Raw genomic sequence first — 115,343 nt, forward strand, 5'->3', positions numbered from 1 at the left:
ACGGTCGGTTCGTCGCCGCGTGCCTGCTGCCGGCGCTGGCACTGTTCGCGCTGTTCATGATCTGGCCGACCGTCAGCGTGTTCCGAATGTCGCTCTACAGCTGGAGCGGCTTCTCGGCGCAGATGCGGTTCGTCGGCCTGGACAACTTCGCCAAGCTCGCAGACGACGAGCAGTTCCTGCGCGCGTTCCAGAACACTGTCGCGCTGCTCGTGGTCGTGACCGTGGTGACGATGGGGATGGGCCTGTTCCTCGCGGCAGTCATGACCCGGCAGAAGCTGCGCGGCCACACCTTCTACCGGTTCGTGCTCTACATCCCGAACGTGCTCTCGGTCGTGGTCATCGCGGCCATCTTCTCGGCCGTCTACGACCAGGAGAACGGCCTGCTCAACGGCACACTCCGGCTGCTCTCGCTGGACGGACTGCAACAGGTCTGGCTGGGCGACCAGAAGGTGGTGCTCTATTCGGTCGCGACCGCGATGCTGTGGCAGTCGCTGGGCTACTACATGGTCATCTACATGTCGAGCATGGCGAGCATCCCGGAGGAGTTGTACGAGGCCTCCGCGCTCGACGGCGCCTCGGCCAGCCGGCAGTTCTTCGCCGTCACGCTGCCGCTGATCTGGCAGAACCTGCGCACGACGTTGACCTTCTTCATCCTCAGCGCGGTCAACCTCAGCTTCGTGCTGGTTCGCGCGATGACCGGCGGTGGCCCGGACGGCGCCTCCGAGGTGCTGCTCAGCTACATGTACAAGCAGGCGTACACGAACTCGGCCTACGGCTACGGCATGGCCATCGGCGTGGTGATCTTCGCTTTCTCGTTCCTCGTGTCGCTCCTGGTGAGCCGCGCGACCCGGCGTGAGCCCCTCCAGTTCTAGAGGACACTCCCATGACCACGATCAACAAATCCGGTCCACGGCCCGGCCGTGGCCTCACCCACCTGCTCGTCGGCGGGATCACGCTGCTCATCGTGATCCCGGTCGCCTGGGTGCTGGTGGCCTCACTCAAACGCAAGAGCGAGTTCTTCGGCAGCCCCTGGACCCTGCCCGAGGGCCTGCACCTGCAGAACTACGTCGACGCGTTCGGCGGCGCGCAGATGGGCCGCTACTTCGCGACGTCGGTCCTGGTCACGCTCCTCGGCCTGGTCTTCGTGCTGGCGGTCTCGGTGCCGGCGGCGTACGTCGTCGCCCGGTACGAGTTCCGCGGCAAGGGCATCGTCGAGGTGGCACTGCTGGCTGGGCTGTTCGTCAACGTCAACTACATCGTCGTGCCGATCTTCCTGATGCTGGTCGACTGGGACCGCGCGCTGGTCGACGTGTTCCCGGACGGGTTCTTCCTCGACAACCCGGCGATGCTCTCGCTGGTCTACGCGGCGACCTCCATCCCGTTCACGATCTATCTGCTGACCGCGTACTTTCGCTCGATTCCAGCGGAGTTCGAGGAGGCGGCGCTGCTGGACGGCGCGTCCCGGTTCCGGATCATGACGCGGGTGATGCTGCCGATGGCCCGGCCGGCGGTCACCACGGTGATCCTGTTCAACTTCCTGGCGTACTGGAACGACTTCGTCATCGCGCTGACCCTGCTGCCCGGCGAGGGCAAGACGTTGCAGGTCGGCCTGCTCAACCTGATGGCCGCGCAGAAGGCGGCCGCAGACCCCGGGCGGCTCTACGCCGGCATGGTCATCGTCATCGTCCCGGTGCTGCTCCTGTACGCGCTGATCCAGCGTCGCCTGATCCAGGGCATGGCTGCCGGCGGCGTCAAGGGCTGAGGCCCGAGAAAGGGATGTCATGAAGGAATCCACGCGAGCCACTCTGCTCATCGTCGCCCGGCTGCTGATCGCGCTCGTCTGCGTCGTCACCGTGGTGGTCGTCCGGCCCACGGTCGGATGGGGCAACCTCGCGATCATGCTCGTGGCGCTCGCCGTCCTGATCGGTCTTCTCGCGGACTACAACCGAAAGTTCCGGTGACCCGGACCGGCGCCGGCCGACGAGCCCGCGGTCCCCCGGGCCCGTCGCTGGCCTTACCCCCGGTCGTACGCGCAGCACAGCTCCAAGGAAGTGAACTTCTCCCCCACCACCCCCATGGTTAGGACTTCCGATGCGTTTGTTCAGGTCCTCGTTGGTGGCTTTGACCACGCTAGCCACCGCGATACTGGTCGCCGCACCCCCCGCCGCGGCAGCCGCAACGAACTACTACGTCGACTGCTCCGCGAGCACTTCGGGCAGCGGCACCCAGGCCAGCCCCTGGAACAGCTTCACGCCGGTGAACGCCAGGACGTTCGCCGCCGGAGATCAGATCCTGATCCGGCGAGGCACGACCTGCGCCAACCAGCAACTCTTCCCCAAGGGTTCCGGCGCGGCCGGCGCACCGATCATCATCGACGCGTACGGCAGCGGCGCCAAGCCGGTGCTCGCAGGCAACGGCGCCGTGGTCGACGTGGTCAAGCTCTACAACCAGCAGTACTGGGAGATCCGCAACCTGGACATCTCCAACAAGGGGTCGGCGATCGCCACCCGCCGTGGCGTGCACATCATCCGCGAGAACTCCGGCACCGGCACCTACTACCGGGTGACCGGGCTCAGCGTCCACGACGTCAACGGCAACCAGACCAAGAAGGACGACGACGCCAGCGCCGGCATCTTCTTCGAGGTCCTCGGCTACACCACGCAGACGAAGTTCGATGACGTGTTGATCAACAACAACACGATCGCCACCGTCGACCGCTACGGCATCCACTTCTGGACCCGCTGGATGGTCCGGCCCGAACTGGCCAACCCGAACTGCGGCTCCACCTGCGGAAACTGGCTTCCGCAGACCCGGGTCGTCGTACGCGGCAACACGGTCACCGACATCGGCGGCGACGCCATCGACGTGCACCACACCCAGAGCGCCCTGGTCGAGAACAACCGGGTGGACGGCTTCCGGGTCCGCGAGCCAGCGCAGTGCGCAGCCGGCATCTGGGGCTGGAACATCAACGACGCCCTGTTCCAGTTCAACGAGGTCAGCGGTGGCCGGAGCACCTGTGACGGCCAGGGCTTCGACCTGGACGAGGGCAACATCCGCACCATCTACCAGTACAACTACAGCCACGACAACGAGGGCGGCTTCATCCTGCTGTGCAACGGCGGGGGTTCCACCACCAAGGACAACATCGTGCGCTACAACATCAGCCAGAACGACCGCGGCCAGATCTTCGACCTGGTCTGCGGGAAGCTCACCAACACGAAGATCTACAACAACGTCTTCTACGTGGGCGAGGCAGCCCAGATCATCAACAACGGCAACGGCTCAGCCGGTGCCAACGTCGAGTTCTACAACAACATCTTCTACGTGACCACGACCCAGGCCAGCTACAACGCCGGCGCTCTGCTGTTCGACTCGAACGTGTTCTACGGCCAGCACCCGGCCGGCGAACCCACCGACTCGAACAAGATCACCGCCGATCCGCTGCTGGTCTCGCCGGGCACCGCCACCTCGATCAGTGACGCTGGTGGCTACCGGCTGCGCGCCGGCTCACCGGCACTGGCGAGTGGCCAGGTCATGACCGCGCCGGGCAGCCGCGACTACTTCGGTGGCGCCGTCACCCAGGGATGCCGTCCCGACCGGGGCGCGCACCAGCTGAGCACGGTCTGCGTGCCCAGCGCCGGCGTCATCCCCCGCGCCGGCTGGTCGCTGAAGTACACGGACAGCCAGGAGACCGCCGCCGAGAACGGGGCGGCCACCAACGCCTTCGACGGCAACCTCAGCACGATCTGGCACACCAGGTACACCGGCGGCAACGCCCCGATGCCCCACGAGATCCAGATCAATCTCGGTGCGAGCTACTCCGTCTCCGGAATCCGCTACCTGCCCCGGCAGGACAGCGGCTCCGGTGCCGCCAACGGACGCATCGGCCAGTACGAGGTCTACGTCAGCACTGACGGCGTCAACTGGGGAACGGCCGTGGCCACCGGCACCTTCGCCAACAACGCCAGCCAGAAGGAGGTCCGGTTCACCGCCAAGACCGGGCAGTACCTGCGGCTGCGCGCCCTGAGCGAGGTCAACGGCAACCCGTGGACCACCGCCGCGGAGATCTACGCCCTCAACTGACCGGGCACAAACACCAGGGAGCCTCCGGCCTCGCGCCGGAGGCTCCCTCACGAGTACATCAGGTGCAGCGTCATGCCGGCTTCGGCGTGCGCCAGGTTGTGGCAGTGGTTGGCCCACATTCCTGGGTTGTCGGCCCGGAACGCCACCTCCCACACGTCGCCGGGGCGTACGTCGAACGAGTCCAACCACAACGGGCTGCCCGTCGCCCGCCGGTCGTTGCGGGACAGCACCAGGACGTGATGGCCGTGCAGATGCCACGGGTGCACGATCTGGGACCGGTTGACGATCGTGAACTTCACGGCGTCACCGAGGCGTACGACCTGCGGTGGGATGTCCGGGTCGGCCGCGCCGTTGACGGTGTGGGCGTATCGCGGGAGCAGTCCACGCAGGTCCAGGCCGCGGTCGAGGACGAGGGTGAACTTCCTGTCGAACCGGGACCACGGCAGCGCGGAAGCGCCGCCGTAGGTGAGCGGATCCAACACCGGCCAGGCGGTGGTGGCCGCCGAGACGGGTCCGGTCGAGTAGACGGCCCGGCCATCGACGAACAGGGCGACCGGCGTGGCGGGCGCGGTGAACACCAGGTCGTAGCGTCCCCCGGCCGGGATCGACACGGCAGTGTCCACGAGCGGGGTCGGGCCGTGCAGGTCGGATCCGTCGATCGCGGCGACCCGGAACGGGGTGCCGGCCAACGCGTACCGGTGCGTCGTGCTGTCGGTGTTGATCAGCCTCAACCGCACGGGCACCCCCGCCTCCACCGGCTCCGTTCTCGGCTCGGGCAGCGCGACACCGGCCAGAGTGTGCACCGGCACTGTGACGTCGACGCCGGTCACCGCCGTCGGGCGCACCACCAGGACACCGTAGAGGCCCATCCGCACGCCGACGTCGGAGACCGAATGCGTGTGGTACCAGTACGTGCCGACCTGGTCGGCACGGAACCGGTAGACGAACTCCTGCCCGGGCCGGACCGCCGCCTGGGTCACTCCGGGCACCCCGTCCTGGCTGTTCGGCACGTCGTACCCGTGCCAGTGCAGGGTGACGCCCTTGGCGATGTCCCGGTTGCGCAAGGTCACCTCGATGACGTCGCCGACGGTGGCCGTCAGCTCCGGCCCGGGGACCTGCGCGTTGAACGCCCACGCCGGGACGTCCCGGCCGCCCGCCCGCACCGTGGCGGTCGCGGCCGTCAGGGTGAACCGCCTGGTCGGTTCGCCGACGGTCCGCGCATCCCCGTATTCATGATCATGAGGTATGCCGGGCGCGGCGGTCGGGGCGACGACAAGCCCGGTTCCGGTGACCAGCGCCGCGACCGCCATCCCGAGGGCCGCCCGGGAGACCGTCCGGGACGGGCGCGCGCCGAGGGCGAGCCACGAGACCGCCGTTGCCGCCAGCACCCCGGCGACCGCCAGCAGTCCCACACCCGCCGACGCCGGATAGCCGTGCAGGAGCGTCACGAGCAGGGCGCTGCTCTGCGCGTACCCGGCAAAGAGGAGCGGGACCGCGACGGACCGGATGTCACCCGCGGCCCGCAGCAACCGCGGCCCGGCGACGGCCACCGCCGCGAGCGACAGTGGGGCGGCGATGAGGACCTTCTCCGCCGCGAACCACCAGCCGGTGCGGGCCAGCGCGGTGATCGTGACCGCGCGAGCGAGCGTGGCGAGCAGCGCGAAGGCCGCCAGCCCCAGCGCGAGCGGGCGACGCCGAGCGGCGGACGCCGCACCACCGCCCAGCCATCCGCCGGCCGCCAGAACCGCGATCACGAGGTCGGCCGCGAGCAGCGAGCCGGTGGTCATGCCGGCTCCCCCTCGAGAACCGTAACGGGTGCGGCGTCGACAGGTTCCGGTCGGTCCAGCTGTCGCGCTGCCCTCAACACGCCGACCACGACGTGCACAGCGATGATTCCGTTGACCGCGTGCAGCCCGGCGATGGTCAGGCCGAGCGGCGTGCTGGCGCCCGCGGCGTCGGTGGACGCGTTCGCGAGCATGGCGATGAACGCCTGCACGACGACGAGCCCGAGAGGCAGGACCGCCAGTCCGATGACCCGGCCCGGCGCCTTCGCCAGCGCGGCGAACAGGGCGGTGAGCACTGTGAGAACGGGGATGACCGCCATCCCGTTGACGCTGTGCAGGGCGTACGCGCCGTCGCCGGCGGGCTTCGTGAACCCGCCCACGGCGGCGAAGACGAACTGCAGGGCGAACGAGACGAGCAACAGGATGCTGACGATGACGAATGCCTTGCGCATGGTGAGCTCCTAGAGGTGTGCCGAGGTCAGGGCCCGGGCGACGTGATCGGTGGCCGTGATCGCCCCGTACGCGACGAGCCGCACGAGATCGGCGTCGGCGGGATGGGAGAGCCGCCAGAGGGCCACGTCGCCCACGCTGATCGCGCTGGGTGCGAACGCCGCCAGCAACGCGATCCGGGTCCCGACGCGGTCCGTTCCGGGTACGTCCCGGACCAGGTCGACGGCCCAGTCCGAGGGCCGGGCCGGGTAGCGGCCGTCCTCCCAGCGCACGGTTGCCGTGACGGTCTGGCGCGCCACGTCGCCCAGCAGGTCCCCGGCCTGCATGGCGGCGTTCCTCAGGGCCGCGTACGCGACGCCGACCGGGCTCTCCCCCGCCCAGGCCGGTGGTTCCGTCGTACCGGCGTCGAGCAGCGGGAGGCTGCGGCCGGGTTGCCTCGGTTCCCGGGCCGTCCTCGCGTAGAGCCGGCCCCCGACCGACCGCACCACTGAGGAGCGTTGCAGGCCGCCGGGCAGCAGATCGGGGTCGAGCAGCGCCGAGACGACCCGGTTGATGAAGTGGAAGACGAGCAGGGTGCCGGTGACCTCGGGGCCGTACCGACTGGTCCAGCCGGCGGCCATCGGGCTGCGGCTCGCCTGCGCCCAGGCGGCCAGCTCGGCGTGCCTCGGCTCGGACGGCGTCCCGCCACGGGCAATGACCTCGGCCACCTCGTGCTCACCCAGCGCGTGCAGCAGTATGACGTGGGCGTCGACGCAGAACCGGCAGCGGTTGGCCCGGGACACCGCCGACGCGACGATCTCGCGGTCGACCCGGGACCCGTCCCCGGCGAGCAGGGCCTCACGCATCAGCGACCAGGTCGCGGCCAGCACCTCCGGCACGGCCGCGAGCGCCTGGAAGGTGGGCGCCGGCCCGAGGAACTCGTCTCTCAGCTGCCGGTAGACCTCGCCGGTCAGACCGGTCGCCGTACTCGCTGGAGCGGGGGTGAAGAAGCGGTATGTCATGGGTTCGATGCTTGACCTGAGGGGTCGGAAAAGCGTCGTGCCACCGCAGGCACTTGGCTGGCCGCCGATACCGCGTCCGCAGTACGCCCACCTACCGCAGGCGGTGGATGCTCGCGGGTGGCGGCCCGTTCTACAGTGCGAGCATGCGTCGCGACCTGCCGTACGCCCTCAGCGGCCTCGCCCTCGGTGGCCTCCTGCTCGGCAATGCCGCGCTCGCGCCGGACGCCGCTCCGGTGCGGGTGGTCGACGTCTTGCTGGTCCTGGCCATGGCAGCGGGCCTGGCGGTATGCCGGCGTCACCCGGTGGTGGCGTTGGGCGTGGTGACCGCCGCCATGCTGGCCCTGCACGTCCGGGTGCACCCTGGGGTGTCCGCGGCGTTCCCCGTCCTCGGCGTGGCGTACGTCGCCGCCTGGCGGGGGCACCGATCGGCCACCGCTTCGGCCAGTCTGGTCTTCCTCGGCGGCTTTCTGGCCCGCGACATCTCGGTCGCGCCCGCCGACCGGCCCGGGCAGCTGATCGTCGAGCGGACCGCCCTCCTGCTGGGCTGGTTTGTGGCGGCCAACGTCGCCGGGCTCGTCGCCCGGCAGCGTCGGGCGTACCTGGAACAGGTCGAACAACGGGCGATCGAGGCCGAACGCACCCGCGAGGAGATGGCGTTGCGTCGTGCCGGGGAGGAGCGCCTGCGCATCGCCCGGGATCTGCACGACTCGCTGACCCACAGCATCTCCGTGATCAAGGTCCAGGCCGGGATCGCCGTGCACCTGGCCCGCAAGCACGGCGAGGAACCGTCGGCCACGTTGCTGGCGATCCAGGAGGCCAGCGGCGCCGCGATGCGGGAGCTGCGCACGACGCTCGACGTTCTCCGCTCCCCCACCGACGGCGACCCCGTCGGACTGGCCCGGGTGGACGAGCTTGCCGAGCGGACCCGGGCGGCCGGCGTACCGGTGCAGGTGACCGTCACCGGTCGGCCCCGGGACCTACCCGCCGAGGTCGACCAGGCCGGGTACCGCGTCGTCCAGGAGGCCCTGACCAACGTGGCCCGCCACGCCGGTCCCGCCACCGCGCAGATCCACGTCGAGTACGCCCCGGCGCAGCTGACCGTCTCGGTCGCCGACGACGGCCAGGCGTCGCCGGACCGGACGACGACGCCCGGCGTGGGCCTGCGCGGCATGCGGGAACGGGTGACCGGGCTGGGCGGCACCCTGCGGGCCGCCGCCCGCGACGACCACGGATTCACGGTACGGGCGACGTTCCCCTTGGACGGCCCACCATGATTCGAGTCCTGCTCGTCGACGACCAGGCTCTGATGCGGGCCGGATTTCGGGCACTACTCGACGCCGAGGACGACCTGGAGGTCGTCGGCGAGGCCACCGACGGCACATCGGCCGTCCAACTGTCGCGACGCCTACGGCCGGACGTCGTGCTCATGGACGTGCAGATGCCGGGGCTCGACGGTATCGAGGCCACCCGGCGCATCGCCGCTGATCCCGACCTCGCCGCGGTCCGCGTCCTCATCCTCACCAACTACGGGCTCGACTCCTACGTGTTCGCCGCACTCCGCGCAGGCGCCAGCGGTTTCCTCCTCAAGGACGCCGACCCCGCCGACCTGCTGCAGGCCGTTGCCGTCGTGGCTCGCGGCGACGCGCTACTCGCCCCGGCCGTCACACGTACGCTCATCAGCGAGTTCGTGGCCGGCCCACCGCCGGCCGAGCCGGCGGCCGGACGCGAGGTGCTGACCGCGCGCGAACAGGAGATCGTCGAACTCGTCGCCCGCGGGCTGGGTAACGACGAGATCGCCCTGCGAATGGTGATCAGTCCGTTGACCGCGAAGACGCACGTCAACCGGGCGATGGCGAAGCTGCACTGCCGCGACCGCGCCCAGCTGGTCGTGTGGGCGTACGAGTCGGGGCTGATCACGCCGCGTCGCCGGTGATCACCGGTCCGGTGGCGCAGAGCATGGTCGGAAGTCCCTGCCGCCCGGCCTGCCACCAGCGGGGCCAGCGCCTCAGCCCGCGGCGGGTCGGGCGCGAACGTGCAACCGCTCCCCCTGCGGCCCGAAGAGACTGAGGGCCTCCGCCGTGCCGGGGCCGGGGTTGAGGACGAGGTGCGGGACCCGGGTGTCGAACTCGGCCACCTCGCCCGGGGTCAGCATCAGGTCACGGTCGCCGAGCAGCAGGCGCAGTCGGCCGGACAGCACGTACAACCACTCGTACCCCTCGTGGGTCTGCGGGGTTCGCTCCCCGGCGGACGGATCCGGCGGGAAGATCTGTTTGAACGCCTGCAGGCCGCCCGGTCGGCGGGTCAACGGCAGGAACGTGATGCCGTGGATGACGATCGGTTTGGGGCGTACGCGAGGGTCGCCGGTGGCCGGGGCGTCGACCAGCTCGTCCAGCGCCACCTGGTAGGCGCGGGCCAGCGGGAGCAGCAGCTCCAGGGTGGGTCGGCGGCTGCCGGATTCCAGCCGGGACAGGGTGCTCACCGAGATGCCGGTGAGGTCGGCGAGCTGGGTCAGCGTGATCGCGCGTTGGTTGCGCAGGGCACGCAGCCGGGGGCCGACGGCGGCCAGCGCGGCGGAGTCCTCGTTTGCCATAACGGCAAGGATAGTTGCCACTTGGCCGGGGGCGACGCATGGTGGGCTCAGCCGACAGAGTCAGAGGGAGATACCGGTGGAAGAGACATACGACGTGGTGGTGGTGGGCGGCGGCGCCGCTGGGCTCAGCGGAGCCCTGGCGCTGAGCCGGGCCCGCCGGTCGGTGCTGGTGATCGACTCCGGTGAGCCGCGCAACGCGCCGGCCGACCGGGTGCACAACTACCTGGGCCGGGAGGGGACGCCGCCGGGCGAGTTGCTCGAGGTCGGGCGGGCCGAGGTCGCCGGGTACGGCGGGCAGTTCCACACGGGGCGGGTGGAGGAGGTGACCCGCGACGACGACGGGTTCCGGCTCGGCCTCGACGGCGGGGGTTCGGTGCGCGCCCGTCGGCTGTTGGTGACCACCGGGCTGACCGACGAACTGCCCGACGTGCCCGGTCTGGCCCAGCGGTGGGGACGCGACGTGCTGCACTGCCCGTACTGCCACGGCTGGGAGGTCCGCGACCGGCGGATCGGCATCCTGGCGACCGGACCGTTCGCCGTGCACCAGGCCGAGATGTGGCGACAGTGGAGTGCCGACGTGCTGCTCCTGCTGCACGACGTTCCCGCACCGGACGAGGAGGCCGCCGAGCGGCTCGCCGCCCGGGGCATCGCGGTGGTCCCGGGCCCGATCGCCGAGATCGAGGTGACCGGGGACGCGCTGACCGGCGTACGGCTGGCCGACGGTCGGGTGGTGGCGCTCGACGCGGTGGTGGTCGCGACGCGGCTGACCCCCCGCTCCGGCCTGCTGGTGGGCCTGGGCCTGGCCCCGGAGGAGGTGACGATGGGCGAGCACGTCATCGGCGCCCAGATCCCCGCCGACCCCACCGGCGCGACGAGCGTCCCGGGCGTCTGGGTGGCGGGCAACGTGGCCGACATCCGTGGCCAGGTGATCACGTCCGCCGCGGCCGGCCTCACCGCCGGCGCGGCGATCAACGCCGACCTGATCGCCGAGGAGACCCAGGCTGCGGTCGCCGCGTACCGCCAGGTGGTGGCCACCGCGTTCGAGGAACCGGCGTGGGAGGAGCGCTACCAGTCCCGGCCGTCGGTCTGGAGTGGTCGGCCGAACCCGCAGTTGGTCGCCGAAGTCGCGGACCTGCGCCCGGGACGCGCGCTGGACGTGGGCAGCGGGGAGGGCGCCGACGCGGTGTGGCTGGCCGAGCGCGGCTGGCAGGTCACGGCGGTGGACATCTCCACCACCGCACTGGACCGGGCCGCCGCGCACGCCGACACTGCCGGCGTCGGTGCTCGGATCGAGTTCACGCACGCAGACCTGCGCGACAAGCCCCCCGCCGAGGAGGCGTACGACCTGGTGTCGGCGCAGTTCATGCACCTGCCGCCGGTGCAGCGACAGGAGTTGTTCGCCCGGTTGGCCGCGGCGGTGGCGCCGGGCGGAGTTCTGCTGATCGTCGGGCACCACCCGTCGGATCTGTGGACGACGGCACGCCGGATGCACATGCCGGACATGATGTTCACCGCGGAGGACGTGGCCGCCACCCTGGACCCGTCTGACTGGGAGGTGCTGACGGCCGAGGCCCGCCCCCGCGCAGCCACCGACGAGAACGGCCAGCAGATAACAATCCACGACGCGGTGCTCGTGGCGCGCCGCCGCTAGACCGCCGTCGACGCGCGCGAAGCCCACCCCGTCGATCATGGAGTTGTGGTGCCGGAATGGTGATGGTCCACGACCTTTGTGACCCACCACAACTCCATGATCGACGCGGGCGGGAGGTGGGCCGAGGGCCGGCGGGCTTTGAGACGTGAGAGGGGGTGGGGCGGGACTTCGCATGAGGTCGGCTCGGCGGTAGCGTTGCGCCACACTGACGGCCCGCGGGGCAGGCGACCGCCGACCCTCACGCCCCCCGATCGTACGGAGGATGGTGCATGTCCATTGGCGCTGAGCCGCGCGCAGGACGCGACGATGCGGCCTCGCGGCCACACTTCGAGCTCACCCTGCGCGGCTACGACAAACGCCAGGTGGACCGACACCTGGAGCAGCTCGACGGTCAGATCGCGATGCTCAGTGGGGAGCATGGGCGCTCCGCCGTTCGGGTCCGTGAACTGACCGCCGAGGTGCAGCGACTGCGTACCGAACTGGCCGACCTTCAGGAGCAACCGGTGCAGGTGGACCGCGCGACGATCCACGATCTGGGGCCGATGGTCGCCGAGATCATGACGCTCGCCGACAAGCAGGCTGCCATGATCATCGAGTCGGCGACCGACCGGGCGAACGAGCTGCGCAGCGAGTCGGAGCGCATCCTCGCCGACACCCGTGAGCGGGCCGCGCAGGCACGCCAGGACCTGGCCGAGGAGTTGGCGACCCGGCGTACCGAGCAGGAGCAGGCGCACGAGGAGCGGCGCACCCTGGCCGAGGCCGAGCTGACCGCGATCCGCGAGCACGCGGAGCAGTTGCGCGCCGACGGTGAGGCCGCCCACGAGCGCGCCCAGCACGAGGCGAAGCGGATCACCGAACAGAGCGCGCAGCAGCTCAACCAGACGCGGGTCGCCGCCGACGCGTTGATGAAGTCGGCGCGCACCCAGATCCAGCAGGAACTCCAGTCGGCCCGCGCGAAGAATCAGCAGGAGATGGCCCAGTGGCAGGCCAACGTGGAGCGCGAGGTCAACGAGCGACGGACCGCCGCGGAGCGGGACATCGCCGAGCAGCAGGCCGCCGCTGAGCAGGAGCTCGCCGAGCAGAGCAACGCGACCGAGCAGCAGATCGCCGCGCTGCTGGCCGAAGCGCAGCAGCACGTGACCGAGCTGCGCAACCGCGCCGACGAGCAGGCCGCCAGCCACCAGCAGCAGCTCACCGCCCTCCAGCAGGAGATCGAGGAGCGTCAGCAGGAGGCCACCGAGCTGCGCGCCGAGCTGGACACCGGCCGCCAGCAGCTCGCCGAGATCCGCGAGGAGGGCGAGACGCTGGAGAACGAGCTGTCGAGGATGCAGCAGCGACTCAGTGAGGTCCGCCGGGACCTCACCGCAGAGAGCGCCCGGCTGGAGGAGGCCCGACGGGCCGGCGACTCCGCCGAGCGGCACGCCAAGGAGGTCCGCGCCCGGGTGCAGCGGGAGGCGAAGCGGGTGGCCGACCTCGCCGCCGCCGCGGTGATGGCCGCGGCCGCCGGGGGTACGGAGACCGCCGAGTACCCGATGGTGGGTTCTCGTTCCGGTTTCGATCGCCCCAGCGCCGACCGCTCCCCCGCCGATCGGGTCGCTGAGGTGCGCAATGAGAGCGACCGGCCTGGTGACGACGAGTCCGTCGCCGATCAGTCCGGGAGTGAGCAGTCCGACGCCGAGCGCTCACACCGGCCGACCAACCTCGACGAGTCGGTGAACACGCCCACCGACCGGCCGGCGGACGCACCCACGGACGAGGCCGAGCGGATCTTCACTCGGCCCGACGCCCCGACGCCCGTCCCGTTCCTGGCCTTCGGGCAGCCGGTCAGCGAGAACGGCGCCGCCCGGCACTGATGACGGTGACGGTCGTCCCGGGCACGCGCGATCCCGCACGGCCCGGGACGACCTCGACGGCGCTCGACCCCGAGGGGATTCTGGGCCGAACCGGGCCGGCGTCCTCGGCGGAGCTGGCAGGCTGGGCTGGCCGCCGCGCACCAGCGGTGGCCGCCGGCCCGCCCGGCGACCGAGAGGAGCACCCGGTGACCGACCGACCGGAGGAGTTCGACCTGCTCGTCGTGGGCGGCGGCAAGGCCGGGAAGACGTTGAGCATGGACGTCGCCCGATCCGGACAGCGGGTCGCCATGGTCGAACGCGGCATGATCGGCGGCAGCTGCATCAACGTCGCGTGCATCCCGACGAAGGCGCTGGTGACCAGCGCGCGGGCGGCGCGCCTGCTGCGGGACGCGTCCGCGCTCGGCCTGGTGATGGACGGCGGCCGGGTCGACGTGGACCTGTTGCGCGCGCACAAGCAGGACGTCGTCGAGGGGATGGTCGCCGCCAACCGGCAGCAGTTCCTCGACTCCGGTCTGCACCTGGTGATCGGTGAGGCCCGGTTCGTCGGCCCCCGGACCGTACGGGTGTCGCTCGCCGACGGCGGTGAGCGGCTGTTGCGCGGCGACGACGTGGTGATCAACACGGGTACGCGTCCGCATCTGCCCTCGGTGCCCGGGATGGCCGAGGCCGGGGTGCTGACCAGCGACAGCCTGCTGCACCTGGACCGGCTGCCGGACCGGCTGGTGGTGCTCGGCGGCGGCACGGTCGGGGTGGAGTTCGCGCAGATGTTCGCCTCGTTCGGCAGCGCGGTGACGCTGATCGAGGGCGGTCCGCGACTGCTCACCCGCGAGGACCCCGATGTCAGTGACGCGGTGATGCGCGTCTTCGTCGACGACGGCATCGACGTACGGGTGGGCGTCGCGGTCGCCCGGGTCGACCGCGACGTCGACGGCACGGTCCGGGTGACGCTGGACGACGGCAGCCTCGTGACCGGGGACGACGTGCTGGTGGCGGCCGGCCGGGCACCGGTCACCGACGGGCTCGGCCTGGACGCCGCCGGCGTACGCCTCAGCGAACGGGGCTTCGTGGAGGTCGACGAGCACCTGCGCACCAGCGCCGAGCGGACCTGGGCGGCCGGAGACGTCGCCGGCAGCCCGCAGTTCACCCACGTCTCGCTGGACGACTACCGGATCATCCGGGCGAACCTCGCGGGTGGACAGCGCAGCACCGCCGACCGGTTGATCCCGTACACCGTCTTCACCACCCCGGAGCTGGCCCGGGTCGGGCTCACCGAGACCGAGGCGCGCCGCGCCGGGTACGACGTCCAGGTCGCCCACCTGCCGGTCGCCGCCATCCCCCGGGCGCGCACCCTGCGCCAGACCAAGGGCATGTGGAAGGCGGTCATCGACGCCAGCACCGACCGGATCCTCGGCGCGGCGCTGCTCGGCGCCGAAGCCGGTGAGGTGATCACCTCGGTGCAGTTGGCCATGCTCGCCGGGATGCCGTGGACCGCCCTGCGCGACGCGGTCATCACCCACCCGACCATGACCGAGGGTCTCAACCTGCTCTTCGCCTCGTTGCAGCCCAGCCCGGTCCGCTGACCGTCTTCACGTTGGCGGCCGGTCCGGCTACGCGGCGATCTCGTCGCGTACCCGTTGTTGGAAGGCTCGGGCCCGCGCCCCGGTGGGCGGCGGCCCGCCGTGCCGCGCGGCGATCGCCTGGCCGATCACCTCGGCCCGGTCACCGGCGTCGACCAGTCGCTGGCCGGCCGCCACCTTCGCGAGCCAGACGCCGTCGCGGTGTCGCACCAGCGCCCGGCACGCACCGAGCACCGCGTCCTCCGTGCCGGGCGCGGGTTGGTCCCCCGGTGGTGTCGGCAGGGCCAGCCACCAGGACAGCGCCTCGATGAGGAGTCGACGCAGGTCGGCCGGGGTGAGGTCGGCGAAGACCTCTCCCGCTGGCGGCCCGAGCAGCGGCAGCCCGCTCTGGTGCAGGATGCTGCGGTCCAGCCCGTACCAGAAGCGGCCGTCGGCGGCGGGCCGGTCGGCCGGGTCGAGGGTGCACCGGAACGGCATGCCGGCCCCGGTGTTGATCTCGACGTCGAAACCGGGTTCCGGGGTGCCCGAGGCGGCCACTGCCCGGTCGTAGGCGACCAGCTCAAGCCCTCGCGCCGGGCAGGGCAGCGCCTCGTGCCGCAGCCGCGCCACCAGCGCCCGCTTGGCGGTGTCGGTGAGCGGACCGGCGCTGACCAGCGCCACGTCCACGTCGCTGCGGCCGGCCTGGTACGCGCCGAGCCCCACCGAGCCGGCCGCGTACGCGCCGACCAGGTCGGCTCCGAGGACGTCGCGGGCGGCGGCGACCAGGTCATCGAGGTAGCGCTGAAGATCGGAGTCCACGGGCCATCATGACGCACGGGTCGCAACCAGGCGGGGCTACCCCGCGTAGAGCAGCAGCAGACCGGCGACGGTGTACGCGACCATGAGCGCCAGCAGCGGCAGCTGGCCGGCCACCGCCCGGGCCCGGGGGAACAGATACAGGGCGCGGTCGTGGGCGAGCAGCGTGCCGAGCAGGTGCCCGAGGATGATCACGGTGATCTGGAGGGTGGCCACCCCGGACGGCGTGACCAGCCCGGTGCGCGGCTCCCAGCCGGCGGTGCCGAGCCAGTTGGCGCCGGTGCCCCACGGGTCGGAGAGCAGCGCGACGGTGCGCTGGCCTTCCAGGATCAGCAGCGAGTAGTAGTGCGCCACCACGTAGCCCACCGCGATCGGCACGATCGAGTGGGCGATCTCGCCCGGCACGCCCCGGGCGGCGGCCGGGTCGGCGCGGCCGATGCGCGCGGCGGCTCCGGTGGCGGCGAGGTACGCCACCGCCACTGCGGCGACGACCAGGGTCAGCCCGGCGCTGCCGGTGACCGCCGGGTGCAGGCCGTTCTCCTGGCTGAACCGCAGCCAGCCGGGCGCGTTGGAGAGACTGTCGTACATGGTGGAGCCGAGCAGCACGATCACCACGGCGACGAGGCCGGGGCGGGGCCGCAGCCCGGCGATCCCGTCGAGCGGGTTGCGCCACACCAGCACGCCGTCGGCTGCCCGGCCGACCGGGGCGAGCTGACCGATCAGGGCGCTGTACGTCTCGAACGGGTCGGCGTGGTCGAACCAGCCGGCGCCGAACACCGCTGCGCCGGCCAGCATGATCACCGCGTACGCGGCGAGCCAGGCGGTGATGACCGGCAGGGTGGCGCGGTCGGGTGCGACCAGTTCCAGCCAGACGAAGCCGAAAAGGGTCGCGGCGGCCGGCCACCATCCCACGCCGGCCGGCAGCTGACGGAGCCCTCGGCGCGGGTCGCGCCGCACGGCCAGCGCCGCCAGCAGGTGAACGGTGCGCAGCGGGTTGACCGCTCGCCAGACCGGGCCGAGCAGCAGCGACAGCGGCGCCAGCCCGACCCAGAGCAGCACGTAGAGCGCGCCGGCCGTCGGGTTGTCCGCCGTGTCCGGCCCGCCCAGCAGACCCAGGCAGAACCAGGCGGCTGCGAGCAGGCCGAGCACCCGTAGCACCCACCGGAAGGTGGGCGCGTCGACGAGTCGGGCGAGCCATCCCGGCACCGGTCGGCCCCCGGTCGAGTCCCGGTCGAGTCGCGGCTCACGCCAGAGCAGGCCCAGGGCGAGGAACGTGACGACGAGGGTCAGCGCGGCGGCGACGACGAGCTGCGACAACGTGATCGGCAGGTCCTGGCGACCACCGACGCCGTGTGCCAGCAGCGTGGGAGCGGCGGTCATGTCGCTCAGCGGACGACGAGCTGGAACAGCACCAGCTCGGTCTCGTGCGTCTCCACCTCGAACAGCCCGGTCTTGTCGGCCCGGAACTCCACCAACCCGGGGGTGCCGGCCGGCAGTCGAGCGCCCAGGTCGTAGCCGTGCACGTGCAGTTCGTCGGACACGTCGGAGGTGACAGTGATCCGAACCAGCTCGCCCTTACCCACGGTGATCCGTCCGGTGGGCGGATCGACCCGCCGCTTCGCGATCGTCACGGTGATCTGCCGGTCCACGGCCGGGGTGCTGGCGGCGGCGCTCGGGGTGGCGCCGGCCGTCGGGGTCGGCGCGGTGGTGGCGCTCGGCGGCGCGGCGGACGTCGGTGCCGCCGAGGGGGTGGCGACGGAGGGATCGTCGTCCTGGCCGCACCCGACGAGGAGCAGGGCGGTGAGGACGGCGGCGGCAAGGGCGGCGGTAGTGCGGCCGGCGGGGGTACGGACGGACACGGGCGGACTCCGAACGCGAGGGGACGGGTGTCGGGTTGATCGTCGGGGATGAGAACTGTACGTCTTGTTCGGCGGCGGGGATATGACCATGATGAACCAATGCGATCGAGGCTCATCACTATGCGTCACATCCTGAGCCGCACCCTGGCGGCCGTGGCCGCGACGGTGGTGGTGTCGCTGGTGCTGCCGGTCGCACCGGCGTCCGCGCACGGCCAGTTGGCGACCAGCACCCCGCTGACCGGCACCGTCGTGCGCGAGCCGCTGACACAGTTGGGGTTGTACTTCACCGAGAAACCAGCCTCCAACGCCCACTTCACCGTCACCGGGCCGGACGGGTCGCGAGTGGACAATGGTTGGTCGTTCGGCGAGCCGAAGCGCCTGGACAAGCCGGTCCAGGAGTACTTCATGGTCAACGGTGTGTTCGAGCCGCGGCTCTACCACACCGGCTTCCCGGCCATGGTGACCGTCGCCCACTGGCCGGCGAAGGGTCGCTACACCGCCAGCTATCTCTCCGTCGCCTCGGACGGTGAGGCGGTACGGGGCAACGTCACCTTCGACTACCAGGGGCCGAGTACGCCGGCGCCGGCCGGTTGGGTGGTGCCCACGGCGGGGCCGGACGCGACACTGCTCGCCCAGGCCGAGGGCGAGGGGTCGGCGAGCCCGGGGGCGACCGGCGGCCCGGCGGACGCCACCGGCGGCCCGGCGAGAGATCCGGCTGGCGCCACGGAAGAGCGGCGGGACGGCGGGCTCCCGCCCTGGCTGGTCCCGGCACTGATCGTCGTCGTGGTCTCCGCGATCGTGCTGGTGGCGGCCCGCCGTCGACCCACCGCACGGGGAGGCGCCACCGCGACCCGCCGACCGGTTGGCAGGGCGGGCAAGACGGCGAACGCGGGGAAGGCGGCGAACACGCCTCGCAAGCCCGGCAACCGGGCTGGTGGCCGGGTCCGAGGCGGACAGCGATAGGCCGCCAAAACCCGCATACCGGCGCGTACCACCGCGAACTTTCGCACGGACACGAGGAACTTTTGATGTATCGAGGCGAAGCCATGGACACTCCAATCGAAACGCCTTAATGTCTCGATCCATCCACCCGGTGTTTCCGCAATGTCACTCGTCGGCGTCGAGGACGTTACGGACCCGGGCCGACGGCCATCCTCACCGCTGCTCCGCGCCGGCCGTCGGACACTCCACCGCCTCCTGGAGGAACGATGGGCACACGCCTGCTACGCCGACTCCACAAACCCGCACTGGGTGCGCTGGCACTCGTCCTCACCGCCGGCCTCTGGGCCGCTCCGGCCACCGCCGCCCCCGCGCAGGAACCGGGTGTCACGCTGCGCGTCTTCGACGTGCAGGTGCCGCTCTCCACGCTCTGCACACTCAAGCCCGCGCAGACCCCGAACGTGGACAAGCTGATGTCCACCATCAACTGGACCTCGGCGGCCGACTTCGGCTTCGAGGACAACTTCGTCTCGCAGGTGCTCGGCAACATCACCACCACCCAGGCCGGCAGCTACACGTTCCGGCTCAGCAGCGACGACGGGTCCAAGCTGGCGATCGACAACAGCGTGGTGATCGACCACGACGGGTTGCACGGAGCGACCCCACCCAAGGAGGGCACCGTCACCCTCACCGCCGGGCTGCACCCGCTGCGCATCGACCACTTCGAGCGTGGCGGCGGGCAGCAGATCACCCTGGAGTGGAAGACGCCCGGCTCGTCGTCCTTCGTGGTCGTACCGAACTCGGCGCTGAGCACCGACGCCGGCGTCGTCCGGGTGACCGCACCGGGCCGCAAGGAGTGCGAGGGCATCGCCGACACTCCCGGCGACGGCCTGCCGCTGACCGGGGTGCACCCGGGCTACACGCTGACCAACCTGCGGCCCAGCGGCTTCCAGCCGAAGGTCACCGGGATGGACTGGCTGGCCGACGGGCGGCTGGTCGTCTCCACCTGGGGCGGCAGCGACCAGTCCGGCACGTCCCAGGACGGTGAGGTCTGGATCCTCGGCAACACCGGCGGCGCGACCACTCCGGGCGCCGTGACCACCAAGAAGATCGCCGGCGGGCTGAAAGAGCCGATGGGGCTGAAGATCGTCGACGGGGTGGTCTACGTCTCGGAGAAGCAGCGGCTGACCCGGCTGGTCAACACCGGCGGCGACGAGGTGGCCGAGCGCCTGGAGACCGTCGCCACCTGGCCGTACGGGGGCAACTTCCACGAATTCGCGTTCGGCCTGCTCTACCAGGACGGGTTCTTCTACCTGAACCTGTCGGTGTCGATCAACTCCGGCGGCGCCACCACCAACCCGCAGCCCGCAGCCAACCGGGGCAGCACCCTCAGAATCAACAAGGACACCGGCGCGGTCAGCTACGTCGCCGGCGGCCTGCGTACCCCGCACGGCATCGGCTGGGGCCCGGAGGGCGGCATCTTCGTCACCGACAACCAGGGCGGCTGGCTGCCCTCGTCGAAGCTGGTGCACGTCAAGCAGGGCCGGTTCTTCAACCACTACACGAACCCGGCCGGCCCGTTCGACACCAACCCGGTCACCCCGCCGGTGCTCTGGATGCCACAGAACGAGATCGCCAACTCGCCCAGCACTCCGCTGTACCTGACCACCGGCCGCTACGCCGGCCAGTTCGTCATCGGCGACGTGACGTACGGCGGCCTGCAACGGGCGAATGTGGAGAAGGTCAACGGCGAATACCAGGGTGCCCTCTTCCGGCTCACCCAGGGCCTGGAGGCGGGCGTCTCCGAGGTGAACGTCGGCCCGGACGGCGCGATCTACGTCGGCGGGCTCGGCGCGGGCGGCAACTGGGGCCAGACCGGGAAGCTGTCGTACGGCCTGCAGAAGCTCACCCCGAACACCGCCACCACGTTCGAGATGCTCGCCATGCGCGCCACCACGACCGGCTTCGAGGTCGAGTACACCCAGCCCGTGTCGACGGCGACCGCCACCGACCTGGCCGCGCGGTACAAGCTCAAGCAGTGGAGGTACGTGGCGACCTCGAACTACGGCGGTCCGAAGATCGACGAGGAGACGCTGACCGTCACCTCGGCCACCCTCTCGGCGGACGGCAAGAAGGTCAGCCTCACGGTGCCCGGACGCAAGGCCGGCAGGGTGGTGCACCTGCGGTCACCGCGCCCGTTCACCTCCACCAGCGGGCAGTCACTGTGGAGCACCGAGGCGTGGTACACGCTCAACTCGATCCCCGGCAGTCCCCCGCCGCCGACCGGTGGGACCATCACCGGCGTCGGTGGCAAGTGCCTGGACGTCGACAACGCGGGCACCGCCGACGGCACGAAGATCCAGCTCTGGACCTGCAACGGCACCAGCGCGCAGTCGTGGACGAAGGTCGGCGACACGTACCGGGTGCTGGGCAAGTGCCTGGACGTGGACAACGGCGGCACCGCCAACGGCACGAAGGTGCAGCTCTGGACCTGCAACGGCACCGCCGCGCAGGTCTGGCAGCCGCAGTCCGACGGGTCGATCCGCAACCCGCAGTCCGGCAAGGTCCTGGAGGCCGCCGGCGGTAGCAGCGCCGACCGCACCCAGATCCAGCTCGGCACGTACGCGGGCGGCGCCCACCAGAAGTGGGTGGTCAGTGCCGGGGTAACCGGCTGACGTCGGGCGAGGGGCGTGGTCCGACCTCCCGGTCGGGCCGCGCCCCGAGCCGTGTGGCGCAGGGTCACCGGCGCGCCGGCCGTACGGCGCCAGCGTGTCGGTGAGGCCTGCCGTCGGTCAGGGACCGTGCGGCAGCGGCTGCGCGAGCGCGCGGAGATCCGAGGGGAGTTGGGCCAGGGCGTCCTCGAACTCCCGGTGCCCGACCACCCGGTGCATCGTCTGGAGAACCGCCCGAGTGCCCCGCTCTGCGGCTGGACGGTCGATTCCGGCGCGGTCGGCGACCCGGCGGAGGAACTCGTCGTAGCCGAACGCCTCCGGCGGCTCGGCGGCCTTGACCAGCAACGGGCTCAACTCGGCGGCCAGGTGGGGGGCCAACGCGCCCGCCTCACCGCCGCTGAGCCGCTCGGTGAGGGTCCGCAGAACGGCCTCGGTCAGTGGGCGCGCCTGCTCCGGCGGGACGCCCGCCCGTGCCGCGACCTTGTCGACGAACCCCAGCTCGGCCATTCCCCCGCCCTTCGTTTCGGAGATGCGTGGCTACCCGGGCCCGTCGACGGCAAACCCGGCGGACGGAGCCGGACGGGTCTGATGGTTGCTCCGCGCGGCGCCGTCGGAGTCTCGTACGGTGAGGTCGGACCGGGAACCCGACGGCTGCCCGACGGCGGCCCGTGCCGCAGGAGGAGCAGATGGCCGTCGACCTACCCGACGTGATCGACCGGTACTTCCGGGCCGTCAACGACCGGGACCTGGACGCCTTCGTCGCCTGCTTCGCGGACACCGCGAGCGTCGCCGACGAGGACCGGCTGTACGACGGACGGGCCTCCATTCGGGCGTGGCGGCAGAAGACAATGGATGCCTACTCCTACACGGCCGAGCCGGTACGTGTCACATCCCAGGCCGGCGACTCGTACCTGGCTCTCACCCGGGTCTCCGGCGACTTCCCCGGCAGCCCGGTCGAGCTGCGGTACCGGTTCACGCTGCGCGACGGGCTCATCGGCGCCCTGGACATCCGCCCGTAGCAGCGGTCGCTGCTCGGCGCCGACGCGGCCCCCCGACCGCCCGGCGCCGGATGCCTGGCCGGTCCGGCGCGCGACGTGATCAACCGCCGAACGGACGAGACGGCCCAGGGGTCGGCGGATGACATGATGTGGCGACAACGGCTGCGGCTACGGAAAAGGGTTGCTGGTGTCCGATGGCGCACGTCGAGGCGAACACGTCCACGGCACCCGGGCGGATCGTGGTGACGCTGACCGGCGACCCGCGGCCGGAGGGCTGATGCCGGCCGAGCGGCGCGACACCGCGGTCGAGCAGACCGTCCCCGCCAATGTCACGGACACCATGGCGTACCAGGTGGCAACCGACGTGCGAGCGCTGCGCGCCTTCGTCAGCGCCGGGGCGCTGGCCCGGGGCCTGCCGCCGCATCGGGTGGAGCTGCTGACACTGGCGGTCAGCGAGCTGGCCACCAACACCCTGCAGCACACCACCGGCGGCGGCCGGGTCCTGCTCTGGGCCGAGTCCGGCCAGCTGTTCTGCGACGTCGTCGACCGGGGGCCGGCGCGGGAGTTCGGCCGGGGAATGCCGTCCGCCGACTCGATCCGCGGCCGGGGGCTGGCGATCGTGGAGCAGGTCTGCGACGAGGTCGCCGTGCTCACCAGACCCGGCGAGACCGTCGTACGGATTCGCCTGAGCCTGTGAGCCGGGCGCCGATCCACGCCCGCTCGGGTCGCGTTGCCTGCCACAATGCGGACAGCCCGGGCCGACGGTGACCCCGGGTCGGACCCGACCGGGAGGACGGCACGATGCCGGACAGCGCACGCGAGGCAGAGCTGCTCGATGCCGAGCGCACCCTGCAGGCCGCCCAGAGGGCCGGCGACGTCGATGCTCTCGATCAGCTGCTGGTCGACCAGCTGATCGCCATCGGCCCGGACGGCCGTCCGCACACCAAGCAGGACGACCTGGCCGCGCACCGGGACCGCCGTTCGGTGGTGCGGGAGCTGGTCGAGGAGGAACTGGACCTGCTCGTCGTGGGGAAGACCGGGGTGACGTTCTTCCTGGGCCGGGTGTCCGGTGTGTTCGAGGGGGCACCGTTCGCCGCTCGCCTGCGTTACACCCGGACCTGGGTCCACGACGACCCGCACGGCTGGCGGGTCCTCGCCGCGCACATCAGCCCGGTCTGACTCAGCTCAGGTCCTCGTCTTCGTCGTCGAGCAGGCCCTGCTCGTCGAGGAACGCGAACCACCTGTCGTCCGCCGGGGTCAGGTCGGCGTAGCCCGGGCCGAGCAGGTAGTAGTCCACGAAGGATCCGAGGTCGGGGGCCAGCTCCTCGAACGCGTCGGACATGAACCACTCGGTGCCGTTGGGCGGGAAGTACCAGATCGCTCCCGTGCCACGGTCCATGAAGATCGGCTCGTCGCTGCGGGTGCCCACCACCAGCCAGCCCGCCCGGTCCTCGGGGATGGTGGAGAAGTCCGGCACGTAGTCGAGGTGGTACTGGATTCCGGCGAGGGTCGACGTGGACGCCAGCTCAAGCCGACCCGCCCGCAGGCCGTCGGCCACCAGCAGGAGATCGCGCAGGTCGGCCGGGAGGCTCGCCGGCACGACGTCGATGGCGGCGCCCTCGCCGAACTCGGCGTACGCCAGGCTCGCCGGCTGGTCGGCCAGATCGGCTCGCAGCTCCTCGATGAGCTGCCGCAGCTCGGGGTTCACTGCACCACCTCTGTTCGGATGAGGTCCTGTCCGGCAAAGCTCCGGCAGCCCGGAGACCTGCGAGCCGATGTGCGGATTGGTTCTACCACGCGGCAGCTCGCCGGGGCGTCACCTCGCCGAATCCGTCAACCTGGCCGACACCACCTGTCCAAGATCTGGTGGTGAGGGCGTCCGGGCCGCTGGCGTCGAGCCCTTTCCTCAGCTCACGACGGCGTCGATCGTGCCGACGCGCAGGGTGCCGTCGTTGAGGGGCGTGCAGCGGATGCCGCCGGTGGTGCGCAGCGCCTTCCACGTCCCAGGGCCGACGGTGACGTCCATCCAGGCGCACGGTCGGGCCGCCCGGTTGACCCGCAGGCTGACCGGGCCGTCGCCTGAATCCAGCACCAGCACTCTGCCGATCAGCTCGTCCACGGCGATCCCGGTGGTGAGGATGTTGCGCCGCACCTCGGCCAGGCCGATGCCGACCGGCAGCGACTCCTGGGCGATGACGGTGACGCTGGCGTCGCGGTGTGCCTGCTGGCCGAAGTACCGGTCGCCGACGATGCCGAGGCCGGCCCGGATCCGGACCACGTCGACCAGCTCACCGGGCGGAGCCGGGGCCGGGCCGTCGGCGGGCCGGCCCAGGAAGCGGTGCACGGGCGAGGCCAGCAACTCGACGATCTCCGGCATGGCTGAAAGTCTACGAAGCGGACCGGGTCGTCCGGGGCAGGTCGACGGAGGACCTGGTGGGGACGGCGGCACGTTCGCCGCCGTCCCCACCGCGACACGGCTCAGGCCGGTGTGCCGGTGACGGTCAGGTTCCGTACCCGGCCGACGTTGTCGAACGAGCCGAAGCCCACCCGCCCCGAGCCGAACGTGGTGTCCTTCGCGGTCATCAGCGGGTCCCGGTTTCCGTCGACGTAGACGGCGATCTCACCCGTGGACGGCAGGTGCACCACCCGGACGCGGTGCCAGTCGGCATCGGTGATCGCCGGGTTGGCGCCCCGGGAGCGGCCGTTCCACTGGTGGTCGATGCGCTCCCGGTCGGCGTTGTCGACCTTGAAGATGCCGTTGTGCGGGTAGATGGTGTTGTCGGTGGAGAGGTGGGCGTAGTAGAACTCGGTGTCCGAGCGCCAGCCGAAGACGATGATCACGTCGCGGTTGCTGACGTCCACCGGCGTGTCGAGGCGTACCCGGGCGTCGACCTGCGCCGACGACCACGCCGGGCCGGCGGTCAGCACGGCGTACTCGAAGGGCCGGCGCGGGCCCGGCCGGCTCTCCCCGGCCTCCGCGAGGATGACCTGGTCGCGGGTGAACTGCCACTTCGCCGGGGTCACCGGTGCCCAGTTCGACGCCCCGGCGGTGCGGCGCACTGTGGTGTCGCCGACGTCGCCGCTGGCGAACTCCCTCGTGCCGGTCACCTTCCAGATCTTCCCGTTGGCCTTCGCGACGAGGTAGAGCTCACCGACGGCGTCGGTGCCGAAGCGCAGGTCCACCCGGTTGGGGTCGCCGGGCGCTCCGGGTCCGGAGAGGCCCCGCATCCGGACCGGACCGCCCGCCGCGTCGAAGAGCGCGAGTTGGTGGATCGGGGCCAGGCCGTGGCCGCGGCGCATCTCGTTCGCCTCGGTGTAGAGCACCCGGCCGTCGACCAGGTCACCGAAGACGTACTTGCCGCGCAGCGCGGGCAGCGTGCGCCCCCGGTAGACGAACCCGCCGGCCACCGCGACACCGACGTCGTCGGTGCAGTTCCAGCCCGGTGCGGGGTCATGGTCGTACGCGGCGACGGGGTACGTGTAGCCGTACCGGTCGTCGTCGGCGGGCAGTGGGAGCAGCCGATCGCAAGGGCTGGTGGCGGCCTTGTCGAAGACGAAGGAGCCCTCGCGCTCACTCCAGCCGAAGTTGTCGCCGGCGCGGACCTCGTAGATCGCCTCGACGGCGTGCTCACCGATGTGTCCGAGGTACATCCGGCCGGTCGCCCGGTCCCAGCTGAACCGGTGCGGGTCACGGAAACCCACGGCGTAGATCTCGCCGAGCGCGCCGGGCCGGCCGACGAACGGGTTCCCCTGTGGGATGCCGTAGCGCCCGTTGGCGGAGTTGGTGCCCCGGGGGTCGATCCGCAACAGCTTGCCGTGCGGCAGCGCCAGGTTCTGCGGGTCGGTGTTGCGGGCGCCTTGGCCGCCGTCGCCGACGGCGAGGTACAGCAGGCCGTAGTCGCGGTCGTGGCGCTTGGCCGTAGGGTTGAAGTTGATCTCCTGGATGCCGTGTACCTGGCCGCCGAAGCCGATGCGCAGCACCTCGCGGTGCGTACCAGCGAAGGTGGCGGCGGCCGGATCGGTCGCCGTCCACTCGGTGATGACACCGTGGAAGAGCGTGTTGGGCTGGGCGTAGTCCGGGACGGCGGTCGTCGTCGACGCCAACTCGGTGTGAATGGTGTAGAACCGGCCGTTCACCCCGAACTCCGGGTGGAACGCGACGTAGCCGAAGCCCTGGCCCAGCCCACGACCGGAGAAGAACTGCGGCGCGAACGTCGCCGCCACGTCCAGGTAGACGTGCGGCACGCCGCCCTCGACCAGGTAGAGGTTGCCGTTGAGGTCGGGCACCGCCCGCCGGCCGGAGCCGTCGGGCAACTCCATCACCGTGTTGATCCGCGCGGTCCGCATGAGCCGCGCGTCGGTCGGCGCCGGCGTGGGGTACGACTGCGGGAAGCTGGCGTACTCGCCGAGGACCAGCCCGATCCGGGACTGGACCGGCATCTCGGGGATCGGGTCGTCGACGGCGTCGGCGGCCCGGGCGGGCGACGCGAGCAGTGTGGACAAGACCAGCACGAGGGCGGTGAGGCCGGCCGTCAGCGCGGGTCGGCGGGCACCTCGGGCGCGGCGGTGGAGGACGAGCACGCGTGTCTCCTTCTCGGTGGGACGGTGCCGAGGGTGGTCAGCGGGCCAGGTGGTGGTACTGCCTCCGCACATCGCTCGCGGAGACCACGCTGTCGAGGAACATCAGGCCGTCCATGCGGCAGTCGCACGGGTTGCGCTCCAGGGTGTCCTGGGGGAAGCTCCCGCCGATCTTGATGCCGCGCGGGTCGGAGGCGGTGGTCAGGTGTGGGCCCGGCCCGGACACCAGCCACGGGTCGTCGGTGCGGGTGTAGAAGCCGTCCACCGGCTCGCCGTTGCGGTAGAGGGCGAGGGCGCCGGTGTCGAAGTCGAAGGTGGCGGCGAGGTGCACCCACTCCCCCACGGGCAACAGCTCGCGCCAGTCCTGGTTGGCGGCGAAGGTCTGCGAGTTGCCGCCGTCGAGTCGCCGCCCGAGCGCGACCAGGCGCAGCTCCCCGTCGACGTCGATCAGCTCCAGCAGGGCCCGCACGCCGTGGCCGTCGGAGTCGCCGGTCAGCACCCCGGCCAGCCCGATCGCGTTGTAGCGGTCGGCGGGGTCGGCGGTGGTGGAGTTGGGCAGCGGGCTGTCCATGTTGAGCTTGAACCAGCCCATCACGGTGGTGCCCGCGGTGGCGCTGAAGGCGCGCAACGTCCGCACCCCGCTGGCCGACCAGGTGCCGGCCTTCCAGTCGTCGTTGCCGGCGACCGCCGGATCGACCTGCCGGGTCTGCACCGCGTTGCGGCTGCCCCGGTAGGCGCGGTCCGGCACCCGCATGGCGGCACCGCCGTTGATCAGCTCGATCTCGGTGCCGGAGCGGCCCTGGTCGCGTTCCAGCGCCGGATCGCCGGGCACCGGGTGGTCGAAGTCGTACGCGGCGACCAGGTGTGCGCGCAGGGCCGGGTGGACGTCGTGCGAGATGCTCCGATCCGCCTGCGCGGGCGGTGCGGCGGCGCCGGTCAGTGCGCCGATCGCCAGGAGGGAAACGGCTGCTTGGCGGGCCCTGGACATGGCTGTCACCTCGTTTCGCGGCATGACTGATGCCGGTCACGTAAGCGCTTACGTAAGCGCTTACGTACCCTAGGCTCCGATGAATGGCGCTCGCAATAGATCGGGTGACATGGATGTTTCCGGAGGGTTGCGGATGCCCAGGGCCAACCAGCGGCCGCGCCTCGTGGACGTCGCCGAACACGCCGCCGTCTCGCTGGCGACCGCCTCCCGCGCCCTCGCCGGCCGTGAGGGGGTCAGCGCCGAGGTGGCCGACCGGATCCGGCAGATTGCCCGTGAGCTGGGCTACGTCGCCAACCCGTACGCCCGCACCCTCGCCGGCGGGGCCAGCTCAACCGTGGGGCTGATCGTCCACCAGGTCGACGACCCGTACTTCGCCGAGATCGCCGCCGGCGTCATCCAGCTCGCCGCCGAGCAGGGGCTGCTGGTGCAGATCTGCCAGTCCGGCCGCGACCCCGGCTACGAGCTGCAGCAGCTGCGGCACCTGATCGCCCAGCGGGTCGGCATCGTCCTGATCAGCGGTTCCGGCTACGACGACCCCCGCATGGAGGCCGCCGCCCGCGCCGAGCTGGCCGCCTTCCAGGACCACGGCGGACGGGCCGCCGCCATCGGACGGCACGCGCTCGGCATCGACGCCGTCCTGCCGGACAACGAGGCCGGCGGTCACGCGCTCGCCCAACACCTGATGGACCTCGGCCATCAACGGATCGCGGTCGCCGCGGGCAGCGCCGGGCTCACCACTGTCGCGGACCGGCTGGCCGGCGTGTCGTCGGCCCTGCGGCAGCGCGGGCGGTCCCCGGCCGACCTCGTCGTCGTGCACAGCGACTTCACCCGCGGTGGCGGGCGGGCCGCCGCCGAGCAGATCCTCAACGAGCACCCGGCAACGACGGCGATCATCGCGCTCAACGACGCGATGGCCATGGGTGTGCTGTCGACGTTGCGCTCCCGCCGGGTGCCGGTGCCCGCGCGGATGTCCGTCGTCGGCTTCGACGACGTCTCGGTGGCGGCCGACCTCGCGCCCAGCCTCACCACCATCCGCCTGCCGATGACCGAGATGGGCCGCACGGCGCTCACCCTCGCCCTCAAGCCCCGCTCGACCCGCCCCCGCCGCCGTCCCACCGGGCACCTGCTGGTCGTCCGCGACTCGACCGGGCCCTCGCCGACGACCTGACCGGCGACCACGCTGCCCGAGGGTCAGACGGCTCGGCGGGTCAGACGGCAAGGGCCGCCCGGACGTCCCGTTCCGCAGTGACACCACCGTCCCCCTGCGAGGTGACCCGGCCGGATTCCAGCACCTGGTAACGGCTCGCCACCCGCAGCGCGAAGCCCAGATGCTGCTCCACCAGCAGCACGCAGAACCCAGACTGCCGGGTCAGCTCGACGATCCGTTCCTGGATCTCCGCGACCACCGACGGCTGGATGCCTTCGGTCGGCTCGTCGAGCATCAGCAACCTCGGCCGGGTGATCAGCGCACGGGCGATGGCCAGTTGCTGGCGCTGACCGCCGGAGAGCAGCCCGGCCCGGCGTCGCAGCAGCGGGCGCAGCGCCGGAAAGAGGTCCAGCACCTCAGCGGTGGCCACCGCGCCGTCGCGCCGACCGTCGGCGACCAGCCGCAGGTTCTCCGCGGCGGTCAGGTGCGGGAAGCACTGTTGACCCTGCGGGACGTACGCCATCCCCCGCGCCACCCGCTCGTGCGGCCCGAGGCGGGTGATGTTCTCGCCGTCCAGCTCGACGGTGCCGGCGCTCGGGCGCAGCAGACCGGCCGCGACCCGCAGCACTGTGCTCTTGCCAGCGCCGTTGTGCCCGAGGACCGCGGCGACCCCGTCGGGCGGGACCGTGAGGTCGACCCCGTGCAGCACGCGGCTGCGCCCGTACCCGGCGTGCACCCCGCGCAGCGTCAGCATCATGCCTCCAGACCGGTGCGGGCCGACCCGGCTTCGACCGGGTGGCCAAGGTAGACCTCCTGCACGCGCGGGTCCGCCTGGACCTGCGCCACGGTGCCCTCGCTGAGCACCCGGCCGGCGTGCAGCACTGTGACGCTGCGCGCGAACCGGCGCAGGAAGTCCATGTCGTGCTCGATCACGACGACTGTGCGGTCCCGGCTCACCGTCTCCAGCAGGACCCCGGTGGCGTCGCGTTCCTCGTGGCTCATGCCGGCGACCGGCTCGTCGAGCAGCAGCAGCCGCGCGTCCTGCACCAGCAGCATCCCGATCTCCAGCCACTGCTTCTGCCCGTGCGCGAGCGTCCCGGCGAGGTGCTCGGCCCGTTCGGCCAGACCGATGGTCTCCAGCGCCGCGGCCACCTCGTCGGGGACGCCGCGACGGCGGCGGGCCAGGGTCGCCCAGCCACGCCGGGCGCCGGCCGCGATGTCGAGGTTCTGCAGCACCGACAGCTCCTCGAAGACCGAGGACGTCTGGAACGTACGCCCGACGCCCAGCCGGCTGATCCGGTGCACCGGGCGGCCCAGCAGCTCGTCGGCGCCGAAGCGGACCGAGCCGGTGGCCCGGACCAGGCCGGTGATCGCGTCGACCAGGGTGGTCTTGCCGGCGCCGTTCGGCCCGATCAGGAACCGGATGTCGCCGGCGGGTACCTCCAGCGAGACGCCGTCGACGGCGGTGAAACCGTCGAAGCTGACCCGCACGTCACGGACGGACAATCCGTCCAGTCGGTCGCCGCTCATGCCGCAGGCACCTCCGTCCCCCGCGTGGCGCGTCGTCGGGCCAGTGGCAACCACCCGCGCCGGGCCGGTGCCGTGCTGCCGTCGCGACGGCGGGCCAGCGCCCACAGCGACGCCAGGCCGCCGGGAAGGAACGCCACCACGACCACGAAGAGCAACCCCTGGAGGTACGTCCAGGTGCCCGGGAACCGTTCCGAGAGGGCGGTACGCGCCCAGGCCACCGCCACCGCGCCGAGCACCGGCCCGAGCACTGTGGCCCGACCACCCACCGCGACGCCGATGACGAACTCGATCGACGGGACGATGCCGATCAGCGCGGGCGAGATGATGCCCACCGCGGGCACGAACAGCGCCCCGGCCAGGCCGGCCATCCCGGCCGCGACCACGTACGCGACCAGCTTGACCGAGGCCGGATCGTAGCCGAGGAACCGGACCCGTTCCTCGCCGTCGCGGACCGCCACCAGCAGCTCGCCGTAGCGGCTGTGGATGAGTTGACGGGTCAGCGCGAGCAACGCCAACAGCGTGCCGGCGATGATGAAGTAGACCATCCGCTGGTTGACCGGGTCGTCCAGGTCGTAGCCGAAGAAGCCCTTGATGTCGGTGAGCCCGTTGGTGCCACCCGTGGTGCCCTGCTGGCCGATCAGCAGGATCACCATCGCGGCGGCGAGGGCCTGGCTGAGGATGGCGAAGTACGCGCCGCGCACACGGCGGCGGAACACCAGCGAGCCGAGCCCGAAGGCGACCGCCATCGGCAGCAGGACCGTCGCGGGCAGCGCGAACCACGGGCTGGCGAAGGGCCTCCACCACAGCGGCAGTTCGTCGAGCTGCCCATACAGCTGCATGAAGTCCGGCATCCCGGCCGGGCCCGCGTCGGCGAGCTTGAGGTGCATGGCCATCGCGTAGCCGCCGAGTCCGAAGAAGACGCCCTGGCCGAGGGTGAGCATGCCGCCCCGGCCCCAGGCGATCCCGATGCCGACCGCAACCATGGCGACGCAGAGGTACTTGGCGAGCAGGGACAGCCGGAAGTCCGACAAGACCAGCGGCGCGACGGCGAACAGCAGCGCCGCGCCGAGTGCGAAGCCGGCTGCCGTCCGCAGTCGCGAGCGGCCCGCGGGCCGGCTCGGCGGTACGGCGCTGACGGGTGCCGGGTCGAGGGCGGTGTCGGGCGGCGCGGGGGTGACGGCTGTCATGCGAGGCTCCTGGTCCGCAGCGTGAACAGACCCTGTGGCCGCCACTGGAGGAACGCGACGATCGCCACGAACACGATCACCTTGGCGACGCTGAGGGTGGTGAGGTATTCCCCGGTGGCCTGGAGCACGCCGAGGGCGAAGGCGACGATCACGCTGCCCTTGAGCTGGCCGATCCCGCCGACCACGACGACCAGGAAGGCGTCGATGATCAGGTTGGTGCCCATGGTCGGGCCGATCGGGCCGAGCAGGGTGAGCGCCACCCCGGCGAGCCCGGCCAGACCGGAGCCGACGAAGAAGGTGGTCCGGTCGACCCGGGAGGTGGCGATGCCGGACACCGCCGCGAGGTCGCGGTTCTGCACGACCGCGCGGATGCGACGCCCGAGTGGGGTGAGGCGCAGCGCCAGGGTGAGCGCCGCGACGGCGGCCAGCGCCAGGGCCAGGATGAACAGCCGGTTGTTGGCGATGGTCAACCCGCCGGGGAGCGCCACGTTGCCGGTCAGCAGCTCCGGGGCGCGGGTCTGCACGTTCGGGCTACCGAAGACGTCGCGGGCCAGTTGTTGCAGCATCAGCGACACACCCCAGGTGACCAGCAGGGTGTCCAGTGGTCGGGCGTACAGCCGGCGGATGAGCAGCATCTCCAGCAGCGCGCCCATCGTGCCGGCGACCACGAACGCCACCGGTAGCGCGACGACCAGCGACCAGCCGGCCCCGGTGATGCTCTGCTGCAGGACGTAGGTGGTGTACGCCCCGGCCATGATGAACTCACCGTGCGCCATGTTGATCACGTTCATCTGGCCGAAGGTCAGCGCCAGCCCGAGCGCGATGAGCAGCAGCACCGCGCCGATGCTGATGCCGGTGAAGAGTTGACCGAAGAGGACTGTCACGGTGGGTACTCCGAACTGCTGGTCGGGTGGCCCGGGCGGGGCGCGTCGTCGCGCAGCCCGCCCGGGCCGGCGTCGTCAGCTCAGGCCGCTCGCCCACGGATAGGTCTTGAGGTACGGGTCAGGCTGCACCGGCTTGCCGGAGTTCCACACCTCGGTGATCAGACCGTCCGCGCCGATCTTGCCGATCCGGGCGGTCTTGGCGATGTGCTGGGTCTTCCCGTCCACCGTGACCAGGCCCTCCGGCGCGTCGAAGGTGATCCCGTCCGAGGCGGCGCGGACCTTCTCCACGTCGAAGGCGCCGGCCTTCTCGACCATGGCCTTCCAGAGGTACACGCCGACGTACGCGGCCTCCATCGGGTCGCTGGTGGGCTTGTCCGCGCCGAACTTCGCCTTGTACGCGGCCACGAACTTCGAGTTCGCCGCCCCAGGGGTGGTCTGGTAGTAGTTCCAGGCGGTCAGCTGACCCTCCAGGTACTGAGTGCCGATGCCCTTGACCTCCTCCTCGGCGATCGAGACGGACACCACCGGCATCGCCGCAGCGGTCAGACCGGCCGACTTGTATTCCTTGAAGAAGGCCACGTTGCTGTCGCCGTTGAGTGTGTTGAAGACGGCATCGGCGCCGGACGACTTGACCTTGTTGACGATGGTGCCGAACTCGGTGGATCCGAGTGGGGCGTAATCCTCACCGAGCACGGTCATCCCGTTCGCGGTCGCGTACGCCTTGATGATTTTGTTGGCCGTGCGGGGAAAGACGTAGTCGCTGCCGACCAGATAGACCGACTTCGCCCCCTGCGCCTTGAGGTAGTCGAGCCCGGGAACGATCTGCTGGTTGGTGGTCGCACCCGTGTAGAAGATGTAGGGCGACTGTTCGAGGCCTTCGTACTGCACCGGGTAGAACAGCAACGCCTTGTTCTTCTCGAACACCGGCTTGACCGCTTTGCGACTGGCCGACGTCCAGCAGCCGAAGACGGCGGCGACCCGGTCCTCGGAGATAAGCTTCTCGGCCTTCTCCGCGAAGGTCGGCCAGTCCGAGGCGCCGTCCTCGCCGACTGGCTGGATCTTCTTACCGAGGACGCCACCGGCCGCGTTGATCTCCTCGACGGCGAGCATGATGGAGTCGCGGACGGTGACCTCGCTGATCGCCATGGTGCCGGAGAGCGAGTTGAGCAGCCCCACCTTGACGGTGTCGCCGGAGATGTCGGCGGTGACGCCTGTCGCGCCACCCTCGTCGGTGGTCTTGCTGCCGCACGCGGTCATCGCGGCCGCGGCGACCAGGGTCATGGCGCCCGCCAGGATGCGGCGGCCCCGGAATAGTGACATCTACTCTCCCTGCGGTGCACTCAAGTGGCGAAAGGACGGTCGGTGCGGTCCGGTGGAGCTGACGTGGGCGATGCCGAGGTCGACGGGTGGACGCCGCTTCGGGCACCGGTTCGGATATGGGCACCGAAAGCGTCGACCGACATGATTGCGCTCATGTTTCCCGGCCCTTAATTGGCTGTTTCCGCGCTGTCGATCCGGCGCGCACGAAAAAACGGCCGGCACCGTTGGGGAGGAAACGGTGCCGGCCGTTCGGAAAGACGCAGATTTGGTGTCACCACAATGGTCGACGGGCAATTCCGTCGATGGTGGGGACACAGTGGTGACATCTGACCCGAGGCCAGATACTTCACGCAGGAAGCATCTTAGGACGGGATCGGGTGGCGCTGTCAAGGGTCCGGGCGGGCCGGCTGGCGGCCCCTGGTCTCAGAGCTGGGCGAGCACTGTGAAGTCGAGCCCGTCGGCCTCGGCCAGGTAGATGCGCTGACGGACGTGCCGTTGGCGTAGCCGCAACCGTCCGCGTGGCCCCTGGTAGGCCACCGTGTCAGCGGCCGTCTCGATGGCCCGCACGTCGAGGGTGCGGGCCTGGCCGATCAGCGCGGCGAGCAGCATCACGCCCTCGTAGCAGGACTCCCCGAGGCTGCCCAACGGCGGCGCCTCCACCCCGAAGCGACGGACGAACTCGCCGTGGAAGTCGAGGTTCTCCTGGGTGACCAACCCGGCGAAGAAGCCCGCCGTGCTGTACAACCGCCGGGTCGCACCGGCACCGCTGGCGAGCAGCATGTTCTCGTCCATCAGCGTGCTCAGCCGCAGGCACCGCTGATCGAGGCCGGATCGGGCGAACGCCCGGTTGAACCGCACCGCGTCCGCACCGACAAGCAGCATCAGCACCCCGTCGGCGTCACTGTGCTCGATGCGGCGCAGCACCTCGGTGAAGTCGTGCGCGTCCAACGGCAGGAAGTGCAGGCCCACCACCTGCCCACCACCGCGCAACGCGTACCGCTGGGCCGCCCGCGCGGTTCGGCGTGGCCACACGTAGTCGTTGCCGACCACGAACCAGCGACGCACCCCCTGCTCTTCCGCGAGCAGCCGCATCGCGGGCCACAGTTGGGCATCCGGCGTCTCGCTGGTCAGGAAGACCCCCTCGGTGCGTTCACCGCCCTCGTAGAGTGCGGTGTAGACGTACGGCACCCGGTGCGCGACGCGTGGCGCCAGCGCCTGGCGCACCGACGAGATGTGCCACCCCGTCACCCCCTGCACCGCCCCCACCGACACCAACGCCTCGACCTCGGCGGCCACCTCGGCCGGCGGTGCGCCGCCGTCGACCGGCACCAGCCGCACCTCCCGGCCCAGCACACCACCACATCGGTTGATCTCCTCGACCGCGAGCTGCGCGCACAGCTCGCAGGTGGGGCCGAACATGCCGGCCGGCCCGCGCATCGGGTAGACCAACGCGATGCTGACCACGGCACGGTCGACGGTCAGCCACGGCGGTGCCGGCGCGGACATGAGCACATGATTGCCCGGCCCGCGACCGAAGGCCAGGACTCACCACGGACCGGGACACTCGCTACCATGACAGGGCCACCGGACCAGGGAGTTCCATGTCAGACGTGCCCGGGGCGCCAGCCGACCTGCTGCGCTCGCTCACCCGCGCCGAACGGCTGCTCTCTCGCCGGCTGGGCGCTGTCCTTGCCGAGGACGCGCTGAGCATCGAGGCATGGCGGGTGCTCTGCCTGCTCGCCGACGGCCAGGGCCACCCGATGAGCGAGGTTTCCGCCGAGGCGTCGCTGCCTCCCGGCACCCTCACCAAACTGGTCGACCAGCTCGTCGACCGTAACCTCGTCTTCCGCCGGATAGACCCGATGGACCGTCGGCGGATCCGCGCCTACCTCACGGCCCGCGGCCGTCGCGAGCACGACCGTCTCGATGAGCGGGTCCGGGCCAACCTCGCCGAGCTGGGCATGCCACAGGTCGACGATCTGACCGTTCAGCTCGCCGACCTGATCGGTCGTCTCGACCCGGCCCGCCGCCGCGTCGACGCGATCGGCCCACACCGCTGACGAGGCTCAGTCGACTCTGGTGAGAAGTGGCTTGCCCTTCTCCACGACGTACGTGGCCAGTTCGACGGCGACGCCGTCGCCGACGTTGCGGGCCTGGTGGTGGACGCCGTACGGCACGGTCAGCGCGTCTCCGACGTTGCACACCATCGGCGACTGACCATCGAGCGTGTACTCCAGAGACCCCTGGAGCACGCAGATGATCTCTTCGCCCGGGTGGAAGTGCTTGAACGGCGGCGAGTCCGGTGTGAACTCCACCCGACTCTGGACGACCTCACGTCCCGGGATGCTGAGGTCGTGCTTCTGGAGATCGACACGCCACAGCCCCGGCGCCGCCTCCACCGCCGTCGGACTGATGCCCTCGGGCCGATCTTTCGCACTCATCACGGCCTCCTGTGAGCCGTCGCGGAACGGCAGTCGCCCCGGTTGGCATGGCCTTCCGAGGATATGGTCCGCAGACCCGTCCCGGGCCGGGATGGGCGAACACGAGAGCCGACGACGTGCCGGGGTCGAGTGGGCGCTCGCGTCACACGGTGAGGTGGGCGCGCAGGGTGTGCGCGTCGGGAGCGGTGGCGGTCCACAGTGTCGCGGGCCCCCCGGCCAGCGGCAGTCGGGCGACGGTCCCGTCGACCGCGGCCGGTTCGGCGGGCCGCGACGGGTCGACCACCAGCAGCGAGCCGGTGGCCGGTGCGCCGCCGAGCACGGCGGGGCCGGCCCAGCCGGGTGCGCGCGGCCCCACCGCCAGGGACTGGCGCAGCAGCGGCCGGCCCGCGTAGTCGACCTGCGTGTGCACGACGGCACCGCCCGGCGCCTCGCCGTACCGGCCACAGATCAGCTCGTCGCGCCAGCGCAGGCTCGCCCCGGCGGCCACCGCGACGCGGGACTCGGCGAGGTGCGCGCAGCCGGCCGCCGCGACCAGTTGTTCGGGGAGCCAGTGCAGCGTGGCACCGGCGTGCACCACCGCCGACACCGCCATCCGGGACACCGCGCCCGGCCGTCCCGGCAGGGCGATCGACGCCGCCACCGTGTGCACCCGCACCGCGGCGCTCGGTCCCACTTCGATCTCCAACCGCAGGTCGTCGCCGGCCAGCGGGCCGGCCGCCCCGCCGACGAGGTGCACCGTGGCGACACCACCGTCGGCCGGGGTCTGGCGCAGCAGGAGCGGCGTCTCGCCGTGCAGCTCGACCAGGACCGTGCCACCCCGGCCGTCGGCCCGGGCGACCAGCCGGGCGAGCGCCCGCATCAGACCGGTCCGGCCGGTACGGCGAGCGGGTGCAGGGCCGCGTGGTGGGCCAGCTCGTGCCGGATCCAGTCGGCGACCCGGCTCGCCGTCGGGTCTCCCACAATGGACAGGAAGAGGGTCGGAAGGTCGCCGCGCCGAGCCCGCGCGTCACGGTCCATCACGGCGAGGTCCGCGCCCACCATCGACGCCAGGTCGGTCTTGTTGATCACGAGGAGGTCGGCGGCGGTGACCCCCGGGCCGCCCTTGCGGGGCACCTTGTCCCCGCCCGCCACGTCGACCACGAAGATCTGCCGGTCGACCAGGCCCCGGCTGAAGGTCGCGGTCAGGTTGTCTCCTCCGCTCTCCACGAGGACCAGGTCCAACGGGCCGACCGCCTCGGCCAGTTCATCGACGGCGTCCAGATTGGCGCCGATGTCGTCGCGGATCGCGGTGTGCGGGCAGCAGCCGGTCTCCACCGCCCGGATCCGGGCCGGGTCCAGCACTCCGGCCCGCCGCAGGAAGTCGGCGTCCTCGGTGGTGTAGATGTCGTTGGTCACCACGCCGAGCCGCAACTCGTCGGCGAAGGCTCGGCAGAGCGCGGCCACCAGGGCCGTCTTGCCGGACCCGACCGGGCCGCCGATGCCGACCCGCAGGGCACGACCGGCGCGGGCCAGTGGAGGGTGCGGGTCGACCCCCGGCTCGGGATGGGTGTGCGGGACGGTCTCGTCGTGCGGCGGGGCGGTCGGTGGTGGCGTGGTCGGGTCGACGGGCGCAGCGCTCGGCACAACAGTCTCAGGACGCAAAGAGACGCACCTCCCAGGTGGCATGGATTTCGGCATGGATGTCGGCGAGTGGAGCGGCGGCGGCGGGCAGCCGCTCCGGTGGGCCGTCGGCGGTGCGGGCCGCGTCGGCAGCAGTGCCGTCGCAGGCGTCGGCCAGGCCGACCAGCAGGGCCTGGACCTGGTAAGGGTCGAGGCCGAGCAGGCGTACGCCAGCGCTGGCCGCCCCGGTCACCGTCCCGTAGGCGGCGACAGTGGCGGTGTCGAGACGGGACAACCCCGCCGCGGCGCAGAGCAGCCCGAGCACCAGCGGCTGGTGTGCGCCGCCGGGCGTCGTGGGCAGATCGCCGAACGGAGCGTCCGGCCAGATGGCCCGCCCGGCCCGCAGCAGCGCTCGGCCCTGCCTGCGGGAGATCGTCCGCAACGTCGGCGCCGCGGTACGCGCGTCCAGCTCCACGTCGAGCTGGGCCAGCGTGGTTGCCAGCGTGGCGGTCCCGGCAGATTCGCCCGCGCCGACGGTCCCGGGCATCGCGGCCCGGTGTGCGGCCGCCGCGAACGCCGCACCGACCAGCCCAGCGGTCGCCAACCGTCCGGCCAGGAACGCCTCCAACGAGGCCAGGTCGGTGACCCGGCCGGCGGCGACGGCCGCCTCCAGACCGCCGGAGTGCGCGTGCGCCCCGGCCGGGAAGCGTCCGTCGGCCAACAGCAACAGCAGGCTCGGCATGGCCATCAGAACAGGAAGTACCGCTGGGCCATGGGCAGCCGGGTCACCGGGTCCGGTTCGACCACCACACCGTCGATCCGCACCGTGAAGGTGTCCGGGTCCACCTCGATGCGCGGCATCGCGTTGTTCTCCGGCAGGTCGGCCTTGCCCCGCGACCGCACGTCGCTCACCGGCACCACCCGGCGGCGCACGTCCAGCCGAAGCCCGGCGTCCAGGGCCGCCGGGGCCACGAACGCCAGACTGGTGGCGGCCGCCGCGGCACCGTACGCCCCGAACATCGGCCGCGGCAGCATCGGCTGCGGCGTCGGGATCGAGGCGTTCGCGTCACCCATCTGGGCGTACGCGATCATGCCGCCCTTGAGCACCAGGTGCGGTCGTACGCCGAAGAACGCCGGGTCCCAGAGCACCAGGTCGGCGAGCTTGCCGGGTTCGACCGAGCCGACCTCGTGCTCCAGCCCGTTGGCCATCGCCGCGCAGATGGTGTACTTCGCCACGTACCGTCGGGCCCGGTGGTTGTCGGCGGCCCCGTCGCCCGGCAGCGCGCCCACCCGCTCCTTCATCACGTGCGCGCTCTGCCAGGTCCGCAGGATCACCTCGCCGACCCGGCCCATCGCCTGCGCGTCGGAGCCGATGATGGAGATCGCTCCAAGGTCGTGCAGCAGGTCCTCGGCGGCCATCGTGGACGGTCGGATCCGGCTCTCGGCGAAGGCCAGGTCCTCCGGCACGGACGGGTTGAGATGGTGGCAGACCATCAACATGTCCAGGTGCTCGGCGAGGGTGTTGGCGGTGTACGGGCGGGTCGGGTTGGTCGACGACGGCAGCACGTTCGGTTCACTGGCCACAGTGATGATGTCCGGTGCGTGCCCGCCGCCGGCACCCTCGGTGTGGTACGAGTGGATGGCCCGCCCGCCGATCGCGCGCAGGGTGTCGGCGACGAAACCAGCCTCGTTGAGCGTGTCGGTGTGGATCGACACCTGGACCCCGGACTGGTCGGCCACCCGCAGGCAGGCGTCGATCGCCGCCGGTGTGGTGCCCCAGTCCTCGTGCAGCTTGAAACCGCCCGCACCGGCGCGCAACTGTTCCCAGAGTGCCTCGCTGGAGACGGTGTTGCCCTTGCCGAGCAGCAGCACGTTGACCGGCATGGTGTCCAGCGCCTCGTGCATCCGGGCCAGGTGCCAGCCGTTCGGGGTGACAGTGGTCGCCCGGGTTCCCTCGGCCGGGCCGGTGCCGCCACCCACCAACGTGGTGACGCCGCTGGCCAGGGCCTCGGTGACGATCTGCGGGCAGATGAAGTGCACGTGGGTGTCGACCGCGCCGGCGGTGAGGATCCGCCCGTTGCCGGCGATCACCTCGGTGGACGGGCCGATGACCAGGTCGGGGTGGACGCCGGGCATGGTGTCCGGGTTGCCGGCCCGGCCGAGCGCCACGATGCGCCCGTCGCGCAGCCCCACGTCGGCCTTGACCACTCCCCAGTGGTCGAGCACCACGGCGCCGGTGATGACCGTGTCCAGTGCCCCCTCGGCGCGGCTGGCCCGCGACTGCCCCATCGACTCGCGGATCACCTTCCCGCCGCCGAAGACCGCCTCGTCACCACCGACGCAGTGGTCGATCTCCACCTCGATGAGCAGGTTGGTGTCGGCCAGCCGGATCCGGTCGCCGGTCGTCGGCCCGTACAGGTCGATGTAGCGGTCCCGCCGCACGGCGCTCACTCCGGTGACCCGTCGGCCGTCGGCGGGTCCAGTGGGCCCGCACACGCGCCACGCAGCCCCGGCACGACGCGCGCGCCGCCGAACGGGACGAGGTCGACGCTGCGGCTGATGCCCGGCTCGAACCGGACCGAGGTGCCCGCCGGCACGGCGAGCCGCTGCCCCCAGGCGACGTCCCGGTCGAACGCCAGGGCCGGGTTGGCCTCGGCGAAGTGGTAGTGCGAGCCCACCTGCACCGGCCGGTCGGCGGTGTTGACCACGAGCAGCGTGGTCACCGGGCGGCCCGCGTTGATCTCGACCGGGCCGGTTGCCGGCAGGATCTCCCCAGGGATCACGGGATCGGGTGGTGCACCGTCACGAGCTTGGTGCCGTCCGGGAAGGTCGCCTCCACCTGCACCTCCCTCAGCAGCTCGGGGATGCCGTCCTGGACGTCGTCGCGGCCCAGCACGCTCCGGCCGGCCGACATCAGGTCGACGACGGACCGGCCGTCGCGGGCCCCTTCGAGCAGGAACGCGGTGATCACCGCGACGGCTTCGGGATAGTTGAGGCGCAGGCCGCGCTCGCGGCGGGCGCGGGCGACATCGGCCGCGACGTGGACGAGCAGGCGGTCCTGCTCGTGCGGGCTGAGAAACACGGGCTTCTCCCGGTGGGGTGGGCGTGCCCGGCTCGCCGTCGGCCCCGCAGGGGGCCGCGCGCCGGGCAGCAGACACCCGGGGTACGAGCTGGAGTCACACGACCGCCGAGTCCCCGCCGGCGGGGCGACCCGGGACTCCACCATCCCGGCCCGCGTGACGGGCAACCGGCGGTGTCTCGGTCGGATGCGGACCGCACCGCCCACCGCTGAGCCGACCGTAGAGGATCACCACCGGCCGGGGCAACAGTCGATCCGGGTTCGCGCCGGCCCACTTCTGGGTGCCGGTGCTCATTCCCCTCGCGTACGACCCAGGGCATGATCGCCGGATGACGGCGACAAGGGGTACCCGCGCACTGCTCGGTGTTCTGTTCCTGGCGGCGGCCACGGTCGGGACGTGGCTGCTCTGGCTGGGCTGGGACACCGACTACACGGTCGATGCGGAGACCGGCGCGAGCAGCGGCCCGTACGAGGCGTGGCAGGTGGTCGGCTGCGTGCTGACGCTCGTCCTGCTGGCCGCGCTCGCCGCCACGCGACTCAGCCCGTGGCTGGTGGCGACGGTGATGACGGTCGCCTTCACGGCGGCGTGGGGGTGGCGGGCCGCGTCCACCGACGACACCGGCCTGTGGGCCGTCGGGGCGGTGCTGGTGCTGGTCGGGATGGCGGCCGGCAGCACGGCCGTGAGTCTCGTCGCGCGGCGGGTCGGCCAGCGGAGCGCCGGCCGACCCGTCTAGCCGCAGGTCGGCCCGTCAGCGGGCCACGCCGAGCGCCGTCGCTGCCTGGTGGCTTCTGCACCGTCTGGTCTCGTTTGGAGTGTTCGGCGGAGCTCGTATCCGCGCTTCCTGCCCTTCGTTGACCCTTGTGTCGCATCCGGTGGGGCTTTCGCCCGCCAGCGGAGATCGGCGTCCGCGCGGCATTGTGCAGCACTACGTCCGGGCTGGCGGGTAACGAACGGGAGAACCAATGAGGGCGACTACCGCGTGCCGCCGAGTGGTGATCACCGGCGGGACCCGATGCCTCGCGCGGACCACGGCTCGACGACTGCTCGTCCAGGTACGTGATGAGGTGCTCGTGTGCTGAGCCTGGCCGTCACCGGCGCCGGTGGCTTCCTCGGCTGGCACGTGCGGGTCCTGCTGCATGCGCTCGGCTGGCCCGAGCCGATCGTGCTGACCCGCTCCGACCTCACCGACCCCGCAGTGGTCGCCCGCAAGGTAGCCAGAGCGGACCGGGTGCTGCACCTGGCCGGGGTCAACCGTGGCGACCCCGCCGACGTGGCCGCTGGCAATGTCCAGCTCGCCGCCCAGCTTGCCAAGGGTCTGCTGGCCTGCCCGAACCCGCCCGGCGGGCTGGTCTTCGCCAACTCCGTGCAGGCTGGCAACGGCACCCCGTACGGCGACGCCAAGGCCACCGCCGCCGACATCCTCGCGGACACCGGCGTGCCCCTGGACGACCTGCTGCTGCCCAACCTGTACGGCGAACACGGAAGGCCCTGGTACAACTCGGTGGTCGCCACCTTCTGCCGGTTGCTCGCCGAGAGCGGCCGGCCAGAGGTGCACGCGGACCGCGAGATGGACCTGGTGCATGTCACCGACGCGGCGGCCCGGCTGATCGGGGTGGCGACGGGCGGCCCCTGGGACCCCGAGATGCCGGCCCTACGGGTCGGGGTCCGCGATCTCGCCGACCAGCTTGCCTCGTACGCCGGCATCTATCGCACCGGCGAGATCCCGCCGTTGCGCGACCGGCACGACGTGCGGCTGTTCAACACCTACCGGTCGCACTGCTTCCCAGCGCACTACCCGCTCGCCCTGCCCACCCGGGCGGACGCCCGGGGCGCCCTGGTCGAGGCCGTGAAGACGCACGGAGGAGCGGGGCAGACGTTCTGGTCCACCACCCGGCCGGGCGCCACCCGGGGCGAGCACTTCCACCTGGCCAAGGTGGAGCGGTTCGCGGTGCTGCGTGGCACCGCCGAGATCAGCCTGCGCCGGATCGGCGACACCGAGGTCGTCCGGTTCCTAGCCAGTGGCGACGAACCGGTCGTGATCGACATGCCGACCATGTGGGCGCATAACATCACCAACACCGGCCCGGACGAGCTGCTCACCCTCTTCTGGACCAATGAGCTGTTCGACCCGGATCGGCCCGATACTTGGCCGGAGCCGGTTGGTGACGAACACCGGGTGCCGGCCGAGGTCCGATAAGTGACCCGTGGGAGTGCGAGAGTGCGGGCCTGACCGTCGACCGACTGCCCATCGTGGACGGAGCCGATCTGTGGTCTCATGACGGCATGATCACTCCGACTCCCCTCATGCGTCTGGTGGCCGGTGTGTGGGGGTTCAAGACCCTCGCGGCCGGCGTCGAACTCGGTCTGTTCACCCGGCTCGCCGGGGGTCGGACGATGACCGTCGAGCAGGCCGCCGCCGAGTTCGGGCTGCCCGACCGGCCCGCGGACCTGTTGCTGGCCGCCAGTGCCTCGCTCGGCCTGCTGGAGAAGGCCGGCGACGGTTACCGCAACTCCGAGTTGGCCGAGCAGTTCCTGGTCGAGGGTCGCCCGTACTACTTCGGTGCGCAGATCCGTTACTCCGACCTGCGCACCTACCTGCCCTGGCACCGCATCGGCGAGGCCCTGCGCACGGATCGGCCGTTGACCTGGGACCCGGAGGCACAGCAGTCGATGTTCGACACCGCCGACCCGGAGATGCTGACGCAGTTCTGGGACGCGATGTTCTCCACGTCCAGCTTCACCGCCGCCGCGTTGGCCGACGCGTACGACTTCTCCGCGCACCGCCGCCTGCTCGACGTCGGGGGCGGGGCCGGGGCGTTCCCGATCGAGTTCTGCCGCCGCCTGCCCGAGTTGCGGGCCACCGTCCTGGATCTGCCGCACGTCTGCGTACGGGCACGGGAGCGGATCGCGGAGGCCGGCCTGACCGAGCGGATCGACGCGGTGGGCGGCGACTTCCTCGCCGACCCGGCGCTGCCGGACGGGCACGACGTCATCCTGCTCAGCATGATCCTGCACGACTGGGACGAGCCGACGAACCGGGCGCTGCTGGCCCGGTGCCACGCGGCGCTGCCGCCCGGCGGGGCGATCGTCGTCTGCGAACTCCTGCTCAACGACGAGCGGACCGGCCCGCCGGAGGCCGCGCTGATGGGGATGAACATGCTGGTCGAGACCGAGGGTGGCCGCAACTACTCGGGCGCCGAGTACGCCGCCTGGCTCACCGATGCCGGTTTCGTCGACGTGCGTACCGTGCCGTTCGACGCCCCCGGTGCCAACGGCGCTGTGGTGGCCCGGCGGGCCTGACCGACGACGACACCCGGCCCCGGTGCGAACCGTGGGCCGGGTGTCGCGGCGCCTCACGGCGCTGGCGTCCGATCGGCTACCGGTACGGGTCAGGCGCGAGCCTTGGCCGGCTGCTTCATGAAGTCCATGATCGCCTTGTTGACCTCGTCAGCGTGGGTCCACGGGATGCCGTGCGGCGCGCCCTTGAGCGTGATGAGCTGGCCGGTCGGCATCATCGGCCCGAGCCGCTGACCGGTCACCGGGTAGGGCAGCACCCGGTCCTGGTCACCCTGCACGATCAGCACCGGAATGTCGATCTTCGGCAGGTCCGGACGGAAGTCCTCCTGCCAGGCGTCCACGCTGTCGTGGGTGGCCTTGCCGGACGCCATCGCGCCGATCTGCCAGTGCGCCCGGTACGCCTCCTCGCTGACCCGCTTGCCCATGTTCTGATCCGGGTTGAAGAACGCGTCACAGAAGGACGTCAGGTACGCGAAGCGGTCCTTGATGATGGCGTCCTGGAAGCCCTTGAAGAGGCTCCGATCGACGCCCTCAGGATTGTCGTTGGCCTTGGCCAGCATCGGTTGCAGCGGGCTGAGCAGCACTGCCCGGCTCACCCGGCGCGAGCCGTAGTTGCCCAGGTAGCGGACCACCTCGCCGGTGCCCATCGAGTGACCGATCAGGGTCACCTCGTTGAGGTCCAGCTCGGACGTCAACACGTCCAGGTCCGCCGCGAACGTGTTGTAGTCGTACCCGAAGGTCGGCTGGGCGGAGTTGCCGTTACCGCGTCGATCGTAGGTGATCGTCCGGTATCCGGCGTTGAGCAGCTGGGTGGTCACCTTCTCCCAGGTCGCCCCGTTGAACGGGAAGCCGTGGATCAGCACCACCGGCTTACCGGAACCGTGGTCCTCGTAGTACAGGTCGATGGGCGCGGAGTTTTCCGTTCCCACGGTGATGAAAGGCATGTTTGTCTCCTGCTCCGGTATCGGGCTGTCGGACGTCAGCGCGCTTTCCCGCCGGGTCGGCGGATATGCCGGCCGCCGAAAGCACAGCAACCCCTGCAGCCATCGACAGATATCGACGCTCTCGATAGGGTCGAAGGTAGGAAAGTTTCGGCGTACGGGAGGTGGGCATGCCCCGACGAATCCGCACCACCGTCGCCGCGTTGGCCCTCGGGTCAGCAACGGCCGCACTGAGTGCCACACCGGCCCACGCCGACCCGGTGGTGCCCCGGCACGCCGTCGTGGTGTGCCAGAGCGCCAGCTTCTACGCCAACTACGACTCCGCCGGCGGCCCGACCGGCCTCAAGCGCACCCTCGCCTACGGCAACAAGATCGGTCACACGCCGGGCGCGCACCCGGTCTACAACGGGTGGGCGGCATCGTTCGACTTCGGCCCCAACGACTGGGGCTACCTGCGCGCCGAGTGCATCGGCGGGTACGACTCATGGTGATCAGACGTCGCGCCCTCGCCGGCCTGCTTGCAGGGATCGTCGCCGCCACCGTGGCCCTGCCGTCCCCCGCGCAGGCCGCCAACGGCACCATCGGGGAACGGGAGACGGTGTGCGCGAGCGACCTGTTCGTCCGCACCCAGCCCGTCGGCGCCTGGATGGGCACCCTCTACCAGGGTCAGACGTTCCTGGTCGAAGGCCCCCGCAGCGGTGGCTACGTCTACGGCTTCGCCTTCGGGCACATCAACCGCCGCGGCTGGGTGCAGGACGGCTGGTTCTGCTGACCCCCTGCCCGTCGGTTGACCCTGCCCGCCGGCCTGACCCATGCCCGGCGGGCTGACCCTGCAAGCGGCGGCACGCGCGGCGTCGGACCGCCGAGATCAACACGGGTTTGCTGAAATCGGGGTGTCCCCGCGACCTGGATACCCCGACTTCAAGGAACCCGAGTCGATCATCGCCGTCGTCCCGACAGGCGGAAGGCTTAGGCCGAATGCTGGACAGGCCGCCCGGCCAGACGACAGCACCGCCCCACATTCGACGGCGGGACTGCGGACTCGTTCACTGAGGACCCGAGCCGGGCGACACGAGCGGACGACCGCCGCTCCCCCGGCGGTCGCCCCTGCTCGTCGGCTCAGCTCTGGTAGACCTCCAGGGTCGACAGTTGCCCGGCCGGCCAGCCGGTGTTGCCGGTGACCGTGATGCGCACGTACCCGGTCTGCGCGGCGGTGAAGGTGATGCTCACCTGGTTGCCGGTGGCCGGGTTGAAGGTCCGCCCGACCGAGCCGGCCAGTGTGCTGAAGCTGCCGCCGTCGGTGCTGCCCTGCACGGCCAGGGTCTGCGTGCGGCTGGCCCAGGCGGTGGCCGGGGGCAGCTTGAGCACCACCCGCCCGACCGTGCGCGTCGCACCGAGGTCGACCTGGACCCACTGCGGGAACGCGTTGTTCGCGCTCTCCCAGTAGCTGTTCGGGTCGCCGTCGACCACGTTGCCCGACCCGCAACTCTGGACGTGGCTGCTCTCGCTGGTGGATCGGCCCCGGGCGAGGTCCGCGTTGGTCGGGGCGTCCGTGGTCACGGTGACCGTGTTTGACGCGCTGGAGGTGTTGCCGGCGGCGTCGCGCGCCGTGACCGTGAAGGTGTACGCGGTGGACGGGTTGAGCCCGCTCACGGTTGCCGTGGTGCCCGTGACGGTGGCGACGACAGTGCCGCCCTGGCGCACCTGGTAACCGGTCACGCCGGTGTCGTCGGTCGACGCCGTCCACGCCAGCGACACGCTGGTCGACGTCTTGCCGGTGACCGTCAGGCCGCTCGGCGCGGTCGGCGGGTTGTCCGGCGTGGTGGTTCCCGCGTACACCTCGACCTGGGCGAGTTGGGCGGCCGGCCAGCCGGTGTTGCCGCCGACGCTGATGCGGACGTAGCGGGCGGTCGTGGTCGGCAGCGTGCGGGTGACGGTGTTGCCGGTCGCCGGGTCGAAGGCGAACCCGGCGGCCGGGGTGATGGTGGCGAAGGAGCTGCCGTCGACGCTGCCCTGCACGGTGATGGTCTGGGTACGCGCGCCCCATCCGGCGGGCAGCCGCAGCACCAGTCGATTGACCTCGTGACTGGCGCCGAGGTCGACCTGCCACCAGTGTGGGAAGGCGCCGCCGCTGCTCTCCCAGTAGCTGCCGACGTTCGAGTCCACCGCGTTCGACGCCGGGAACCCGCCAGCCTGGCTGCTCGCCGAGGTGGGCCGGCCGGCGGCCAGGTTCCCGCCGGTCGGTGGCGGCGTGCCGAGCATCGGTGGCGTGGGACGGACCGCGGTGAGCGCCAGCTGCCCCTTGAGCATCCGGCCGCCGTCGGCCGTGATCCGCAGGTAGTAGTCGGAGGAGCAGGCCACGCCGTCCTCGTCCAGGGCGCGGATGTTCGCGCCGGCCGGGGCGGTGGCCTGGGTCTCGGAGGTCTTCGCGATCTGGTTGCCCTCGTTGTACTCGTCGTACATGGACACGTAGAGACCCTGGGACCCGAGTCGGACCATGTTGTAGATGTGCCGCCAGTAGAAGTCGCCATGCTTGCGGTGACCACCGGCGAGGTCCCCGGGCATCACGCAGGGCAGGTAGTCGATGCCGCGTGCCGCGCAGTCGGCCATGTCGCCGACGTTGACGTTGTTGTAGTAGGAGTCGAGTTCCTCCACGGTCCTGGCCCGGTAGACCATCCACGGCGAGATCGCGTTGAACGCGTGGTAGACGTCGAGGAAGCCCGGACGGGAGTCCTCGATGCCCTGCCGCCACCAGGTGGGCACGCCACCGATGACGTAGCAGCCCTGCGCCTTGAACCAGTTGATGACCTCCAGGCAGGGCCCGGGGGTGAACGGTCGGCTGGGCTCGCTGAAACCGAAGCCCCAGATGCACACGACCGGCTTGCCGTTCTGCCGGGCGTACGCGGAGGACGCGACGTGCGGCGACATCTTCGTCGTCCAGTCGGTCTTGATGTCCGACTGGAAGGTCAACCAGTCGGTGACGTCGTACATGATGTAGAACTTGCGGCCGTAGCGCTCGGCGGCGGAGCGGACCTTCTGCGTCATCGCGTCGCGGGTCGGCCCCTCGTCGCCCGTCGGGTTGAACCGCTGCAACGCGGCGGTGTCGCAGCCATACTCCTGCATCCACCGGAAGTGGGTGTCCACCGTCTGCTGGTCGTAGGAGGAGAACAGGGTGGCCGGCTGGCCGTTGCCCAGGTTGGGGTACGCGGTGGGATAGGTGCGCGTGTACTCGCGCATGTCCGGCCAGGACACGATGGTGGTGTTGGCGGGCGAGGGCGGCTGGAAACGGTCGCGGCTCCAGTGCCACCAACCGCCGATCGGCGCCGAGTCACCGGGGGCGCTGAACCAGCCCTGGTAGCCGACAGTCACCTTGCCGACCACGTCCCCGGGAGGACTGGCGGCGGAGGCGGGGCTGGCCAGGGTGGTGAGCAGCTCGGTGCTGGAGGCGGCGGCGAGGGCGGACCCCGCCATCACGGACGTGACGAACCTGCGGCGGGAGACCGCCATGACGACCACTCCTTCGGGACGGAAGGCATTGACGGCCATCGTGGCAGCAGTGGATGCCGACCCGCAAGAGTTAGACTGATCGATGGAATTCCAGATCAGATGACGGGAATTTCACGTTGGGTCATCAGTGGATCAGGGCCTGGTCCAGGGCGCGTACCGGGGACAGGATCCGGCTGCCGGCCTGCCAACGGCGGGCGTCGCGCACCGTCATCCGTACGCCCTCGGTGAAGCCGAGCTTCGGCCGCCAACCGAGCAGCTCGCGCGCCTTCCTGGTGTCCAGCGCCATGTTGCGCACCTCGCCCGGCCAGGGCAACGGCTCGTAGCGGGCCGTGTTGTCGACACCGGACGCCTCCCGGACGGTGTCGTACACGTCGTTGATGCTCGTCTGCCGGCCGGAACCGATGTTGACCATCCCCACCCCGCTGTGGTGGCAGGCGACGGCCACCGCCTCTGCGACGTCGCTGACGTGGATGAAGTCCCGGGTCTGCGTGCCGTCGTCGTAGATCACCGCCTGGCGGTCACCGAGCAGGGCATCCACCATCAGGGACACGACGCCGTAGTCGCCGCCCTCCTGCCGGGACCCGAAGACATTGCCGAAGACCATCGACGTGTACGACAGGCCGTGCTGGCGTCCGTACCAGTCGAGATAGTGCACGCCGGCGGCCTTGCTGATGCCGTACGGGTCCACCGGTGCGATCGGGTGGTCCTCGCGGACCGGCAGGTCGTGGGCGGGGACGCTGCCGAAGATGGCGCTGCCGGCCGCATTGACCACCAGTCGTACGCCGCTGCGGGCGCACGCGTCCAACACGTTGGCGGTGCCGAAGACGTTCACGTCGGCGTCGTACAGCGGTGAGCGGCGACCCACCGGAGCGTTCGCCTGCGCGGCGAGGTGCACCACGACGTCCGGCCGCCACTGGTGGATGACCTCGACACCCTCCGGCGTACGGATGTCACCGGAGACGACGTCCGCATCGGTCAGACCGCCGCACACGGCGTCCGCCAGATTCTCGAGCCGGCCGGTGGAGAAGTTGTCGAGCACCCGGACCTGGCTGCCCATCAGCATCAGCCGGGCGACCACGTGGCTTCCGATGAAGCCGGCACCTCCCGTGACAAGAACACGCCGGGGCGTCAGGTCGGTCGCCGGGTCGACCCCGACGGTAGTAACTGGCAGGTCCACCTGGAACTCCTTGGACGACAGAGCCTGTCGGCCCGCTTCGCACACCAAGACGGCCAGGCACGACAGTAACCCACCAAATAACCACGAAAGAGACTTTTCGCCTAATGCAGCGGAGCGGACATGAGGGTTCGTCGCGGCCACGGTCGGCCGGCAGCGTTCCCGCGCGGATTGGATCCGTTGACCGTTCCACAGCCGACGGGGCCGGAGCCATGCCGGCTCCGGCCCCGTCGGTACACCCGAGACCCTTACGAAGTCGGGTACTGCGCGAGGTAGACCGGCGCGCCGACCTTGGTCATGTCGGCCGCGTCGCCGACGCCGTTGACCACGTGGTCGATCGTGCCGGCACTGAGGTTGACGGTCATGACGTGGTGCAGCTTCACGCCCGGCCGGTTCGGCACCTCGAAGCCGTTCTCGGTGTGGATCGACGGGTTGTTCTGGTTGAAGACGTACACCCCGCCGCCGTGCAGGGTGTGGTGACGCACCCGGTCACCGACCTTGTACCCGGCCCAGCCCTCGACCGCGCCGTTCATCCAGTCGGCCTGCGTCGGCGGGTCGTACGGCAGCTCGTTCTGGTAAAGAATCGTGGTGCCGTGCTCGCCGTTCCAGACCGTGTTGTAGCGCTGGAAGTGCTCGACGAACAGACCGGTCGCGGTCACGTGGTCGCCGTTGATGACGGCGCCGTAGCGACCGGTGTTGGTGCGCCAGCGGTCGGTGTCACCGTTGACGCCCTCGGTGAAGCCCTCGACACCGTGGTCACCGCGCCAGACCCAGGTGTGGTCGATGAGCACGTTGTCGCTGTTGACCTCCAGCGCGGTGTTCGTCCGGCCGATGTGCGGGCCGCCGACCCGGAAGTACACGTCGGACAGCGTGGTCGGGTTGTGCGGGCTGCTCGCGTTGTGGCCGTGCTGGCGGCCCACCCGCAGCAGGACCGGCGACTCTACGAGACCGGCGTCGATCGTGACACCGGCGACGATCACGCCGGGGACACCGGCGACGTCGAGCGGGATGGCGCCGTTCACCGCGGTGAGCGTCGCGTGGCCGATTCCGAGCACCACGGTGCCGGGCCGCCGCACCTCGATGCTACGGGCGATGTCGTACGTGCCGGGGGTGAGCAGCAGGTGCTTCCCGCGCGCGAGTTGGGCGTTGATGACGCGTACCGGGTCGGACGGCTTGGCGACGAAGAAGTCGTCGATCCCGATCGTGCGTCCCGGCGTCAAGCCGTCGGCCCAGGAGACTCCCCGACTGTCGCGCTGCGCGGCGGGAACCCGCACGTTGTAGCGACCCTTGCCGTCGACGAAGAGGTACGGCTTCTCCCGGCTCAGCGGGGTGGTCTCCAGGGTGGTGTACGGCGGGTCGGGGAACGTGGCGTCGTCCGGCGCGCCCTCGACGCCCGCGAAGACCTGGTTCCACACCGCGTTGGACCAGCTGCCGACCTCACTGTTGCGGGTCAGCCACTGCTGTTGCGAGCCGTTGGTGGTGGCCGGCAGCCGCGAGTCGGCGATGAAGCCGCCGCTGGCGAACTGCGGGCCCGCCGTGCAGTAGTCCATCAGCGACAGACCACCGCCGTTGATGTTCAACCGGCGCATCGACACCGCCTGGGACACCGCCCAGAAGTTCGCCGTCGACCGGCAGTCGTCCTGACCGGAGGCGTTGATGGTGAGCGACAGGTTGGAAAGGGTGCGCCAGAAGTTGACCAGCGCGAGGCAGTTGCCGGTGCCGCCGTCGGCCAGGCAGCGGTTGTAGACCTCGAGCTTGCCGTTCACCGTGACGTCGGTGGGCGAGGCGCCCAGACCGGACACCTCGGTGTAGTAGCCGACCTTGGCCTGCAACGGCTGCTCGGCCGTGCCGTACGTGCCCGGCTTGAACAGGTAGGCGTGCCGCTCGGTGCCCATCTCGTTGTCGACCTGCCGGGCGTGGGCCGCGTCCAGGGTCTGCTGGATCTCGGCGACCGGCATGCCCGGGTCGAAGATCGTCACGTTGGGGCCGAAGTCCGGTGCGCCGTGCGTCGGGCGGCCGGCGGTGGCCGCCGTGCTGGTCATCGTGGTGGCGGTGGTCAACACCAGAGCGAGCAGGAGGGTACGACCGGATTTCCGGCGCACGTCTCGGGACGGGGTTGTCATGTGGTTCGTCCTCTCCGCTGACCGGGCGTACTACCGGCGCAGCTGGGGGCGGTGAGAGCGCTCTCTGACCCTTGCCGCCGGAGGTTGGGCCAGGCCGCAAGGGGTTGAGATGTTTCTACCCGTTAATGCGCTCGCACGCCACGACCAGGGGTGGCGAAACTTCACGCCGAGCCCCGACGCGAGCCCCTCTTCCCGCGATCTTGTATCTTCTGCGGCCGTTATGCGGCTTCGAGCCTTATGGCACTAGACAAAGCGCAAGATCGACGAGTTGGTCGGAGCGAGGGACGTTTCACGGACTCATGGGCGTGACTGCTATACAGATCGCCATGACGCGTGATCGGATCGTCGCGGGGCTGTTGCTGGTCATCGCACTGCTCAGCCTGGCCGCCTCGAAGGCCGCCCCGTTCCTGGACGACGCCCCGACGGCGGCACGGACGGCGATCGTGATCCTCGGCGTGGTGTGCAGCCTCGGCGGCGTCTGGCTGTGGCTCCGACAAACCCCCGAACAGCAGTGACCCCTCCCGCCCCCACCCCTCCCGCCCTCACCCCAACCGCTCCGTCGATCATGGAGTTGCGGTGGTGTACGAAACGGCCTTTGGCTGTCAAAACTGGCACCACAAGTCCATGATCGACGCTGAGCGGGGCGGCGCGACTGTTTTCGGATTAGGCGGCCTCGGTCAGGAACTCGTCGATCATTGGGGCCAGCCAGTCGGCGCGCTGTGGGATCGACGTGTGCGTCGTGCCGGGCAGGATGGCCAGACGGCAGGCCGGCAGACCGGTGAGGTCGCCGGGCACCCCACCGCCGAGCAGCCGGAACATGTGCACCGCGTGCTCGGGTTGGACGATGTCCGCGTCGGCCAGCACGATCATGGTGGGCGCGCCCAGGCTCCAACCGAACACGTCCGCCCGTACGACGCCCAGACGGTCGAGCAGCTCGACCACGTCGGCGGCGAAGTGCTCCACGGTCAGCGGACGGGCCACGTCCGGGGTGTGGACGTGGGCCTGCAACTCCACGGCGGTCACCCGCCGGGATTTCGCCAGGACCGGCAGGACCGTGCCGAACGAGGTTCCGATGCCGGCGAGCGCCCCGTGGATCAGCACCAGCGGGCGGCCCTCGTCGTTGCCGTGTGTCTCGTGGTAGATGTCCCTGCCCACACGGTGCGCCGGCGCGCTTACGGTCCGCTGTCGATCCCCTTGTCGAGGCTGGACGGCGGCTGCCGTACTTAGGCAGCCGGGTTGAGTTCGGTACCCGCCTGCAGCTGGATGAGGTCGGTCGGGGTGACCACCTCCCACGGCTCGCCGACGGTGACCTCCTCGCCGGGCCGGTCGAGGGCATCGCTGATCAGATCGTCGATCGGCGGGTAGGGGTTGTGTCCGCCGCGCCACGGCCGCGGGGTCAGCGCCGGAACTTCCGACGTGGCGAGGTACCGGCCGATGACGTGCTCGTACCCGGCGCGCACCGGCACCATCACCCGGGCCGCGCCGGCCTGCAGGAACACCTGGTGCAGCGGGTCGGAGCTGGTCCGGGTTCGCAGTGTGGCCCAGCGGTCCCGACCGGCCCACTGGTACGAGTAGCACAGGTAGCTGATCTTGTCCCACTCGAACAGGTCTTCGCAGAACTGGATGTGGTCGGCCTCGGCGATGAGCTCCAGCCGGTCGATCCGCGGCGCCTCGTCGGCCGGGAAGTCGAGCGAGCCGTACAGGTCGAACTCCTGGCCGGTCAGCAGGGACTGGCAGGCGCGCTTCAACTCCAACTGCTCGACCAGCCGCAGGGCCGAAGCCGGCTGGTCGGCCCGGTAGGCGTTCCGGGCCTGCCGGCGAGCCTGGTCGTTGTCGTAGGCGGTGCGCTGGGCGAGGTACCCGGCCCGGATCGCCTCCCAGGCGCGCAGCTGCCACGCGGTGTACGAGGCGGTGGTGCGCTCGCAGCGCACCCGCACCACGACGGTGAGGCCGCCGCGCTGGTCGGCGCTGATCCCGATCGGTACCGGCCCGGGGATCACGTGGTCGAGCGGGACGACGTGCTCGCCGTCGTCGGTGTCGTTGTCGACGATCCGGTCCTCGCCGATGGCGATCTGCACGGCCTGCGGCGGGCTGCCCTCCTCGGCGCTGTACTCGCCCTCCTCCAGCGACCAGGTGACCGTCACGTACGCCTCGGTGGCCGCGTACCCGGCCGGCACGGCGACCTCACCGGTGTACGAGGTGTACCCCCACTCCGGCTGCGACTTGTCGGTGGAATTCTTGCTGTACTCGAACGGCCGGGCGGCCGGGTCGAGGAACGTGGCGGTCGCGAAGATCTCGAAGTCCGGCGGCGGCTCGACGCCGAAGATGTCCCAGCGGGCGGCCTTGTCGGCGTAGTTGTCGTCGTGGAGATCACCCACCTCCAGGAACCAGGCCGGCGGCTCCGGTACGGCGCCCAGGCTGCTGGTCTGCTCCGCCTGCTCGGCGAGCCAAACCAGGGTGCCGGCCGGCTCCGGAACGATGAACTCCAGGATCAGCCGCTCGCCGTAGTTGTACACCTGCGCCTGGTCGACCTTGTTCAGCCACCGGTAGATCCCGGCGATGTTGGTCGCGCCGTCGGCGTTGTCGAACCGGTGCTCGTTGGTCTCGGTGACCCGGGTTCTGCTGGTGGTGGTGCGGCGCTGCGAGGTCTCGGTGCGCAGCAGCTCCGAGGCGCTCTCGGCGAGCGTCTTGGCGTACGAGACGGCCGAACTCATGCTGGTCTCGGTGGTGTTGGAGCGGTCGGCGTTGACCTCGATACCGGCCTGGATCGGCCCGAACCCGCCGGAGACGCTGACCCCGAGCGAGGTCGAGGTCTGCTGGGTCGCCGCCGTCTGCAGCGCCCGATCCAGGCTGTTCTGCTCGGTGGACTCCAGCTCCTCGGTGGACTCGGCGATCGTCTGGCTGGCGGTGGTGACGGTCTCCTTGGTGCTGGCGTCGACCGTGTGCACCCGCCCCCGGACCTCGCTGGCCAGCACGTTTTCGACGTGCGAGATGTCGGCCGCCTCATAGCGCAGGTGCGTCGTGCGGATCAGCATGAGGTCGCCGCGGCCGGCGACGCGGGCGTACGCGTCGAACACTGGCACCCGCGACGGCAGGTAGGGGACGGTGTTGCCGTTGCCGGGAATCGGGTTGCCTGGGCTCGAGTCGACGTCCGGGATGCCGGTGGCGGTCCGGGCCGAAGCGCGGCGGCGGGCGTCGTCGCGCTCGGCGTCGAAGACCCGCTGCAGCCCGCGCAGCGTGGTGGCGGCTGGCGCGCCCAGCTCGTCGGCGGCCTGCGCGGTGGCCTCGACTGCCGCGCCGAGGTCGGGGAAGCCGTCGGCCTGCAGGTCCCGCAGCGTCGGGTTGGGCCGGCCGGTCACCCGGGCGCGGGCCAGCAGCCGCTGCGCGGTACCGCCGAGTTCGGCAAACCGGTCGGCGCGCTCGGCGTTCGGGTCGGCCGGCCGCTGCGGCGACGCCGGAGGATCGGGCAGCACCAGGTCCCGCCCGCCGAGCAGGGCGCGCACCAGGCACGCCTCCTGCGCCGCCGAGCGGGCCAGCCGCAGCAGCGTCACGCCACGCAGTACCCGGACCAGCGTGTCGGCCAAGGGCTGCTTGCGAAGCCGTAGGAATCGGCCGAGCACGAGCGCGTCGACGGCCCAGGCGGTCAGCCGGGCGACCGCGGTGCGCAGCTGCTCCCCGCCGATGTCCCGCTGGGCCGCCCAGCCGGTGAGGGCCTCCCGCAGCTGCCCGACGGTGAGGCGGGCGTCGACTCCGGCGCGGCGCAGCAGCAGCAGGGCGAGCCGGCCGGTCTCGTCCAGCAGCTCGTCGTGCTGCGCCAGCAGTGCCTTGAAGAGCTGCTGGGCGGCGTCGCGGTCACCGGAGGTGATCGCGTCCCGGACCGGCCCGCTCCAGTCGTCGCGGAAGTCGACGAGCGGACCGGTGGTCTTCGGGCCGGTGGTGCAGGCGTCCTCGTCCGGCCCGCCGACGCGGCGTAGCTGGACGAAACGCACTGTGGCTTGTGCCGGTGTGGTCATCGGATCGTCCTCTCCACCCGGCGGGGTGGTCCCGCCGGCGACTTGCGATCAGATCGTGGGCAGTAGCAGAGCCTTCGGCATGCCGTACGCGACGAGCTGGGCGTTCAGCCGCCTGACGAGGTCGTTCCAGTCGGCCTGGGCGCCCGTGGTGGCCCGCACGGCGGCCTGCCACTCGTGCTCCTGCAAGGCGGCGGTCAGCTCGGCGAGGGTGTGCTGGTCGAAGGCGACGATCGGCTCCTCCGCCCGGGCCAGGTCGGCGAGCGAGAACGCGCTGAGCGGTTCACCGCTCTTCGAGGCGTAGTCCGCGGCCCGCGCCGCCAGGTCGTACTCCTCGGCCCCGGCGATGGTGGCCACCGCCCGGTTGGCGTACCGGTCGACACGGGTCGCGCCGCCGAACATCCGTCCGGCGACCAGATCGGTGCGGGCATGCTCGTATGGCGAGAGCAGCTGCAGGTTGCCCGGCTCGGACGCGCCGGTGAGCATGGACAGCCGGCTGCTCCAGAAGTCCTCGGCCTCGGGCAGCTGATCGCCCAGCCTCCGGACCCAGCGCTGCATCTCCCGGATGAACCGTTGCGGCCTGGCGTGCTCCCACTCGTACACCACGTCCCGGACGTCGATCGCGTGCGGCAGGCCGAGCGCCATCTCGAACAGCTCGTCGCGGGAGAACCGGTAGTAGGGGTCCCGGCCGTAGCGGGTGCTCAGATTGGTCGGGTCGCCGGTGCGCCGGGCCGCGTCCGAGCCGTGGGACTTCCAGAGCCGCTGAAGGCCCGCTTCGTCCGCGTCGAGGATCGCGTCGTCGCCGAGCCGGGCGGCCAGCTCCCAGCGGGCCTGCGACCGCGCGCGCGGCCGAGGCGGCCCGCTGAGGATCTGGAACCGGTACGCCGGCCCTTCGCCGGTCGAGATCATGTGCGCAATCTGCACCTCGGACATCAGCAGGTCGGGGTCGTAGTCCCAGCCGTGCAGCACGTCCCTGCTCTCCAGCCCCAGCTCGTTGAAGAGCTCCTTGCCACGGGCGGTGAGGGAAATGTCCCGGCCCCACGCTCGGCCGGCCATCACCGTGCCGATCGCGCGGTGGCCGCGCGCGGTGACCACGCCGCCGTAGGCCGGGTAGCGCAGGTCGCTTCCCACCACGATCGGCGCGTTCATCGGCAGGACGTTGAGGTTCTCCGGCAGCTCGACGTGCAAGCCGGTCTGGTAGCGGTAGGAAGCGTAGGCGACGCCCCCGTCGAACGGGGTGGGGACGACCCGAAACTCGCGGTACACGTCCTGCAGCGCCCGAACGTACCGGGCGGCGTCGATGGTGCGCAGCATTGTGGCCGAAGCGTGGCCGAGCAGGTCGTCGACGACCCCGCGGAAGATCGAGTCGAATCCACCGCCGGCCAGGTACTCCAGCAGGGTCAGGTCGGGGTCCGCCTCCCGGGCGGCGACGAACCCGTTCTGCAGGTACCCGGAGCGCAGCGCGATGCCGGACCGATCGATCAGCTCGGTCGGGTCGCGAACGAACGCGGGCAGCGGTGGAGGTGCGCCGTCCGGCATGCCGGACGGGAACTGCCGGGTGAGGCGCTGCTCCGGGATGAGCAGGCCCAGTTCCTCGAGCATCGACATCGGCCGGGTCATCGGGCCGCCTCCGAGAGCGTGTGGACGAGCGCCTCGGCGACGCGCGCGTCCACCGGCTGGACGGCCGCGGCGGCGCCCCGCAGGCGGTACAGCGGGGTGTCGCCCAGGGTGAGCACGCGCCGCGCCGCAGTCAGCAGCGTCCCGCCGGCCCGTTCGGCGATCTCGGGCAGCAGCACCCCGCCCAGCGTGAGGGCCGCCTCCAGGCCGGTCATCGGCTCGCCGTACAGGTTCCGGCCGGTGAGCACGTAGGCGGCGACGCTGCCGAGGTCCTCCAGGTCGTACATGTTCTGCACGATGGGGATCGGCACGAACTGGCCGAGTGTGTGGATCACGTGGACGATCTCGGCGAGCGTTGCCGGACGGTCGGGCAGCACCGCCTCCGGCACCAGCGTCTCCTCGGTGATCTCCAGCGGTACGTCGTCGAAGTACTTCACCTCCCGCGCCCGGTACTCGACGATGCCGCTGATCGCGTCCGGCCCCTCGGCCGCGGCGTTGCCGACGGCCAGGTCCAGGAAGACCTCTACCCCGGGGGTGTGCACGACGGAGAGCCGGAATGCCGCCCGGCCCTGCTCGGCGGGGACCGGCCGGCCAGTCGGCTTGCCGTCGGCGTCGAGGTGGTCGAGGCGGTACGCGAAGCGGTCTTCGGCGCTGGCCGGATCGACCCGGATCCGGATCGGTAGCGGCGTGGTGTCCGGCAGCCCGCCCAGCCACTGCACGTACGAGTCGTACATGTCCTTGGCCAGGGCGAACAGGGCGTCGTCGAGGATCGTCGCGGCGGTGACAAACCAGGCCGGCTGCCACGACCACGGTTGCGCGCGCGGCGCGCTGCGCTGGTCGGGCTTCACCAGCAGCAGATCGATCCCGTCGGCGCGGACCTGGTGCGTGGCGGTCGCCAGCGGGCCGCTGCCAAGGTCAAAGCCCGCAAAGCCCTCGAAGCCCGCAAAGCCCTCGACGTCGGGTTCGCCACCGCCCGCGCCGGGTCCGGCGCTGGCCGCGGCGCGCATCGCCACGGCACCGGCGACCAGGTCCGCCTCGGCGGCCGGGACGGTACGCAGCGGTTCGCCGAGGGGCGGCACCGTGCCGGGGTGGCGGTGGCGTTCGAACTCGAACGACAGGGCCTGGTCGCAGGTGGTCGGCCCGTCGCCGATCACGTACGCCGCGCGCAGCGTCGTCAGTGCGGCGGTGCTGAGCAGCGGCCGGGCGGAGTAGGCGACGCCGGGCGCCGCCGCCAGCCGCAGCCGCAGCGCGCTCCAGTGCACCAGCGGCGTGGATCCGGCCCGCGCCTCCTCGATCAGGTACCCCCGTGCGGGCGTGAACGCGTACCCGAAGGGCAGCGGCCGGTACGCGACGGCCTCGCCGGCAACGGTGACGCTGCGGTACGCGCCGTCGATCGGGTTCTCGACGGTCAGTTCGAACACCAACGGCTGGGCCGAGTCCAGGTCGGCAACCAGGATCTCCGGCGGGTCCGGGCGCCGGTCGGCGTGCGCCGCGGTGGCCGCCTCGTAGCACCAGCCGGGCAGGTAGCTGAGGGTCAGCGTGGTGGCGTCGCGGAACTGAACGTGCAGTACGTTGCCCATCACGTCGATGCACACGAAGACCGGGTCGGCCGGGGCGCCGCGGTACACCTCCAGCCACCGGCCGTCGCCGGCGGGCCGGGCGTCGAGCGTCAGCCAGGCGTCCTCCAGCACGCCGCGCAACGGCCTGGCCGCCTCATCGGCGGTCGAGAGCGTGCTGCTCTGCCCTGTTGCCATTGCGGCAGCGTAGTGGCGTAAGTCACATCGAGACTGTCGGCCATCGGCCATAGGCGTAAATGCGTCAGGACAATACGCTCGCCGCCTGAACCTCGAATTCCCACCATGACCACGAAGGCGGTTGCCGCACTAGGCTGACCGCCGTGCAGTTCGGGGTGCTCGGGCCGCTCGCCGTGACCACGGACGCCGGCGAGCCGGTGGTGGTGCCCGGCACGAAGGTACGCGCGCTGCTGGCCGACCTGCTGGTCAACCGCAACCAGGTGGTCTCGGCGGACCGCCTCATCGATGACCTGTGGGGCGAGGACTCCCCCGCCAACCCCGCCGGCGCCCTCCAGGTGCGGGTGTCCCAGTTGCGCAAGGCGCTCAACGACGCCGAGCCGGGTGCCCGCGAGCTGGTCGAGTCCCGGCCGCCGGGCTATCTGCTGCGGGTCGACGCGGTCGACGTCGCCCGGTTCGACGAGCTGGCCCGGTGCACCGACGTCGAGCGGTTGACCGATGCCCTCGCGTTGTGGCGCGGCGAGGCGTACGCCGACGTGGCCGACGCCGAGTTCGTCCGCGCGGAGGCCACCCGCCTCGCCGAGCAGCGCCTCGCCGTCCACGAACGGTTGGCCGAGGCCCGGCTGGCCCGGGGTGAACACGACCTGGTCGCCGGCGACCTCGCCGAACTCGTCACCCGGCATCCGCTGCGTGAGGGCCTGCGGGCGGTGCAGCTCCGCGCGTTGTACGCGGCCGGCCGCCAGTCCGAGGCCTTGGACAGCTACGCCGACCTGCGGGAGCGGCTCGCCGAGGAGCTGGGCCTCGACCCCGGCCCCGAGCTGGTCGCCCTGCACCGCAGGATCCTCGAACAGGACGCCGCCCTCAGCGCGCCGCCGAAGGCCGCGGTCATCCGCACCAGCCTTCCCGCCCCGCTCGACGAGCTGGTCGGGCGGGCCGAGGCGCTGGCCGAGTTGAGCGAGCTGCTGTCCCGGCAGCGGTTGGTGACGCTGGTCGGGCCGGGTGGCGTCGGCAAGACCAGACTGGCCGTCGAGACGGCCCGCGCGCAGTCCCTTCCCGACGGAGTCCAGCTGGTCGAGCTGGCCCCGCTGCCCGCCGGTGACGCGCTCGTCGCCGAGCAGGTGCTCGCCGCTCTGGGCAGCTACGAGGCGGCCGGCACGAGCATGTCCCCCGCCGACCGGCTGGTGGCGACCCTGCGGCACCGACACCTGCTGCTCGTGCTGGACAACTGCGAACACGTCATCGACCCGGTCGCCGAGCTGGTCGCCCGGCTGCTGCGCGAGGTGCCCGGGCTGCGGGTGCTGGCCACCAGCAGGGAGCCACTCGGGCTGACCGGTGAACTGCTCTGGGAGGTACCCCCACTGCCCGTGCCGGATGACGGTGACCTGGACACGGTCCGGCGCTCGGCGGCGGCCCGGTTGTTCGCCGCCCGTGCCGCCGCGCAGCAGCGCGGGTTCCGCCTCGACGGGCAGAGCGCCGCCGCGGTCGCGCAGCTCTGCCGCCGCCTCGACGGCCTGCCGCTCGCGCTGGAGCTGGCCGCGACCCGGGTGCGCGCGCTGGGCGTGCGCGGTGTGGTGGAACGGCTCGACGACCGCTTCCGGCTGCTCACCACCCAGCAGCGGGACGTGCCACCGCGGCAGCGGACGCTGACCGCGGTGATCGGTTGGAGCTGGGACCTCCTCGACGAGACCGACCGGATGGTGCTGGCCCGGCTGGCGGTGTTCCGCGACGGCTGCACCCCGGAGGCCGCCGAGTACGTCTGCGGGACCGACCTGGACACCCTCGCCCGACTGGTGGACCGGTCGCTGGTGGTCCTGGACGACTCCGGCGCCAACCCGCGCTACCGGCTGCTCGAATCGGTCGCGGCGTTCTGCCTGGACCGACTGACCGACGCCGACGCGGTGCGCACCCGGCACGCCACCTACTACACGGAGCTGGCCGAGCGCGCCGACCCGGAGCTGCGCGGGGCCGACCAGCAGCGGTGGCTGGCGCTGCTGGACGCCGAGATGGCGAACCTGCGATCCGCGCTGGTGCACGGCGGAGGGCTGCGCCTGGCGGTCGCGCTGAGCTGGTACTGGCACCTGCGCGGCCGGCTCACCGAGGCGCGGCGAGCCCTGGCCGTGCCCGGTGACCCGGAACAGGAGACCCGGGCGGCCCCCTGGCGGGTCGGGTTCGCCCTGTCGCAGGGCGAGGCGACCGAGCCGGACGACGTACGCGCCGCGGTGGCCGCCGACCCGGGCGGCCACGCCGCGTGGTTCGCGGCCAACGCGGTGATCGAGCACGGCGACCTGGCCCTGGCTGCGGAGCTGCTGCCCACCGCCGCCGTCGACAGGTGGACCGAGGCCGCGGTGCTCACCTCCCTGGCCCACATCGCGCACGCCAACGGTGACCAGGCCACCCTGGAGGACACCGCGACCCGCAGCGCGGCGCTCTTTGCCGACCTCGGCGACCGGTGGGGTCGGCTCCGTGCCACCGAGTGGGTGGGTGGCCTGGCCGACATGCGCGGCGAGCACGAGCGCGCCGCCGCGCTGCACCGCGAGGGGCTGCGCTGGGCCGAGGACCTGGCGCTGTGGCCGCAGGTCTGCGCGGAGCTGTCCTGGCTGGCCTGGCTCGCCGTGCAGACCCGCGACTACGCCCAGGGCCGGGAGCTGGCCGAACGCGCGTACGCCCTGGCGGTCGAGCAGGGCTCGCCCGGTGCGCTGGTCTTCGCGGAGATGAGCCTCGGGCTGGCCGCCCGCCGCGACGGCAAGCTCGACCTGGCCGTCACCCACCTCAGCCACCTCGCCGAGCTGGGCCGGGGCGAGAATCAACCCGCGCTCTACCTGCCGATGGTCCTGGTGGAGCTGGGCTACGCCCTCGAGCAGGGCGGTGATCCGGATGCCGCGCTGGCCCTGCACATCGAGGCGTTCGAGGCCGCCGAGGCGATGACCACGATGCGCGACGCGGTCGGCCCCCTGGAGGGGATGGCGGCGGCGGTCCGTTCCCCCGAGGTGGCCGCCCGACTGCTGGGCGCCGCTGCCGCTGCCCGGCTCGCCACGCAGTCCCCCGCAGCGCCGGCCGAACGCGACGACACCGACCGGACGACCGAACGCCTGCGAGCCGCACTCGGGCCGCAGCGGTTCGACGCGTTGCTCGCCGAGGGCGCGAAGCTGAGCCCGAGCGAGGCCCGGGCTCAGCTCTGATCTGGTCAGGCCGGCGTCTTCGGCGCGTACGAGGCGACGATCACGCCGCTCTTGTGCACCCGGGTGTCGACCAGGTCGAACGAGGCCTTGAAGTCGGTCAGCGGCACCGTCAGGTTGGCGCCGCCCTCCAGCACCGGGTGGATCCAGAACCGGACCTCGTCCACCAGGCCCGCCCGGATCAGCTGCGCGGTGACCGAGCCGAAGCCGTACTGGATGATGTTCTTGCCCTCCTCAGCCTTGAGCGCGCTGACCGCCTCGACCAGGTCGCCCTGGAGCACCTCCGTGTTGTTCCAGGTGGGGTCGGTCAGGGTGGTCGAGGCGACGTACTTCTTGACGTTGTTGAAGTACGCGGCGCCGGTGGTCGGGTCGCTCTCGTCCATGTTCGGCCAGGCGGCGGACATGCCGTCGTAGGTGGCTCGGCCCATCAGCATCGCGTCGGCCTCGGTGGTCTGCGCCCCGGCGAGGCTGGCGGCCTCCTCGTCGAAGTACGGCGAGGTCCACATGGGGTTCTCGATGACGCCGTCGAGGGTGATGTAGGTCGAGTTGATGAGCTTGCGCATCGGGATCTCCTGGTTGTCTGTCGTGCTCTCCGGTGACACCCAGAACTCTGCCAATGCCCGCTTACGATTCGCTTCAGGTGCCCTTACCGGCGTCGCCGGCCGCGCCCGGAGCCGCTTGCGACAGCGGGTCGGTCAGCGGGATGGGCAGCGCCTGCGTGGCCACCGTGCCGCCACCGGCCGAGTGCGCCGGCGCGGGGCGGTCACCGGTGCGGCTGTGCAGGCGTCCGTGCCCCGCCGGCCCGGCACGCCGGGTCACCTCGACGGTCACCATCCGCACCGGCAAGGGCGGCGCGGTGAAACGCCCGACACCCCACCGCACCCAGATCGGAATCCGGCCGGCGTCCGCCTCCGCCCGCAACTTCTGGACCGTACGGGCCCGGTCGGTGTGGTCCACCTCCACCACGACCGGCGGGCCGTCCGGGCGGGCACACGCCACGTCCAGGACCGAGTGCCGTTGCTCCAGCGGCGGCGGCAACGGCAACACGCTGGGGGCGCGCCGATAGACCCGCCAGCCCTGGGCCTCGGCCCACCCCACCACCGAGTCGATCACCCGCGCGGTGACCTCGTCGGCGCTCAGGTCGACGAAGGTCAGGTCCGCCAGAGCGCGACCGAGGTCGGACGCCAACCGCTCGCCCTGCGCCGTGACCTCCACCGGCGCAGGATAACGCCTCAGCCGACGGTGGTCGTGGCCGCGGCGAGGTGCCGGGCCAGCCAGGCGGTGGTGGCCGTACGCGCCGCCTCGGCGTTGGCGCGCGTCAGGAAGTCGTGCCCCTCGCCGGCGAGCACCAGGTGCCCGTGCGGCACGTCCCGGGCGGCGAGGGCCTGCGCCACCTGCGCCGACTCGCCCGCCGGCACGTTGGTGTCGTTGGCGCCGTGGATGAGCATCACCGGCACGTCGAGCCGGTCGAGGTGGGTCATCGGCGAGAGGTCACGCAGCAGTTCCGCGTCGCGCTGCGGGTCGCCGTACTTGCTGACAGCGGCGGCGGCGATCCACGGCTCGGTGCCGGCGTAGAAGGTGTGGAAGTCGGAGATCCCGCACTCGGCGACGCCGGCGGCGAACAGCCCGGGGAAGTTCACCAGCACCGCGAGGACCAGGTAACCACCGTAGGAACGGCCCAGACAGCCGAGCTGCCCGGGCCGGGCGACGCCGCTGTCGACGAGGAAGTCTGCGCAGGCCGCCACGTCGGCGATCGCGCCGTATCGGCCGGCGAGGTTGTCGGCCGCGACGAAGGAACGGCCGAAGCCGGACGAGCCGCGCACGTTCGGCGCGAACACGGCGATGCCCTGCGCGACGAGAGCCTGGAACAACGGGTTGTAGCAGGGACGCTCCTGCGCCTCCGGGCCCCCGTGCAGACTGATGGCGGTCGGCCAGGGACCCGGCCCGGCCGGGCGGTAGAGCCAGCCGGAGAGCGGCAACCCGTCGCGCGCACGCAGGTCGACGAGGTGCGGCGCGACCCCGCCGTCGCCCGTACGCGCCACACCGGTGTCCGGCCGCAGCGGGCGCAGCGCCCCGCTCGTCGGGTCCACCAGCCAGACCTCCCGAGGCTGCACCGGCCCCTGCGCGGTGACGCAGAGCAGGCCACCGCCGGCGGCGAAGACGGCGTCGTCGAGCACCTCGCCCGGCGCCACCACGACCCGCTGCACGCCGCTGGCGAGGTCGAGCAGGCTCATCTCACTGCGACCACCGTAGGTGTTCCACAGCAGCGCGACCCGCCGCCCGTCGGCGCTCGGCACGGCCTGCTCCAGCTCGGCGTCCGGTCGTCCGGCGAGCCGGGTCGGCGGCTGCTCCGGTCGGGTCAGGTCGACCCGCACCAGCGCGGCGAGTTCCGAGAACGCGTCGGTGCGGGCCAGCACGCTGGTCCCGTCCGCTCCGAACCAGCCCTGGTCGGTGCTGCCCTGCGCGGTGTCCGGGAACAGTCGCCGTCGAACGCCGGTCGCCACGTCGAGCACCTCCAGCCAGCGCGCGTTGCGCGGGCCGCGGCGCAGCAGGGCGACGCCGACGTCCGGGGTGACGTCCAGGAGCGTGAGCAGGTCACCCTCGGCGAGCACCCGCCGGTGCCCGGTGCCCGCGTCGACCAGGACGGCCCGGGCGTGCTCGTCGGTCTCGGTGACCATCAGGACCGCACCCTCGGGCAGCCAGCCGGCCAACGCGGCGCTGCGACGGCCGAACCCGGCGACCTGGCGGCGTCGTGACCCGTCCGGGCGCAGCACCCACAGCTCGGTGCGGGGAGCGCCGCCGGGGGCGACGACGCAGGCCAGCCACTGCCCGTCCGGGGACCAGCTCAGCGCGAGCACCGGGTCGTCGCCGGTGGGCAGCGCGACAGCCTCGGCGGCGTCGACGTCGCGGACCCAGACGCCCGGCGCGCCGGCCCGGTCGGAGAGGAACGCCACCCGGCGACCGTCGGGCGACGGCGCGGGCGCGTGGTCCTCGCCGGGAGGCAGCGGCGGTGCCGGCCGGTGGCCGACGGGGCCGCCCCGTCGGGCGGTGCGCGGCACCTCGGTCCGTACGCTCATCTAAACCCCGATCCGCTGCAACCAGAGCTCCAGCAACCCGAGTTGCCAGAGCGCGTTGGAACCCAGCGTGGTCCGCCGGGCATTGGGCGCGTCCAGCAACTCCTCCAGGTAGTCCTTGCGGAACAGGCCCCGCTCGCGGGCCGGCCGGGCGGTCAGCGCGTCGCGCACGTCGTCGAGCAGCGGGCCGGAGAGGTGCCGGATGGCGGGCACCGGAAAATAGCCCTTCGGCCGGTCGATCACCGCGTCCGGGACGATGCCCCGGCTCGCCGCCTTCAGCACACCCTTGCCACCCTGCGCCAGCTTCATCCCCGGTGGGCAGGCGGCGGCCAACTCGACGACCTCGTGGTCGAGGAACGGCACCCGGGCCTCCAGCCCCCAGGCCATCGTCATGTTGTCCACCCGCTTGACCGGGTCGTCGACCAGCATCACCAGGCTGTCCTGCCGCAGGGCCGCGTCCAGCGCGGTGTCCGCGCCCGGTGCGGCGAAGTGGGCGGCCACGAACTCCAGGCTCGCGTCGTGGTCGAGCATCCACTCCGGCGCCAGGTGCCCGCCGAGCGCGTCGTGACGACGGTCGAAGAACACCCGGGCGTACGCCTCGACGGCGTCCGCCCTGGCCACGTTGGCCATCGGCGGGTACCAGTCGTAGCCGGCCAGGATCTCGTCGGCGCCCTGCCCGGACTGGACCACCGTGATCCGCTGCGAGACCTCCTCGGACAGCAGGTGGAACGCGACGCAGTCGTGGCTGACCATCGGCTCGCTCATCGCGGCGATGGCGTCGTGCACGGCGGGGACGAACCGGCTCGCGCCGATGCGGATCTGGTGGTGGTCGGTGCCGAAGTGACGGGCCACCAGATCGGAGTAGTGGAACTCGTCCCCGCTCTCCCCCGCCGCCGCCTCGAAGCCGATGCTGAAGGTGGCCAGCCCGGTCTGGCCCTGCTCGGCCAGCAGGGCGACGATCAGGCTGGAGTCGAGGCCGCCGGAGAGCAGCACGCCGACCGGCACGTCGGCGACCATCCGTCGGCGTACGGCGGTGCGCAACGCCGCCATGAGCCGTTCCTGCCACTCGTCGGCGGACATCGGATCGGCCGCGGCCCGGGTGAACTGCGGCCGCCAGTACAGCGTGTCGGTGCTCCGGCCGGCCGCGGTGATCACCCGCACGGTCGCCGGTGGGAGCTTGCGCACCCCGGCGAGGATCGTGCGCGGCGGGGGCACCACCGAGTGGAAGCTCATGTAGTGGTGCAGCGCCACCGGGTCGAGGTCGGTGTCCACGTCACCGGCGGCCAGCAACGCCGGCAGGGTGGAGGCGAAGCGGACCCGCCCCGGCCCCTCGGCCAGGTAGAGCGGCTTGATGCCGAGCCGGTCGCGGGCCAGCACCAGGGTGTGCGTGGCCATCTCCACAAGGCCGAACGCGAACATCCCGTAGAACCGTTCGACGCAGGCCGTCCCCCACCGGTGGTACGCCTTGAGGATCACCTCGGTGTCCGAGGTGGACCGGAAGGAGTAACCGGCGGCGATCAGCTCGTCGCGCAGCTCCCGGTAGTTGTAGATGCAGCCGTTGAAGACGACGGCCAGACCCAGCTCGTCGTCGACCATCGGCTGGGCGCCCGCGTCGGAGAGGTCGATGATGCGCAGCCGTCGGTGCACCAGGGCCGCCGGCCCCTGCTGCCACCGGCCCTCACCGTCCGGGCCACGGGAGGCCAGGGCGGGGAGCATCCGCTCGACGGCCGCCATGTCCGGTGGCGTCCCGTCGAAGCGGAACTCGCCTCCGATACCGCACATGCCACGCACCTCTGTTCGGCTCGGGTCCGCTCGGGCCGCTGACGGGTCCAGGCTTGGCGGACCGGGTTGCGTCCCGATGACGGGCGGGTCAAGCGTGGGTTACACCGACGGCCGTTCGTCTCCACCGAGCAGCCAGGTGTCCTTGGACCCGCCGCCTCGGGACGAGTTGACGATCATGCTGCCGGCCGGCGCGACCCGGGTCAGCGCGACCGGCGCGACCTCGGCGGTGTCGCCGAGGAACACGAAGGCCCGCAGGTCGACGTGACGGGGGGCGAGAGCCGTGCCGTCGAAGACCGGGTGGGTGGTCAACGCGATCATCTCCTGGGCGATCCACCGGTGCGGGGCCGCGAGGATCTGCTCCCGGACGGCGTCCAGCTCCTCCGCCTCGGCCCGGGGGCCGATCACCACCCGGTCACCGCCGTACCCGTCGACCGGCTTGAGTACCAACTCGTCGAGCCGGCCCAGCACCTCGGCCCGCTGCTCGGGCAGCCCGCACAGGTACGTCGGCACGTCCCCCAGCAGAGCCTTCTCGCCCAGGTAGTACTCGATCAGCCGGGGCACGTACGCGTACAGCGCCTTGTCGTCGCCGACACCGTTGCCGAGCGCGTTGGCCAACGTGAGTCGCCCGGCGTGCACCGCGGCGAGCAGCGGCCAGCCCAGCGGCACCCCGTCGGCGCCCGGCGCGTGCAGCAGCGCCTCCTCGTCCATCCGCAGGTAGATCACGTCCACCTCGCGGCGGCAGCCCTCGCGGACCAGCCGCACCCGGCCCTCCTCCACCAGCAGGTCGTTGGTCTCGGTCAGGGGCACGCCCATCTCGTCGGCGAGCAGCCGGTGCTCGAACCACGCGGGATCACCGGGACCGCTGCTGAGCACCACCACGGCGGGATCGTCGGCAGCCGCAGGCGCGGCGGCGACCAGCGCCCGGTACAGCATCGCCGTCGTCTCGTCGGCGGGCAGCAGATCAGCCGGCACCGGCAGCTCCGGCAGCACCGCCTGGGTCAACCGGCGGTTCTGCACCGCGTAGCCGATCCCGGAGGGCACCCGCAGGTTGTCCTCCAGCACGTACCAGCCGCCATCCGGGTCCCGGACGAGATCGGTGCCGGACACCTGGGCGCGGGTTCCCCGCCGGCCCATCAGCGCCCCGGTCGGGCGCAGACCGGGCGAGGATTCCACCACCCATGCCGGCACGACGCCGTCAGCCACCACGGCCCGGTCCGCGTAGACGTCCCGCAGGAACGCGTCGAGGGCGCGGGCGCGCTGCACCAGGCCGGTGCGCAGGGTCCGCCAGTCGGCGGCGGGCACGACGCGCGGCACCAGGTCGACGGGGAAGAGCCGGGTGCTCGCCTCGCCGGCAACGCTGAACGTCACACCGCGGGCCCGCTGCTCCTCGTCCCGGTCGTTCTCCCGTTGACGAAGACCACCGGCGCCGAGGCCGCGCAGGGCGGCCAGCAGCGGACGGTACGCGGGCTCCGGCCCGCCGGGCCCGAAGACCTCGTCGGACGAGTCGGTGTACGTGGGCAGGACGGGCGGCGTCGACACTCCGGGCAGTGGCCCCCGGACCCGGCCCCGGGTCTCGTCGAGGAGCAGGTCGACCACGTCGGCCAACCGGCCGCGCCGCTCGTACGCCCGCCGCTGCCGCGCGGCGGAGCTGCCGCGTTCCAGCGCGTGACGGGTCAGCTCGCTGACCTGCTCCCAGTCACCGGTCGCCTCCAACTGCGGACGCAGGTCGGTCACCAGGCGGCGGACCGCCTCGGCGGCCGGCGCCGGCCGGGCCGAACGGGGCAGATCGAGCAGGTCACCCTCCAGCCCGGACCGGGCCGCCCGCCACACGGCGGCGCGCAGCACCGGTGGCCGTACGCCGGTGCGCTCGACCCCGGCTCGCAGCGCCGCGACCTCCCGCCGGACGAGCGCCCGGAACAGGCCGGTGAGCAGGACGATGGTCTCCACGTCGGAGTTGGCGTCGGTGATCCGAAGCTCCACTGTGGGCACGTGGGCCGACGGCCGGACGTCGAAATAGATCATGGCAGGGTCGGTGATGGTCTCGGAGGAGATCAGCTCGGCGACCAGAGCCTCGTGGTCCGCGGCGCTGGTCACCTCGCCCGGGTCCCCCGCCGTGGGCCAGCGTTGCCAGACCAGCGACCGGACGCTGGCGTAACCACTGTCCTGACCCATCCAGTACGGCGAGCTGGTGGAGAGGGCGAGCAGGACCGGCAGCCACGGCTGGACCCGGCGGGTGACGGCCACCGCGAGATCCCGGTCGGACACCCCGACGTGCACCTGCGCGCCGCAGATCAACTGCTCCCGGGCGAGCAGTTGGTATTCGTCGAGCATCCTCCGGTAGCGGGAGGTGGGGGTGACGCTCGGGTCGCCGTCGGCGCGCAGCGGCACCGTACCGGCCGCCACGATGCCCAGCCCGGCCCGGTCGGCGACCCGGACGGCGAGCTGACGCAGCCGGGTCAGCTCGTCGCGGATCTCGTCGAGGGTGCGACAGACCGCGGTGTTGGTCTCCACCACGCTGCGGTGCAGTTCCGCGGTGAACGAGGTCGCCGGCAGCCGGTCGAGCAGTTCCCCGGCCCGGGGCACCAGTTCGCGGGTGTGCAGGTCGACGACGTGGAACTCCTCCTCCACGCCGATCGTGGCCAGGTCCGCCGGGTCACCGTCGTCCAGCGACGCGACCGGGTTGATGCGGGGCGTGGGCAGCGTCCGGCCGTTGCCGGACCGGCCCATCGACCCGTCGAACGTCGGCGCGTTCGTGGTGTTGTCGGCCATGGTCACCCCGGTTCGCGTGTCGGTGGTCTCGGCTGTCCGACGAGCGTTCCCAGGGTTGGTACCGGGGGTGTTTCCAGCGCGTTAAGGTGACGCGCCGTTCTGGCCGGGCTGCTCCAGCGACGCGCAGCACGCTCCTGCCGGGTCGACGGGCATGGCGATGTCGGGGTATCCCGTCGATCCGGATACCCCGACATCAGTGAACACGTGTCGATCACGGCCTGGGAGCGGCCGGGATCACCTCATATTGGCGACCACGAACGGCGCGTGACCGTGCAGGTAGTTGTTCCACCCGCCGGTGACCGGCGCTCCCGGGCTGAGCAGGTTGGTGGTGTCGGTGCCGACGTCGAGCTTCCACGCGGTCCAGGAGATGCCGTTGGTCTTCATCCAGTCGATCCAGGACTGCGCCTCCGGCAGGCAGGATCGACCGTCCAGGCCACCGTCGGCGTGGCTGGCGCCCCACTCCGTCACGAACAGCGCCAGGCCGGCGCGGATCGCCGCATCGCCCTTGGCCCGCAGCGACGCGCCGTGCGTGCACGAGTAGAAGTGCAGCGTGTACATCAGGTTGGTGCCGGTGACCGGGCTGGCCGCCGCGACGTCCACGTCCTGCGACCAGGTCGGCGTGCCGAGCACGACGATGTTGTCCGGGTCGGCGGCGCGGATCGCGGAGACCACCGCCTGGTGGTACGGCTTGATGACGTTGGTCCAGCTCACCTGCAACGGCTCGTTGTAGGGCTCCCAGATGACGTTGGGCAGGTGACCGTAGCGGCGGGCCAGGTCCCCGAAGAACGCCACCGCCTGGGACTGGTTGTTCTGCGCCTCGTGGGCGTGCCAGTCGACGATCACGTACACACCGGCGGTGACCGCGTTGTTGATGATGGTCTCCACCTGTGCACGCGCCTTGGCCGGGTCACTGAGGTACGCGCCCGCCGGCTCCACGCCCATCGCCGCGCGGATCACCTGGAGGTTCCAGTTGTCCCGCATCCAGGTCAGCGCGGAGAGGTTCTCGGCGTACGGGGCGGTTTCCCAGTTGAGCCACATGCTGCTGATGCCGCGCAGCTGCACCCGCGCGCCGGTCTTGTCGCACATCGTCGTGCCGCAGACCCGCAGCTGCCCGTACCGCTCGACCGGGGTGCCGGTGGTCGGCGGTGGCGTCGTGGGCGGTGGCGTGGTCGGGGGCGGCGTGGTCGGGGGCGGTGTGGTCGGGGGTGGGCCGCCGGCGCACGACGCGCCGTTCACCGTGCAGTTGACCGGGGTGCCGGAGCCGTTGACGAGGAAACCGAACGACGTGGAGGCGCCCGCGGCGAGGGTGCCGTTCCAGGACACGTTGGTGAAGGTGTAGCGGCTGCCGGAGGTCGACTGCTGCGCGTTCCACGACTGGCTGACGGTCGAGGAGGACGGCAGGTCGAACTCGACCCGCCAGCTGGTGATCTGTGCGGAGGTGTCGTTGGTGACGGTGATCTGCCCCTGGTAGCCGTTGCCCCAGTTGTTCGTCACGGAGAACACGGCGGTCGCCGCGCTGGCCGGGGTGGCGGTGATGGCCACCCCACCGGCCAGCAGGCCGGCGACGGCCAGGGTCGTGACAAGTCTCAGTGCGCGCATGCGGAACCCGCTTCGGATCGACGGTGGTGGTCTGAGGCGGGGCGGCGCCTTCGCGCACAATATCGATCAATGCCAATGGGGGCAAGGCGCTCAGGCCGCTGGGCGTACCCGGTAGGTCAGGTGGGTGACGCCGTGACCCTCGACGACGCTGAACGGGCCGTCCAGCTGAAGTGGCGCGATCTTCAGGTCGGCGAAGAGCGGGATGCCGGTGCCGAGCAGGACCGGGACGAGGTTGACGTGCACCTCGTCGAGCAGGCCGGCCTCGACGACCTGGGCGGCGATGGTGCCACCGTTGACGCCGACGTCCTTGTCGCCAGCGATCGCCTTCGCCCGGGCGATGGCGCTCTCGATGCCGTCGGTGACGAAGACGAAGGAGTCGTTCTCCGGCTCCCAGCCCTCGGGCACGCTGTGCGTGACCACCACGACGGGCACGTCCAACGGATGCCGGCCACCCCACCCGCTGGTGATGTCGAAGAGCCTCCGGCCGACGACGAGCGCGCCGGTCCGCTCGGTGAGAGCCCGCAGATGCCGGGCACTCGCGGCGGACGTCCGAAAGGTCAGCTCGGGGTTGGCCGTCGGCGTCTCGACGTCACCGTTCTCGTACCACTGGAAGAGGTACTCGAAGCCGCCGTGGGACGCGTCCGCGATGTAGCCGTCCAACGACATCGTCGCCTCGGTCGTCACCTTCGTCATCGATCCGCTCCTTGTCCGTGCCGTGTCGGCTCATCGGCGAGACCGGGTGCCCGGCCCTCAACCTATGGTCGAAGCTGACGTGAGCAACCTCGACACGTCCGGCGAGATTTTCGCGGCGCGTCGACTGTCGTAGCGTGGGGCGCATGCGAACCACCACGCTGGGCAGCGCAGGTCCCGAGGTCGGCGTCATCGGCCTCGGCTGCATGGGCATGAGCCACGGATACGACATCAGCGGCCCCCGCGACGACGACACCTCGATCTCGGTCATCCACCAGGCTCTCGACCTGGGCGCCACCCTGATCGACACGTCCGACGTGTACGGGCCGTACACCAACGAGGAACTGGTCGGGCGGGCGCTGGCCGGCGGCCACCGGGAGCGTGCCGTCCTGGCGACGAAGGTCGGCCTGGTGGCGACCTCCCCCACCGGCGGTCCCGGCAACTCGCCGAAGATCGGCAACAACGGCCGTCCGGAGCACATCCGCGCGGCGATCGACGACAGCCTGCGCCGGCTCGGCACCGACCACGTCGACCTCTACCAGTTGCACCGGGTCGACCCGGAGGTGCCCATCGACGACTCCTGGGGCGCGATGGCGGAGGTCGTGGCGGCGGGCAAGGCGCGGCAGATCGGGCTGTCCGAGGTGACGGTGGCCCAGCTCAAGCGAGCCCAGGCGGTGCACCCGGTGGCGTCGGTGCAGTCCGACTTGTCGCTGTGGACCCGCGACCCGCTGGCTGAGGTGCTGCCGTACTGCGCCGAGCAGGGCATCGCCTTCCTGCCGTTCTCCCCGCTCGGTCGCGGTTACCTCGCCGGCCGGTTCACCTCGTTCGACGACCTGCCCGCCGACGACTTCCGTCGTGGCCTGCCGCGTTTCCAGCAGGACGCGCTGCGCGCCAACCTCGCCATCGTCGCCCGGGTCCGGGAGATCGCGGACCGGGCCGGCGTCACGTCCGCGCAGGTCGCGCTCGCCTGGGTGGTCGCCCAGGGTGACCAGGTCATTCCGATCCCCGGGACCAAGACCCCGAAGTACCTGGCGGACAACTGCGCCGCCGGCGACGTCCGGCTCGGCGCCGAGGACCTGGCCGACCTGGACGCCCTACCCGCACCGGAGGGCGGTCGCTACTGACAGCCCGGCGGCCCGGCTCCAATCAGCCGGGCCGCCGGACCGCCACGGGCGGGCCGAACCTGACCCCGACACCGGGCGAGTAGAGCACGCTGACCGGCGGGCCGACCGGTGCCGGCAGCCCGGCGGCGGCAATCAGCTCGTCGTCGAGGTGCAGCACCTCGGCCCGGTGCAGCGGCCAGCGCGGGTGCCAGTTCGGCAGGTGCAGTGTGCGCCCGTACGCCCGGGTGTGCAGCCCCCAGCGGGCGGTGACGAAATGCTCAAGGGGCGTCGGGTCGTCGACCTGCTCCCCCACCCGCACCACCATCCGGCTCGTCGTGCCCGCCGGGCCGGGCCAGCGTCGCCGGCACCGGTAGGTGAGGCGGTCACCGTCGCGGTCCATCCGCATCGACGACCAGAGGTACGGCAGCCGCAGCGTCGCCCGCGCCACCAGCACCGGCACCAGGCGGGACGCGTCGAGCGACCGGAACACGACGGCCCGCCGGCCGAGGTCGTCGACCGAGTAGAGCCGGACGTTGGTCTCCCAGAAGGTGCCGAAGTACGGCACCCCGGGGCCCCGCCCGAAGCCCAGCCCCACCATCCGGAAGCCGATCAGCCCGACGTGGCTGACGCCGTCCAGCGTGTCCGGACGGGTTCCGGCCGGCAGCAGCGGTGCGACGAGCTCCGGGTCGACGGCCCAGTGCAGGAAGGTGAGGTCCTCCCAGCGCTGGCCCAGGACGGCCCAGGGGAACGACTGCCGGGGCGAGTGGTCGACCGGTTCGGGGTGCACGCTCTCATCCTCGCCCACGCGGTGGGCCGGCGTGGTCTCAGGCGTGCGGACCGACACTGACGGTGCCGATGGTCAGCGACGCCTTGCCCTCCAGGATCTCGCCGATGCGTTCGGCCTCCTCCGCCAGCTCCCGTTGCCGGGCGGCGTCGAGCGTCCGCAGCGGCTCGACAGTGACGCGGATCGAGCGGCCGGAGCGGCGTTGATGCCACACCCCGGCGACCACCCCGTCCACCAGCAGCACCGGATAGTTGCCGGCCTGGCCACCGGCGAGCGCACGCTCGGCGGCGGCACCGGGGAAGAGCCGTTCGCGGGGGTGGCAGCCGACCGCGTACGCGTCGAAGTAGGGCAGCAGCCGCAGCCCGGACGGCCGGTCGTCGGGGAACCCGGTGTCGTCGGCGGCCACCCAGGCCCGGGTGCCCTCCACTGTCACCTCGGCAAGGTCGAGCGAGTCGAACAGCGACGTCGCCCACCCCGGGGGCACCGCCATCCACCGGGCGAACTGCGCCGGGGTGGCCGGCCCGTACGCGTGCAGGTAACTGCGGACGAGTGCGGCCAGGGCGGCGGGACCGGGCAGCGGCGCGAAGTCGGGCAGCCACCGGGCCGGGCTGGTGTACGTGCTGACCCGACCGCGATTCGGGCCGAAGCAGATCACTCCGCCCCGGGTGGCGGCGGTCATCGCGGCGATCCACCGGGGCCATTTGTCCTGGAAAGCCTCCATGACCAGGTCACCTGCCCACGGGCCGGTGCGGGCGACGATCTCCTCGGTCAGCTCGGCGGTGGTCAGGTCGGCCTCGGCAACCGCCTCGACGATGGCCGCGAGGACCTGCTCGGTCTGCCGGGGTGTCAGCAGGACCGCACTGCGCTCCCACGAGGGGGTCGGCAACGCGGTCAGCGCGCCGACCCACATCGGCAGGTCCGCTGCGGCGAGCAGGTGCACGGTGCCGCGCGGCCCACGGGTCTTGACCAGCGTGCGGTCCGTCCACAGAGCCCGGCGCACCAGGGCGCGGGTCGCGCCCGGCACCCGCAGCCCGATGGACAGCTCGGCGGCGGATGCGATCTGGGCGTGCGCGCCGCAGATCGTCGACACCACGTCGGCGACGCGTCCCGCCTCCGGTGCCGCCTCCACCACCGGTGTGCCGAGCCGGTGCCGCCGTAGGCGTCGAGCGGACACCTGCGCCCAGCTCAGGTCGGTCATCGCAGGCCCTTGAAGAACGCGCGGATGTCCGCCGCGTGCGCCAGCGGCTCGTCCATGGCCACGAAGTGGCTGCCCGGGTTGCCCTGCGGCCAGTGGACGATGGTGTTGTCCCGCTCGGCGAGGCGGCGCATCAGCGCGGACCCGTCGCCGTACACACCGGACGGCACCCGCCGCTGGCCGATGGGCCAGGCGAATCCGCCGTCGTCGGCGACGGTGAGTCGCTCGTACATGGGCCACGACGACGTTCCCGACGTGCCGGTGAACCAGTAGAGGCTCACGTTGGTGAGCAGGTGGTCCCGGTCGATGGCCTGCTCCGGCGTCGGCACCGTCATGGTGAACTCCTTGAACTTCTGCATCATCCAGGCCAGCAGCCCGACCGGCGAGTCGTTCCAGGCGTACGAGAACGTCTGCGGCGCCGCTCGCAGCAGGGCGTGATGGTCCACGCCACCGCTCATCCACTGCTGCATCTGCTCCCACTCGGCGCGTTCCGCCGCGCTCATCTCCGGCACGTCGGCGGCGGTGGGAAAGCCGAACCCACCGTCGATGTGTACGCCGACCACCCGCTCCGGCGCCACCGCCGCCACCCGCGGGGCGACGTACGCACCGAGGTCGCCGCCCTGGGTGCCGTAGCGGTGGTAGCCGAGGTTGGCCATCAGCTCGGCCCACATCCGGGCGAGCCGGTCGATCGTGAACCCGGCCGGCGGCGCCTGCGAGAAACCGTAGCCGGGCACCGACGGCACCACGAGGTGAAACGCCTGCGTGGGGTCCGCGCCGTGGGCGCGCGGGTCGGTCAGCGGGCCGATCAGCTCGGTGAACTCGACCACGGAGTTCGGCCAGCCGTGCGTCAGCAGCAACGGCAGCGCGTCCGGCTCCGGCGAGCGGACGTGCAGCAGGTGCACGTCCAAGCCGTCGATCTCGGTGACGAACTGGGGCAGGTCGTTGAGCCGAGCCTCGTGCGCCCGCCAGTCGTAACCGCTCGCCCAGTGTTCGGTCAGCTCGCGGAGGTAGTCCACCGGCACCCCGCGGGTCCAGCCGGTGCCGGGCAACGAGCGGGGCCACCGGGTGCGGGCGAGCCGGTCACTCAGGTCGTCCAGGTCCGACTGCGGTATGTCGATGCGAAATGGCGTCATGCCGGAAACGCTACGGGGCATATAGGACAGGTTCTGGCACACATCGCTGGCATGCTGAGGTCATGTCCGACACCCCCGCCCGACTGCTGGGCCTGCTGTCGCTGTTGCAGACGCCGCGCGAGTGGCCCGGCAGCGAACTCGCCACCCGACTCGGCGTCAGCCTGCGCACCATTCGCCGCGACGTGGAGCGACTGCGCGACCTCGGCTACCCGGTGCAGGCGACGATGGGGGCGATCGGCGGTTACCGCCTGGTGGCCGGCAAGGCGATGCCTCCGCTGTTGCTCGACGACGACGAGGCGGTGGCGATCGCTGTCGGTCTGCGCACCGCCGCCGGTCATGCGGTGGCCGGCATCGAGGAGGCCTCGGTACGGGCGCTGACAAAGCTGGAACAGGTGCTGCCGTCCCGGCTGCGGCACCGCGTCAGCGCACTCGGGGCGGCCACCGAACCGCTGCTCACCTGGGCGGGACCGACGGTCGACCCGGCGCACCTGAGCGCGCTGGCCAGCGCCGTCAACAACCGGGAGCAACTGCGGTTCACCTACCGCCGTCGGGACGGCGTGGACACCGAACGGCTCGTCGAGCCGTACAAGCTGGTGTCGGCGGGTCGGCGCTGGTATCTGGTGGGCTACGACAACGACCGCGACGACTGGCGGATCTTCCGGGTCGACCGGATCACCGACCTGCGGCAGACCCGGACCCGGGTCGCCGCCCGGCAACTGCCGGCGTCGGACGCCGCCTCGTTCATGACGGAGAAGCTGCTTGAGCTGACGCCCGTCTACCGGGCGGTGGTGACGCTGTACGCGCCGGTCGAGCGGATGGCGGGCCCGCTCGGTGGCGCCGGTGTCGATCTGGAGCCGATCGACGCGACCTCCTGCCGGTTGCGCAGCAACGCGGACACGCTGGAGTGGCTGGCGTGGCGCCTGCTGACTCTCGGTTGCGACGTGGAGGTGCACGAGCCGCCGGAGTTGATCGCGCACCTGCGGCAGCTCGGGGTCCGAGCCACCCGCGCCGCCAGCCCATCCACAGCGTAGGACGGCCGCCGAGCCGGGGCATCGGCCCGCCGACCCGCCGTACGCTTGGTCGAGCACAAGCGTACTAAATCGGTATTTCGGGGAGGAACTGGCGTGACGCAGAGCGATGCGGAACTGGTCGCGCTGGCGCAGGCGGGAGACGCGGCGGCACTCGGAGCGCTGCTGGCCCGGCACGAGGCCGAGATGCGGGCCGTCGCGTTGAGCGTCCTCGGTTACGGCCCGGACGCCGAGGACGCGGTGCAGGACGCCATGGTGGTGGCGCTGCGTCGCATCGGCGAGGTCCGCGACCCCGCCGCCGTCGGCGCGTGGCTGCGCGCCATCGTCCGCAACAACAGTCGGATGACCGTGCGCGGGCCCAGAGCCGTCCCGGTCGCCGAACCGGAGTGGTTCGCCCGCCCCGCCGACACTCCCACCCCCGAGGAGGCACTGGACCGGGGCGCGATGCGCGACTGGGTGTGGCACGCCATCGGGCAGTTGTCCGAGCCGGACCGGCTGGTCACCCTGTTGCGCTACTTCAGCGACGCGTCGTCGTACGAGCAGATCGCGGCCGTGTGCGGCGTGCCGGTCGGCACCGTCCGCAGCCGCCTCAGCCACGCCCGCCGCGCGCTCGCCGGCGGCCTCCGCGCGGCGGCGACCGCGGCGCACACCGACGTCACCGCGGCGACCGAATCGCGGTGGCGGGAGGGTCGCGACATGATCGCGACGGCGATGGGCGGCGACTTCGACCGGGTGGTTCGCGAGAGCTGGTGGCCGGACGCCGAGATGGTCGTGCCGGGCGGCCCGCGCGGCGGTCGTGACCTGGCGATCCAGGGCATGAACCGAGACCTGACAGCAGGGGTACGCCAACGGCTGCGCAACGTGGCCGCCAGCGGCGACGTGCTGATCTGGGAGACCGACCTGATCAGCCCGCCCGACGACCCGGAGCACTGCCCACCCGCGGCGCTGTGGTTGCAGGTGCTGCGCGAGGGGCGAGTGCGCCGCCTCACCCTCTTTCACCCCGTCCCGGCGCTGGTCTGAAAACACTTCCCCGACCGAGCGAACTTTTCCTTCGTCCCGCGCATCTGGTCCGCGTCATGCGCCAGTTGCCGTGCGGGCATTCGCCGCACGGGTCTCGGAACGGGAGATAGTTCATGGGTTCCACCAGCCACGACGTCAGCGCCCTCGCACCGGGCGCCCACACCTTCACCGTCGACGGCGTTCGGCAGGTCTACCACGTCGCCGGCACCGGCCCGGTCTGCGTGGCGCACTCCGGCGGCCCCGGCATCGAGTGGGCCTACCTGCGGGCGCCGAGCCTGGAAGAGCACTTCACGATGGTGTACGTCGAGCCGGTCGGCACCGGCGCCTCGGGGCGCCTCGACGACGCCGCCGACTACCGTCTCGACACGTACGTCCGGTTCCTGCACGCCGTCGTCGAGCACCTCGACGCACCCCGGGTCCACCTCCTCGGGCACTCGCACGGCGGTTTCGTCGTCCAGCGCTACGCCCTCGCACACCCGGACCGGGTCGCCGGTCTCGCCCTTTACGACACCTCACCCGTCACCGGCGCCGAGTTCTGGGCCGAGGCGATGGCCGGTCTGGCCGCGTACCCGCAGCGGCACCCGGACCGGCCGGAGGCCGCGGCGGTTCCGGCCGCCTTCGGACAGATCGGCGCGGCGACGGACGACGAGTCGTTGGGGGCCGCCCTGCGTGCCGCCCTCCCGGTGTACTTCGCGGACTTCTGGGGCCGACAGGACGAGTTCGTCCCGTTCCAGGCCGCCGTACGCATCTGGTCGGCGCCGGCCGGCGCGCAGGACCCCACGCCCTTCGACGTACGGGACAACCTCGGCGAGATCACCGTGCCCGTCGTGGTGATCGTGGGGGCGTACGACTTCATCTGCGGTCCCCGCTGGGCCGAGCAGGCGCACGCGGGCCTCAAGGACTCACGGCTGGTCGTGCTGGAGCACAGCGGGCACTTCGGGCACATCGAGCAGCCGACGGAGTTCACCGAGGCCGTGGTGGTGCTGCTGAGCCGCTGACCCGGCACCGGCGTCGCAGCCCGAGGTCCGTTCGTCACAGCGGGCAGGCCTCGGGCTGCGCCGGCGTTGGACGGTCATAGGCTGGGCACTTTGGTGCACCGTGACGCAGAGGAGACCGCCGTGAGCCAGACCGAACGGATGGATTCCGTCGACGAGTGGAACGTGGCCGAGGACGACGGGGTCCTGGACGCCTCAGACACCCTGGACGACGACCGCGTCGGCGACCCCCTCGACACCGGCATCGTCGCCGAGGACCACTGGACGGCGGCGAACCGGTTCGGCACCACGCCGGCCGAGGAGCGGGCGGGCGAGTCCCTGGAGCAGTACCTCGCCCAGGAGGTGCCGGATGTCGACCCGTACGCCGAGGGCGGCGACGACGAGGACGAGCTGACCCGCCGGGGCTACGAGGCCGAGGCGCGCGCCGGCCGTCTCGTCGCGTACGACGAGGGCGTCCGCGAGGACGACGAGGCCGAGTCGGTGGCGTGGGACGCCGGGATCGACGCGGGTGCCGCCAGCGCCGAGGAGGCCGCGATCCACGTGGTCGAGGACCCGGACGGCCCCGGCGACGGCCCGCTGCGCTGACGACCGCCCGACAGCGCCGCGCTCACCATCCGGGGGATGGTGAGCGCGGCGGGCGGGTTGCTCAGTGGATGACGACGGGCGTCTTGACCAGCTCGCCCTGCGGGTCGTCGAGCTGCGCCGGCTGACGTCGGCGCGGCAGCAGGGCCGCAGGGATGAACGTAAGCACGACCAGCGCGAACGCGACCCAGAACGTGGTGGCGAACGACGTGGCGGCGAAGTCGAGCCCTCGTTCGATGATGGACGGGTCCACCGGCATCTGCTGGAGCAGCTCCGGCCGCTGCTGGGAGGCGATGGCCAGCCCGGCCTCGGTGACCGGCTTGCCGCTCTCGTCCACCAGGCCGGGGATCGGCCGCGAGCCGTTCAGCTCGTTGGTGAGGATCACCGACATCACGGCGGCGCCGACCGACCCGCCGATCTGCTGGAGGATGTTGACCAGGGTGGAGCCGCGTGCCACCTCCTGAGCCTGCAACGTCCGCAACGCGGACGTCATGATCGGCATCATCGTGCCGCCCATGCCCAGGCCCATCACGAACAGCGACCCGCCGAGCAGCCAGTACGAGGTCTGCGGGTCGACCTGGGTGAAGCTGAAGAACCCGACGACGATCAGCCCCAGCGCGAACGGCACGGTGCGGCCGATCGGCACCCGGTCGGCCAACGTGCCGGCGATCGGCATGGTGATCATCGCGCCGATGCCCTGCGGGGCCAACAGCAGACCGGCCGCCAGCGTCGTCTCGCCGCGCACCTGAAGGAAGTAGCTCGGGAACAGCAGGCCGGCGCCCATGAACGCGATGATGAACACGAACAGCGTCAGCGACGCGATGGTCAGGCTGCGGTTGCGGAACAGCCGCAGGTCGAGCAGCGGGTGCCGGGGCTTGAACGAGTAGAGCACGAACGCCACCACCAGCGCGCCACCGACGAGCATCGGGGCCCACACCTTGGCCTCGGTGAAGGTGCCCGCCTCCGGCAGCGACGAGACGCCGTAGAGGAAGAGCGCCAGGCCCGGCGAGAGCATGAGCATGCCGACGAAGTCGAACGACTCGGACGGCTCGGGGGCATCCTTCGGCAGCGCCATCTGCGCGTAGATCAGTGCGACGACGCCGATCGGCAGGTTGATCAGGAAGATCCAGTGCCAGCTCGCGGTGTCGATCAACCAGCCGCCGAGGATCGGGCCACCGATCGGCCCGAGCAGCATCGGGATGCCGAGGACGGCCATCAGTCGGCCGATCCGGTGCGGCCCCGCCGCGCGGGTCATGATGGTCATGCCCAGCGGCATGAGCATGCCGCCGCCGAGGCCCTGAAGCACGCGGTAGCCGATCAGCTCGCCGATCGTGTCGGCCGTGGCGCAGAGCCCCGAGCCGATGGTGAACAGGGCCAACGCCACCATGTAGAGGCGTTTGGTGCCGAACCGGTCGGCCGCCCAACCGCTGAGCGGGATCACGGTGGCCAGGGCCAGGGTGTAGGCGGTCATCGTCCACGCGACGCGGGCGTACGACGCGTCGAACTCGCTCTGGAAGGTGGGCAGCGCCACGCTGACCACCGTCACGTCGAGGATCGACATGATCGCGCCGAGGACGACGACGCCCGCCACCTTGAGCACCGCGGCGTCGAGTTTGTCCGCTGTCGCGACGGATTGCTGTGTCACTGACTCTCCTGAAGTCGATTGAGCCGGCCAATGGTGGGCGGTGGCGGCGATGCCGCGCCGACCAGGCGCGGGGCGCGACGTGCCAGGACGACGACGCGCGCAGGCAGACTAACTGCCGGTTGTGACGATTCGCCGCCGGTTTTCGTGACCGCCGGGCCGCGTATCCGAACGGCCGTCCATTTACAGCCACTCGTCGGGGTGGCGACCAACCAGCAGAACCACCAGACAGATGGGCAGCGGCCCGGATCAGCCCGGCTAAGGCCAGGGATCGGCGGCGCGGCAGCCACGCGATCACCATCGTCACGCTCGGCGCGTCCACCACCGGCACCGCGGCGAGGGCGGCGGCGAGCACGGCGGCACGGTGAGCACGGCGGCACGGCGGCACGGCGGCACGGCGGCACGGTGAACACGGTGAGCATGGCGGCACGGCGAGCACGGTGAGCACGGTGAGCATGGCGGCACGGCGGCACGGCGGCACGGCGTCGAGGGCGGCCCGGCCCTCCACCAGCAGCACCGAGCCGGCCAAGGTCAGGGCGAGAGCGTGCATCCTGGTCCCGCGCCTCTCCTCGCCTCGGTGGCCGGGCGGAATCAGGGCGTGCTGTGCTGGCTACCGGGGTGATCGTTATGTGCTCGTGGTGCTCACGTTCGTCGGTGGTAGTGGTTGCGGCGGGGTAGTTGTTCGGGGTCGAGCCAGGCCGGTGGGACGAATTCGGGGTGGCCGTCGCCTGCCAGGCGCACGGTCCAGTCGCTGTGGTGCAGGTGCAGGTGCCGGTGATGGTGGCCGCAGAGCAGGACGGCGTTGGCGAGGCTGGTCTGGCCGCCGTCGGCCCAGTGCTCGATGTGGTGTGCGTCGCACCAGCGCGGTGGCCGATCGCAGCCCGGGAAGGCGCAGCCACCGTCCCGCAGCACCAGGGCTCGCCGGAGGGGGCCGGTGATGAGACGGCGTTGCCGGCCGATGTCGAGTGGTTGGCCGGCTCCGCTGAGGACGGCGGGAAGGATGCCTGCGTCGCAGGCGAGTCGGCGCACGGCCTCGGGGGTGAGGTGCAGGCCGGTGTCGAGAGTGCCGCTGCCCAGTTGCCGGGTCAACCCGTCGTAGCTGGTGGTGACGACGACCTGGGCGCAATCGCCGCCGTGCTCGGGCAGCTCGCCGGTGCGCAGGGCGAGGCGGCACACGTCGCTGAGGGCGTCGTGCCGGCGCTGCGCGGGAGTGCGCTGGTCATCAGGGCCCGACGGTGCGCTGAGGGGGTCGATGGCGGCGCGGAGCAGCCCGGCGGTCTCGGTGTCGAGGATGCCGGTGAGTCGCAGACGGCCGTCGGTGAGGGTGGAGAGGGTGAGGTGGCGGTCGCGGGTGGCGCGGCGGGCTTCGGCATCCAGGGCGGCTTTGGCGGCGGCGTCGGCGATGTCGGGTGCGACGTGGTCGAGGATGCGGGTGCTGAGTTTGCGGAGAAGGGTGGGGTCGAATTGCCCGGCCCACTCGACGAGCACTCCGAGGGCCTTGTCAGCGGCCTCGGGACCGGCGGCGGTCTGCACGGTGTCGATCGTGTCGGTGATGACCCGGGCCTGCTCTACGGTGATGTGGCCATCGGCCAGTGCGTGGCGTACGCCAGGGTTGCCGGTGTCCAGGACGGCGGCGAGGTCGACGAGGCGGCGAGCGGCCGGGATGGTGAGGCGTAACCGTTCGCGGAGCCAGACCGCGGTGGAGGAGGCACCCTGCGTGGTGGCGGTGCCTCGGCCGTCGAGCTCACGGACCAGGGCCAGCTTCACCGCCGCGAGTCGCTGCTCGATGCGGTACGCGGTGTCGAGCGCGGCGATCAGCTCGCCCTCGGGCAGTGCCCAGATGGCCGTGTCGGCGCAGGCCGCGATGGCGTCCTCAGCCTGCGGCAACTCCTCGACCATGACCTGAATCTAGAACACGTGTACGACACTTTCAGTCATCATGATCGATTCGCGGCAGACCCGGCCAGGCGGCAAGCCGGCCGAGGAACGGAGACTCCGCGCCGACGGCCCCGCCGCCGTAGGCCGTGCCGACCGGTGGAGGATGCCGTCCGTGGCTCTGGTCGCGGGCCAACGACGGGATCCTGCAGTGTCGAGCCTGACCGCCCGCTACGCCGGCGCGCATCCATCTACCGGGCCAGCCCGGTCCTCGTCGCCGCCATCATCTGGCTGCCACGACCGGCAGAGGACACGACCGGCAGAGAGCTAGGTCCTGTTTCATAGCTCGGGTCGGAACCATTCGTTGATCGCAACGACGTGGAGGACCTTTAACAGCGGCGCAGCCACCAAGGATCATCCCCGTGCGTTTGGGGGTCGTGATAAGTACGTCTCAACAGCGCGTCATCCAGACGGTCGACAACGACTCGGAGCTCTCGCGCGGCATGGCCAGGCAGCATGGTGACTGCCTCCTCCAAGCGCAGACGCGCCCAGCCATCGCCACAACAGGAACAGGTGAACTCCGCTTCCCACGGTCTCCACCGACGCTGCCCGCCGAATGCATGCACGCCCCATACGCTGACTGCGGCTGCCACCATGCCCGGCAGCCACCGCCGCCCCTCCAGCAGGCGGACAGCAGCGTTCCCGGGACCGGAGAGTCCAGGAACATCCCGATAACGGGACCACGGGCTTCGCATGATCGGTACGGGGCGACGAAGCGATTGAGGCTGCCTACGAGGCACGGCCCCTTCTGTGGAAGGTCACGCCTCAGATCCTCTCACGAAGGCCAACAGGCACTTAGCCGGCCGAAGCGACGCCGCAGCCCTGGTAGCGAACCCTTCTGAAACACGCCTAGTTGCTGCGTTTGCTGGCGTCGAGGGCAGCCTGCTCCACTCGCTGGCGGTGGTCCAGCCACCACGACTCGTCGGCGGCGGGCAGGTTGTCGTTGCTGGGCAGCAGCCCGGCCGCGCCGTCGATGAGTTCGCGCACGATGTCAGCGTGGCCGGCGTGCCGTTGTGTTTCCGCGATGACGTGAATCAGGACGTGGTGCAACGTGACCGCTGCGTCACCCCACCACGGCACGCGGCCGACCTCGTCCAGCCCGAGGGCTTCGATGGTGGTGTCGGCGTGGGCGATCGTGCGACGGTACACCCCGACGATCTCCTCGCGGGTCTCGTCCGCGGTCGCCCACATGTCGGCATTGGCCTCCGCTTCGTCGCCGACGTACGGGAGCTCCTGGTCGAACGGTCGGCCGAACACGACGCCGAAGTAGAGGATCTCCATGGCCGCCGCGTGCTTCACCAGACCGAGCAGGTTGGTCCCGGTCGGGGTCAACGGACGCCGAATATCGTATTCGCCGAGCCCGTCGAGCTTCCACAGCAGCGTGTCGCGGCCGCCCCTCAAGTAACTGTGCAGGTCTGCCTTCATCGCGGCACTATGGCATCCGGCCGGGTGTCGGCACCGCCCCGGACGATCCACGGAGCTCATGACCGGCAGGCCAGCGCACCTACACGGTCACCACCGGCACGGCGGCGGTCAGCGCCCAGTCGTGCCCGATGTCGGCGGCGGCGCGCAGCAACCTCGGCAGATGCTCTTCCCGCAGGGTCTCCAGCGAGGTCTCGGCCGCGTGCACTGTCACGTTGATGGCGGCCACGACACGCCCGTCGCCGTCGCGTACGCCGGTCGCGACGGACCGGATTCCCGGGGCCAGGTCCTGGTCGGCGAGGGCCCAGCCCTTCGCCCGCACCTCGCGCAGCACGGCGTCGAGGTCGCCCGGGGAGGGCTGCCAGCGTGGTGTGATGCCGGAGCGGGTCGGCTCGGCGAGCACGGCGGCCAGGGTTTCCGGTGGCAGTGCCGCGAGCAGCACCTTGCCCATCGAGGTCGCGGGAGCCGGGAAGCGGGTGCCGATGGTGACGCCGAGCGTCACGATCTTCGGGACGGCCACCCGGGCGACGTAGACGATGTCGCTGCCGTCCAACTGTGCCATCGAGGTCGACTCGTTGGTCTGCGCGACCAGCTTCTCCATGTGCGGGCGGGCCACGTCCCACATGTTCAGCGCGTTGACGTACGCCATCCCCAGCTCCAGGACGCGCGGGGTGAGGGTGTGGCCACGGCCGACCGCGCGGACGTAGCCCAGCGATTCGAGCGTGATGAGGATGCGCCGGACGGTGGGCCGGGCGAGGCCGGTGGCGGTGGCGATCTCGCTGAGCGTCATCGACGGGCAGGCCGGACGGAAGGAGCGCAGGACGTCGAGGCCACGGGCGAGAGCCTCGATGAAGTCGGGCCCGGCGCCCCTTCCGTTGTCACTCATGTCCTAATGCTTCCATTGCGCCGAGCCGGCGTCCCACTCGGTGTACTGGTAGGGGTTCTCCAGGATCGCGGTCTCGGGGACGTCCGGGTTCATGCCCCGCTGCCACGCCTCCTCCCCCATCGTCTCGCGGAGGTGGTCGATGGTCGACGCCACAGCGGCCCGCGCGGCGGCGAGGTCGACGCCGACGAGGCGGCCGTCCTGCTTGACGATTCGCCCACCGACCAGCACGGTGTGCACGTCGCCGCGCTGGGCCTGGAAGACGACGTGACCGTGCGGGTTCAGGATCGGGAACATCACCGGCGACGCGTCGTTCTTGATCAGAACCACGTCGGCCTGTCGGCCGGCGGTGAGGGCGCCGATCGTGGAGTCCATGCCGAGCGCGCGGGCGCCGCCTCGGGTGGCCCACTCGACGACCTGCTCGGCGCGCAGGTGACAGTGGGTGATGGTCTCCTGCTTGGCGTGCGCCTCCAGGTGCTCGCGGGAGCGGTCCGCGCCGAGCGTGCTCCGCATCGCGGAGAAGAGGTCGCCGCTCCACCACACGCTGGTGTCCATCGACAGCGACACCGGGATGTCGTGGTGGCGCAACTGCCAGGTGGGCGGGTAGCCCTGACCGGCGCTCTGCTCGCTCTCGGTGGAGACGGAGACGGAGCCGCCGGTCGCGGCGATCCGGTTGTACGAGTCGTGGGTGAGCGTCGCCGCGTGCACGTAGACCGTCGACGGGGTCATGAACCCGTTCTCGTGCATCAGCCGGATGCCGTCGTCGTTGGTGGCGCCCCAGACTCCGGCGTGGGTGGTCACCGCGGCGCCCAACTCCCGGGCCACCTCGAAGGCGGCCCGCTCCGGGAAGGCCGGGTCGCCGGTGACGTCGAACGCCATCTGGAAGCCGGCCAGCCTGCCGCCGTCGATGCGGCGGCGGTGGAAGTCGCGGAACTCCGGCGAGGTGGCCCACTGCCAGGGCCCCTGCTGGATGTTTCCGTAGGCGAGCACGAACCGTCCGTCGACCGCCTCCAGGGCGTCCACTGCCGCGTCGGCGTGCTCGGGCGTCTGGAGCCCGTGTGACCAGTCGACGGTGGTGGTGACACCCGCGTCGATCGCCTCGATGGCGCCGAGCAGGTTGCCGGCGTAGACGTCCTCGGGACGGAACAGCTTGCCGGATTCGAGGTAGTACCAGACGAAGTACTGGGTCAGGGTCCAGTCGGCGCCGTACCCACGCATGGCGGTCTGCCACATGTGCCGGTGGGTGTCGACCATGCCCGGCATCATGATGCCGCCGGTGGCGTCGATCTCCAGGGCGTCGTCGGGCGCGGTGAGGCCGACGCCGACCTCCGCGATCCGGTCGCCGACGACCAGCACGTCGGCGCCGGGCAGCACCGTGTGGGCGTCGTCCATGGTGAGAACCAGGCCGTTTCGGAAGACCACCGGCCGGTCGGTTGCGCTCATCGCCACCCATTCCTTTCCGGGGTACGAGGGGAGTCCGGACTCTTGTCCGCTGTGCGGCCAGCCCGAGTGGCGCAAGTGTGGTCCCGGTCACGAGACGTGTCAAGAGCGTGTTTCCGCGCGATGAACGCACCGTTGACAGGCCCCCTGCGGTATCGCAAGCTGTGCGGGCGGACAGGTGTCCGCAGGACGGGCGGAAACATGGTGCAGCAATCGACGGGGCCACTGGCCGGCCTGCTCGTCGCGGACTTCTCCCGGATCCTCGCCGGGCCGTACGCGACGATGCTCCTGGCCGACCTGGGCGCACAGGTGATCAAAGTGGAGAGTCCCGGTGGCGACGACACCCGCACCTGGATGCCGCCCACCCGCGACGGCGTCTCGACGTACTACCTCGGCATCAACCGCAACAAGCGGTCGGTCGCCCTGGACCTCAAGAAACCGGACGACGTGGCCGCCGCGCAGGAGCTGGCCCGCCGCGCCGACGTGATGATCGAGAACTTCCGGCCGGGCGGCCTCGCCCGGTTCGGCCTCGACTACGACAGCGTCGCCGCGAGCAACAACAGGATCGTGTACGCGAGCATCAGCGGTTTCGGCACAGGCGCGGGTAGGGACTTCCCCGGCTACGACCTGATGGTGCAGGCGATCTCGGGCCTGATGAGCCTCACCGGCGACCCGGACGGCTCGCCGTACCGGGCCGGGATCTCCGTCTTCGACGTCATGGCCGGGCTGCACGCGAACATCGGCATCCTCGCCGCGCTGCGCCACCGTGGCGAGACCGGGCGGGGTCAGCACGTCGAGGTCAACCTGCTCAGCTCGGCGCTGTCCGGGCTGGTCAACCACTCCAGCGGCTACGTCGCCGGCGGCACCGTCCCGTTCCGGATGGGCAACGCGCACCCCAGCCTCTTCCCGTACGAGCCGCTGCCCACCGCCGACGGCGAGCTGATCGTCATCGCCGGCAACGACGGGCAGTTCCGCAAGCTCTGCCAGGTGCTCGACCTGCCCGAACTGCCCGACGACCCGCGCTTCGGGCGCAACCAGGACCGCACCGCCAACCGCGAGGAGCTGCGACCGCTGCTGGTGCAACGACTCGCCCAGCGGACCAAGGACGAGTGGTTCCGCGACCTGCTCGCCGCGGGCGTCCCCTGTGCGCCGATCAACACCATCGACGGCGGCGTGGCGCTCGCGGAGGAGCTGGGGCTCGACCCGGTCGTGGCCGTCGGTGACGTGCCCGGCGTCCGCAACCCCATCACCTTCTCCGACACCCCGGCGCGCTACGAGCTGCCGCCGCCCGGGCTCGACGAACACGGCGAGGAGATCCGCGCGTGGCTGAAGAACTGAGCTTTCCGACCGGGATCGGCACGTCCGACCCGACGAGCATCTCCCTGCTCGGGCAGGACCTGGCCGGCGACCTGATGGGCGAGGTCGGCTTCGGCGAGCTGGCGTACTGGCTGGTCGCCGGCCGCCGGCCCACCCGGGGTGAGGTGCGGGTCTTCGAGGCGGTGCTGGTGGCGCTCGCCGATCACGGCTTCACCCCGACGGCGATCGCGGCCCGGCTGACGTACCTGTCGGCGCCGGAGTCGTTGCAGGGCGCGCTCGCCGCCGGCCTGCTCGGCGGCGGCTCCCGCTTCCTCGGTGTCACCGAGGACTGTGGACGCTTCCTCGCCGAGACCCTCTCGGGGGCCGGTGAGGTGACCGACTACGACGCGCTGGCGCTCGACGCGGTCACCCGGGCCAGGCAGGAGCGCCGACTGGTCCCCGGGCTCGGGCATCCGGTGCACAAGGAGCAGGACCCGCGCACGCCCGTGCTGATCCGGATCGCCACCGAGGAGGGTCTGCACGGCCCGCACCTGCGGCTGTTCGAGGCGATCGGGCGGGTGCACCCGCAGGTGCTCGGCCGGACCCTGCCCCTCAACGGCGCCGGGGTCTGCGGCGCGGCGCTCGCCGACCTCGGGCTCCCCGTCGAGATGCTGCGCGGTTTCGCCCTGCTGGCCCGCGCGGCGGGGCTGCTCGGGCACCTCGCCGAGGAGCGGCGCCGCCCGCTCGGCATGGACATCTACCGCGCCGTGGACCGCAACGCCGTCTACGAGCCCTGATCCCCCTCTGCTGCCAGCGAAAGGAGCCCAATGGCCACCGTCGTCGCGGTCATCGCCTCCACCCACCACCCCTTCTACTACCGGGCCAGCACGGCCACCGGCGATGACCGGCCGCCGTTCGCCGACGAGTGGACCAGCAAGATCCTGGCCTTCCGGGAGACGTTGACCCGAGCCCGACCCGACGTGCTGGTGATGGTCGGCTCCGACCACTTCCACCAGCTCTGGCTGGACAACATGCCGCAGTTCCTGGTCGGCAAGGCGCCTCACTACGACGCCAACTGGTACAACGAGGAACGCGAGTTCGGGCTGCCCCGGATGCTGCTCAAGGGTCAGGAGGACCTGTCCGGGCACATCCTGCGGGCCGGTCTCGACGCCGGGTTCGATCTCGCGTTCAGCAACGAGCTGCGCATCGACCACAGCATCACCTGCCCGATCATCACGCTGCGGCCCGAGGCCGACCTGCCGATCGTGCCCATCTACACCAACATCTTCGCGCCGCCCCTGCCGCAGCCGAAGCGCTTCGTCCAGCTCGGCCAGAGCATCCGGGAGATCGTCGAATCGTGGCCGTCGCACCTGCGGGTGGCCGTCATCGGCACCGGCCACCTCTCGCTGGAGCTGGGCGGCCCCCGGCAGTTCGGCCCGCACGGCCCGGACCCGGAGTTCGACCAGCGGGCCGTCGAGTGGATCGCCAACGGCGACCTGGACGAGTGCCTGCGCGAGGTCACACTGGACAGCCTGCACTCACCGGGCAACGCCACCCACGGCTTCATGGACTTCATGCTGATGATGGGCGTGGCCGGGGCCGGCGCGAAGGCCGACCACGTCGACACCCTCGATCTGTTCCACACCATGGAGGCCTACTTCACCTGGTACCCGAACGGAGCGCCGGCGGCATGAGCAAGTACCTGCTGAACAAGTTCCTCTTCATGGTCGACCGGGACCCCGAGCTGGTCGAGCGCTACCGCAGCGAGCCGCGTGAGCTGGTCACCTGGTGGGAGGCCGAGTGCGCCAACACAGTGCTGAACTGCCACACCGGCGAGGCGAGCACCTGGTTACGCTTCGACGACGTGGAGCGGGAGGCGTTGGCCACCCACGACCACGTGAAGCTGTTCGAGTTGGGGGCGCACCCGTTCCTCACCCTGACCCTCTTCATCGCCCTCTTCGAACGGGACAACACCGAGCCGCTGGAATACCAGAAGTCCTACGGCGCACGGCTGGCGCACTTCCCGATGCCCTACCCGGACATCGCGACGTGATCCGCGCGGCAGTGCTCAACGCCTGCGGCACACCGCCGACGATCACCGAGCGGCCGGCGCGCGTGCCGAACGACGGCGAGGTGGCGGTCACCGTCGAGGCCGTGCCGATCACCCCGCTGGACCTGCTCTGCGCCAGCGGCACCAGCTACTTCGGCGCGCCGAGCACCCCGTACGTGCCGGGTGTGCAGGGTGTCGGCCGGCTCGCCGACGGCTCGGCCGTCTGGTTTGGCACGTCGGCCGGGATGAGGTCCGGCGTCGACGGCAGCATGGCGACCACTGTCGCGGTGCCCTCCGCCGACGTGGTGGCGCTGCCGTCCGGCGTACCGCTGACCCTTCTCGCGGCCCTCGGTCTCTCCGCGGTCGCCGCGCACTCGGCGCTGACCCACGCCGGCGGCCTGGCGGCCGGCGACCAGGTCATCGTGCTGGGAGCCGGAGGTGTGGTCGGTCAGGCCGCCGTCCAGCTCGCCCTGCTCGGCGGCGCCCGCCGCGTCATCGCCGTGGCCCGCTCTGCCTCGGCGCGAGCCCGCGCCGAGGAGCTCGGCGCGGCGGTCGCCATCCCGCTGCTGCCCGACGACGACGTCGCGTCGATGGCCGACCGACTCCGTGAGGTCGCCGACGGTCCGGTCGACCTCGTCCTCGACCCGGTCTTCGGTGTGCCTGCGGCGGCGGCCCTGCGGGTGCTGCGTCCCGGTGGCCGGCTGGTCAACCTGGGCAGCGCGGCGGGGGCAACCGCGCCGATCGAGTCCGCCGTGCTGCGGGGCGGTTCGCTGCGCCTGGTCGGCTACACCAACAACGGGCTGTCGACTGCGCAACGGGCGGCGGCGCTGGGCGTGGTGGCCGGGCATGCGGCGGCGGGGCGGCTCACCGTCGACCACGAGATCGTGCCGTTCGACTCGGTCGCGGACGCCTGGGCCCGGCAGGACGCCGGCATCGCCGCCGGGCGAATCGTGCTGGCGCTCTGACCGGGCCGGGTCCCAGCCAGGGACTGCGAGACCCTGGATAGAGCGCACCTGGTTGGGGTGCCGGGCCGGTGCGACGGTCGGTCCATGACAACTTCCACCTACGCCGTCACCGGCCACTGGATCGGTGGCGAGACCGTCGCCGGCTCCGCCGGCACCCTTCCCGTCGTGAACCCCGCCACCGGCGAGGTCGTCGCCGAAACCCCGGCCGGCACCGCCGATGACGTCGACAGTGCCGTCGCCGCCGCCCGGGCAGCCTTCCCGGCCTGGGCGGCGACCACCCCGCAGCACCGGGCGGACGTCCTGCGCCGCCTCGGCGCGGGCCTCGCCGCCCGCACGGAGGAGATCGCCCAGGCGATCACCGCCGAGATGGGTTCTCCGATCGGGATGTCCCGGACCGCCCAGGTCGGTTTCCCGGCCGCGGTGGTCGAGTCGGTCGCCGGTCTGGCCGACGACTTCGCGTGGACCGAGGAGGTCGGCAACTCGCTGATCGTCCGTGAGCCCATCGGTGTGGTCGGTGCGATCACACCGTGGAACTTCCCGTTGCAGCAGATCGTCTCCAAGCTCGCGCCGGCGCTGCTCGCCGGCAACACGATGGTCTTCAAGCCGTCCGAGAACGCCCCGCTGACCGCGCGCATCCTCGCCGAGGTCGCCGCCGAGGCCGGCGTACCGGCGGGTGTGTTCAACATCGTCTACGGCACCGGCGCGACCGTCGGAGAGGCGATCTCCGCCCACCCGGACATCGACATGATCTCCTTCACCGGCTCCACCCGGGCGGGGCAGCGGATCTCCTCGGTGGCCGCGGCGACCGTCAAGCGGGTCGCGCTGGAGCTGGGCGGCAAGGGCGCGAACATCTTCCTCGACGACGCCGACCTGCCCGCCGCGGTCGAGCGGGGTCTCATGATGGCGTTCAGCAACGGCGGTCAGGTCTGCGGCGCGTGGCCGAGGATGCTGGTGCCCGCCTCCCGCCAGGACGAGGTCGTGGCGTTGGCCGTCGAGGCGGCGAAGCAGTACACCGTCGGCGACCCGAACGACGAGGCCACCCGGATCGGTCCGATGGCCTCCGAGGCACACCGGCAGAAGGTCGTCGGCTACATCGAGCGGGGCAGCGCCGACGGTGCCCGGCTGGTGTTCGGCGGGCCGGACCGGCCGGAGGGCCTGACGAACGGCGCCTACGTCCAGCCGACGATCTTCGCCGACGTCGACCCGTCCTCCGCGATCGCTCAGGAGGAGATCTTCGGGCCGGTGCTGACGATCATCCCGTACGCCGACGAGGAGGAGGCCGTGGCCATCGCCAACGGCACCCCGTACGGCCTGACCAGCGGTGTCTTCGGCGAGCCGGAGCATGCCCTCGCCGTGGCGCGGCGGCTGCGCGTGGGCCAGGTCGACGTGAACGCCGGGCACTGGAACCCGCTCGCGCCGTTCGGCGGCTACAAGCAGTCCGGCAACGGCCGCGAATTCGGCCGCTTCGGCCTGGAGGAGTTCCTGGAGACCAAGTCCATCCAGCGCTGACCGAACCGGACAACTCCCACCCGCGGGACCGGCCCCGCGTCCCGCTGGCCCGCCTGCCCCAGGATCCCGTGCGATCTTGGGGCAGGCGGAACACCGTCGCCGGGCTCGCCTGTTGCAGTGAACAGGCTGGCCCCTGCCGGCATGCAGTGATCGGAGACACCGTGGACCGCGCCCAACTGGCCAGTTTCCTGCGCACCCGACGGGAGGCGCTCCAGCCCGAGGACGTGGGGTTGCCCCGGGGGCCGCGTCGGCGTACCGGTGGGCTGCGGCGCGAGGAAGTCGCCACATTGAGCGGGATGTCCACCGACTACTACAGCCGGTTGGAGCAGCAGCGGGGGCCGCACCCGTCGGAGCAGATGCTGGCCGCCCTGGCCCGTGGCCTGCGGCTCTCCCTGACCGAACGCGACCACCTGTTCCAGCTCGCCGGCCACGCGATCCCCCACCGGGCGGTACGGGCCGACCACGTCAACCCGGGGATGATGCGCATCCTCGACCGGATGCACGACACCCCGGCCCAGGTGGTGAACCACCTCGGCGAGACCCTGGCGCAGACCGCGCCGGCCGTCGCCCTGCTCGGCGACGAGACCCGGTACGCCGGGCTGGCGCGTAGCGCGCACCACCGCTGGTTCACCGACCCGACCGCGCGGCAACTGCATCCGGCGGAGGACCACCGGACGCAGAGCCGCCTGCTCGTGGCGGACCTGCGGGCGTCGTACACCCGTGACGGGCGCGGCTCGCGGGCCGCCGCCCTCGTCGACGACCTGCTGGCCAGGAGCCCGGAGTTCGCGCAGCTGTGGCGCGAGCACCCGGTGCCGACCGGCTACTGCCCGTCGAAGCACTTCCTGCACCCCGAGGTCGGGGCGTTGGAGCTGCACTGCCAGACCCTGGTGGACCCCGACCACTCCCAGACGCTGCTGGTCTTCACCGCCGTGCCCGGCTCGGAGAGCGACGAGAAGCTGCGGCTGCTCGCCGTCATCGGCGGCCAGCTCGTCTGATCCCGGTGACCGGCCCGCCGAGGTAGCGGGCCGGGCTGACGCCCAGGTACCGCCGGAAGTGGCGGGTCAGATGCGCCTGGTCGAAGAATCCGGCCGCGACGGCGGCCTCGGCCGGTCGCTGCCCGGCGAGGAGCAGGCGACGGACCAGCTCGACCCGGCGGCCGGTCAGGTACGAGTGCGGCGGCACACCGTGCACGTGGGTGAACGTCCGGACCAGGTGGGTCGGGTGGGCGTGCAGAAGCTCGGCGGCCTCGCCCAGCGTGACGCCCTCGACGGTGCGGGCGTCCAGCAGCTCCCGGAGTCGCACCGCGAGGCCGGGTCCGGCCGGTTGACCCCCGACCGGAGGGCGCTGACGGAGCTGGCCGCGCAGCCGCTCCAGGATGAGCGCGAGCCGACTCTCGGCCTCGAACTCGTCCCCGGGTGCGGCGAGCACCTGGTGCAGGTGGTGGATCCGGTCGCGTAGCTGCGGATCGGCCAGGTCCGGTTCGTCGACCGCCCTGCCGACCAGCTCGGCACCGAGCGCCGAGGTGTCGAGATACAGGACCCGTTTGCGGAACCCGCCAGGTGTGGCGGAGCTGCCGTCGTGCGGCACGTACGGCGGCAGCAGGGTGACCGACGTGCGCAGCGCACCGTGCCGGTGCCGGTCCAGGTCGAAGCGGACCGCTCCGTCGTCGACGATCAGCAGCGTCCACACGTCGTGGATGTGTCGGGGATAGGCGTGGTCCACGAAATGGGCGTGGAAGACCTCGGCGACCCCGGCTACCAGGGGTCGCCACGCGTTGACGTGCGAGCCCGCCGGGCGGGTGGCCACGCTAAGAACGTACAAGACCGGTCGGCCTCGGGGCGGGCAGGCTCGACGCCATGACCGAACCGATTCGCTTTCCCACCAAGATCGCTGTGCTGCTCCGTGACGACCTGGCGAGCTGGCAGCGGCTGAACGTCACCGCCTTCCTGGTCAGCGGCATCGCGAACGCCCAGCCGGAGCTGCTCGGCGAGGAGTACCGCGACGCGGACGGCACCCGGTACCTGCCGATGTTCGGCCAGCCCGTGCTCGTCTTCGCCGGGGATCGGGCGACGCTGGTCGGCGCGCACTCGCGAGCCCTCTCCCGCGGGCTGCGGCTCGCGGTCTTCACGGCCGACCTGTTCGCCACCGGCAACGACCGGGACAACCGCGCGGCCGTGCAGGCGGTCGGTCGGGAGAAACTCGACCTGGTGGGCCTGGCGCTGCACGCCCCGCGCAACGTGGTGGACAAGGTGCTCAAGGGCGCGTCGATGCACCCGTGACGCTGACCGTGTCACCACGGGGGTCACCCGTCGGCCCCCAACGCCGCCACCGGGCTGACCCGCGACGCCCGTCGTGCCGGCAGCACTCCGGCCAACGCGGTCAGCACAACCAGCGCCACGAAGAGCCCGACCAGCGGCAGCACCGGCACGGTCAGCGGTGCGTTGATCCCGAGGGCGTGCACCGCCAACCAGGCGTACGGGACGCCGAGCAGCAGACCGATGGTCGCACCGATCACCCCGTACAGGCCGGACTCGACGGTCAGCATGGTGCGCAGGCCGGTCCGGGACAGGCCGATCGCCCGCAGCAACCCGGACTCGCGGATCCGCTCCACCACCGACAGCGCGGTGGTGGAACCCACGCCGACGACCGCGATCAGCACGGTCAGGCTGACCAGACCGACAGCGATCCAGACCAGGGTGCGCACCAGGGCGTCGTTGCGGTCCCGTTCGTCGGCGAGCACCGCGAGGCCCACCCCGTCGGTGCCGGCGATCGCCTGCCGCAGCGCCCGCACGCCGGCGGTCCGACCGTCCTCGCCGGCTCCGGCCGCGTCGGCCAGCAGACCGGTGTACGCCGTGGGAACGCCGAGCCGGTCGAGGTCGCCCCGGTCGGCCAGGATGCCGACGTGCAGGGGGCCTTCGGCGGGGAGGACCGCGGCGACGCGTACGTCGATGGTCCGCCCGCCGAGGGCGAGCGTGGCGGTGTCGCCGACGTGCAGTCCGGCGTCCCGCGCGACCCAACCGGCGAGCACGATCCGACCCGGACCACGATCGGCCAGGGCACCCTGCGCCACGTCCAGGTCCCGGATCGTCGGCAACGCGGCCACGTCCAGGTCGCTCGTCGGGTAACCGGACTCGACGTCGCCGAGCTGATCACCGCCGCGCGTCAGGGTGACGTCGCCGACCCGCCGGTACGGCACCACCCGGGCCAGCGCCCCGTCCGCCGACTTCGCCTGGGTCACGAGGGCCCCCGGCAGTGTCCCGCCGTTGCTGGTGACCTCGAAGTCGGTCGGCGCGGACAGCGCCACCTCGCGGTCGGCGAGGACCTGAAGCGACGCGCCGCCGATGACCACCCCGGAGATCAGGGTGACGCCGAGCGCGACGACGACGGAGACCGCTGCCGCCCGACGCGGCGCCCCACCGATCCCGCCGACCGACATCCGCCCGAGCGGTCCGAGCTGGCGCAGCGGCCAACCCACCACGGCCAGCACCGGCCGCACCAGCAGCGGCCCGAGGGCCACCAGCGCGAAGAACGCCAGCCCGCCGGACCCGACCAGCAGGAGCAGCGGCATCACGGGGTCGTACGTCGACTGGTCCGGCTCCGGCAACTGGCTGACCGTCACGACGGCGGCCAGCACCGCGCCGACTGCCAGGAGCAGCCCGAACACCAGGCGGGGCACCCCGATGCCGCGCCGGCCGGAGGTGGTGCTCGCCGTCCGCAGTGCCTCCAGCGGGGAGACCCGGGCGGCCGAGAGCGCCGGCGCCAGGACGGCCAGCACGGTGACCACGACGGCACCGATCACCACCACGCCCGCCGTCGCCAGTGGCAGACCCGGCGAGGAGACGGCCATGCCGGAGGCGCGCAGGATGGCCGGCAGCGCGTACCCGAGGGCGAGTGCGCTGGCCACCCCGATGACGCCGGCGACCAGCCCGGTCAGCGCCCCCTCGGCGGTCATCGCCCCCACCAGGGCGCCCCGGTCCGCGCCGACCGCACGCAGCAACGCGAGCTGCCGCATCCGCTGGGCGAAGACGATGCGGAAGGTCGAGGTGACCACCAGCGCCGCCGCGACGACAGCGATCGAGACGAACATGCCGACCAGGATGAAGAGCCTCCCGACCTCCTCGGCCGCCGCGTTGGCCTCCGCCTGGCGCACCTGCGCACCGGTCCGGATCGGCTGGCCGGCGACCGCCGCGACCACCTGTTGGCGGATGGTCTCCGTCGACGTGCCCGGCGCCACCCGCACGTCGACGCGCTCCAGGGCCGTCAGGCGTCCCCAGGACGTCACGACGTTGTCCGGGGCGTACGCGTCGTACCCGGCGTCGGCCGCGCTGTCGACCAACCCGGTCACGGTGAGCCGGGCGGGCGTGGTGAGTTCACCGCCCGTGCCGCTGGTCGTGGCGCCGACCGGCAGCCCGAGCCGCTCGGCGGTACGCGGGGTGACCGCGATCTCGCCGGGGGCGTCGGGGTAGCTGCCGTCGACGACCCGGACCCTGGTCAGCGGGCCGGTGCCCGGATCGGCCTGGAGATTCAGGTACCCCTCACCGATGGACACCCCGATCGACACCCGGCTCACCGCCTCGGCCACACCGGGCACGGCGCGGACGCGCTCCAGATCCGCCACAGTGGGTGGCGCGTGGTCGAAGTCGCCGATCACCAGGTTGGTGGCGGCCGGGGTGCCGCTCAGGTTGTCGCGCACGGTCCGTTCGGTGATCTGCTGCACCAGCACGGTGCCGAAGACGACGAAGGACGCGACCAGGATCGCCAGACCGGTCAGGATCAGCCGGCCGGGTCGTCGGGCCGCGGCGCTCGTCTGGGTGCGCAGCACTGTCGCCCTCATGCGCGGGCCGCCAGATCGCGCAGCGCGTCGGTGACCGAACCCTGGTCCGGCTTGTCGATCTCGCCGGCGATCCGGCCGTCGGCGAGCAGCACCACCCGGTCGGCGTACGCGGCGGCGATCGGGTCGTGGGTCACCATGACGACGGTCTGACCGAGGTCGCGCACCGAGTCGCGCAGGATGGTGAGCACCTCCGCGCCGGAGCGGGAGTCGAGGTTGCCGGTCGGCTCGTCGGCGAAGACCACCTCGGGCCGTGCCACCAACGCCCGGGCCAGCGCCACGCGCTGCTGCTGCCCGCCGGACAGCTCGCTCGGCCGGTGCTTCAGGCGGTCGCCGAGACCCAGCTGGTCGACCAGGCGCGCCAGGAGTTCGGCGTCGGGCTGCCGGCCGGCGAGGTCCAGCGGCAGGGTGATGTTCTGCGCGGCGGTCAGCTGCGGCAGCAGGTTGAAGGACTGGAAGACGAACCCGATCCGCTCCCGGCGTACCCGGGTCAGCGTCCGGTCGGACTGGCCGGTCAGCTCCGTGCCGCCGAGCAGGACACGGCCGGAGGTGGCGGTGTCGAGGCCGGCGAGGCAGTGCATCAGGGTCGACTTGCCGGACCCGGACGAACCCATGATCGCGGTGAACCCGGCCCGGCCGAAGCCCACCGAGACGCCGTCCAGTGCACGGACCGCGGTGTCCCCGCTGCCGTACACCTTCACCAGGTCGACGGCGGCGACGGCCGCTTGGCTGGTGTCCGGTGGGGCGTGGGTCGTCATTGTTCCTCCAGTGGCTGCGATGTGACCTGGGAAGCCTCGCCGCCACCGACGGGTCGGCGCATCGGCCCGGGGCCGGGTATCGCGGTCGCCGGGTCTGTCTTTCGGCCGATCTGCCACCTCCGTCCGGTTGGCTACGCTGGGTCATCATGAGCGCGCCGGATCTTCGACTGTGGTGGATACGTCTGGCCCAGGCTGCCGGGCTGGTGGCCTTTGGCCTGCTCGCTCTCTTCGACTTCGCGGCCAGCACGGCGGATGACCGCGGGATCGTCGGTCTCCTGCTCCTGCTGGTGCCGATGGGGTTGGCGGTGGCGACGGTGCCACTCTGGCTGCCGGTGCACCGGCCGGGTTCCCGCCGGCTGCCGGTGGCCGCGCTGGCACTGGCCACCGCCTCACTGGCCGTGACCGCGGGGGTGGTGCTCATCTCCGGAGGCGGTGGCATCCTGCCCGCCCGCACCTGGGGGCTCGCCGAGTCGGCGGGGCTGATCGGCGTGGTCTTCGTGGTGAGCCGCTGGGGCGCGCCCCGGCTCGCTCCGTGGGCGGCGGTGGCGGCCGGGCTCGCCGTCGCCGCGATGCCGCTGCGCGTCGGCACCGAGAACCTGCTGGTGATCTTCGGTCTGCTCCAGGTAATCGCCGCGGCGGGCGCCGCCGGGGTGGGGCTCTACCTGCGGATCGTGGCCGCCGGTCGGGAACGGGCGATCGCGCTGGTCCGGGCCGAGCAGCGTGCCGAGTTCGCCCGGGACCTGCACGACTTCATCGCCCACCACGTGACCGGCATTGTGGTGCAGGCGCAGGGCGCCCGGTTCGTCGCCGAACAGGACCCGCAACGGGTCATCGTCGCCCTGGAGCAGATCGAGCGGGCCGGTGCGGAGACGATGGCCTCGATGCGGCGGATGGTCGGGATCCTGCGTAACCCGAACGCCCCACCGGACGCGCCGCTGGCCCCACTGGCCGGGGTGAGCGAGTTGGAGCCACTGGTGACGGGGTTCAACGGGGCAGCGAACTCGCCGGCCCGGCTGCACGTCGACGGCGACCTGGGCGGACTGCCGGTGGAGGTCTCGACCTCGGCGTACCGGGTGGTGATGGAGGGGCTGACCAACACCCGCCAGCACGCGCCGGACGCCCGATCGGTGGACGTGGCCGTGCGACGTACCCCCGACTGGCTTCTGGTCCGGGTGGCCGACGACGGCGCCACCGGGCGCACCGCGCCGGCCCGGGGGCACGGCTTCGGTCTGATCGGCCTCACCGAGCGGGTACGCGCCCTCGGTGGCACGATCACCGCCGGACCGGGCGTCGCCGGTGGGTGGGTGCTCGATGCGGCGTTCCCGCTGCGCACGGCGGTGGGGCGGTGATCCGGGTGTTGATCGCCGACGACCAGGCGATGGTCCGGACCGGCTTCGGCATGATCATCGGGTCGCAGTCGGACATGACGGTGGTCGGCGAGGCCGCCGACGGCGTCGCGGCCGTGGAACTGGCCCGGCGGCTGCGCCCGGACGTGGTGCTGCTGGACATCCGGATGCCGCGCCTCGACGGTCTGGAGGCACTGCGGCTGCTCGCGGGACCGGGCGTCGCCGACCCGATCCGGGTGGTCGTGGTGACCACCTTCGACCTGGACGAGTACGTGCACACCGCGCTGTCCAACGGCGCCTGCGGCTTCCTGCTCAAGGACTCCGGCCCGGCGCTGCTCATCGAGGCGGTCCGCGCGGCCGTGTCCGGTGACGCGCTGATCAGCCCGTCCATCACGGTACGGCTGCTGGAGCACCTCAGCTCTCCCGCTCCGGCCCACGACGACGCCGGGCTGTCACCACGGGAACTCGACGTGGTGAAGCTCGTCGCCCGGGGCCTGACCAACGCCGAGATCGCCGCCCAGCTCTTCATCGCCGTCGGCACGGTCAAGACCCACCTGGCCAGCGTGCAGATGAAGCTCAAGGCCCGCAACCGGGTCGAGATCGCCGCCTGGGCCTGGGAACGACGCCTCGTCAGCTAGAGGCGCGCGATGGCCCGGCGGGCCGAATGGGGTTGGGTGGTGACCGAACACCGCCCGCCTGGCGGCCTCTGCACGGTGGCGGACGAATAACGCTCGACTCCGGGGTCTGGCGCGCGCCGCGACATATTGCGACGCTAACGCCTGTGTATGACTACGACCTGTTGGTGCTGGGCTCCGGACCCAGCGGTCAGAAGGCCGCGATCGCCGCCGCCAAGCTCGGCAGGCGGGTCGGCATCGTGGACCGCCGCGACATGATCGGTGGGGTGTGCATCAACACCGGCACCGTCCCCTCCAAGACCCTGCGCGAGGCCGTGCTCTACCTGACCGGGCTGAGCCAGCGCGACCTCTACGGCAGCAGCTACCGGGTCAAGGACGAGATCACTGTCAGCGACCTGGCGGCCCGGACGCAGCACGTGATCGCCCGGCAGACCGACGTCATCCGCAATCAACTGGCCCGCAACCGGGTCGCGATGATCACCGGCACCGGGCGCTTCGCGGACGCGCACACGATCTGGGTCGACGGCGGCTCCGGCCGCGAGTCCAGAGTGACCTTCGACAAGATCATTATCGCTGCCGGCACGCGCCCGGCCCGCCCGGACAGCGTCGACTTCGACGACCGGACGATCGTGGACTCCGACGGCGTCATCAATCTCCAGGCCGTGCCGCGCAGCATGGTCGTGGTCGGCGCCGGCGTGATCGGCATGGAGTACGCGTCGATGTTCGCCGCGCTCGGCACCAAGGTGACAGTTGTGGAACGCCGGGACCGGATGCTCGAGTTCTGCGACGAGGAGGTCGTCGAGTCGCTGAAGTACCACCTGCGCGACCTGTCCGTGGCGTTCCGCTTCGGCGAGGAGGTCGCCGCCGTGGAGAAGCACCAGACAGCGGCGCTCTGCATCCTCAAGAGCGGCAAGAAGATCGTCGCGGACACGGTCATGTACTCGGCCGGCCGGCAGGGCCAGACCGACGACCTCGCGTTGGAGGCGGCCGGGCTGGAAGCGGACCGGCGCGGCCGGATCGCTGTCGACGCCAACTACCGCACCCCGGTCGACAACATCTACGCCGTCGGCGACGTGATCGGCTTTCCCGCCCTCGCGTCCACCTCCATGGAGCAGGGCCGGTTGGCCGCGCAGCACGCCTGCGGCGAGCCGATCCGGGAGATGCACGGGCTGCAACCGATCGGCATCTACACGATCCCGGAGATCAGCTTCGTCGGGCAGACCGAGGCGCAGCTCACCGACACCTCGACACCGTTCGAGGTGGGCATCGCGCGCTACCGGGAGCTGGCCCGGGGCCAGATCGTGGGCGACTCGTACGGCATGCTGAAACTGCTGGTCTCCCCCGACGACGGCCGACTGCTCGGGGTGCACGTGTTCGGCACCGCCGCCACCGAGATCGTCCACATCGGTCAGGCGGTGATGGGCTGTGGCGGCACGATCGACTACCTGATAGACGCGGTGTTCAACTACCCGACGCTGGCCGAGGCGTACAAGGTCGCCGCCCTGGACGCCTCCAACAAGATCCGCAACATAACCCGCATAGACGGCTGACCCCGCCCCGCCCACTGTCCCCGGCCTGCCGGCCCTTTGGCCCGGTGATCAAGAGGTTTGCGTCACGACACGCCGTGCCCGGTGACGCAAACCTCTTGATCACGCGGCCGGAGGGCCGGTGCGGAGGCCGTAGGGCCTCCGCACCGGCCCTCCGGGGTTCAGCTTGCTGAGCAGGTTGGGGTCAGGGTGCCAGCGGTGCCGTTGGCCTGGAAGCCCCACTCGGTGAACTGGCCGGCGCCGACCTGGCCGTTGTAGGCGACGTTGGTCCAGTTCGTCGAGCCGGTGCTACCGCTGCGGTTGGCGTTCCAGGCGTTGGTGACCGTCGCGCCGGACGGCAACGCGATGCCGACCGTCCAGCCGTTGATGGCCGACGAGCCGGCCGTCACCTTCACCGTGGCCACGAAGCCACCCGTCCACTGGTTCACCGACACCGTCGCGGTGCAGCCGCCCTGCCCCGGAGGCGGGGTCGTGGGCGGGTCGGTCGGCGGATCGGTGGGCGGATCGGTGGGCGGGTCCGTCGGCGTGGTGCCGTTGTTCAGTGCGGCGAGGACCGCGTCGTATGCCGGCTTCTTGGACCCGTTGCTGTTGAACAGCAGTGGCGTCTGCGACGCCCGCCACGAGTCACTGTCGCGGATGCCCCACACGGTGATGCCGTTGCAGCGGGGCACCGCGAGGCAGTCCTCCACCACACTGCGGTAGGTGGCCGCGGATGCGCCCTGGATGTCCAGTTCGGTGATCTGCACGTCGACACCCAACGCGGCGAAGCTCGACAGCGTGGTGCGGTAGTTGCTCACGTAGGGCGAGTCGTTGTTGAAGTGCGATTGGAAACCGACGCAGTCGATCGGCACACCACGGGCCTTGAAGTCGCGGACCATGTTGTACACGCCCTGCGTCTTGGCGTGCGTCCAGTTGTCGGTGTTGTAGTCGTTGTAACAGAGCTTGGCGTTCGGGTCGGCGGCACGCGCGGCGCGGAACGCCGCCTCGATCCAGTCGTTGCCCGTGCGCTGAAGGTTGGAGTCACGACGGCCACCGGAGCTGCCGTCCGCGAACGCCTCGTTCACCACGTCCCACGCCACGACCTGACCACGGAAATGGGTCGCCACCTGCGTCACGTGGTTGAGCATCGCCGACCGCAGCGCGCTGCCACTCATGCTCTCCATCCACGGCGGCTGCTGGGAATGCCAGGCCAGGGTGTGACCCCGCACGCTCATGCCGCGGCTGCGCGCGTGGTTGACGATCTGGTCCGCCGCCCCGTAGCTGAACTGACCCTGCTGCGGCTCCGTCGCGTCGATCTTCATCTCGTTCTCGGGCGTCACCGAATTGAACTCACGGTTCAGAATCGTCGTGTACGCACTGTCGGACAGCTTGTACGCCGCCACGGCCGTACCGAAATAGCGGCCCTTCTCGGCGGCGGACGCGCCGAGCGTGGTCCCGGCGGCGGCGGGTGCCGTCGTGAACAGTGCCATGCCGGCGGCGAGCGCACCCGCGCCGGCCAGCGCGAGCGCGGCTCTCGATGCCGCCTTCCACTTCGTTCTTCTCATCGTGCGACTCCTTCTGTGGTGATGGGGTGGTGGGGAATCAGGACACCGAGCAGACGGCACCGTTCAGGGCGAACGACGAGGGCTTGCCGGTGCCGCCGGCATGGGTGGCCTGGAAGCCGATCTCGACCGACGCGTTCGGGGCGATGGCGGCGTTGTAGGAGACGTTGCGGGCGGTGACCGCACCGCTCGTCGGGGCGTACTGGGCGTTCCAGCCGCTGGTGATGACCTGTCCGCTGGGCAGCGTGAAGGCCAACGCCCACCCGTTCACGGCGGCCGTGCCGGTGTTGGTGATGATCACGCTCGCGGTGAGCCCGTTGTTCCAGGCGTTGACCGTGTAGCCGACCCGGCAGGCGCCCGCGCTGGGCGGCGGAGTCGTCGGAGGCGGCGTGGTCGGAGGCGGCGTGGTCGGAGGCGGCGTGGTCGGAGGCGGCGTGGTCGGAGGCGGCGTGGTCGGAGGCGGCGTCGTCGGGGGCGGAGTAGTCGGTGGCGTGGTGCCGTCCAGCCCGAAGAAGCGGATCACCTGCGCGGCGTCGACTGGCAGGTTGTGCGAGACACCCTGCATGCTGATCGCCTCGACCGGCGCCATCGCGCCGCTGCTGCCATAGCGGGTGCGGGTGTAGCCGGACTGCGGGGTGTCGGTGAACGTCGGGGTCTGGCTCAGCCCGTGCACGTTGGTCCACTGCTTGACCTGCTCACCGAAGTTCGGGTAGCGCAGCGTCTCGTCGTTGGTGCCGTGCCAGATCTGCATCCGCGGTCGCTGGCCGGTGTAGCCCGGGTACGCCTCGCGGACGAGGTCACCCCACTGCTGTGGGGTGTTGATGAGCTGCCCGTTCGCGCACTGGCTGTTCCACTCGGAGCTGCCGCCGGTGGCGAAGCAACCGAAAGGCACCCCCGCGAAGGACGCGCCCGCCGCGAACACGTCCGGGTAGACGCCCAGCATGACGTTGGTCATCATCGCCCCGGAGGAGGTGCCGGTGGCGAAGATCCGCGCGGGGTCGGCCGAGTAGCGCTGCCGCACGTACTCGACCATCGACATGAGCCCGACCGGATCGCTGCCACCGCCACGACGTAACGCCTGCGGCGAGTAGACGTCCCAGCACTTGCTGCTGCGGGTGGCCGACGGGTAGATCACGATGAACCCGTACCGGTCCGCGAGGGATGCGTACTGGGTGCCCGAATGGAACGCCGGGCCCGTTCCGGTGCAATAGTGCATGGCCAGGAGGATCGCCGGCCGGGTCGCCACCCGGTCCGGGACGTAGAGGTGCATCTGGAGGTTGGTGGGGTTGGTGCCGAAGTTGGTCACCTGCGTGAGCGTCGCCGCCGACGCCGGTGTGGGGAACGTCAACGCGGCGGCGGCCAGGGTCACGGCCGCCAGCACGACGCCAAGCGTCCTTGTCTTCAGTGTCATCGTCGCGATCCCTTGCGAAAAAGGCGCGTGGAAGGGGACTCAAGTCGAGGACTGCCCTTCGCCCGACCTTGACCGCGGCTCGCGTGACCATGCCAGCTTCAATCGAGAACACTCGATTGTCAAGAGTTCCGGAAACCTTTCGCCGCAACGCTTCCGGCGGCCACCTGCGCTCCGATCGATATCGACGGGCGTGAGCACCGCCGGCTGGTGGCGAGCAATTACCGGGACGTTCTCGAAACATACCTGGCTTACCGGAGACACCACGGGAAGGCCCGACCCGATGGCCGCGCCTCCCCGTCGTGCCGATCAGTAGATGGTCCGCCCTCGCTCGTCGGGCACCCCGGACTTGCGGTGGAAGTACGTGTTGATCTGGTCGCGCCACTCGGTGGCACAGCGCACCTGCTCGTCGAGGCGCTCGGCCACCCTCTCGTACACGGCCGGGTCGATCATCCCGTTCAGGGTCTGCCACCGCCGTCGCATCGCCACCACCTCCTCGACACCGGCGAAGTGGGTGTCGTAGATGTGCTGGATGACTGTCGACCCGCTGTGCAGGACGTGCCCGTACGGCACGTGGTGGAAGAAGAGCAGCAGCTCATCGGGGCAGCTCTGCGGCGACTCGTACACCTGGGCCCAGTACGGCGGGTACTGGCCGGCGAAGCCGGTGCCCGACGCACGGCTGCGGTCCACGCCCACACCGTCGCGGTCGGCGAAGTGGTAGGTGCCCCACCGCGTGTACTCGTACCCGTCGACGCCGGGACCGTAGTGGTCGCCAGGGTTGACCATGAAACCGACGCCCAGCGGCGCTGTGTAGCGCTCGTAGGTGCGCCACGAGTCGTCCATGATCTCGTGCAGGGTCCGCCCCACCAGCTCCGGTTCGGCGGTCGCCGACGGCGGGAAGGTCAGCGCGATCCACTCGTCGAGGACCGCCCGCGGATCCAGTCGCGGATCCCAGGTGAGCCGCCCGAACGTGTACAGGTTGGCCTGCGCCAACGGGTGCCCGGTCCAGAAGAGGTCATCGCCCACGTTGGCGACCGCGACCAGACCACCGCCCGCGCCCGACTCCCCCGCGGCGATGTCAGCGACCGTCCGCCCGCCGGGCCCCCACGGCGCGAACCGCAGCACCTCACCCCACCACGGGCCGAGGTGGCAGACGTGTCGCTGCTGACCGGTGTATTCCTGGGTGACCTGCAACTCCACCGCCAGCCGGGTGGCGGGCATCGCGGCGATCACCGGGGAGACCGGTTCCCGGGTCTGGAAGTCCACCGGCCCGAACTTCACCTGCACGACCACGTTGGTCCGGAAGCGCCCGTCGAGCGGGGCGAAGTGGTCGTACGCGGCGCGCGCCCGGTCGGTGGACCGGTCCCGCCAGTCCTGGTGGTGGTTGTAGACGAACGCCCGCCAGTGCACCACTCCCCCGAGCGGGGCCAACGCCTCGGCCAGCACGTTCGCCCCGTCGGCGTGGTCTCGCCCGTAGGTGAACGGGCCGGGCTGCCCCTCCGAGTCGGCCTTCACCACGTAACCGCCGAAGTCCGGGATGCGCTCGTACACCCTCCGGGTGGTCGCCGCCCACCAGACCCGCACCGCCTCGTCCAAGGGGTCGGCGGTGGACAGGCCACCGAGGACCACGGGCGCGGCGAAGGTGATCGACAGGTGCACCCGGATGTTGTACGGCCGCAGCACGTCCGCGATCTCGGCCACGTCGCCGAGCCGGTCGGTGAGCAGCAGCGCCTCCGTCCGGGCCACGTTGACGTTGTTCACCGAGATCGCGTTGACACCGCTGGCGGCCAGCAGCCGCCCGTACTCCCGGACCCGGGCCAGGTCGCCGCGCGGGCGGCCGTCCTGCCAGAAGATCGAGCCGCCCGCGTACCCCCGTTCGACCTGGCCCATCACCGGGTGCACGGCCACGTTGTCCCAGTGGTTCAGCATCCGCCGGCGCAGCGCCGGCCGGTGCCGCTCCGGCGGGCGGGCCGGATCGAAGGCTGCCGCGCAGAGCCGGACCACGTGGAACAGCCCGTACAGCAGGCCGGCGGGCGCGTCGGCCAGCACCACTGTCACCTCGCCGTCGCGGGCCAGCAGGAAACCCTCGTCGCCGAGCGGCTCACCGCCGATCCCGGTCAGCGCCGCCTCGGCCGCCGACCGCGCCGCCTGCACCGCCCGGCTGGGCAACTCGTCGGCACCGCGCAGGGCGAGCACCAGGTCGACGTCGACGTCCCAGGAGGGTGAGTGCCACACCCGTCCGCCGTAGCGCGCACAGGCACGCGAGACCTCGTCCAGGACGGTGTCGACGAGCAGGCCGTCACCGTGGACAAGGACGCGGCGCGCGCCCAGCGACCGGAACGCCTCCGGGGGCAGCCAGGCCGCGTGGACGCGCGGCTCGCGGGGTTCCATCGGTTCCTCGACGAACATCAGGTGCTCCAGGTGGACGGACTCCTCGGCGTTCACCCGTCCTCCCGCACGACGACGACACCGTACGCCGGCAGGCGCAGGGCCGAACCGGTCAGTGCCCGGTCACCGGTGAGCAGGTCGACGCCACTGGTCGGGGCGGTCACCTCGATCGGCTCGGCGCGGTGGTTGAGCAGGAACAGCAGCCGCGATCCGTCCGGCGCGACCCGCACGGCGGATTCCAGGTCCGGTGTGTCCGGGTAGGGCCCGAGCACGTCGTGCCGGGCGAGCACCTGTCGGACCACCCAGGACACCCCGGTCTGGTCCAGGCCGGCTGCCACGTACCAGCCGTCGCCGGCGCCGAAGGGGTTACGGGTCACCGCGGGAGTGCCCGCGTAGAAGTCGGCCTGGTACGTGCCGACCACCTGCGCGCCCTGCGGGATCACCAGCTCGAACAGCAGCCGCGCCTCGACGTCGACCTGATCAGCGCCGCCACCGAGGCGGACCGGGTTGACCACCTCCGGGCCGCGGGCGTCCCACTCGTCGATCCGGACACCCATCAGCTGCCCGAGCGGGCCTGGCACGTCCATCAGGAAGGCCTGGTCGTTCTCGTCCACCCGGCCCGACAGGTAGGTGGTGAGCACCGATCCGCCGCGCTCAGCCACCGCCTCCAGGCGCTGCGGCAGATCACCCTTGAGCATGTGCAGGGCCGGCGCGACGACCACGTCGTAGCCGGACAGGTCGGCGGTCACCGCGACGACGTCCAGGTCCACGCCGGCGTCCCAGAGCGCCCGGTGGTACGCGAGCACTACCTGCTGGTAGCGGACCAGCCGGGACGGCCCGTCGGAGATCTCCAACGCCCACCAGCTGTCCCAGTCGAACAGCAGCGCCACCCGGGCCGGCGTCCGTGCGCCCAGCGACGCCGCGCCGAGTCGGTCCAGCTCGGCGCCCAGCTCGGCGACCTCCCGGAACACCCGGGTGTCGGAGCGACCGGCGTGGCCGATGACAGCCCCATGGTATTTCTCGCTCGCGCCACGGGAGGCCCGCAGCTGGAAGAACAGCACCGCGTCCGCGCCGTGCGCCACCGCCTGCCAACTCCACAACCGCATGAGACCGGGCCGCTTCAACGGGTTGACGTCCCGGCACGCGGTGACGCCCGGCGACTGTTCCATCAACCAGAACGGCTGGCCGTCCTTGAGCCCGCGCATCAGGTCGTGGGTCAGCGCCATCCGGGCCGCCGACTCGTCGTCCGGCGGGTAGTTGTCCCAGGAGGCGAAGTCAAGGTGCGCGGCCCAACGGTGGTAGTCGATCGGCCGGTACATGCCCATGAAGTTGGTCGTCACCGGCAGGCTGGGGCTGGACTCCCGGATGGCCGTCTTCTCGTCGAGGAAGTTGGCCAGCAGCGCGTCGGAGGAGAACCGCAGGTAGTCCAGGGTGATTCCCTGGAACGCGGTGTGGTCCGGCCCGCGCCAGTGCTCGGTGAGCGCCGACGGCGGCTCGATCTGCTCCCAGTCGGTGAAGGTGTGCGACCAGAAGGTGGTGTACCAGGCCGCGTTCAGGTCCTCCAGGGTGCCGTAGCGCTGGCGCAGCCAGGCCCGGAAGCCGGCCGAGCAGAGGTCGCAGTAGCAGGCGCCGCCGTACTCGTTGCCGATGTGCCACGCGACGACCGCCGGGGTGTCGGCGTAGCGGCGGGCGACCCGGCGGGCCAGCTCGACGGAGAGCCGGCGGAAGACCGGGGAGCTGGGGCAGGAGTTGTGTCGTTGCCCGAACCGGTGCTTGCGGCCCTCGAAGTCGGTCCGGGTGACCTCCGGGTACGCCTTCGCCAACCACGCCGGGTGTGCCCCGGTGCCGGTTGCCAGGCAGATTCCGCGTCCCTCGGCGGCGGCCCGCTCCACGATCCGGTCCAGCAGCGAGAAATCGCACACGCCCTCGGCGGGCTGGACGAGCGCCCAGTCGAAGACGCCGATGGTGACCAGGTCGATCCGGGCGCTGTCGAAGAGACGGTGGTCCTGCTTCCACACGTCCTCGGGCCACTGCTCCGGGTTGTAGTCGCCCCCGAAGGGCACCTTGGCGGTGACGGGCAGGCTCATGGGGTGAACTCCTTCCGGATCAGGTGGATCATCGGGTCACTGACGCGCAGGAACGCGAGGATCGCGACCGAGCCGAGCATCGCCAGCACCGCCTCGGAGAAGACCGCCGTGATCCCGGCCGCCGCGGCCAGCAGCAACGCCGTGCCGACGGGGACACCGGGGGTACGCACGAGGAAGTGCACGGCCAGCCGGAGCACGTCCCGGGTGCGGAAGTCGAACAGCGCAGTGATCACCAGGGCGTTGGCCGCGCAGAGCGTCACTCCCACGGCGAGCAGGACCAGCGGCACCACCCACCAGCCCCCGAGGCCGACGGCACCCCGGTAGGCGAGGTTCAGGGCGAGCACGGTCAGCCACAGCAGCGTCGGCACCCAGACGCGCAGCGTGCCGGCCAGGTTCGCCCGGTACCCGCGCCAGAACAGGGCGGCGGGCCGCAGGTCGGTCAGGTCGAGGCGCTGGTGGCGCAGGGCGTACAGGGCGGCGGAGATCGCCGGGCCGACCGGCAGGAGGAACAGCGCGACCAGTGGCAGGTTGCTGGGGTCACGACCCAGCAGCAGCAGTGGGAGCAGGCCGGGCACTGTGGTGAGCAGAAGCAGCAGCTCGACCACGAGCAGGATGTAGACGCGGGAGGTGATCCGCGACAGCGGCCCGTCGCCGAACTGTCGCCAGACCTGGGCGGTGCCGCTCACTGTTGCTCCTTCCGGTCGGTCCCGACGACCGGCAGAGCGCGGTGGGTCGCGCGCGTCGTACCGGCCGGTGGTGGCCGGGAGGTCCGGCCGGGCCGCGGGTGCGCCGCCCGACCGGATCTCCCGCTGATCAGCCGTTGTTCTTCTGGAACCGTTCGTACGCCTTGTTGACCACGTCGATGTACTGCTCGGAGTTCTTCGCCTTCAGCTCGGCCACGTACGCGTCCCACTCGGTGAGGGGCCGCTGGCCCAGAGCGAACTTGAGCGTGTTCTGGGTGACGAAGTCCTTCAACGGGGTCTCCCAGAGCGACACCTGCTCGCGCTCCTCGTCGGTCAACGGGGCGGGCGGGGGCACCACCCTGGGCGGGCGGGCGTCCATCACCTTCTGGAACTCCAGCTCCTCCGGGGAGAAGAACCCACGCACCAGGTCTGGGCTGCCACCGTAGGCGAAGACGCCGTTCTGGAAACCGAAGTCCTTCTGCAGGTGCTTGGGGGCCTTCGGGTTGAGGCCGAGGAAGTCGACTCCGGGGTTGAGCGTGCGCTTGCCGGACGCGTCCTTGGTGAAGGTCTCGCCCTCGATGCCCCAGCGGGCGAACTCCAAGCCGGCGTCGGAATACCACAGCCAGTCGATGAACTGCATCATGGCCACGAAGTTCTTGCTCTCCCGGGCCTTCGCGGAGATCATGATGCCGTTCTCCAGCCGGGGGAACGGGTTGACCTCGCCGGCCGGGCCGATCGGTAGCGGAATCTTGGCCATCTTCGCATTCGGCAGGGTCTTGGCCAGGTCGGGCCGGTGGTTGTTGACCAGGGTCTGCGCGTTGCCGGTGACCACGAAGGACTTGCCGTTGGCGAGCTTCTGGCGTGCCTGGTCGTCGGTCTGGGTGAAGCTCTCCGGGTCGAGCAGGCCCTCGGCGACGAGCTTGTGCAGGAACGTGACCATCTGCCGGTACTGCTCGGACGCCCCGGTGTAGTTGAACTTCTTCGCCGCCGGGTCCCAGGTGGCGTGCTGGTAGTCCCAGCCGGCCTGGGTGCCGTGGGCGGAGCCGAGGATGTTGAGCAGCGCGCCGGTCGGGTTGGGCTTGCTGAAGAGGTCGGAGTACGGGTAGACGTTCGGGTACTTGGCCTTCATCGCCTTGAGCACTGTGTACAAATCGTCCCAGGTCTTCGGGACTGCGAGGTTGAGCTCCTGCATGATGTCGGTGCGCACCAGCACCGTGTAGTCCTGCGTGGGCTTCTCGTGCATGCCGGGCAGCAGGTAGAACTTACCGTCGGACTGCCGCAGGTTGTCGATCTCCGGCTTGAGGTTCCACTTGGCGATCTTGTCCTTGAGGTTGGGCATCAGATCCAGGTAGTCGCTCACCGGGAGGATCGCCCCGGACGACACGAACGCGTTCTCCTGCGGGTGGTACGTCTTCGGGATGATCAGCGGAGCGTCACCGGCGCCGATGAGGAGGCTGCGCTTCTGCTCGTAGTCACTGAGTGGCACGGCGACCGGCTCGATCTTGACGTTGGTCCGCTTGGTCAGCTCGGACCAGAACAGCCAGTCCTCCTTGAGCGGATAGAAGGTGTGGTTGTTGTAGAGCGTGGAGAAGGAGAGCGCCTCGGTGGCCTTGAACTGGTCGCCGACGCCGTAGTTGGCCATCGCGCCGGCCCGGTTCTCGGAGAGGTCCTTCGACTCGCCGGGGTCCTCGGAACAGGCGGTGGTGAGGCTGAGCGCGAGCACACCCGCGGTGGCTATCGCCACCCGGCGCCACGTCTTGTGGAGCATGGCTCGTCCTTTCGGTGGTGGGGGTGAAGGAAGTGATGCGATGCAGCGCCCGGCGTCATCCCTTGACCGCGCCGAGCATCACGCCGGAGACGAAGTACCTCTGGACGAAGGGGTAGACCGCCAGGATGGGCAGTGTGGTGAGCACGATCGTCACGGCCTGGAGCGTGGCCGCGGCCTGCACGACGTCGGCGTCGGCGGCGCCGGACTGCTGTGCGTCGGTGGCACCCGCGATGAGGTTGCGCAGGTACACGGTGACCGGCAGCAGATCCTGCTGGTCGATGTAGAGGAACGCGGTGAACCACGAGTTCCAGAACGAGACCGCGTAGAAGAGCACCATCGTCGCGATGATCGCCTTCGACAGCGGCAGCACGATCCGCAGCAGGATGCCGTAGGTGTTCAACCCGTCGACCGCCGCGGCCTCCTCCAACTCGGTCGGCAGGCTCTCGAAGAACGCCTTCATGACCAGCAGGTTGAAGACACTGATGGCGTTGGGGATCACCACGGCCCAGATGGTGTTCTTCATTCCCAGGCTGGTGACCAGCACGTAGTTGGGGATCAGGCCACCGGAGAAGAACATGGTGAACAGCGCGATGCCGACGAGGACCCCGCGGCCCTTGAGCTGCGGCTTGGACAGCACGTACGCGTAGCACGTGGTCAGCACGATCGAGATGAGCGTGGCGACCACCGTGTACACCAGGGTGTTGCGGTAGTTCGTCCAGAACAGCGAGTCGGACATCACCAGCTTGTACGCGGTCACGTCGAACCCGCGCGGGATGATGCTCACCTTCCCGGCGAGGATGTACGCCTCGTCGCTGAGCGAGCGGGCCACGATGTTGAGGAACGGGTACAGCGTCACGATCACGACGCCGATGAGGACGACCGTGTTGATGATCCGGAAGATCCGGTAGCCCCGGCTGTCCACCGGCCCGCGCGTCTTCGGGGCCTCGCGCTTCGTGCCGAGGGTCACCACAGGCTCGTCCCCACCGTGCGACGGGAGATGAGGTTCGCCGACAGGACCAGGATCAGCCCGATCACCGCCTCGAAGAGACCGATGGCGGCCGCGTAGCTGAAGTTGCTGGACTGGAAGCCCATCCGGAACAGGTAGGTGGAGATCACGTCCGCGGTCGGGTACGTCAGCGGGTTGTAGAGCAGCAGGATCTTCTCGAACCCGACGGCCATGAAGCTGCCGATGTTGAGGATCAACAGGGTCACCATCGTGGGCCGGATGCCCGGCAACGTCACGTGCCAGGTCTGCCGCAGCCGGCTGGCTCCGTCGATCCGGGCGGCCTCGTACAGGTCCTCGTCGATGGTGGTGAGGGCGGCGAGGTAGAGGATCGTTCCCCAGCCGACGGTCTGCCAGACCTCGGACGAGACGTAGATGGTGCGGAACCATTCCGCCTGCTGGAGGAACGCCACGGGATCGCCGCCGACGATCCGGACCAGCTGGTTGGCCGTGCCGTCGATCGAGGTCAACTGCATGACCATCGCCGCCACGATCACGATCGACAGGAAGTGCGGCAGGTACGACACCGACTGGACGAACCGCTTGAACCGGCGGGCACGCACCTCGTTGAGCAGCAGCGCCAGCACGATCGGCAGCGGGAAGCAGAACAGAAGGGTCAGCGTCCCGAGCACCAGGGTGTTGGTGAAGACCTCCCAGAACGTCGGGTCGGTGAAGAACATCCGGAAGTACCGCAGCCCCACCCAGTACTCGCCGAAGATGCTGCCGCCCGGCTTGAAGCGGCGGAACGCGATGATGTTCCCGAGCATCGGCAGGTAGCGGAAGACCAGGAAGAACAGCAGCGGAAGGATGGCCAGGGAGTAGAGCTGCCAGTCCCGGCGCAGCGCCTGCCGCCAGCTTCGGCGTCGGCGCGGCGAGCGCGGGGCAGGGCTGGGAGCCGCTGCCGGAGACCGGGGCGGCGCCGGCGGCGGTGGCCGCAACGTGGATGTCATCCTCGCCTCCTAGACGGACTGCGGAACGGCCACGAGGGGCTCGACCCGCACCGACGTGAGCAGCTCCCGGTGGTGGCCCACCTGGCGCTCGGCTCCGGTCAGCCGCAGCGACAGGGCCGCCGCCACGTCACCGCTGGACCGGCCGAACCGCAGCTCGACCTCGCCGGGCTCGACGATCCGCCGACCGGACAGGCCGATGAACGACGCCACGTCGGCCGGTACGCCGAACGTCACGTGCGCCACCTCGCCGGGCTCCAACGGCAGTCGGGTGTAGCCGACCAGGCGGACCACCGGGCGGGTGGTCTGCGCGACCGGGTCGTGCAGGTAGAGCTGGACCACCTCGGTGCCGGCCCGGTCGCCGGTGTTGGTGACAGTGATCCGCACCCGCACCTCGCCGTCGGTCGGCCACGCCGCCGGCTGGTCGTGCGTGCCACCCGCCGGCTCGACAACTGTGGCGTCGGACCAGTCGAAGGTGGTGTAGCTCAGGCCGTGACCGAACGGGTAGGCCGGGGTCGGGTCGATCGAGGACACCTTGTTGCGCCGGCCGAGCGGAGGTGCCAGGTAGGTGCTCGGCAGTCCGCCAGCGTCCCGGGGCACACTCACCGGCAGCCGCCCGGACGGGTTGACCGTGCCGGTGAGCACCTCGGCGAGCGCCTGCCCGCCGAGCTGGCCGAGGAAGAACGCCTGCACGACGGCCGCCGCGGCGTCGAACTCCGGGCCGAGCGCGTAGGGGCGGCCGGTCATCAGCACCAGGACGACCGGGGTGCCGGTGGCGAGGACGGCACGGACCAGGTCGGCCTGCACGCCGGGCAGTCGCAGGTCGGCGGCGTCGCACCCCTCGCCGGAGGTGCCCCGACCGAACATCCCCGCCCGGTCGCCGACGGCGAGCACGCACACGTC

99 protein-coding genes (2 of these 99 only partly in view) are annotated in these 115,343 nt (G+C 71.3%); 39 read left to right on the forward strand and 60 right to left on the reverse strand.

Annotation, left to right across the window (positions count from 1 at the left end; translation table 11 throughout):
- The 4 genes from CLT68_RS24015 to CLT68_RS24030 form a co-directional block, all read left to right on the forward strand.
- Positions 1-872: the 3' portion of a carbohydrate ABC transporter permease gene (locus CLT68_RS24015; RefSeq protein WP_231927418.1), read on the forward strand. Its footprint begins 103 nt before the window's first position; only the last 872 of its 975 coding nucleotides appear in the window; the start codon falls outside the window, past its left edge; it ends in the stop codon at positions 870-872.
- An 11-nt stretch (positions 873-883) separates the two neighbouring features.
- Positions 884-1,762: a carbohydrate ABC transporter permease gene (locus CLT68_RS24020; protein WP_088948546.1), complete on the forward strand. Its 879-nt coding sequence runs from the start codon at positions 884-886 to the stop codon at positions 1,760-1,762.
- 19 nt (positions 1,763-1,781) lie between these two features.
- Positions 1,782-1,961 (forward strand): DUF6903 family protein, encoded by a 180-nt coding sequence (locus tag CLT68_RS24025; protein ID WP_099854229.1) that lies wholly within the window; start codon positions 1,782-1,784, stop codon positions 1,959-1,961.
- Between the two features lie 154 nt (positions 1,962-2,115).
- Complete coding sequence (locus CLT68_RS24030; protein ID WP_158240919.1) at positions 2,116-4,083, forward strand: discoidin domain-containing protein; 1,968 nt, start codon at positions 2,116-2,118, stop codon at positions 4,081-4,083.
- 47 nt (positions 4,084-4,130) lie between these two features.
- On the opposite strand, the gene CLT68_RS24035 is transcribed toward CLT68_RS24030, so the two are convergent.
- The 3 genes from CLT68_RS24035 to CLT68_RS24045 are packed head-to-tail and all read right to left on the reverse strand — an operon-like array spanning position 4,131 to position 7,318.
- Positions 4,131-5,870 (reverse strand): multicopper oxidase domain-containing protein, encoded by a 1,740-nt coding sequence (locus CLT68_RS24035; protein WP_099854233.1) that lies wholly within the window; start codon positions 5,868-5,870, stop codon positions 4,131-4,133.
- Positions 5,867-6,319, reverse strand: coding sequence for a DUF6220 domain-containing protein (locus tag CLT68_RS24040; RefSeq protein ID WP_099854235.1), 453 nt, complete (start codon positions 6,317-6,319; stop codon positions 5,867-5,869). The genes CLT68_RS24035 and CLT68_RS24040 overlap by 4 nt, the downstream gene beginning before the upstream one ends.
- A gap of 9 nt (positions 6,320-6,328) precedes the next feature.
- Positions 6,329-7,318, reverse strand: a complete 990-nt coding sequence (locus tag CLT68_RS24045) for a carboxymuconolactone decarboxylase family protein (RefSeq protein WP_099854237.1) — start codon at positions 7,316-7,318, stop codon at positions 6,329-6,331.
- 143 nt (positions 7,319-7,461) lie between these two features.
- Here CLT68_RS24045 and CLT68_RS24050 point away from each other — a divergent pair, with 143 nt between their 5' ends.
- A complete protein-coding gene (locus CLT68_RS24050) occupies positions 7,462-8,592 on the forward strand; it encodes a sensor histidine kinase (RefSeq protein ID WP_099857561.1) in 1,131 nt (376 codons plus the stop codon).
- Positions 8,589-9,251 carry a response regulator gene (locus CLT68_RS24055; RefSeq protein WP_088948552.1) on the forward strand — a complete coding sequence of 221 codons (663 nt, stop codon included), beginning with the start codon at positions 8,589-8,591 and terminating at the stop codon, positions 9,249-9,251. Before CLT68_RS24050 ends, CLT68_RS24055 begins: the two co-directional genes overlap by 4 nt.
- A 72-nt stretch (positions 9,252-9,323) precedes the next feature.
- Here the strand turns inward: CLT68_RS24055 and CLT68_RS24060 are convergent, their stop codons facing one another.
- Positions 9,324-9,908 (reverse strand): helix-turn-helix domain-containing protein, encoded by a 585-nt coding sequence (locus CLT68_RS24060; RefSeq protein WP_088948553.1) that lies wholly within the window; start codon positions 9,906-9,908, stop codon positions 9,324-9,326.
- A gap of 70 nt (positions 9,909-9,978) precedes the next feature.
- Between CLT68_RS24060 and CLT68_RS24065 the strand changes: the two genes are divergently transcribed.
- The 3 genes from CLT68_RS24065 (at position 9,979) to CLT68_RS24075 (ending at position 14,992) form a co-directional block, all read left to right on the forward strand.
- Positions 9,979-11,559 (forward strand): FAD-dependent oxidoreductase, encoded by a 1,581-nt coding sequence (locus CLT68_RS24065; RefSeq protein WP_486482455.1) that lies wholly within the window; start codon positions 9,979-9,981, stop codon positions 11,557-11,559.
- Positions 11,560-11,828: 269 nt separating this feature from the next.
- Positions 11,829-13,412: a DivIVA domain-containing protein gene (locus tag CLT68_RS24070; RefSeq protein WP_099854241.1), complete on the forward strand. Its 1,584-nt coding sequence runs from the start codon at positions 11,829-11,831 to the stop codon at positions 13,410-13,412.
- A gap of 185 nt (positions 13,413-13,597) precedes the next feature.
- Positions 13,598-14,992 (forward strand): FAD-dependent oxidoreductase, encoded by a 1,395-nt coding sequence (locus CLT68_RS24075; RefSeq protein WP_099857563.1) that lies wholly within the window; start codon positions 13,598-13,600, stop codon positions 14,990-14,992.
- Between the two features lie 27 nt (positions 14,993-15,019).
- On the opposite strand, the gene CLT68_RS24080 is transcribed toward CLT68_RS24075, so the two are convergent.
- From CLT68_RS24080 to CLT68_RS24090, 3 genes are read right to left on the reverse strand one after another with little or no spacing between them, the layout of a single operon-like run.
- The gene (locus CLT68_RS24080; RefSeq protein WP_099854243.1) at positions 15,020-15,787 is read right to left on the reverse strand and encodes a nucleotidyltransferase; all 768 of its coding nucleotides are present in this window, start codon (positions 15,785-15,787) and stop codon (positions 15,020-15,022) included.
- Between the two features lie 36 nt (positions 15,788-15,823).
- Positions 15,824-17,164 carry a hypothetical protein gene (locus CLT68_RS24085; protein WP_099854245.1) on the reverse strand — a complete coding sequence of 447 codons (1,341 nt, stop codon included), beginning with the start codon at positions 17,162-17,164 and terminating at the stop codon, positions 15,824-15,826.
- A gap of 5 nt (positions 17,165-17,169) precedes the next feature.
- On the reverse strand, positions 17,170-17,643 hold the full coding sequence (locus CLT68_RS24090) for a hypothetical protein (protein WP_099854247.1): 474 nt from the start codon (positions 17,641-17,643) through the stop codon (positions 17,170-17,172).
- Between the two features lie 120 nt (positions 17,644-17,763).
- Between CLT68_RS24090 and CLT68_RS24095 the strand changes: the two genes are divergently transcribed.
- Entirely contained in the window at positions 17,764-18,606 is an 843-nt protein-coding gene (locus CLT68_RS24095) for a copper resistance CopC family protein (protein ID WP_486482294.1), read from the forward strand.
- Between the two features lie 245 nt (positions 18,607-18,851).
- A complete protein-coding gene (locus tag CLT68_RS24100; RefSeq protein ID WP_099854251.1) occupies positions 18,852-21,257 on the forward strand; it encodes a ricin-type beta-trefoil lectin domain protein in 2,406 nt (801 codons plus the stop codon).
- Between the two features lie 117 nt (positions 21,258-21,374).
- Here the strand turns inward: CLT68_RS24100 and CLT68_RS24105 are convergent, their stop codons facing one another.
- The gene (locus CLT68_RS24105; protein WP_099854253.1) at positions 21,375-21,761 is read right to left on the reverse strand and encodes a DUF2267 domain-containing protein; all 387 of its coding nucleotides are present in this window, start codon (positions 21,759-21,761) and stop codon (positions 21,375-21,377) included.
- Between the two features lie 179 nt (positions 21,762-21,940).
- On the opposite strand from CLT68_RS24105, the gene CLT68_RS24110 reads away from it, so the two are divergent.
- The 3 genes from CLT68_RS24110 to CLT68_RS24120 all read left to right on the forward strand — a co-directional run bounded on the left by CLT68_RS24110 (position 21,941) and on the right by CLT68_RS24120 (position 23,431).
- Positions 21,941-22,273: a nuclear transport factor 2 family protein gene (locus tag CLT68_RS24110; protein WP_143743230.1), complete on the forward strand. Its 333-nt coding sequence runs from the start codon at positions 21,941-21,943 to the stop codon at positions 22,271-22,273.
- A 256-nt stretch (positions 22,274-22,529) separates the two neighbouring features.
- A complete protein-coding gene (locus tag CLT68_RS24115; RefSeq protein ID WP_099854258.1) occupies positions 22,530-22,949 on the forward strand; it encodes an ATP-binding protein in 420 nt (139 codons plus the stop codon).
- A 104-nt stretch (positions 22,950-23,053) separates the two neighbouring features.
- Positions 23,054-23,431, forward strand: a complete 378-nt coding sequence (locus CLT68_RS24120) for a nuclear transport factor 2 family protein (protein ID WP_099854260.1) — start codon at positions 23,054-23,056, stop codon at positions 23,429-23,431.
- Position 23,432: 1 nt separating this feature from the next.
- Here the strand turns inward: CLT68_RS24120 and CLT68_RS24125 are convergent, their stop codons facing one another.
- The 4 genes from CLT68_RS24125 to CLT68_RS24140 form a co-directional block, all read right to left on the reverse strand.
- Complete coding sequence (locus CLT68_RS24125; RefSeq protein ID WP_099854262.1) at positions 23,433-23,960, reverse strand: SUKH-4 family immunity protein; 528 nt, start codon at positions 23,958-23,960, stop codon at positions 23,433-23,435.
- 198 nt (positions 23,961-24,158) lie between these two features.
- On the reverse strand, positions 24,159-24,629 hold the full coding sequence (locus CLT68_RS24130; RefSeq protein WP_099854264.1) for a molybdenum cofactor biosysynthesis protein: 471 nt from the start codon (positions 24,627-24,629) through the stop codon (positions 24,159-24,161).
- A gap of 101 nt (positions 24,630-24,730) precedes the next feature.
- The gene (locus tag CLT68_RS24135; RefSeq protein ID WP_486482295.1) at positions 24,731-26,833 is read right to left on the reverse strand and encodes a PQQ-dependent sugar dehydrogenase; all 2,103 of its coding nucleotides are present in this window, start codon (positions 26,831-26,833) and stop codon (positions 24,731-24,733) included.
- 37 nt (positions 26,834-26,870) lie between these two features.
- Positions 26,871-27,818, reverse strand: a complete 948-nt coding sequence (locus CLT68_RS24140) for a LamG-like jellyroll fold domain-containing protein (RefSeq protein ID WP_199177133.1) — start codon at positions 27,816-27,818, stop codon at positions 26,871-26,873.
- A gap of 109 nt (positions 27,819-27,927) precedes the next feature.
- Between CLT68_RS24140 and CLT68_RS24145 the strand changes: the two genes are divergently transcribed.
- On the forward strand, positions 27,928-28,986 hold the full coding sequence (locus CLT68_RS24145) for a LacI family DNA-binding transcriptional regulator (protein WP_486482296.1): 1,059 nt from the start codon (positions 27,928-27,930) through the stop codon (positions 28,984-28,986).
- A 40-nt stretch (positions 28,987-29,026) separates the two neighbouring features.
- Here the strand turns inward: CLT68_RS24145 and urtE are convergent, their stop codons facing one another.
- The 6 genes from urtE to CLT68_RS24175 form a co-directional block, all read right to left on the reverse strand.
- Positions 29,027-29,719: an urea ABC transporter ATP-binding subunit UrtE gene (gene urtE, locus CLT68_RS24150; RefSeq protein ID WP_099857567.1), complete on the reverse strand. Its 693-nt coding sequence runs from the start codon at positions 29,717-29,719 to the stop codon at positions 29,027-29,029.
- A complete protein-coding gene (urtD, locus tag CLT68_RS24155) occupies positions 29,719-30,495 on the reverse strand; it encodes an urea ABC transporter ATP-binding protein UrtD (RefSeq protein WP_099854270.1) in 777 nt (258 codons plus the stop codon). Before urtD ends, urtE begins: the two co-directional genes overlap by 1 nt.
- The gene (gene urtC / locus CLT68_RS24160; RefSeq protein ID WP_099854272.1) at positions 30,492-31,682 is read right to left on the reverse strand and encodes an urea ABC transporter permease subunit UrtC; all 1,191 of its coding nucleotides are present in this window, start codon (positions 31,680-31,682) and stop codon (positions 30,492-30,494) included. The genes urtD and urtC overlap by 4 nt, the downstream gene beginning before the upstream one ends.
- Positions 31,679-32,566 (reverse strand): urea ABC transporter permease subunit UrtB, encoded by an 888-nt coding sequence (urtB, locus tag CLT68_RS24165; protein ID WP_088948572.1) that lies wholly within the window; start codon positions 32,564-32,566, stop codon positions 31,679-31,681. Before urtB ends, urtC begins: the two co-directional genes overlap by 4 nt.
- A gap of 75 nt (positions 32,567-32,641) precedes the next feature.
- Positions 32,642-33,886 (reverse strand): urea ABC transporter substrate-binding protein, encoded by a 1,245-nt coding sequence (gene urtA, locus CLT68_RS24170; RefSeq protein WP_088948573.1) that lies wholly within the window; start codon positions 33,884-33,886, stop codon positions 32,642-32,644.
- A 423-nt stretch (positions 33,887-34,309) separates the two neighbouring features.
- Entirely contained in the window at positions 34,310-35,392 is a 1,083-nt protein-coding gene (locus CLT68_RS24175; protein ID WP_099854274.1) for a substrate-binding domain-containing protein, read from the reverse strand.
- Positions 35,393-35,487: 95 nt separating this feature from the next.
- Between CLT68_RS24175 and CLT68_RS24180 the strand changes: the two genes are divergently transcribed.
- Positions 35,488-35,946, forward strand: coding sequence for a MarR family winged helix-turn-helix transcriptional regulator (locus CLT68_RS24180; protein ID WP_099854276.1), 459 nt, complete (start codon positions 35,488-35,490; stop codon positions 35,944-35,946).
- 6 nt (positions 35,947-35,952) lie between these two features.
- Here CLT68_RS24180 and CLT68_RS24185 read toward each other — a convergent pair whose 3' ends face one another.
- The 7 genes from CLT68_RS24185 to CLT68_RS24215 form a co-directional block, all read right to left on the reverse strand.
- Positions 35,953-36,327 carry a cupin domain-containing protein gene (locus CLT68_RS24185; protein ID WP_099854278.1) on the reverse strand — a complete coding sequence of 125 codons (375 nt, stop codon included), beginning with the start codon at positions 36,325-36,327 and terminating at the stop codon, positions 35,953-35,955.
- A 142-nt stretch (positions 36,328-36,469) separates the two neighbouring features.
- Entirely contained in the window at positions 36,470-37,186 is a 717-nt protein-coding gene (locus CLT68_RS24190; protein WP_099854280.1) for an urease accessory protein UreD, read from the reverse strand.
- Complete coding sequence (gene ureG / locus CLT68_RS24195; RefSeq protein ID WP_099854282.1) at positions 37,186-37,968, reverse strand: urease accessory protein UreG; 783 nt, start codon at positions 37,966-37,968, stop codon at positions 37,186-37,188. The genes CLT68_RS24190 and ureG overlap by 1 nt, the downstream gene beginning before the upstream one ends.
- Positions 37,958-38,674, reverse strand: a complete 717-nt coding sequence (locus CLT68_RS24200; protein ID WP_099854284.1) for an urease accessory UreF family protein — start codon at positions 38,672-38,674, stop codon at positions 37,958-37,960. The genes ureG and CLT68_RS24200 overlap by 11 nt, the downstream gene beginning before the upstream one ends.
- On the reverse strand, positions 38,674-40,377 hold the full coding sequence (locus CLT68_RS24205; RefSeq protein ID WP_099854286.1) for an urease subunit alpha: 1,704 nt from the start codon (positions 40,375-40,377) through the stop codon (positions 38,674-38,676). Before CLT68_RS24205 ends, CLT68_RS24200 begins: the two co-directional genes overlap by 1 nt.
- Complete coding sequence (locus CLT68_RS24210) at positions 40,374-40,709, reverse strand: urease subunit beta (protein WP_099854288.1); 336 nt, start codon at positions 40,707-40,709, stop codon at positions 40,374-40,376. The genes CLT68_RS24205 and CLT68_RS24210 overlap by 4 nt, the downstream gene beginning before the upstream one ends.
- On the reverse strand, positions 40,706-41,008 hold the full coding sequence (locus CLT68_RS24215; RefSeq protein WP_088948581.1) for an urease subunit gamma: 303 nt from the start codon (positions 41,006-41,008) through the stop codon (positions 40,706-40,708). Before CLT68_RS24215 ends, CLT68_RS24210 begins: the two co-directional genes overlap by 4 nt.
- Before the next feature lie 326 nt (positions 41,009-41,334).
- On the opposite strand from CLT68_RS24215, the gene CLT68_RS24225 reads away from it, so the two are divergent.
- From CLT68_RS24225 to CLT68_RS24235, 3 genes are all read left to right on the forward strand, one after another.
- Positions 41,335-41,739 (forward strand): hypothetical protein, encoded by a 405-nt coding sequence (locus CLT68_RS24225; protein WP_099854292.1) that lies wholly within the window; start codon positions 41,335-41,337, stop codon positions 41,737-41,739.
- A 339-nt stretch (positions 41,740-42,078) separates the two neighbouring features.
- Positions 42,079-43,203, forward strand: coding sequence for a polysaccharide biosynthesis C-terminal domain-containing protein (locus tag CLT68_RS24230; RefSeq protein ID WP_099854294.1), 1,125 nt, complete (start codon positions 42,079-42,081; stop codon positions 43,201-43,203).
- An 86-nt stretch (positions 43,204-43,289) separates the two neighbouring features.
- Positions 43,290-44,306, forward strand: a complete 1,017-nt coding sequence (locus CLT68_RS24235; RefSeq protein ID WP_088948590.1) for a methyltransferase — start codon at positions 43,290-43,292, stop codon at positions 44,304-44,306.
- Between the two features lie 89 nt (positions 44,307-44,395).
- On the opposite strand, the gene CLT68_RS24240 is transcribed toward CLT68_RS24235, so the two are convergent.
- The gene (locus CLT68_RS24240) at positions 44,396-45,247 is read right to left on the reverse strand and encodes an alpha/beta fold hydrolase (RefSeq protein ID WP_099854296.1); all 852 of its coding nucleotides are present in this window, start codon (positions 45,245-45,247) and stop codon (positions 44,396-44,398) included.
- 167 nt (positions 45,248-45,414) lie between these two features.
- Here CLT68_RS24240 and CLT68_RS24245 point away from each other — a divergent pair, with 167 nt between their 5' ends.
- Both CLT68_RS24245 and CLT68_RS24250 read left to right on the forward strand, forming a co-directional pair.
- The gene (locus tag CLT68_RS24245; protein WP_099854298.1) at positions 45,415-45,735 is read left to right on the forward strand and encodes a hypothetical protein; all 321 of its coding nucleotides are present in this window, start codon (positions 45,415-45,417) and stop codon (positions 45,733-45,735) included.
- Positions 45,729-46,016: a hypothetical protein gene (locus CLT68_RS24250; RefSeq protein WP_486482297.1), complete on the forward strand. Its 288-nt coding sequence runs from the start codon at positions 45,729-45,731 to the stop codon at positions 46,014-46,016. The genes CLT68_RS24245 and CLT68_RS24250 overlap by 7 nt, the downstream gene beginning before the upstream one ends.
- A 347-nt stretch (positions 46,017-46,363) precedes the next feature.
- On the opposite strand, the gene CLT68_RS24255 is transcribed toward CLT68_RS24250, so the two are convergent.
- The 3 genes from CLT68_RS24255 to CLT68_RS24265 all read right to left on the reverse strand — a co-directional run bounded on the left by CLT68_RS24255 (position 46,364) and on the right by CLT68_RS24265 (position 52,048).
- Positions 46,364-48,751 (reverse strand): galactose-binding domain-containing protein, encoded by a 2,388-nt coding sequence (locus CLT68_RS24255; RefSeq protein ID WP_099857570.1) that lies wholly within the window; start codon positions 48,749-48,751, stop codon positions 46,364-46,366.
- 124 nt (positions 48,752-48,875) lie between these two features.
- Entirely contained in the window at positions 48,876-49,928 is a 1,053-nt protein-coding gene (locus CLT68_RS24260) for an NAD-dependent epimerase/dehydratase family protein (RefSeq protein ID WP_158240920.1), read from the reverse strand.
- Between the two features lie 245 nt (positions 49,929-50,173).
- Positions 50,174-52,048: an adenylyl cyclase gene (locus CLT68_RS24265; RefSeq protein WP_099854303.1), complete on the reverse strand. Its 1,875-nt coding sequence runs from the start codon at positions 52,046-52,048 to the stop codon at positions 50,174-50,176.
- Between the two features lie 326 nt (positions 52,049-52,374).
- On the opposite strand from CLT68_RS24265, the gene CLT68_RS24270 reads away from it, so the two are divergent.
- Positions 52,375-52,563: a hypothetical protein gene (locus CLT68_RS24270; RefSeq protein ID WP_099854305.1), complete on the forward strand. Its 189-nt coding sequence runs from the start codon at positions 52,375-52,377 to the stop codon at positions 52,561-52,563.
- A gap of 148 nt (positions 52,564-52,711) precedes the next feature.
- On the opposite strand, the gene CLT68_RS24275 is transcribed toward CLT68_RS24270, so the two are convergent.
- From CLT68_RS24275 to CLT68_RS24290, 4 genes are all read right to left on the reverse strand, one after another.
- Positions 52,712-53,203, reverse strand: a complete 492-nt coding sequence (locus CLT68_RS24275) for an alpha/beta fold hydrolase (protein WP_099854307.1) — start codon at positions 53,201-53,203, stop codon at positions 52,712-52,714.
- 68 nt (positions 53,204-53,271) lie between these two features.
- The gene (locus tag CLT68_RS24280) at positions 53,272-56,061 is read right to left on the reverse strand and encodes a hypothetical protein (RefSeq protein WP_143743231.1); all 2,790 of its coding nucleotides are present in this window, start codon (positions 56,059-56,061) and stop codon (positions 53,272-53,274) included.
- Between the two features lie 48 nt (positions 56,062-56,109).
- A complete protein-coding gene (locus CLT68_RS24285) occupies positions 56,110-57,678 on the reverse strand; it encodes a hypothetical protein (RefSeq protein WP_143743232.1) in 1,569 nt (522 codons plus the stop codon).
- On the reverse strand, positions 57,675-59,429 hold the full coding sequence (locus CLT68_RS24290) for a hypothetical protein (RefSeq protein ID WP_099854313.1): 1,755 nt from the start codon (positions 59,427-59,429) through the stop codon (positions 57,675-57,677). Before CLT68_RS24290 ends, CLT68_RS24285 begins: the two co-directional genes overlap by 4 nt.
- Positions 59,430-59,572: 143 nt before the next feature.
- On the opposite strand from CLT68_RS24290, the gene CLT68_RS24295 reads away from it, so the two are divergent.
- Positions 59,573-62,605 carry a BTAD domain-containing putative transcriptional regulator gene (locus tag CLT68_RS24295; protein ID WP_099854315.1) on the forward strand — a complete coding sequence of 1,011 codons (3,033 nt, stop codon included), beginning with the start codon at positions 59,573-59,575 and terminating at the stop codon, positions 62,603-62,605.
- Between the two features lie 5 nt (positions 62,606-62,610).
- Here the strand turns inward: CLT68_RS24295 and CLT68_RS24300 are convergent, their stop codons facing one another.
- From CLT68_RS24300 to CLT68_RS24330, 7 genes are all read right to left on the reverse strand, one after another.
- The gene (locus CLT68_RS24300; protein ID WP_099857571.1) at positions 62,611-63,165 is read right to left on the reverse strand and encodes a dihydrofolate reductase family protein; all 555 of its coding nucleotides are present in this window, start codon (positions 63,163-63,165) and stop codon (positions 62,611-62,613) included.
- A gap of 73 nt (positions 63,166-63,238) precedes the next feature.
- Positions 63,239-63,817, reverse strand: a complete 579-nt coding sequence (locus tag CLT68_RS24305; protein WP_099854317.1) for a hypothetical protein — start codon at positions 63,815-63,817, stop codon at positions 63,239-63,241.
- Positions 63,818-63,834: 17 nt separating this feature from the next.
- Positions 63,835-65,679: a prolyl oligopeptidase family serine peptidase gene (locus CLT68_RS24310; protein WP_099854319.1), complete on the reverse strand. Its 1,845-nt coding sequence runs from the start codon at positions 65,677-65,679 to the stop codon at positions 63,835-63,837.
- Positions 65,680-67,458: an N-acetylglutaminylglutamine amidotransferase gene (locus tag CLT68_RS24315; RefSeq protein ID WP_099854321.1), complete on the reverse strand. Its 1,779-nt coding sequence runs from the start codon at positions 67,456-67,458 to the stop codon at positions 65,680-65,682. It lies immediately after the preceding gene.
- A gap of 99 nt (positions 67,459-67,557) precedes the next feature.
- The gene (locus CLT68_RS24320) at positions 67,558-70,227 is read right to left on the reverse strand and encodes a carboxylate--amine ligase/circularly permuted type 2 ATP-grasp protein (protein WP_199177134.1); all 2,670 of its coding nucleotides are present in this window, start codon (positions 70,225-70,227) and stop codon (positions 67,558-67,560) included.
- A 234-nt stretch (positions 70,228-70,461) separates the two neighbouring features.
- Positions 70,462-71,826, reverse strand: a complete 1,365-nt coding sequence (locus CLT68_RS24325) for a cellulase family glycosylhydrolase (protein ID WP_099854323.1) — start codon at positions 71,824-71,826, stop codon at positions 70,462-70,464.
- A 90-nt stretch (positions 71,827-71,916) separates the two neighbouring features.
- Complete coding sequence (locus tag CLT68_RS24330) at positions 71,917-72,519, reverse strand: dihydrofolate reductase family protein (protein ID WP_099854325.1); 603 nt, start codon at positions 72,517-72,519, stop codon at positions 71,917-71,919.
- A gap of 143 nt (positions 72,520-72,662) precedes the next feature.
- Between CLT68_RS24330 and CLT68_RS24335 the strand changes: the two genes are divergently transcribed.
- The gene (locus CLT68_RS24335) at positions 72,663-73,640 is read left to right on the forward strand and encodes an aldo/keto reductase (protein ID WP_099854327.1); all 978 of its coding nucleotides are present in this window, start codon (positions 72,663-72,665) and stop codon (positions 73,638-73,640) included.
- A gap of 22 nt (positions 73,641-73,662) precedes the next feature.
- Here CLT68_RS24335 and CLT68_RS24340 read toward each other — a convergent pair whose 3' ends face one another.
- From CLT68_RS24340 to CLT68_RS24350, 3 genes are read right to left on the reverse strand one after another with little or no spacing between them, the layout of a single operon-like run.
- The gene (locus CLT68_RS24340; RefSeq protein WP_099857574.1) at positions 73,663-74,406 is read right to left on the reverse strand and encodes a YqjF family protein; all 744 of its coding nucleotides are present in this window, start codon (positions 74,404-74,406) and stop codon (positions 73,663-73,665) included.
- Positions 74,407-74,443: 37 nt separating this feature from the next.
- Complete coding sequence (locus CLT68_RS24345; protein WP_099854329.1) at positions 74,444-75,601, reverse strand: winged helix DNA-binding domain-containing protein; 1,158 nt, start codon at positions 75,599-75,601, stop codon at positions 74,444-74,446.
- Entirely contained in the window at positions 75,598-76,731 is a 1,134-nt protein-coding gene (locus tag CLT68_RS24350; RefSeq protein WP_099854331.1) for an epoxide hydrolase, read from the reverse strand. The genes CLT68_RS24345 and CLT68_RS24350 overlap by 4 nt, the downstream gene beginning before the upstream one ends.
- Before the next feature lie 62 nt (positions 76,732-76,793).
- Here CLT68_RS24350 and CLT68_RS24355 point away from each other — a divergent pair, with 62 nt between their 5' ends.
- From CLT68_RS24355 to CLT68_RS24370, 4 genes are all read left to right on the forward strand, one after another.
- Positions 76,794-77,762: a helix-turn-helix transcriptional regulator gene (locus CLT68_RS24355; RefSeq protein ID WP_099854333.1), complete on the forward strand. Its 969-nt coding sequence runs from the start codon at positions 76,794-76,796 to the stop codon at positions 77,760-77,762.
- Between the two features lie 93 nt (positions 77,763-77,855).
- A complete protein-coding gene (locus CLT68_RS24360; RefSeq protein ID WP_099854335.1) occupies positions 77,856-78,779 on the forward strand; it encodes an RNA polymerase sigma factor in 924 nt (307 codons plus the stop codon).
- A 113-nt stretch (positions 78,780-78,892) separates the two neighbouring features.
- A complete protein-coding gene (locus CLT68_RS24365) occupies positions 78,893-79,777 on the forward strand; it encodes an alpha/beta fold hydrolase (RefSeq protein WP_099854337.1) in 885 nt (294 codons plus the stop codon).
- 120 nt (positions 79,778-79,897) lie between these two features.
- Positions 79,898-80,359 carry a DUF5709 domain-containing protein gene (locus CLT68_RS24370; protein ID WP_099854338.1) on the forward strand — a complete coding sequence of 154 codons (462 nt, stop codon included), beginning with the start codon at positions 79,898-79,900 and terminating at the stop codon, positions 80,357-80,359.
- Between the two features lie 61 nt (positions 80,360-80,420).
- Here CLT68_RS24370 and CLT68_RS24375 read toward each other — a convergent pair whose 3' ends face one another.
- The 5 genes from CLT68_RS24375 to CLT68_RS24395 all read right to left on the reverse strand — a co-directional run bounded on the left by CLT68_RS24375 (position 80,421) and on the right by CLT68_RS24395 (position 87,681).
- A complete protein-coding gene (locus tag CLT68_RS24375; protein WP_099854340.1) occupies positions 80,421-82,001 on the reverse strand; it encodes a DHA2 family efflux MFS transporter permease subunit in 1,581 nt (526 codons plus the stop codon).
- Between the two features lie 639 nt (positions 82,002-82,640).
- Positions 82,641-83,897, reverse strand: coding sequence for an HNH endonuclease signature motif containing protein (locus CLT68_RS24380; RefSeq protein ID WP_099854342.1), 1,257 nt, complete (start codon positions 83,895-83,897; stop codon positions 82,641-82,643).
- Between the two features lie 885 nt (positions 83,898-84,782).
- Positions 84,783-85,358 carry a DinB family protein gene (locus tag CLT68_RS24385; RefSeq protein ID WP_099854344.1) on the reverse strand — a complete coding sequence of 192 codons (576 nt, stop codon included), beginning with the start codon at positions 85,356-85,358 and terminating at the stop codon, positions 84,783-84,785.
- A gap of 79 nt (positions 85,359-85,437) precedes the next feature.
- The gene (locus tag CLT68_RS24390) at positions 85,438-86,241 is read right to left on the reverse strand and encodes an IclR family transcriptional regulator domain-containing protein (RefSeq protein WP_099854346.1); all 804 of its coding nucleotides are present in this window, start codon (positions 86,239-86,241) and stop codon (positions 85,438-85,440) included.
- A gap of 3 nt (positions 86,242-86,244) precedes the next feature.
- Complete coding sequence (locus CLT68_RS24395) at positions 86,245-87,681, reverse strand: amidohydrolase family protein (RefSeq protein ID WP_099854348.1); 1,437 nt, start codon at positions 87,679-87,681, stop codon at positions 86,245-86,247.
- Between the two features lie 198 nt (positions 87,682-87,879).
- On the opposite strand from CLT68_RS24395, the gene CLT68_RS24400 reads away from it, so the two are divergent.
- The 7 genes from CLT68_RS24400 (at position 87,880) to CLT68_RS24430 (ending at position 94,493) form a co-directional block, all read left to right on the forward strand.
- On the forward strand, positions 87,880-89,016 hold the full coding sequence (locus CLT68_RS24400) for a CaiB/BaiF CoA transferase family protein (RefSeq protein WP_088948611.1): 1,137 nt from the start codon (positions 87,880-87,882) through the stop codon (positions 89,014-89,016).
- Complete coding sequence (locus tag CLT68_RS24405) at positions 89,001-89,771, forward strand: citryl-CoA lyase (RefSeq protein ID WP_099857577.1); 771 nt, start codon at positions 89,001-89,003, stop codon at positions 89,769-89,771. The genes CLT68_RS24400 and CLT68_RS24405 overlap by 16 nt, the downstream gene beginning before the upstream one ends.
- A gap of 30 nt (positions 89,772-89,801) precedes the next feature.
- Positions 89,802-90,668, forward strand: coding sequence for a DODA-type extradiol aromatic ring-opening family dioxygenase (locus CLT68_RS24410; RefSeq protein ID WP_099854350.1), 867 nt, complete (start codon positions 89,802-89,804; stop codon positions 90,666-90,668).
- Entirely contained in the window at positions 90,665-91,027 is a 363-nt protein-coding gene (locus CLT68_RS24415; protein ID WP_088948613.1) for a hypothetical protein, read from the forward strand. Before CLT68_RS24410 ends, CLT68_RS24415 begins: the two co-directional genes overlap by 4 nt.
- On the forward strand, positions 91,024-91,989 hold the full coding sequence (locus CLT68_RS24420; protein ID WP_099854352.1) for a quinone oxidoreductase family protein: 966 nt from the start codon (positions 91,024-91,026) through the stop codon (positions 91,987-91,989). The genes CLT68_RS24415 and CLT68_RS24420 overlap by 4 nt, the downstream gene beginning before the upstream one ends.
- Positions 91,990-92,073: 84 nt before the next feature.
- Positions 92,074-93,498 (forward strand): aldehyde dehydrogenase family protein, encoded by a 1,425-nt coding sequence (locus CLT68_RS24425; RefSeq protein WP_099857579.1) that lies wholly within the window; start codon positions 92,074-92,076, stop codon positions 93,496-93,498.
- 161 nt (positions 93,499-93,659) lie between these two features.
- Complete coding sequence (locus CLT68_RS24430; RefSeq protein WP_088951813.1) at positions 93,660-94,493, forward strand: helix-turn-helix transcriptional regulator; 834 nt, start codon at positions 93,660-93,662, stop codon at positions 94,491-94,493.
- On the opposite strand, the gene CLT68_RS24435 is transcribed toward CLT68_RS24430, so the two are convergent.
- Positions 94,471-95,304 carry an AraC family transcriptional regulator gene (locus tag CLT68_RS24435; RefSeq protein ID WP_099854354.1) on the reverse strand — a complete coding sequence of 278 codons (834 nt, stop codon included), beginning with the start codon at positions 95,302-95,304 and terminating at the stop codon, positions 94,471-94,473. The two genes, CLT68_RS24430 and CLT68_RS24435, sit on opposite strands and share 23 nt — an antisense overlap.
- Before the next feature lie 50 nt (positions 95,305-95,354).
- Between CLT68_RS24435 and CLT68_RS24440 the strand changes: the two genes are divergently transcribed.
- A complete protein-coding gene (locus CLT68_RS24440) occupies positions 95,355-95,777 on the forward strand; it encodes a DUF2000 domain-containing protein (RefSeq protein ID WP_099854356.1) in 423 nt (140 codons plus the stop codon).
- 23 nt (positions 95,778-95,800) lie between these two features.
- Here CLT68_RS24440 and CLT68_RS24445 read toward each other — a convergent pair whose 3' ends face one another.
- Both CLT68_RS24445 and CLT68_RS24450 read right to left on the reverse strand, forming a co-directional pair.
- A complete protein-coding gene (locus CLT68_RS24445) occupies positions 95,801-98,332 on the reverse strand; it encodes an ABC transporter permease (RefSeq protein ID WP_099854358.1) in 2,532 nt (843 codons plus the stop codon).
- Positions 98,329-99,087 (reverse strand): ABC transporter ATP-binding protein, encoded by a 759-nt coding sequence (locus tag CLT68_RS24450; protein ID WP_099854360.1) that lies wholly within the window; start codon positions 99,085-99,087, stop codon positions 98,329-98,331. Before CLT68_RS24450 ends, CLT68_RS24445 begins: the two co-directional genes overlap by 4 nt.
- A gap of 146 nt (positions 99,088-99,233) precedes the next feature.
- Between CLT68_RS24450 and CLT68_RS24455 the strand changes: the two genes are divergently transcribed.
- The 3 genes from CLT68_RS24455 to sthA all read left to right on the forward strand — a co-directional run bounded on the left by CLT68_RS24455 (position 99,234) and on the right by sthA (position 102,618).
- The gene (locus tag CLT68_RS24455; RefSeq protein WP_099854362.1) at positions 99,234-100,436 is read left to right on the forward strand and encodes a histidine kinase; all 1,203 of its coding nucleotides are present in this window, start codon (positions 99,234-99,236) and stop codon (positions 100,434-100,436) included.
- Positions 100,433-101,071, forward strand: coding sequence for a response regulator (locus tag CLT68_RS24460; RefSeq protein WP_099854364.1), 639 nt, complete (start codon positions 100,433-100,435; stop codon positions 101,069-101,071). The genes CLT68_RS24455 and CLT68_RS24460 overlap by 4 nt, the downstream gene beginning before the upstream one ends.
- Positions 101,072-101,214: 143 nt before the next feature.
- Positions 101,215-102,618, forward strand: a complete 1,404-nt coding sequence (sthA, locus tag CLT68_RS24465) for a Si-specific NAD(P)(+) transhydrogenase (protein ID WP_088948621.1) — start codon at positions 101,215-101,217, stop codon at positions 102,616-102,618.
- Between the two features lie 158 nt (positions 102,619-102,776).
- Here the strand turns inward: sthA and CLT68_RS24470 are convergent, their stop codons facing one another.
- The 9 genes from CLT68_RS24470 to CLT68_RS24510 form a co-directional block, all read right to left on the reverse strand.
- Positions 102,777-104,159 carry a glycoside hydrolase family 10 protein gene (locus CLT68_RS24470; RefSeq protein WP_099854366.1) on the reverse strand — a complete coding sequence of 461 codons (1,383 nt, stop codon included), beginning with the start codon at positions 104,157-104,159 and terminating at the stop codon, positions 102,777-102,779.
- 37 nt (positions 104,160-104,196) lie between these two features.
- Positions 104,197-105,567 carry an extracellular catalytic domain type 1 short-chain-length polyhydroxyalkanoate depolymerase gene (locus tag CLT68_RS24475; protein WP_099854368.1) on the reverse strand — a complete coding sequence of 457 codons (1,371 nt, stop codon included), beginning with the start codon at positions 105,565-105,567 and terminating at the stop codon, positions 104,197-104,199.
- 306 nt (positions 105,568-105,873) lie between these two features.
- On the reverse strand, positions 105,874-108,009 hold the full coding sequence (locus CLT68_RS24480) for an alpha-glucuronidase (protein ID WP_486482298.1): 2,136 nt from the start codon (positions 108,007-108,009) through the stop codon (positions 105,874-105,876).
- Positions 108,006-110,039, reverse strand: coding sequence for a beta-galactosidase (locus CLT68_RS24485; protein ID WP_099854370.1), 2,034 nt, complete (start codon positions 110,037-110,039; stop codon positions 108,006-108,008). The genes CLT68_RS24480 and CLT68_RS24485 overlap by 4 nt, the downstream gene beginning before the upstream one ends.
- Positions 110,036-110,725, reverse strand: coding sequence for a DUF624 domain-containing protein (locus CLT68_RS24490; RefSeq protein WP_099854372.1), 690 nt, complete (start codon positions 110,723-110,725; stop codon positions 110,036-110,038). The genes CLT68_RS24485 and CLT68_RS24490 overlap by 4 nt, the downstream gene beginning before the upstream one ends.
- Before the next feature lie 127 nt (positions 110,726-110,852).
- Entirely contained in the window at positions 110,853-112,490 is a 1,638-nt protein-coding gene (locus CLT68_RS24495) for an ABC transporter substrate-binding protein (protein WP_099854374.1), read from the reverse strand.
- A gap of 55 nt (positions 112,491-112,545) precedes the next feature.
- The gene (locus CLT68_RS24500; RefSeq protein ID WP_099857583.1) at positions 112,546-113,457 is read right to left on the reverse strand and encodes a carbohydrate ABC transporter permease; all 912 of its coding nucleotides are present in this window, start codon (positions 113,455-113,457) and stop codon (positions 112,546-112,548) included.
- Positions 113,454-114,443, reverse strand: coding sequence for an ABC transporter permease (locus tag CLT68_RS24505; protein WP_088948629.1), 990 nt, complete (start codon positions 114,441-114,443; stop codon positions 113,454-113,456). Before CLT68_RS24505 ends, CLT68_RS24500 begins: the two co-directional genes overlap by 4 nt.
- 9 nt (positions 114,444-114,452) lie before the next feature.
- Positions 114,453-115,343: the 3' end of a beta-xylosidase/alpha-l-arabinosidase gene (locus CLT68_RS24510; protein ID WP_099854375.1), read on the reverse strand. The gene runs 1,485 nt beyond the window's last position; the window shows 891 of its 2,376 coding nt (coding positions 1,486-2,376); the start codon falls outside the window, past its right edge; the stop codon is at positions 114,453-114,455.

The sequence above is a fragment of the Micromonospora sp. CNZ299 genome (genome assembly GCF_002754415.1).

Excerpts from the sequence above, each read along its gene's own strand:
- CLT68_RS24175 (WP_099854274.1), bottom strand. The coding sequence starts at position 35,392 with ATGTCCGCGCCGGCACCGCCGTGGCTGACCGTCGACCGTGCCGTGGTC.
- CLT68_RS24235 (WP_088948590.1), top strand. The coding sequence starts at position 43,290 with ATGATCACTCCGACTCCCCTCATGCGTCTGGTGGCCGGTGTGTGGGGG.
- CLT68_RS24130 (WP_099854264.1), bottom strand. The coding sequence starts at position 24,629 with ATGCCGGAGATCGTCGAGTTGCTGGCCTCGCCCGTGCACCGCTTCCTG.
- CLT68_RS24320 (WP_199177134.1), bottom strand. The coding sequence starts at position 70,227 with ATGGCCGACAACACCACGAACGCGCCGACGTTCGACGGGTCGATGGGC.
- CLT68_RS24355 (WP_099854333.1), top strand. The coding sequence starts at position 76,794 with ATGTCCGACACCCCCGCCCGACTGCTGGGCCTGCTGTCGCTGTTGCAG.
- CLT68_RS24280 (WP_143743231.1), bottom strand. The coding sequence starts at position 56,061 with ATGACCACACCGGCACAAGCCACAGTGCGTTTCGTCCAGCTACGCCGC.
- CLT68_RS24105 (WP_099854253.1), bottom strand. The coding sequence starts at position 21,761 with ATGGCCGAGCTGGGGTTCGTCGACAAGGTCGCGGCACGGGCGGGCGTC.
- CLT68_RS24425 (WP_099857579.1), top strand. The coding sequence starts at position 92,074 with ATGACAACTTCCACCTACGCCGTCACCGGCCACTGGATCGGTGGCGAG.
- CLT68_RS24240 (WP_099854296.1), bottom strand. The coding sequence starts at position 45,247 with ATGCCTTTCATCACCGTGGGAACGGAAAACTCCGCGCCCATCGACCTG.
- CLT68_RS24300 (WP_099857571.1), bottom strand. The coding sequence starts at position 63,165 with ATGCGCAAGCTCATCAACTCGACCTACATCACCCTCGACGGCGTCATC.
- CLT68_RS24445 (WP_099854358.1), bottom strand. The coding sequence starts at position 98,332 with ATGAGGGCGACAGTGCTGCGCACCCAGACGAGCGCCGCGGCCCGACGA.
- urtC (WP_099854272.1), bottom strand. The coding sequence starts at position 31,682 with ATGACAGCCGTCACCCCCGCGCCGCCCGACACCGCCCTCGACCCGGCA.
- CLT68_RS24020 (WP_088948546.1), top strand. The coding sequence starts at position 884 with ATGACCACGATCAACAAATCCGGTCCACGGCCCGGCCGTGGCCTCACC.
- CLT68_RS24190 (WP_099854280.1), bottom strand. The coding sequence starts at position 37,186 with ATGCGGGCGCTCGCCCGGCTGGTCGCCCGGGCCGACGGCCGGGGTGGC.
- CLT68_RS24265 (WP_099854303.1), bottom strand. The coding sequence starts at position 52,048 with ATGACAACCCCGTCCCGAGACGTGCGCCGGAAATCCGGTCGTACCCTC.
- CLT68_RS24505 (WP_088948629.1), bottom strand. The coding sequence starts at position 114,443 with ATGACATCCACGTTGCGGCCACCGCCGCCGGCGCCGCCCCGGTCTCCG.
- CLT68_RS24325 (WP_099854323.1), bottom strand. The coding sequence starts at position 71,826 with ATGCGCGCACTGAGACTTGTCACGACCCTGGCCGTCGCCGGCCTGCTG.
- CLT68_RS24025 (WP_099854229.1), top strand. The coding sequence starts at position 1,782 with ATGAAGGAATCCACGCGAGCCACTCTGCTCATCGTCGCCCGGCTGCTG.
- CLT68_RS24070 (WP_099854241.1), top strand. The coding sequence starts at position 11,829 with ATGTCCATTGGCGCTGAGCCGCGCGCAGGACGCGACGATGCGGCCTCG.
- CLT68_RS24395 (WP_099854348.1), bottom strand. The coding sequence starts at position 87,681 with ATGAGCGCAACCGACCGGCCGGTGGTCTTCCGAAACGGCCTGGTTCTC.
- urtE (WP_099857567.1), bottom strand. The coding sequence starts at position 29,719 with ATGCTGACGCTGCGCGGGGTGCACGCCGGGTACGGGCGCAGCCGCGTG.
- CLT68_RS24225 (WP_099854292.1), top strand. The coding sequence starts at position 41,335 with ATGACGGCGACAAGGGGTACCCGCGCACTGCTCGGTGTTCTGTTCCTG.
- CLT68_RS24400 (WP_088948611.1), top strand. The coding sequence starts at position 87,880 with ATGGTGCAGCAATCGACGGGGCCACTGGCCGGCCTGCTCGTCGCGGAC.
- CLT68_RS24085 (WP_099854245.1), bottom strand. The coding sequence starts at position 17,164 with ATGACCGCCGCTCCCACGCTGCTGGCACACGGCGTCGGTGGTCGCCAG.
- CLT68_RS24335 (WP_099854327.1), top strand. The coding sequence starts at position 72,663 with ATGCGAACCACCACGCTGGGCAGCGCAGGTCCCGAGGTCGGCGTCATC.
- CLT68_RS24495 (WP_099854374.1), bottom strand. The coding sequence starts at position 112,490 with ATGCTCCACAAGACGTGGCGCCGGGTGGCGATAGCCACCGCGGGTGTG.
- urtD (WP_099854270.1), bottom strand. The coding sequence starts at position 30,495 with ATGAGCGGCGACCGACTGGACGGATTGTCCGTCCGTGACGTGCGGGTC.
- CLT68_RS24410 (WP_099854350.1), top strand. The coding sequence starts at position 89,802 with ATGGCCACCGTCGTCGCGGTCATCGCCTCCACCCACCACCCCTTCTAC.
- CLT68_RS24050 (WP_099857561.1), top strand. The coding sequence starts at position 7,462 with ATGCGTCGCGACCTGCCGTACGCCCTCAGCGGCCTCGCCCTCGGTGGC.
- CLT68_RS24285 (WP_143743232.1), bottom strand. The coding sequence starts at position 57,678 with ATGACCCGGCCGATGTCGATGCTCGAGGAACTGGGCCTGCTCATCCCG.
- CLT68_RS24450 (WP_099854360.1), bottom strand. The coding sequence starts at position 99,087 with ATGACGACCCACGCCCCACCGGACACCAGCCAAGCGGCCGTCGCCGCC.
- CLT68_RS24245 (WP_099854298.1), top strand. The coding sequence starts at position 45,415 with ATGCCCCGACGAATCCGCACCACCGTCGCCGCGTTGGCCCTCGGGTCA.
- CLT68_RS24440 (WP_099854356.1), top strand. The coding sequence starts at position 95,355 with ATGACCGAACCGATTCGCTTTCCCACCAAGATCGCTGTGCTGCTCCGT.
- CLT68_RS24040 (WP_099854235.1), bottom strand. The coding sequence starts at position 6,319 with ATGCGCAAGGCATTCGTCATCGTCAGCATCCTGTTGCTCGTCTCGTTC.
- CLT68_RS24365 (WP_099854337.1), top strand. The coding sequence starts at position 78,893 with ATGGGTTCCACCAGCCACGACGTCAGCGCCCTCGCACCGGGCGCCCAC.
- CLT68_RS24035 (WP_099854233.1), bottom strand. The coding sequence starts at position 5,870 with ATGACCACCGGCTCGCTGCTCGCGGCCGACCTCGTGATCGCGGTTCTG.
- CLT68_RS24345 (WP_099854329.1), bottom strand. The coding sequence starts at position 75,601 with ATGACCGACCTGAGCTGGGCGCAGGTGTCCGCTCGACGCCTACGGCGG.
- CLT68_RS24140 (WP_199177133.1), bottom strand. The coding sequence starts at position 27,818 with ATGTCCAGGGCCCGCCAAGCAGCCGTTTCCCTCCTGGCGATCGGCGCA.
- CLT68_RS24095 (WP_486482294.1), top strand. The coding sequence starts at position 17,764 with ATGCGTCACATCCTGAGCCGCACCCTGGCGGCCGTGGCCGCGACGGTG.
- CLT68_RS24200 (WP_099854284.1), bottom strand. The coding sequence starts at position 38,674 with ATGGCCATGCCGAGCCTGCTGTTGCTGTTGGCCGACGGACGCTTCCCG.
- CLT68_RS24145 (WP_486482296.1), top strand. The coding sequence starts at position 27,928 with ATGGATGTTTCCGGAGGGTTGCGGATGCCCAGGGCCAACCAGCGGCCG.
- CLT68_RS24310 (WP_099854319.1), bottom strand. The coding sequence starts at position 65,679 with ATGAGCGTACGGACCGAGGTGCCGCGCACCGCCCGACGGGGCGGCCCC.
- CLT68_RS24045 (WP_099854237.1), bottom strand. The coding sequence starts at position 7,318 with ATGACATACCGCTTCTTCACCCCCGCTCCAGCGAGTACGGCGACCGGT.
- CLT68_RS24380 (WP_099854342.1), bottom strand. The coding sequence starts at position 83,897 with ATGGTCGAGGAGTTGCCGCAGGCTGAGGACGCCATCGCGGCCTGCGCC.
- CLT68_RS24390 (WP_099854346.1), bottom strand. The coding sequence starts at position 86,241 with ATGAGTGACAACGGAAGGGGCGCCGGGCCCGACTTCATCGAGGCTCTC.
- CLT68_RS24185 (WP_099854278.1), bottom strand. The coding sequence starts at position 36,327 with ATGAGTGCGAAAGATCGGCCCGAGGGCATCAGTCCGACGGCGGTGGAG.
- CLT68_RS24060 (WP_088948553.1), bottom strand. The coding sequence starts at position 9,908 with ATGGCAAACGAGGACTCCGCCGCGCTGGCCGCCGTCGGCCCCCGGCTG.
- CLT68_RS24110 (WP_143743230.1), top strand. The coding sequence starts at position 21,941 with ATGGCCGTCGACCTACCCGACGTGATCGACCGGTACTTCCGGGCCGTC.
- CLT68_RS24270 (WP_099854305.1), top strand. The coding sequence starts at position 52,375 with ATGACGCGTGATCGGATCGTCGCGGGGCTGTTGCTGGTCATCGCACTG.
- CLT68_RS24415 (WP_088948613.1), top strand. The coding sequence starts at position 90,665 with ATGAGCAAGTACCTGCTGAACAAGTTCCTCTTCATGGTCGACCGGGAC.
- CLT68_RS24475 (WP_099854368.1), bottom strand. The coding sequence starts at position 105,567 with ATGACACTGAAGACAAGGACGCTTGGCGTCGTGCTGGCGGCCGTGACC.
- CLT68_RS24290 (WP_099854313.1), bottom strand. The coding sequence starts at position 59,429 with ATGGCAACAGGGCAGAGCAGCACGCTCTCGACCGCCGATGAGGCGGCC.
- CLT68_RS24485 (WP_099854370.1), bottom strand. The coding sequence starts at position 110,039 with ATGAGCCTGCCCGTCACCGCCAAGGTGCCCTTCGGGGGCGACTACAAC.
- CLT68_RS24315 (WP_099854321.1), bottom strand. The coding sequence starts at position 67,458 with ATGTGCGGTATCGGAGGCGAGTTCCGCTTCGACGGGACGCCACCGGAC.
- CLT68_RS24455 (WP_099854362.1), top strand. The coding sequence starts at position 99,234 with ATGAGCGCGCCGGATCTTCGACTGTGGTGGATACGTCTGGCCCAGGCT.
- CLT68_RS24180 (WP_099854276.1), top strand. The coding sequence starts at position 35,488 with ATGTCAGACGTGCCCGGGGCGCCAGCCGACCTGCTGCGCTCGCTCACC.
- CLT68_RS24350 (WP_099854331.1), bottom strand. The coding sequence starts at position 76,731 with ATGACGCCATTTCGCATCGACATACCGCAGTCGGACCTGGACGACCTG.
- CLT68_RS24055 (WP_088948552.1), top strand. The coding sequence starts at position 8,589 with ATGATTCGAGTCCTGCTCGTCGACGACCAGGCTCTGATGCGGGCCGGA.
- urtA (WP_088948573.1), bottom strand. The coding sequence starts at position 33,886 with ATGTCACTATTCCGGGGCCGCCGCATCCTGGCGGGCGCCATGACCCTG.
- CLT68_RS24470 (WP_099854366.1), bottom strand. The coding sequence starts at position 104,159 with ATGAGAAGAACGAAGTGGAAGGCGGCATCGAGAGCCGCGCTCGCGCTG.
- CLT68_RS24255 (WP_099857570.1), bottom strand. The coding sequence starts at position 48,751 with ATGGCGGTCTCCCGCCGCAGGTTCGTCACGTCCGTGATGGCGGGGTCC.
- CLT68_RS24115 (WP_099854258.1), top strand. The coding sequence starts at position 22,530 with ATGCCGGCCGAGCGGCGCGACACCGCGGTCGAGCAGACCGTCCCCGCC.
- CLT68_RS24100 (WP_099854251.1), top strand. The coding sequence starts at position 18,852 with ATGGGCACACGCCTGCTACGCCGACTCCACAAACCCGCACTGGGTGCG.
- CLT68_RS24120 (WP_099854260.1), top strand. The coding sequence starts at position 23,054 with ATGCCGGACAGCGCACGCGAGGCAGAGCTGCTCGATGCCGAGCGCACC.
- CLT68_RS24330 (WP_099854325.1), bottom strand. The coding sequence starts at position 72,519 with ATGACGAAGGTGACGACCGAGGCGACGATGTCGTTGGACGGCTACATC.
- CLT68_RS24250 (WP_486482297.1), top strand. The coding sequence starts at position 45,729 with ATGGTGATCAGACGTCGCGCCCTCGCCGGCCTGCTTGCAGGGATCGTC.
- CLT68_RS24385 (WP_099854344.1), bottom strand. The coding sequence starts at position 85,358 with ATGAAGGCAGACCTGCACAGTTACTTGAGGGGCGGCCGCGACACGCTG.